Genomic DNA, 115,343 nt, shown 5'->3' with positions numbered 1-115,343 from the left:
GCGATATATATTCCTGCAGAATCCGGCTCATGGATAAATAAGTAGTATTGTGCCACCATGCAATTCGTATATGCCGAATTTTCAAGGGCGTTGGCTTTTGTAAAACATTTTAAAGAAGTTCCCAACCATCCTTTCCACGCGTAATAAATTCCTTTGTTTACATAAAGTCTTGGAAGAAGCTTCTGGGTAAGTTTTGTTTTTTTTGCCTCTTTTAAATATTGAAATGCTTTATTGTTGCATTCTATCGCCTTATCGTTGAGCTTAAGATGAGAATAATAAAGACTGTAATCATCATAAAAAGTCGCTTTATGATAAGCATTCTCAGAATTCCCCAAATCCTTTTCTGCCTTAATGAAAAAAAAGCGGGCTTTTTCATAATTCCCGGCTGAGACATTCACTCCTGCCATATTCAGATAGCATAGTCCTTTTCCCTCTTTATACTTCATTTTAACCGCCTTTTTCAGGTAGATTATGTTGAGCCGGACAAAAGCTTCATATTCACCGGACAATTGAAGTTCAGAACCTTGAGTTAATAAAGAAACATCAAAACTTTCTCTTTCTTTATCGTGAGAATCATGGCTGCATGAAATTATAGCCAAAAATAAACCCATGCAGATTGTACAGGTTATTGCTCTCTTTATTGCCTTTCGATGTGTCTTTTTATCTTTAAAAATGATCAAATTAATTTTTCCCATCGTACCACTTTTCCCTATGTCTACCTATTCATATTTCATTGAAATACGTTGATAAATCTCTACTATTATTGTACTATTTTTCCCTAATATGTGTTATAAATATACATAATTTATCATGCTTATTATGAAATAAGCAGTTTATTTTGCAAAAATGTAATATTTAAATAAAATAACACGGTTTTCCCCTTAAACAGACACTTTTTACTATTTCGGAATGTTTTAAGTAGGCTTTTCCGATCAAAAAACTGGCTGTTTTGTTTATAATAAGACTATCTGAAATGAGTTTTTGTTACAAATATTTTCAGGTTTAAAAAATTTCCACCAATTATTTAAACTTAATAAATCATACATATTAAAACTATGATTAAAATAATTCCCATATTTGTATTTAACAATTAATAAACCCATGAAAATTAATAGCCCATTATGAATATTAATTATCGAAAACTTTTTCCTGAAGAGCGTAAAATATATCGAAATATTCGGCTGGAAAGTCTGGAAAAATTCCCTGCATCATTTGGAGCCAGTTATCAGGAAGCCCTAAAAATTGAAAAATTCCGGATGGAAAGTGATATTGAGGAACAAACAGTTGAAAGATTCGTATTAGGTGCCTTTGTCGATAAAGAACTTATTGGCATCTGTACTTTTGTGAAAGATGAAAATGATACTGGAAATATTTACCAGATGTATGTAAAAAAAGAATATCAGGGGAAAAATATTGGTTTGGGACTGATTGATGCTGTTATTGATGAAGCACGTCGACAATTTCATGAGATTGAAATTTGTTTAGAAGTTACTCATGGAAACGAGAGTGCTTATCGATTGTATAAAAAGGCAGGGTTTAAGGAAATAAAAAATACCACAAGAGAAGAACTCGGGAACCACATCACTATGAAATATATGCCTGAATAAAAAACGAACAAAATACAATAAAAAAAGCTTCAACATATGTTGAAGCTTTTTTGTGACCCCTTTGGTACAAAACTCGAACTTTTTATTGGAAGATTTAAGAAAACTATGTGCTATTTAAGATCGATATCAATCTTAATAAATAAGCCAATTATCTCTAAGTATAGTTTTTTGAGGAGAGTCAGTAACTTCCCATTTATCATTCATATAAAGTATTCAGTGATCATATTCAGAAATTTAGAATCGATATATTTGTTCAATTTTAATTTGATCAAATGCAGACCCAATTTAGCAATAAGGAACTTCTTCCAATACAAATTTTAGATATATTCATAGGGGAGAGGGAGTACAGTCGAACACTTTATACCATTTTTAACATTTTCAATAATTTTAATTATTAATATGTAAAATATATTTTTAATAAAAAGAAGATAATACTCCCTATTTTTTGGGGCTTAATGAATTTATTAACTACATTTATGTCAAAATATTGTACCGCTTAGATTAGCCTCACAATTTAGATCATTCATAATAAATTCATCAAAACATTTCATTAGTATACCATTGTTCCATTTCAAGGGTGTGGCAAAATCATCAAGGATATCTTCTTTGAAGTCGGCAAAGGGTATTCCTTTTCTTTTACAACGCAAGGCATACTTACTCACTATCCGGTCTTTCCATTTGTAGCTATCACCAGCAATCTTTCCTTTGTACCTACTCTCAATCTTGTAAATTTCTAACCAACGGTCCTTCTTTCGTACATTGCCAATCGGAGTGCAGTCTATAGACAGCGTCCAGTCATCAACGTCTTTCAAATCAGTACTGGTGGAATTGATCTTTAGGTCAATCACATGCTCAGGATAAGCAATACTATATGGATCGTAAAGTTCGTCTTGTATCTGTGGGTTGGTATTTGGCTGAAATGGAATATCTTTTTGTCCTTTATATCCAGGCTTATTACATATATCACAAATCGGTGTCAGGTTATTAAAATTAATACTACAAAAAGGATAATCGTTTTTTGAGAGATAATGATCGTATTCATTTTTACCATCTTCGTACTCTGTCATCAGGTTCTCCATTCCACAAAAAGGACATACCGATATCGGATTTTGCCCCCGGAATTTTTCGAAATGACCTTTCAACGAACCGCACTTGTTTTTTACTGCTTCATAATTGTCCTTGGCAGTCAACATCTGGTATAAAGTTCCCTTTGAGCCATATAATGCCTTTAAAGGATCTTGTATTCCGGCAGGCAGTTCGTCAAATTTTACGGGCCTCACGGTATTGTTACATACCTGTTCAATATTGTTATTATTACTGTAGGCCTGCTGTACTTGAGCTTTTCCTGCAGGAGCTAAAGCCATATAGGCGGTAAATACAGCTTCCAATTTCTGGTTAAGTGCCTCATGATTATCAATAATCGTTTGAAAATCTGGATGAATAAAATCTGGATGATTATAAGCCGCGCTTATTTCTGCAAACAACTGCGTAAAGAAGTTATGCATGTAGACATGCATATTGTTGATAGGGTGCGTTATTTGTTTATAGAAATATAGCATACTATTTTTCTTTTTTGTCCAATTCTTCTTTAATATTCCTCAACCTGCCAAACAAGTCAAATTTTTCTACCGAGTCACCAAATTCCGTATTCAGACGGTCTACTACTATTCTCAGATCGTCGAGTGTACCAATACTATCTACCATTTGTAACAGCTCTTTTTTAGCCATTTCCGAAATGGTTTCTTCTTTTTCAAATATTTCATCAAGCAATATGGTGATAGAAGTACCGTATGTTTTGATGGCAGGATTTTCAAATTCGATAAGCCCTTCTTTTTTGGTAAAACGATATACATCCTCCGTTACTGAATCGGAAATAACAAAAGGGCTGTGCGTAGTTAATACAACTTCCTGCCTGCGCACTTTCTCAATATTACCCTTACTATCTAATGCCGTAGCAGCCATGTAATTGAGCATTTTAATCAGCTTTGCACGCCATTTAGGGTTAAAATGTGTATCAGGTTCGTCTATTAAGAACAGGCAACCCTCCTGCTCCATCATTAATACAGTGCCCATCACCTCATTAAACTGATGTTCCCCGTCCGAAAGGGCTTTATAGTAAATATTGCGAGGCGGTTTGGCCGCTTCAATCTGCTTACTTATCCATATCTGTTCTATGCGAAAAACGAGTCTTGACGGTTCGGGCTTAGACATTTCGTCGGAGAAGTTGTAGGACTTATGTACCTGTAGCATTAGGTCGCGGGTCTTCTTTTCTACCAGGTATAGGTTGAAGATCTCCAGCTCGTAAAATAGTTTAAACAGCGTAAAGGCATTGGTGAAATGAAATGTAAAGGCACTTTTCACCTCTTTATTTACTAGGAAATCAAGGACAAGCAGGTTATGCTCTCCTACTCTCTTTTCGATCCAGCTGGTAGCACACAGCTTTAAGCGTTCCAGGTTATTGGCTAGCGTTTCATTTACCGGAATCACTCTTTTATATAACTCATCGGTATTTAAAGTAATACGGAAGGCCTGCAGGTCGTTTATCTGCAATACTTCTTTGAGTATATTCACTTTCTTTTCCTCTGCCAACAATATATTGGCTACAAAAATGGAAAAGTTGGTATTGTAATCCAAGAAAAACAAACGGTGGTTATCCGCCAGTGGTTGATCTACCTGCTTTTTATCTTCATGAGATTTAAAGTAATGGTATTTTAGTTTGTAATAGGGATTACTGAGCAATTCATTCTGTCCTGAAGTATAGGCTATGATTTTAGAGGGCAGCAGCAAATGAATGTTTTGCAAAATAGTACGATATCCTTTGATAATGACGCCACTAATCGCTTTTATGCTATATTGCGGTTGGCTACCCAGTGGTTTCTCAACACGCACATGTAAGTAGTCCGAATCAACAAAGCTCGCATAAAGATTGTGAAAGTGTGCTTCCACCTGTGCTTCCAGTTCTGTAAGATAAAGCAACTCGAAATCTTCCTGGGAAACTTTTGCTAAACGGTAATTACTTTTTATATAATCTGTATACACCTCATGCAGCTCTTCTGATAGCAGTTGAAAAAATTTATACTTGTCCAAGGGTAACAAGTATTCTATTTCAAATCCAAAATTTTTACTCGCTTTTTCTGTTAATGGAACGGTATCCAATCCGCAAACTTCCATGAAATAAAATATTTCGGAAAACAGTTCCAGAAAATTAGACTTGCCGCTCCCATTAAGGCCGGCAAAGACCTTTGTAGAAAGCCTGTCGGGGCGTACGGTATGGTTAAAGGCATACAGTTTATTGGCGACAAGGCTTCTGAAATTATCTCCTAATATTTTTACGCTAATCAGTTTCATGCTTCGGGGGCAAGGCTAAAATATATGCCCGAACGCTGGCGGGCTGTTTTATCTTTTATTAATTTAAAATCCTCTTTATGCAACGACAGGACAAAATTCTCTATTTCTGCATTATAAAAGGATTGGGTTAAACGCAGAAAAGGATTGGTTTGGCGTTGCTGTTTTTCATCCATTTCTATGTTTCGTATCGCCGTTTGTATAAAGGTTTTCAGATCTTCAGCATCATTCAGCCGGGGATTGGTCTTTAGCTCCTCCGAAGAATAGTACGGAGTTGCTTCAGCCAGCTTATCTTTTTGAATAAAGCTATGCAGCATCTCAAAATTAAAATGCAAGTTTTTATATCGCTCTTTGATACGGTTTGCCAGCACTTCCCAATTAAAGCCGGTTTCTTCTTCTACAGGGATTTTGGTGCTTCCGGTTTGGCTAAGGCCAAAGGTTTCCTGTATCCGCTGCATATTTTTTTGAGCCTGTAGTAAGGCTTCCGGCAACTTAGGAATACTCTTGAATTGATTCTGGAGTTTATTCCAATGCTCCAGTTGCCTGGTTAAGGCAGATGGCACTTTGGTTATCTTACCGATGCTTCCAAACTGTTTATTTATTTTATCGGAGAGCAATATGGCTTTTTGCAGATTAGGAGGTATTGATATTACAGGTTCTACCTTTTGCACATCAGGCAGCAAGGTTTTATCTATTTCAACGGCCGACAAATCCAACTCACCCTTAAATGCCCGCTGGGTTAACGAGGCATACAATTCTTCCAAATCACTTAAACTACTTTGAAGTTGAGTTTTGAGTATTTCAGTTTTTTCAACGATTGCGGCGAATTGATTTTGAAGCTTCTTAGGCGGCAAAGGGATTCTTGATGATCCTAATATTTCTTGATTAATATTCTGAATATTAGCGCCACGACCATTTTGTAGCATAGTTCGTTTAAATGAAGAATCTCTAAATAAATGATTCAGATAGATTGAATTTAGTCTTTCATCTTTCAGCCTAAATCTGATACAAAATCCGCTAAAGGTCACCTTCTTTTCTCTTGGAAATACAGTAATACATCGTCCTACCAATTCTCTATTACCATTTGAGCGAACAAACACAAAGTCATTATCACGCAAAAAATACTCATCAGAAGGTATCTTAGACAGATTTATGGTAGATAATGAATCTATATCTGTTATCGTGGATAAATTTTTAAAATCACCCACTCCTAGGCATAAATAACTAAAACCTTTTTCACTCTTAGAAAAGTTTAATCCATTCTTGAATTCTCCGAATTGCGACAAAAAGTCAATATTCCATTTTTTTTCATTCCTTACTGGGTTACCAAACATTCTCATAAAAGTACTCTTCAAAAGCACATCTAGTAGATCAATGCTTTCTTTACATTGCTTAATAAGTACTTCGGCCTTATTTAATATGGTAGCAATTTTTATTTGTTCAACTATAGGTGGAAGAGGAACAATATAATCCTTGACATATTTTTGATTGATATGCGGTTGCGCCCCACCCCAAGCAGCGTTGAAAATTCTCTGTCGCTGAGTTTTAAAATAATAATAAAGAAATTCGGGATAGTGTTTGCTTGATGGCAAAATACCTGTTACGGATTGGTTGGCGCATGCTTCAATTTTTAGAATAGCCGATAAACCGGTAGTTGCACCAGTTAACGCAATCAAAACAGTATTTGAGGGCATTAATTTTGTCGAACTGTTTTTATATCCTTCTTCAGTAATAAATTTAGAGGGCTTAGTAACAACCCCTTGATTTAAATCTCCCGAATTAAGCCATGAAATAGTTCCCTTTTCCCAATATTCTCTCTTATCAGTAGCAGGAGTTCCACCAGTCACAACTTCTGTAAATGAACTGATTTGTTCTTTATTCCACTTCATTTAATAAGTTCATTTATTTCGTCAATTCCTTTTGAAATTGCCTCTTGATTTCGTTTGATTTTCGCTAAAATATTTTTAGGATCTTCATAATCGATGTCTTCATACACTTCTTCTTTATACTTATTCAAACTCAAATCATAATCCTTTACTTCAATTTCCTTTTTAGGTACAAAAAAGTGTTGTTGCGTTCGATCGGTTTCTTTTTTAGGGTTTCGCTTTTTATAAGCCTCAATAATTAAATGTAAGTCACCATAATCCCGGCTACCATCCGCTTTTAATAAAGGGCTTCGTTTATCATCCAGGCTCCAGCCATCGCTGAGCATGTCATAAAACCAAACATTTTTGGTTTCTCCACCTTTAGTAAAGATCAAAATAGCAGTAGCTACACCAGCATAAGGACGAAACACTCCACTAGGCATGCCGATCACTGCCTTTAACTCACATTTATCCAAGAGTATTTTCCGCACCTCTTTAAAGGCTTTGTCATTACCAAACAATACACCCTGTGGTACGACTACACCTGCCGTACCTCCCATACGCAACATCTTGTAAATACGCTCTACAAACAATAGTTCCGATTTAGTGGTGGATATACTAAAGGTCTCATTCAGATCACCTTTGTCAATTTTACCAGTAAAAGGCGGGTTAGCAATTACAATATCATATTCATTTTCTTCATTGTAATTTTTACTTAGGGTATCTTTGTAATCTATCTGCGGCTTGGTAATACCATGCATCATTAGGTTCATCAGCCCGATACGGATCATTGTAGGGTCAATATCAAAACCAAAAAAAGTGGCCTCGTTCAGCATTTGCTTAGCCTTATCATCTACCAGCATATCGGCCAACGTACCACGAACAAAGCCGTTATCATCGGGTTGCTTATATTTATCACTGGTAAATTGGGTGATCAGGTATTTGTAAGCCCCTAGCAGGAAGCCTGCGGTGCCGCTGGCCGGGTCCGCAATGCGGTTCCCCAGTTGTGGTTGCACCAATTCTACGATCAATTCTATCACGTGCGTAGGTGTTCGAAACTGTCCGTTTTTGCCGGAGCTACGTAGCTCATCTAGCAAGTATTCATAAAAATCACCCTGTGCATCTATAAAGCGGTTTTCTTTTTCCAGTTCGGTATAGATGTCATCAATTGTCTTAGTCGCTTCGGTAAGCATACGGCCGCTGGGTATCAAGAAAGCAGCATTAGCCATGTGCTTGGTAAAAAAAGAATTATCCTCTTCCAGTTGCTTTATAAAAGGGAATACCCGGCTTTGTACATGCAGCAGCCTTTCTTCGCCCGGCATCTTGGTCCAGTAGCTCCAGCGCAAGGTTTCTTTGTTTACCACATTTTTAGGATCCTTGTCATCTACACCAGGAGGATAATATTCACCAGAGAATATGGAAATATATTTTTCGCCCAGAAAATCAGCATTGCTCAGTTTGCGCTTGTCCGTCTCGTCCAGCTGCTTCATAAACAGCAGGTAGGTGATCTGCTCAATAGCATTGAGAGGATTGGCAATACCACCGCTCCAGAATTTATCCCAAAGGGCAGCTACTTTATTTTTTAATGATTGCGTCAACATTTACCATCGTTTTTATTTTTATTATGTGGGATAAGTTAAACTTGGAACAGACCATATAGTCTATCTCTACTTTTTAGATCAAATGACTTAGACCTTCAGAACCAATAAAAAATTCATAATCCCTTTAGCAGAATGCTATTATCAAAAAGTCATTCATTATGCTTATAAATTACTTTTTTAATGAGGGCCACAAGAGATCCTTTATATCTACTCCTAAAATGTCAGCGATATCTAATAATGTTTCTAAAGACGGTTGCATGTCATTATTACACCATCTCGAAATCGTAGTTGGATTTTTTTTCATTTTTTCAGCCAACCATTTGTTGGTTAGACTCTTTTCTGCTAGCACTACCCTTAATCTATTTATACCATTATTTGCCATAATTATAGCTTAATATGTAAATATATAAACAAATATAGCCAAAAAATTATAATATAAAGAATATGTAGTTTAATAAAATTAATAGACAACAAGCCGTAATATGGATTATAGAACAATCTTCATAAGATATTCCTTTTTCTTTAAATAAAACCAACAACCTAAAACGTTGATATTTCATAAACCCCAAATCATTCTCATAAATTATTTTTTTAAAAAGTTAACAATTACTTCATTTCTATCAATTATATTTTTTGGTGTATTATACCTTCCTTTTCCAAATCCTTTTGCTTTCATTCTAGAACCTGTAAAAGTTGATAATGCTGCAGATTCTACTGTTTCACCTTTAGTTCTTTTAAGCTCCTCATTTCCTTTTAAGTTTACTGTAGCTTCTGCAAACTTCAAAGCGCTATCACTAAAAGGAATACCTTGTAAACTGCTTTCTTCTCTTGAAGCGACTGTATTTGAAGACGCAGTCTTTACGCTAAAAAGTTCCTTAGGAAGAACAACTTTGGTTTTAATAACATCTTCATACTGCGCCTCAGTAACTCCATCATAATTGGAAAGAATATGATCAAGATGTAAAAATTGCATTAAAGTTTCTTTTGCATAAAAATCCTTTTGGGTAACCACCTGATAAATAAGATTATCCCAAATGTTAGAATCTATTTCAATAACAGGTTTTGGCGTATCTTTATAAGTCTTGATTTTAGCATCAAATTTCTCTTTGGTTGCTTTTACTTTATTTTTTGCCACCCAAACTGACAATTCATAAAATTGTATACTTTTAGCTTTTAAGGATGCTTCTGTTTCTATTGTTAAACCTGTGATCTTTTCACAGACGTTTTTCAAAGATTCTCCAGCTTCTACTCTTGAATTGAAAATCAACACATAATAAGCATAAAAAAAGGAGACGTTAAAAAATTAACGTCTCCCTATGCGGAGAGTGAGGGTTTTGAACCTATCTCACGTATATGCGATGTTTACTGAACTTCTTCATTCAAGATTTGATAAGTGCCACGATATTGCCACACTAACTTTTCTTGATATTAGAAGTTTCTTAAAAAACTCTAACTTTTGCTTTGCGGAGAGTCAGGGATTCGAACCAATATAGCAAATGCTTTATTGATGCTTCTTTCCAGCTTCATAGATTATGAAGTGCCATGAACTTGCCAGAAATAAGAAATTTTAGACAAATTCCCCCCAAGCCTCTTTCCCCTGCAAAAATATTTACGACTTTAAATTAAAGAACACAAAATTTCTTAACGCAAAATTAACTTTTTTACTGGATATAATATATAAATGTATAGAAAATTACATTCTGATCCTTTTTACATAAAATTCATACTATAAACACCTAAAAAGAGCTTCAACCTTAGCAACGTAATTCTCTGCCGTAGTCTCATCAATAATATCACTGCTACAAACACTATCACTATAGGTATGTCCAGCACAATTTCTCAAATCTAATATACTTCGACACATATTAAATAATCCTTCTGCTTTATTATAATCTGTCCAAATTGTCTTCAGATAATTTGAAAATTCAACCATTAAAGGAACAGAGCTATAATTGTAAGAAGCATTTACTGCTGGAGATATACAGAAAAGCAATTCGAAAATTTGAGTTAATCCACCAAATTTCCATTTATTAGGATCACTATTTACATAATTTTTTAGATTAAATAGGCCTACTTTTTTACCTGCACTGATCTCATAATTATTATCATTATCAATTAGAGTTAGTCCTAAATCAGTAAATACCTGTCTAATTTTACTATTATAATTTGTACTATCACACCAAAGATTTATATCAGTAAGACTTATCCGGTTTTTAAAATCATTCATCCATTTAATCATCTCAAATTCTACAGCTCGCCCATATTGTATAATAACAGGAGCAAAATCAGCATCTTCATCTAAATTCTTTAGTAGATATTTACCTGTTGCCAAATATTGAAGTGTTTTTGAATTATCAATTTTATTCTTATCTATAATAAGTTCAATTTCGGATACATAACGCGAATAATCAGTCTTACATGTATATCCATCAATTATATCTTCTTGCTCTTTTATGAGCTTTTGAAGTTCCAATTCTTTTTCCTCTTTCTTTCTTTTAATTCCATTAAGCTGTTCTTCTAACTCATTTTTACCCGATGTTGTAGTTGACAGTTCTTGATTAAGTTTATCAATTTTAAAATCATAGTCTTTAAGCGTTTCACTAGACTTTTTAAGTTCTAGTTTAATTTTTTCATAATCATCAACAAAACTATTTCTTTGAACATTCAACAAACTTAGTTTCAAATTCGTTTGTTCATCAAAAAATCCTTTTCCAAAATACTTTTCATAGGCAATGCTCCCGTCTTTATCTATCTGTACATGACTTATGTACTCATCTCGCAATCCTTCTCGAACATCATTGGGATTATTGAAGTAATACATCTTAACATTGTTTGGAGAAACTATTTTGCGACCAATATATTCCTGAAACTTATAAATTAGATACTCACTATGAGTTTCTATTAAGAATTGAATATTGAACCTAGATGCTGCATCAATAAATAACTCTGCCATTTTTGACTGTAAAGAAGGATGCAGATTAGCTTCAGGTTCTTCAATTAGTAATGTTGAAGGATTAAAATAGATAGTTTGTCGATGAGAACCATCCTGATGATCAAAATCATATTCATAATCTAATTGATGTTTATGAGCGACAATAGCTATTTTCATAATAATTGGGAGTAACTGAGATACTCCATATCCTAAATCAACTAGAGGAGTTTTTGTTCCATCAAAATTGACTAAAAAAATCTTGGTCAGGCCTATATCTTCATCTCTATAGACTGAAAGTTCTTTTCCTATCTTGAAGCCTTTTTGAAGCTGTTTTCCATTTTCATCCAATTCATTGATCTCTCCATTACCAATCCAGAAGTTTACAAAGTTTTCGATCTGTGGATGATTTTTAAAATATATGGCAGAGTAGTCTCTTACAATCTGAATATCTTCACTATTTTGCTCATCGATAAACCATTCTCTATTTCTACCTCTTGTAGTTGGTAAAAAATAAACTTTGTTTAAACTATCAATTTTTTTCCAAACAGTATCTAAAAAATCTTTCTCTATTGCTCTCAACAGGCTCGTAAAAAGTTCACTATTTGCAGTTGTTTGAAATGGTTTCTTAAAAAGACTTCGCAAATTCTGTTCTCCATCGGTTTCCTTTTTATGATCAGATTCCCTTTCTTTTAGTTCAGCACTTACAATATCTCTTTCCATCCCCCCCATAATACCAGTAATATTATTTGTTTTGAAACATTCTAAAATTTTGTTTTGGTCATTATTTCGTCCTCGAAGAAGTTCTGTCGTAATTTTCTGCTCTATTACTAATAGTTTTGATTTTTCATCTTCTGTTAATTCAGAATAATCAGAGAATAAACATTTTCCTTCGAGAAGTTTTTCAATAATACCTCCGTAGCCATCTGCTTTGTGTTTAGGAAAAGGAAAGTCAAAAAAGACTCCATTATACTTTTTAATCCTGCTAAATAAATCAAGAGTAAAATAGTTTTCGGTTTTTTCATTGGGTTCAATCCCTTCCTTTATTTCTACAAAAGGGGCTTCTATAATAAGTTGAATAATTTTTTTTAAATCAATGCTTGTAGACATCTCCCATTCACCAGGTTCATCGTGATATTCTCTGAACCCGATAATATTCGACCAATGTAGATATTCTTCATTCTTCTCAATGGCTATATTTTTTAATTCATGAGAAACTTTTGAGACTGCTTGAGTTTCATTCTTAGACTTAAATCTTTTCAATTCATACCTAATCTCAAAAGTCGCCGATATTTCTCGACTACTTCCAAACTTTATCGGAAAAGTAAATACTAAATCTTCATTCTCTTTAAAAATCGGCAATTCACTTGGATAGTCGTTATTCTTTTTATGAAAATCCGAAAGTCTAGAATACATATTTTGACTTTTGGTAGTGTTTGCGTTTTTAAAATCCTCCATTGCAACTCGGTTATAGATACGTTCAAGATTTCCAAGTTCATGTTTCATCGCCTTAAAATCTAAAGTTTCTGAAACAATTCCATCTTTAAAATTATCAACCAAGAATTGTATTGCTTTAAAAACAGAACTTTTTCCTGCATTATTTGTACCCGTGATTAATGTAATAGGGGCAAATTCAAGACTTTGTTTTTTCTGGAAAGTCCTAAAATTCTGCAACCCTAATCCCTCTAAGTTTGGCATTATTATAGATTTTCAATTTTATGTTTAGTATCCTTTAACTTAAAGATGCTTTTCAAAAGGTTAAAGACAAAAGCAATTCACATAATTTAATTCTAATCATTTTCATCTAAAAAAAGACTAGACAATGTATTTAGAGTAAAAAGTGACTTGATAAAAATATCCATAGCGACATTTCGGTAATTCTCTTCAGTGAGTCCAAAATAATCCATTGCTTTTTTCACATTTTTATTAGCATTACTAAATCTATGCGCAATCATTCCGGACCGGAGATCTTGCAGCTTACGCAAGAAATTAATCATATCAGGAATATGCTTATCATGACTGTTCAGAAAACGCTCAAGTTTTGCTATACCTTTTTCATTCTCCACCTTATCCAGCTTTTTCACCAACATTTCTTCATTCAGACTATCGATTGTCAATTTTACTAAAGTTAATAACTGATCGGAAAACGAGGTAATAGTATTTTCGGAAGGGACATGCAATGCCTGAAAGTGTTGTTGATCCGTTCCGACTTGTTCTCTATAGAAATACCAGCCGAATTTGTCAAACCACCTTTTATTGAACCGTACATATTTTTCCTTAAATCTTACATCTACGGAATCTGAATCCCGTGCCCAGTTACCCATTACCATCGTATCGTAATAAGCCCCGCTCATACCCATTCCTGGCTTAGGTGCAATATTGTAATGCTTCCAGTGTAATTGCTCACGCACAGGAAGCATACCTAGATCATTTAAAAATACCATAACATAATCATTATTGTTATTATCCATTTTTAAACTGATAAAACTTGAACTGATGCGAAAACCATCAACCTGATATTTTTCTGGATTACTATAATATTTATTCAGAACTTCTTTTTTGAAGAAAACTGGAGTAAAGAATTTATGATCTTCTGAATGACAAGGAACCATCTTTTCACTCCCGTCGTCCTCATACCCAACAATGAAACTTTCGTTTGCTTCCTCTTTCACATCAAAATAAAAGCTCGAACTTTTATCCGGATCAAATTTCAGGATTGTTTTACCTATAATCCAACTTTGAAGATTTCCATTATTAAATGCAGGTACAAATCGCATTAAATGATTATAATTAAAAGTCTCACCAACAAAATCCTCATCCTTAGGTACAAAGGCTTCTCCAGCACCTTCTTTATTAGTAATAGCCATAAAATCAAAACATAGTGCGAGATGAATCTTACGAACAGCCAAGTACTCAACCATAAACTTCAGTTTAATACGTACTTCGCGCTCTTTCACACTGATCACCTCTTCCTCATCACCAGAATCATCAATAAAATAATAACTTCGTACTTGCTTTGAGGTTACTTTTTCATACAATTTAAAGTAGTTTACAAACTCCTGCGATACATCTACATACCGCTCTTTTATATGATTAAACCATCTAGGAAAAACAAAAGGCTCCATTCCTTCCTCTGCAAAGCGAAAATATTCTGTAACGGAAACGCCATCCTTGAAGTGAGTAATGATACTTGGATGTCCTTCACTGCCCCAATGCATTCCCCAATCACGATTGTCCATGTATGTATCTAGATAATCAGGTTTAACTAATAAGCTATAAATACCGGAATCCACACTATCATCTTCGCAGTGACCACGATAAACAGTGATCCAACCATTTGAGGTAAAGCGTTGATTAATTAAATTATGCTGAGCTCTTAAGCTAAATATCTCGTCGTTCATAAATACTAAAAATTTCATGTAAAAATAGATAACAACTACGTACTCTATTAACGTACTAAAATATATACCAATAAAACTATTGCTATTTTTGCCTCATTATTTCCGAACCATTTATTAGTAATCACAGAGGTATATTATTGATAAAATTTGCTTTCTACTATTGCTTTTGCATTTCCTCAACTTTACTATTTTTATTTACAATCTCAATTATTGATTAAAGGCCAAATGCGTTTCCACCCGCATTAATAATTTGTTATTCTTCTTGTAAAATAATTTAGAAGCAGAGTCAAATCCCTCTCTAATGCAACTCGCTAAGACCCTAACATCCCAAGAAAGGTTGTTTTTTTCAATACCTTCCTGTTGAGCGATTTCCAGCAAAACCATGGACAATAATCCAATACCAAAACTTAACTCAGGAACAAGCCGATTAACAAAATTTCTCGCCTTATTCAAATAACCTGACGTATCAGGTCTATTGACATCAGGAATCATGTTGTTTAATCCATTTAATGGAAGTCCTTCAACATAGTGTTTAAGAATATTTGATAATAAATCTAACCTTTTTAGTATTTCCGATATTTCTGATTCAGGTTTCAATCCTAGGGCTTTCTTAATTTGACCAATAGTTGACTGCTTAGTAAATATCTTTAACAAAAAGCTGGGATTAGACTTTAGCCACGCAAAGAACCAATCAATCAGTTCTATTACAGATTTAGATAAAAGATTCTCTACCCCCTCCTCATCGATAGCATCTCCTAACTCACAAATTACCAATGGCTCAATTCCAGTTTTAATTCCTATCTCCTTTTGCCATAAGTATTCATCTGTTAAATTATCTAATTCATTTCGTCTGTCTAACAAGCTTCTAACCTGCTCATCAAATTGCTCTTTGGTTCCTGCTTCAGCTGCTTTATAAGCATAAAAAGATTTTTCCAATAACTCTTTAGTACCTGTCTCGGATAAATCCTCTGGTGTGAATCGATATAATATATTCGTTTCGTCAACACTTAACCCGTCTTTATTCTCTTGAATTGTATCTAAAAAATATCCCAGAGGATCTTCTACTATAAGACATTGATCTCCTTTTGAAAACACATCATTCTTTAACCGCCACCATCGATCAGAAATAGTAGAATCTTGAATCGTAACGATCTCTCCTGGAATCAAGATAACAGCACCTTGCGACGAAAGCCCAGCTCTTCCGGCTCTTCCTGCAGCATTTAATAATTCATGTGGGTTGACACGCTGTCTATTTTCTCCATCTTCATCATATCGATCATCTCCCGCAATAATAACAATTTCCGCAGGCAGATTAATCCCCTGAGCAAGCGTTGCAGTTGCGACAAGAACAATAGACCCTTCGGTAGATTTAAAATACCCCTCGATTAATGTTCTTTCTACTGGCAGCAATAAACCGTGATGTACTCCCACATTTTGATAATCATAAAAATAAGAGTGTCTAAAATCCCCTAATTCATGGACAAGGCTATCTATTAACCTATGATTGCGCCTAATGTAATTAGTATACTCATTATTTCTGTCACTAAGTGCATTTGCAATATTATTCGAAGTTGAATTGGTGATTCTAGGATCATCAACAAATACAAGCGTTTTAAGTCCTAAATTAGCAAAATGTATTGCCAAGTCAGCCGCAATAACATTTCTGTTACTCGTAAGGCGCCACTGAGGACTGATACCTAAAAGTATACTATGATTAAGAATTTGAGATTTTAGATAATCATTGTCATCTTCTGTTTCCCAAACATTTTTTAAACTAAAAAAGCAAAGAGGGTCAATGATTAATTCTTTTTTAAGTTTGGCAGGAGGAGATATTGTTGTAGCAATCTTTCTCTGTTCAAAAATCTTCTCCCGCAACTCTAAAATCTTACGTTCTTCAAATATTAAACACCCATGAAGTTGTCTTGTAGGTTTCCATGTGGAACTGAATACTTTACATTCTCTTCCAGTAATTTGTTCGATCCAAGCAGCTACTTCGTTACCATTTTCAACCATTGCCGATATTAATAGATAGTCAGCATAAGAAGCTAAGTTGAATATGGATAAAAGACAGTACATCGCATCAATGGATCTTCTATCTTTTTTTATGTCTTTACCATGTATTAAATGAAACTCATCAAAAACGACCAAACCAACTTTACTGAAAAAATCAGGATTAATATTGAGAAAAGTTAAACACCTTTCAGGGGTCATTACAACAATTGGAAAGTCGTCAATTTCATCAAAATCAGTAAATTCACTTCCAAATTCAATATTAATGGGTTCAAATTCGTTAAATAGTGGTCGTAAATTTTTATTTACCTGATCTTCTAAAGCATGAGTAGGAACCAAATAGATTACTTTTCTTCCGGAATATAGGCATGATGCAATCTTTAATTCCGATAGGGTTGATTTTCCAGCGCCCGTTGGAAACGTTAAGACAGCTGATATGCCAGGATTTAAAAAATTAGTATTTACGGCATCTTTATGGTTCTCCCATAAATAAGGGCGGTCTTTTGCTAGTTTTTCCAAAAAGCCCTGCCAAAGAACGGGATCTACACCTACCGGAGGTGGAATGTCTATGACTGCCCTGGAGAATATATCTTCTTCTAACAATTTTAATAATTTTGCCAGGCGGTAAGGGCCTGAAAAAGTTGTTCTTTGTTCAAAAGGGCCAATATCTGATATCGAAAGTTCTATTACCCTATCAAAATGACTCTGCCGTTCTTCTTTAGATTGTTGTATCAATCTTTGAGCTATTTGTACCAGACCAAGTCCAAGCTCTCTCCATAAATAATTCAATGCGGTTTGCTCAAAATCATCTTCATTAATAACCTCACCTTCATTAAAATCACTTTCCAAAATTCCTGATACTTTTCCAGAGGCTAAAGAAACGATGGATGAAATCAACTGTTTCTGTATTTGACTTTCCTTGTCGCTCCTTATTAATGATAAAGCAGTTTCCGCAGCATCAGCTTGACTATTACCAATTAAAAAAAGGACGATAGCTGCTATATAAGATGATATAGAGTCTGTCTCCAATAAACTTTCAGGCTCTTCATCAATTAACCCCATCTTATGTATGAGATTATTGGCGGTACCAGCAACGAAAGCTATAGATTCTTTTTGCTCATGATCAGGAACCGCTAGCAAAATAGTTTCAAGATTATTTGCCAACTTTCTTAGAAGTTTTAAACCTGATACCAAATTTTCGTTTTGAAAATTAATAGTTCCATCAGCTACCTGACGCTTCAAACTAACAATTTGAGCATATATTCTTGTCAGCTCCTGGGGAAGTCGATTAATGTCAATATCTCCAATACCAGGTATGTCTTTTATCTTTTGTTCTGTTGTACTATTATACATATCAAGACTTTTTAGACAGTAAATAAGCAATAACTTTATCTGAAAAGTCTTGCATCCAATTTCTCATATCGTCAAGATAAATAGTTGCTCCACTTCTACGTTCGGAAGTATCTCCAGAAACATAATCATTATAGTCTTTAAATAAGTCCTTTCTACCGTCATTGTCATTATGTTTTCCTTCTCTGGTTATTCCTATACGATATATCCGATATTTATTATCAAAAATATCGTTCTGAACATTTTGAAGTATATTCCCAGCATCAAGCTGACCAATTAAGATAGAAATTATTGATACCAAAGCATTATTTTTCTCTCCATTTTCAAACTCCTTAAATTCAGGAAAGACCTGTTGAGTAATTTTACCTCTGGGCCCGGTAGTACACTTGTCTTCAGTTATAATTATACTTCTCAAACTGCCATCATCATTTAGGACTAAAGCCAAACCATCAATACCATGCTGGGCTGGTGCAAAATGAGGATAATTAGAAAAGAATTTTTCACCAGCACTTCTCTGGGCCAAAACGATCCAAGATATCATTTGAAAAATCCATCCATCCCGCTTTATAGAAGTGGTTGATGTTATTTTGTTAATTACTTGATCTATAGAATCATTTGGATGAACAGGAAAAACAGTACTCAAAGAATTAATGATGCGATTGATGTGTAGGTGATGCCCCAGTAACATTTCCCCAACATACTCCGCTAGTAAATTTTTATTGTTTATCTCATATTCATAGTCAATGACTAACGGGGAACAATCTGTATCAATAAGGTTGAAGGGCATAAACTTTAATGGTTATTCAGGGTAAATGTAAAAACAGCAAAATCAAAATATTACTATTCTAGCAAATATAATAAAAACACGGATATTACACTTTACGGTTTCCCGTAATTTCACGGGAACTTTAGAGGTCTTATCTACAGTAAAAAGAGTACTAGAAATTACTAATAAGAAGTTATAAACAAGAAAAACTTCCAAACATTTGCTAAGCGGTTAAATTGGAATATTATAATATATGAAATTTCATATATAATTCAAATACATAAGGGAAATTATCTATAATCGGTAGGTGATTCCCCAATGGTTTATATCTACAAGTATTATAATTGTCCGGCTAATTATAAATTTGAATACGCTTGATCAATTAGAAAAGACATAGCCTGTCTAATCTCCGCCCTCCCTTCTTTGCTTCTAAGATCTAGGCCACAAAACGTAATGTTATGAGAAGTAGCATAAATGTCCAGGTAGTAACTTCCTGAAACCAGCAAGGCCATAATCGCTCTAAAACGCAGGGCTTTATCACCAAAATAAGGATCACCGATGTTTTTCAGTAGTACCTCTCCTTCTTTCTCTCTTTTCTCAGCGAGTCTCCTTAAGGATTTTCTATTTTCCAGAAGTCCCCATAGTATAATTTTCTGCAGCTCTTTATTTTGGTAAACATAGTCAAACTGCGAGAGCAGTAAGGCTTTCGCGGTCTCCCGCCCGCCGTTACCAATATCTATACTATCCATTTCATATGGCGTACTGCTCCAATAATCCTGCGAATGAAGATATTGGTCTATTAACTGATCAGTGCCGCCAAAATAATTATAGATAAGCTTCTTATCCAGTCCAGCAACTGCAGCAATATCGTTTATCTTCAAGGCCGAAAAACCTTTTGTTTTCAATATTGTCCCCACTGCATCTAATAATCTCTGCTTGCTTTTGTCTTTATTTCTGATGACTCCTTCTACTACTTTCCTTTTCATAGTTCGTAATTCGTGAATAATAAAAGAAATTACAATTTAAATATAGTATTTTTATCACCAAATGGTGATATATTTGTTTAAGATTAGCACCAGAGTCAGCAGCCTTGAACCTAACGAGAAATTCGTCCAATTGATCATAAGATAAATCATTAACCCATAGTAACCTTTTGTAACCGCACTTTTACCTATAATCCATTGTCCCATGCACATACAGTTACTCAATATTCTTGATAAAAAATTCGAAGATTCGGTTGCTAAATATGCCAGGCTTCCTTTCCAAACGACAATGCTAAACGCTAATCTCTACACCCATATCCTCAACAACAATGCTGTCATGTTGAAAAATCGCATTAATTTCTTACATGCTGTAGGCCTGATCCCAATGTATAACGGATACTATAAACGAGAGGTCCTAATTTATCACGACCTTAAGGACTTTCAATCAAGATCCAATAAAACAATAGACGCCGAGGCCCTGAAAACAATTCAACAGACCATTGCAGGCCATATAACCCGAGCGGATGATCAGCAAAATACGGTTATTCCCATTTTCCAGCACTATAGCAGCTCCTCCGAACTCTTGCTTCTTACAGGGATTAGTATACTTGATAAGGAATCCTCAACAGCAGTCAGTCTGCTTCATGAGCTTGGCATGCCGATTTCAATGGTAGAGTTTACCATCTACACACCTGTATATCTGACCCAGCTTCTTGATTTATACCAAAAGGACACCAGCCTATCCGTCCAAAGACTCGCAACAATGTTTGGGAAGAGCTACAAGCAAATTCAAAAGGATTCAAAACTGTATTTTGGAACAACCTTGTATAATTTTTTTTTAAAACTTAAGATGCTGGATACTATTGATGATCTTATGTTTACAGATCTTAGCTTAAAAGAAATTGCATTTAAAAATAATTTCGCTGATTACTGCAGTATGTACAAACTATTTAATAAGCAGTATAACTTCCCATTACAACAAATCCCGAGATTTCTAAACCCGGTGTAAGGCCCTGAATTTAATTACCATATTTCGGCCACTTTTTACCATGTCTAAGCTGATAATTGGTATAACAAAGTCATTTTCTGATATTTTAAATTTCATTGGTGATCGCGAATTTTACATCAGATTCCAAAACGCAACGCCTTGAAAAAGATAAACCCTCAAATTCCCGTTACTATCGGCTATTTTTTTATTTTGCTATTCTGTTATGCCGCTGTCAGCAAGCTGTTAGATTTCGAAAATTTCCAGCTGCAATTAGCCCAGTCTCCGCTACTGAGTGCTTTTGCAGGATTCATTTCATACGCTGTAATCATTGTTGAACTTATAATAAGCCTACTTCTTTGCGTCCCCAAAACACGTATAATGGGACTATATGCCTCATTAAGCTTAATGAGCGGATTTACGATCTACATTTTTCTCATTCTCAACTATAGTGATTTCATCCCTTGTTCCTGTGGAGGTATCCTGGAAAAATTGGGATGGACTGAACATTTGATCTTTAATATGATTTGTGTAGCCCTTGCTGCTGCAGGCATTATCCTATATGAGCAAAGAAAAGAGGTACGTTTGATTCGACCTGTACTATTCTGCAATACAACCATAGTAATTAGCTGCGCCATTATAGTCATACTGTTCAGTAGCTCAGAGTATATCATCAAAAAGGAAAATAATTTTACAAGACGATTCCTTCTCCATCCTGTTTTAGAAGACAAGTCTTTGGATCTGGCTCTCAATTCCTACTACTTTGCCGGTATTTCAAATGGGGAAATTTACCTAGGAAATATTACAGCGCCACTTCTTCTTACCACCATCGATACATCATTGAAGGAAACAAAAGCAGTCAAAATAAACTTAGATACATCAGAGTACCGTTTCCGGAATATTCAATTGCAGGTAAAAGATTCAAGTTATTACCTGTATGATGGCAGCGTACCCATTATCTATCGGGGTACTCTGGGCAACACCATCGCGCGTACCATTAGCTATCAGGATGCTTTCTTTACGCAACTGGCCATTTTAGATTCCCTTCACTTTATTATAAGGACCCAGAGCAGCAAAACCCGTCAATATACACTTGCGGCACTGGACTTGCTGCAGAACCCTAAATTACAGCTTCATCCTTCAATCCTAGAAAAGCAAATTGATGGTGTGTTTGATGTTGACGGAAAACTTATTTCCACACCCTATAACTCCGAAATCCTTTACACCTATACCTACAGGAATCAAATCCTGGCGATGGATAAGCAGCTTAACTTGCTCAGGAAGATGCACACCATTGATACAACAACAGTTGCCAAAATCCAAACGCGTAGGCTTTCAGATGGTACTCATAAAATGAGTAGTCCACCATTGAAAGTGAATGGTGAGATGGCATCACATCGAAATTTGCTCTTTATCCATTCCAGTTTAAAGGGCAGACATGAATCTTCAAAAATGTGGAAACGGGCCTCGGTAGTGGATATATATCGTACTGACCAGCAGGAATACGTCGGCAGCTTTTACATCAATAATAAAGGTAAAAATGTATTCTCACATATGGCCATTGATGATCAATACCTGTATGTCCTCATTGAAAATGAACTCAAACGTTATTGGCTCCGAGAGCCGATATCCAAATACTTTAATTAAAGCAGGGCTTGCCGAAAACCTGATCCCAGAGTAGGCACAACTTTTAAATTTTATCTTATGAAAAAATTGATCCTTCCTGCCGCCCTGATCTTCATGGGCGCAGGCGCGGCTTTTGCCACAAAAATGAATACCAGCAAGAGAGCTATTATTGATGCCTATCGCATTGATGCTGTAACGGGACAATGTGTAAACGCTGAACAGAAATGTAGCACCACACCAGGTGCACCATGTACCTGGACAGAAAACTCTTCTGTCCTTTTACACGATGCTCCCGTAAGTCCTACTATGTGTGGTGATGAACTGTTTAAGCCTTAAAAATCAAAGAAAAAGGGGTGCTATAAAGCACCTCTTTTCATTTGTTTATCAATCCATGGAATGTTCTTCTGGTCCTTCAAGAAATAATTCCACCAGTCAAGAACTCGTACATAAAGGTCTCTTTTTTCATCAGAATTAAACCCAAATGTGTGCCCTCCCTTTGCATAAAACAAAGCGATTACCGGCTTTTTATATCTTTTTAAACCAATATAAAACTCCATGGTTTGATCCCAAGGAACGTGCTGATCTTGGCTCCCTGTCCATAATAAAATGGGCGCATTCACTTTGTCTACACTATAAATAGGATTATTCTTAAAATAAAGAGTCTTGTTTTCCAAAAATGAGATTTTCATATCAAACTGCCCATTTTCATACTGCCAGTAATGTGGACCCGGAAAATGATAATGGTACGAAAAATAATCCCTGATAATATCACTTTCCCCTGATCCGGAGATATAGGTAGCAAAACGCTTGGACTGAGTAGCAATAAAATCGGTTTCATAACCCCCGAAAGAGTGGCCAATAAGCCCTATTCTGCTCATATCTATACTGGGATTGCTGTATACCATATCAAGAGCCTTATTGACACAATCAAGAGCTGATACGCCCGCTCCTTGTGGCCCTACAACCGTATCAGGCAACAATACAAAATACCCCATTGTGACCAATGTACGGATATCAAATCCATCAGCATTGTTATATCCTGGTGTCAAATACTCATTGGATTTATCACTTTGAATCTGGTAAATATGAACCACCATGGGGTACTTTTTTTTCGGATTATACTGCTCCGGATAGTACAATACGCCTTTAAGGGGTAATCCTTCAGAAGTTCTGTAATGAATAACCTCCTGCCTTAGCAGAGAAGCATCTGGGTCAGCAATTCCTCCAGATAATAGCAATTCTTTTCGTCCCCCATTTTTTTGCAGATATAATTGTGGCGATCTGTTATAGCTCTCTTCCAGCGCACAAAAAATTTCCAATTTAGAATCATACACGATATTACCTAACTTATTCCTAGTAGAAGGGATAACCTTTTTTACTGTATTCCCATTCAAAAGGCAATATGATGTCTCGTTCTTAGCCCTATCTTTAACCTCCAACAGTATCGGTCTGTTAGGAGTCAGCCTTGTTACATTAATATGGGAATAAGGTAATAAAACATTTTCAGAGCCATTCACAATTCTAACTGCTCTGCCCGGCGCTATCTTTGTTGAAAGTAAAGTTTTACTCACAGCATCATACTTCCATAAATCATCCTCACTCTCAAAGAAAATACACCTATTATCATTGGAAAAAACAGGGTTTTGCAATCCAACTTTATCAATGTCATTCTCCGATCCATCTTCGAGGTTAAAGACTGTCCACTTCTTTCCATCCACGCTCCCGACAAACAACCGGCCATCGTTCGCGCAAATTAATTCAGGAGAACCATATACCACACCCCTCAGAGAAGCTAATGGACGGTAGGTTTTCTGCTCCGCATCATAAATCGAGGTGTCTATAAATTGTGGCTCAAGAGTTACAAAATCATGCCCTTTGGTGGGATGATAAGCCAGAAAGTATCGCTCACTATTGAGCGAGGCCATAGCCGGATATACGCCAGTCGGAAATTCCTGAAACTGATCTGGTCCTAGTTTCCACATCCAGTACCTCCCTTTCCTTACCCCTTTTTTCTTAGCAGCCAGGTTATCATCATTACCATACCAGATATTGACCATTCCATTTTCTGGCTTTTCAAGGCTGAATAGCCCGATCCAATACGCTTTTCCTCCTTTAATTTCTGTTACTTTAAAATAATCGTCTATACTTGCGGGAATCGTTGATAAAGTAGAAGATTTGCCACTGGCGGTATTAACAAAGGTCAGTCCCAGCTTTGCACTTCCAAGTTTCGGACCTGAAACAATAAGATGTTTGCCAGAGGGAAGCAACTCCATATTGGTAATGATATGACTAATTGTAGAAAGCTTTTTTAATCCACCACCAGAGATCGCCATGACCTCACAGGTATTTTTATTCTTACTAACCACATACAGGTTTCTATGCTCATCTGAGATCGGCAGTCCCTGAACTCTTTTCATTTGGTGTAGTATTATCCCATCTTTGGTATAAATACTGAGGATAGAATCCTTTGTAAGTATCCCGTATTGTCCTAATTCCGAAAGTGGAAAGGCCGTCACAACATTGTCGTAATGCCAGTTTTTGCCCAATTTCAGATCTACAAATTCTGCCTGACGATTCCCATAAACCAGGAGTCCATCATTTTTTAAAAACCTCACTGAGCCATCCAAAACAATGGTTGCTGCGATAGTATTGGGTTTCCGTGTACCAACCACAAGAACTGTATCCTGACGGACATCATACTTTTTTCGTACTGCTGCCCATTTCCCGTCCTCTGACAGAACAGGATTACCCAGCCTGTAAAACTTAGACACCCAGCTTTCCAAGGTATCTTTAGTAGCCTGTGCTGAAAAACTACTACTTACCAGTAATAATAGGTATATGCATATTAATTTTCTCATGTCTAATAGCCGGTATTTTGAGGATTAAGGTTAGGGTTTAGAAGAAGTTCCTGCTGGGGTAATGGCCATAGCCCGTGATAGCTCTTCCAGTAAGGCTTTACCGTAATGAGATCACCTAAATGATCCAGTCGTTTCAAGTCCAGAAAGCGATGCCCCATTTCCGTAAAAAACTCTCTTCGGTTTTCCAAAAGGATTTCGGTTAACATTACTTCTTTTGTCATCGAACTGGTAAAAGGGGCAAGTCCTGCCCTTAGTCTTGTCGCATTGACATAAGGTAACCCTTCCGTGATCCTATTCTGCCGGGTCAATGCTTCTGCAAGTAATAGATACACTTCTTCCAGCCTGAAAACGATCGAATACTCCGTTGTATCATTGCTTCGGTTTTTATATTTGTCCGACCTGTACCAGGTATTCTGCCCTACCGTGACTAGTGCTATCCAGTTCGCTCTACGCAAATCACCAGCAGAGAAGGTATTTATCAAATTTTGAGTCAAGGCATACGTGCTTGGCGCAGCCCCGGTAAAATAATACGCCATGCTTTCCAAGGTAGGAAATCCCGACTTCGGCTTCAGCTGCCATAAGATATGGGCACTTGATTTAGCGAATACCTTGGTAATATCATTCTGAAACTGATACAGAGAACTTTGAACAATACTTTTTAAAATGATTTCCGCTTCGCTCCATCGTTTTTGAAACATATAGATTTTAGCCAGCATCAATTGTGCTACCTTTTTATTAGGATAAATCCGCTCTGCATTTCGGTACTCATCATGTAACAGTCCTACCGCTTCATTCAGATCACCTTCAAGTTTAATAGCAGCTTCCAAAGCGGGAGTCCTGGTCAAAGACTGGTTAATTTTGTAGTTGGTACTGATTGGATAAGGAATATCTCCGAACACTTGCCATAGATAAAAAAAAATCACTGAACGCATGACTAGTGCTTCCCCTTTAATCCTATTTTTATCAGCTGACGGAAGAGAGGAAGAATGCTCCACTCCTTCGATAATAGCGTTAGCCACATAAATTTGCCCGTACGCGCTGGTCCAATAAGAATAAATGTCCGTGTTGGTCGCTATATGCTGGTTGCGGTATAAATCAAAACGCCCATTTGATCCAGCGTTAGCATAAAAATCCAGATCATCGGTATAGATTCCCAATAGTGTTCCTGAATTATCGCCTGCTACCGGCGACTTATCCCTCATTCCGGCATATAAAGCAGCTAATGCTGCATCTGCCGTTTGGACATTTTCAAATACTTCCACTGAAGGAATTTGGTTGTCAGGGACATCCACTTCGATCAGCTTCTCACAGGAAATACAGATTGTTAATAAAAACATGGTAATGGCTATTGATATAAATTTTATAATTTCCATAGGTTGAATTTTTTTAAAGGTTACATTGGAGTCCAAAAGAAAACGTTCTTAAAGGCGGAAGAAATCCCATAAATAGGAACTCAGGATCAATACCAAAGTATCGGGTCCATGTCACAAGGTTTTGGCCCTGAAAATAGAGTTTCACATCCTTGAATATACTTCCCTGCAAAGGAATACGGTACCCCAGCTGCACATTTTTTAGCCGGATAAAGGAAGCATCTGAAATCGCAGCATCGCTGTTTTGCATAAGGATGTGAGATGCATTGCTTCCCGAATGATATGGCATATACAATCCATGCGGGTTTTCTGCTGACCATACATTCATGACCTCTACAGGTTGGTTATTCATACTTCCGGGAACTGGCATGATATAATTGTAGTTCCTGTTTCGCTGCTTTACGAACTGCACAAGAAACGACAAATCCCAATTTTTGTACCTTAATGTATTGCTCCATCCTCCAAAGTATTTCACTCCGATATTTTCAATAACCCTGGCATCGTCAGGGGAAGAAATCTTTCCATCACCATTGAAATCCGTAAACTGATATTGTCCCGTCTTAGGATCAATTCCTTCAAAGTGGTATACTTTCACGATAGTGGTTGGCTGCCCGATCACATACTGATTCGCATAGGTAGACCCTTCCAGGCCGGGAAACGAAATAAGCTTATTCTTAGGGAAACTGATATTAAATCCTGTTTCCCAATGCAAAGAACCAGATGATAAAGGCCTGGCACTGGCTTCAAACTCCAAGCCTGTATTTTCCACGGTGGCATCCAAATTTGCAAGTACACTCCCAAAGCCCGTAACAGCAGGCAACTGGTAGCCCACCAATTGATTAGAGGAACGATTTCTGTACCAAGCGGCAGTGATATTGAGTTTGTTTCCCATAAGCCCTAACTCCACAGCCATTTCCAATTTCCAGGTCTTCTCCCAGCTATAATCGGGATTATATAAGCGAGAGGGAGTCAAACCGGTTGTGCCGTTATAAACAGAGGAAGAAGAAACGATATATGTATCAAGGTACTGGTAATCCCCGATATTGTCACTGCCCGCAGTTCCATAGCTTCCACGGATTTTTCCGAAGTTCAGCCACTTTACACCAGAAAGGAATGGTTCTTTAGAGAATAACCAGGCTCCACCCACAGCTCCGAAATTGGCAAATCTGTTATTGGGACCAAAACGGCTGCTGCCGTCCCGTCTTCCGGTGATATTGAGGATATATCTGTCTCTGAATTGGTAATTTACTCTTCCAAATACCGCCGCATAGCGGTACTCGCTTCGCAATTGATCGGAGATAATCTTGGTTTGTGCCGCCCCGATATTATGAATAAAAACATTGCTCTCAAATCCAATTCCTGTCATAGAAGCCTGCTTATTCTCCTCATTTTGCAAGGTGCCTCCCAAAAGAATATCCAGTTCGTGATTCCCTTTCTTATAGACCCAATTCAGCTGTGGTTCTAAAATAAAAGAAAGCCTGTCCTGATTACTTTGGGATGCTTTGGAAGTGGCACTCGACTGACCTAAAGCAAAAGAAGGATTGTACATCGTATGGGGTTGGAGTGCGATTTCCTCAAAATTCTGGTAATTAATCCCTCCGTTTAGCTTAATACGTAATCGCGGAGTGATTTCGTATGCTGTGTTAACATTAATAAGCACCTGCTTACTTTCGTTGGAATATGTACTGTTAAAATGGGCCGCAGGATTTGCAAAAGTATTATTCTCCCAGTTAATACTGCCATCAATAGTATAGAGTTTGGGGGCATTGGGTGGCAGGAAGTATGCCTGCCTTGTCATGTCTGTTCTTAGTACATTATTTTTCTGCAGAGAAAATAAATTGGACACATTTACCTGTAACCGCCTATCCTCTGACTGATGGGAGACACTTGTGGATATCGTATTGCTGGTATACTTAAAATCCTTCATAAACGCAGTAGTCTGCTCATTATGTCCCAAGCTTAATAGAAACGTAGTAGTCTTACTGCCGCCACTTAATGATAGTTGAGTATTCGAGGCAGCAGCGGTATTTCCTATCAGCTTTTTGGGCCAGTCTGTATACCGGTTCTGGTCCCAGGTCCCGTTTATATCATAGGCCGTAGCAGGGTATTGAGTGATGCCATCATTGGCAAACGCATTTCGTCGCATCGCTACATACTGCTGAGTATTCATCAGCCGTAAGTTGGATAAGGTATTACTTAAAGCATAAGAAGAGTTAAGGCTCAATCCCAGCCTCCCTGACCTTCCCTTTTTCGTGGTGATTAGCACAACGCCATTAGCACCTCGTGAACCATAAATAGCCGTAGCATCAGCATCTTTCAGAATTTCAATGCTTTCAATATCACCCGGATTAATACTGTTCAGTGGATTAATATTTCCACCAGGAAGTGCAACCCCGGAATAGATAGAAGTCATTTTTCCCCCGATAGGTACTCCATCAACAACATATAAGGGTTGGTTGCCGTCAATATCACTGTTGGTTATACTTCGAAGGCTGTTCCTGCCCCTGATCTGGATGTCATATCCCCCACCAGGAACTCCTGAACCTTGCGTAATACTGACCCCGGACATACGCCCCTGTATCGCTGAGAGAGCATTAGTAACCGGCTGGTTTTCGATATCCTTAGCCGTTACCTTTGATATACTCCCTGTACGCTCCCGATCTTTAACCTTATAGTAACCGCCGTTGAGAACAATTTCGCCAATCTTTTGCGATTCTCCCTGAGAAAGGGTCTGCCCTTTTCTAACCGTATCTGACTGTAAAATATTTAACCCTTTTTCAGATAAGACTGCAATGCCTTTACTTTCTTTATACCTGATGATGATGACCGTATTATCCTTCGATAACACTTCAAAGGGTAAGCCATGGAGCATGGTTCTTAAACAGGTAACAGCGTCCACTTGAACACATTTAACACCTTCTACAGTAAATCGCCCCAATTGCTCAAAAGAATAGGAATGTTCCAGCCTGTTCTTCTTAAAAAACTCCTGAACAGCCTTTGCTGCTGTCGTTTTCCCGGTTTCGAAATTAATCCTCCTACCGAAAATGCCCTCCTGCGCTTTGAATGCAGTGTTGCTAATTAACAATAGCAATCCTGCTAAGCAAATAACATTTTTCATATTTTTGCATAGTTAAAAATTAGTATTCTTCTGATAATTATTAATTTTTTTCAGGGCCGGTACTCGCAATACCGGCCTTTACTTATTATTCCTGACGAATCAGTTCCCTGTCACAAAACTGGTACCCAGCAGTTGCCAGATCTTACTTTTCCAGTCGATATCCTGTATCATATTTTTTGAGTGTTAAACCGGTTGTTAATGCCAAAGCCTGAAGTACCGCTTCTTCTTTTCTCTCATTTAAACTCATCGTTATAGTAGTAGCCGCATATTCAGCCGGATAATTCACCCTAACCCCATACGTCTTTTCTATGACTGAGAGAATCTCATCCAGCCTCGCATCATCAAATTCCAGATTGATCAGCGGAATATCCTCTTTTGAATTCAACTCCTTTCCATTTTCCTCCCGGATACCTGTAACTGCAGCTACCTTTTTACTTCCATAATTATCGAATGCCTCATCAGGGGATAATTCATATACCTTGTCCTTTTGCCCACTTTCGGAAACAGCCACTTTTCCTTTATACAATTCCACCCTGAACGCATTTTTCTCCTGCATCACTTTAAAGACCGTTCCAAGGACTTTTGCCTGATAGCCATTTCCACCAAACACGATGAAGGGATGTTTCTCGGATTTTCTAACCCGGAATACCGCGTTGCCTTCTAAATGAACCGCTCTCATATCATCAGGAAAGGATTTTTCAACGGTTAGTTTTCCACCTGCTAAGAGTTGTACGACCGTACCGTCTTCCAGCACAAGCTCTTTATCACTGCCCTTGGCCAGAAATATATCCGGACTCGTCATTCGGTGATATCCCACAAAGCCGATAACCATCAACACTACAAGCATAGCCGTGGTAATACCAACATTACGTTTCTTTCGCTTTCCTTCAATCCGGTCTATCCCCGCTGAGATATTGTCCCACAGCTTCTTGGATTCATCCGGGGTTAATTCTTTTTGTTTTTTTTCTTGCTCGTTAGTCTCATTGTTTTTCATAACATAAATTCATTAGGGCCTCTATAAGTATATAGTTCAGAAGCCAAAAAAAAACACCCCCAAGCGGGAGTGTTTTAAATCTTTTTAACATTAATTATGAATATTTAACATTATTACTGCCGTATCTGCAAGAAGCAGCTCACCTCATTTTATGGCGTGGAAGACCAATTTCATGCTCCTGCGGATAGGGTTTTCGATGCGTCATACTTACATCTTCTTTGATTTGACGATGAATATCATATTGTTTCTCATTGTCATATGCATATCTCGGATCAGGAATCATCGGCATTTTTGCCATTTTCAAAATAGTAATGGTCGGGAAATGAAAATCCACTTCAACGGTACCCAACAGTAAATAACAGCCACCTCCCAGAAAAGGATATGCTTTTAAATTATCCGGAAAATGGGCGGTATCAAAGTAGTCCCCGTTAGCATCAATCCAGGTTCCGAAATACATAGTCCCTTTTTTTGTGGGTACATGCTTCCGGGAAATCAGATAAGCAAGCATTCTTACCTGTTTTTTATGATATTGAACCAGATCTCTGCCCATTACATCCCCTCTATATAAGGTTTTCAGAAGATCAAAGGGACTGCAGGTAACCGGGAATCCCAATAATTCGATTTCATCAAAGGCATCTTCAAATGCTTCTCTCTTCAACTGTGGAAGCTGATATTCTTTGACAGGTTCCTCTATAAGTAACAAACCTCTGTTTTCGGGTTTGAACATACTCAGCAGCAGTCTTGCCTGAACCAGCAGTTCGTTTTTTGATTTCCCGGTAAAACGAAATGCATCAATAAAAATCAGGAGCTGTATGGTTTCAATGCCAATAGGAATCCGGCGGATAAAATCATCAAGGGACTTATAACCTCCATTTTTTCCGCGTTCTTCACCAATATTACGGGCAATGGAGGTCTCCAGTCCCTGCAGATGTATAAATCCAAGGTAAATTTCATTGCCCTTCAACACCGTTACATAATCACTGGTATTGACACATGGATTACGAATGATTCCGCCTGACATCCTGGCTTCATGGACATACACTTCGGTACGGTAAAAGCCGCCCATATTATTAATGACAGATACCATAAATTCCAGTGGGTAATATACTTTTAGGTACAAACTCTGATAACTTTCTACTGCATAAGAAGCCGAATGCGCTTTACAAAAGGAGTAACCTGCAAAAGACTCTATCTGTCGGTAAACTTCTTTAGAAAGCTCTTCAGGATGCCCCTGCCGTTTACAGGATTCAAAAAAATGATCTTTTACTCTTTGTAACGCTGATAATGATCTTCCTTTTCCACTCATCGCTCTCCTCAAAATGTCACCGTCTGCAGCCTCCAATCCTCCATAATACAGGGCGATCTTTATGACATCTTCCTGGTAGACCATAATTCCGTAGGTTTCTCCCAATTGCTCTTTAAAGACCGGATGGAAGTATTCAAATTTTGTGGGGTTATTGTGCCTGAAAATATATTCACGCATCATCCCGCTTTGTGCCACTCCCGGCCTGATAATAGACGATGCCGCTACCAGTGTTCTATAATCCTCACATTTCAACCTCCTTAAAAGTCCGCGCATAGCCGGGCTCTCGATATAAAAGCATCCAATTGTCCTACCCTGAGATAAGTATTCATTGGCCTTCTTTTCATTCTTGGAAATAGTAGTATTCCGGATATCAACACTGATCCCTCTGTTGTTTTTAATAAGTTTAACAGTATCATTAATAGTACCCAATCCTCTTTGGGAGAGAATATCAAATTTCTCAAATCCAATATCTTCGGCAACATGCATATCAAACTGCACGATCGGAAACCCTTTCGGAGGCATTTCCAGGGCCGTAAAATGCGTAATAGGCTCTTCAGAGATCAGAATACCGCAGGAGTGCATACTTCTCTGGTTAGGAAATTTTTCCATCATCTGCCCATACTGATGGACAAGCTTTACTACTGAATTTGAATCATGGTTCTCTATAGGCTTTGTAGCCAAATCATCTAGTTCCTCTTTTGGCAGCCCGAATACTTTGCCCACTTCCCGAAATATCGAACGATACTTGAATTCTACATTCGTACCACAAAAAGCAACATGGTCTTTTCCATACCGATCAAAAATGTATTGTAAAATGATATCTCTTTCCTGCCAGCTCCAGTCAATATCAAAATCAGGAGGAGTCTTCCGGTTTAAGTTCAGGAATCTTTCAAAATAGAGATCCAACTCAAGGGGGCAGATATCTGTTATTCCTAAACAATAGCTTACAATACTATTGGCACCGCTTCCCCGGCCTACATGCATAAACCCCATGCGGTTGCTATACCTGATAATATCCCAGGTAATGAGAAAATACCCACTAAAATTCAGCTGATCAATTACTTTCAGCTCTTTCTCCGCCCTTTTCCAGGCAATATCATGATCCGGACCATAACGGTGTTTTAATCCCAGTCTGGTAAGTCTGGTGAGAAATCGCCGGTCGTCTTCTTTAGACCTGGTATAGTATTTTTTGTTTCTTGGGGTTGAAAATTCAAAATCAAATTGGCAGACACGTAAAAGATCATGGGTATTCTTGATCATCTCAGGATATCTTTCATAAACCTTTTCTATCAGCTCCACAGCCCTGAAAATCTCAGTGGTTTTACAATGATCGGTTTCTTTAAGTCTTGGTAGCAAAATATTGTGGTCGATGGCGCGCAAAATACAATGCAGTTCATATTCTTGCTCTGTACCAAAGGTAACAGGATGCCATACCACCATCTTGTCTTTGAGTTTCTTGAACTCAGAACGTATAAGTAACGTGAGTTCCTCCTCACGAATACCGACAAACTCATTTTCTTTAAGTTGGTCAGGGATATTTTCTTTAGGATAAATTACAAATACATTGTTGAATTCGGGAGCGGTTTCTGTTAATTCCTTTCCCTCACAATTATAATCCGTAATGATCCTGTTTATTTCCCCGATCCCACTAAAGTCTTTGGCAATAGCGATATAAAAAAGCTTTCCTTCTTTTCTAATTTCAACACCTGCTACAGGTTTTATACCGTATTTTTCGCATTCTTTCTTAAAATCATAAATTCCGGTAATGGTATTAATATCGGTTAATACCAGTTCCCGGGCACCCGATTGGTGAGCCTGTCTTACCAGCTCTTCTACTGATAGAGTTCCATAACGCAGGCTATGGTATGAATGGCAATTGATAAACATAAGTAAGGGCTAGGGATGATTGTGAAAATTAAAGCCTGAAGCCCTGCCAACAGCATGAGTTCCAAATCGGTTTTTAATTTGATCCATGCTCTTATAGAGACTGATCATTTCTGCGGTGTCCTCGAACAGATTCATCTGGTGAAGTCCATGCACAAGACCCGTAAAACGTAAGCCTACCAAACGCAGACGCATTCTCCGGGTATAGGCTTTATTAAACAGTTCCAATGCCAACCGGGACAGTGTATGATCTGCTGAAGTATAGCTAACCCTACTCTGCTTGGTTTCTGTATCAAAATTAGCATATCGGATTTTGATCACCACAGTGGAAGTCAGCCACTTTTCTTTTCGAAGCTGATACGCCAGGTGTTCTGCCATCCCCGAAATGAGTACGCGTATCGCATGGATATCCATCGTATCATCTGTGAACGTTCTTTCCATTGAAATGGATTTACGCTCTGAATAAGGAAAAACAGGATTTTCATCTATTCCATTGGCTTTCTTCCATAATTCCATACCATTTTTACCGATCATTTGCTGAAGTACCTCCGCCGGCATTTCAGATAGGGTTTGTATCGTCCGAACTCCAATTCTTGAAAGGAGCCGGAAAGTAGCATCTCCCACCATGGGAATCTTTCGGATGGATAAGGGATTTAGAAACGGCTGAATATCCCGTGCCTTTATTTCAAGTCGTCCTACTGGTTTCGCTTCTCCCGTTCCAATTTTTGAAACGGTTTTATTAGTAGATAAGGCAAAACTTATCGGAAGTCCTGTCTCCCTGGTAACTGAGGATGCTATTTCCTCAGTCCACTGGTAACATCCAAAGAATTGATCCATACCGGACAAATCAAGATAAAACTCATCGATACTTGCCTTTTCCATTACCGGTACTTTTTCCTGAATAATTTCTGTCACCGTATGGGATAAGTTAGAATACAGCTCATGGTCACCACGAATTACTTTAGCTTCGGGACAAAGCCTGAGAGCCATTCTTATGGGCATGGCGGAGCGAACTCCAAATTTTCTTGCTTCATAGGAACATGACGCCACCACTCCGCGGTCACCACCTCCTATGATCAGGGGTATACCATTAAGCTTTGAATTATTTCTCCTCTCACAGGACACAAAAAAAGTATCCATATCCATATGTACTATCGCTCGTTCCATGTGACAAAATTAGTTACAGTTTGTAACAGAATTACTATATTTGCTGTTACTAATTGTAACAATGTCGTTTTTTGCAGATAACATAAGGCTTTTAAGAGGCAGAAAGAAAATCAGTCAGGAAGATCTGGCGGGAATCCTTGTCATTACCCGCTCCGCCTATGCTGCCTATGAAAGCGGCAGAGTACAGCCCGCACCTGAGTTTTTAATTAAAATTTCAAAGTACTTTAACATAAGCATTGATCTTCTTCTTACTGTAGATATAAGAAAATATCCATTAGAAAAAATGATTAATCTGACCGACAACAGAATAGTGCTGCCAGTGATGGTCGATCCTCAGGAAAAAGGATTTATTGAGATCATTCCCCATAAAGCTTCTATGGGATACCTGCAAGGATACAGTGATCCCGAATATATAGAAAGCCTGCAGAGAATCTCCTTACCTTTTCTAAATAATGGTAAATACCGAGCTTTCCCAGCTGAAGGTGATTCTATGCCGCCTTTTACCGATGGCTCTTATATTATCGGAAAGTATGTGGAAAAAATACAGGATTTAAAACGGGATAAAACGTACATTTTTGTTACCCTGAATGAGGGAATTACCTACAAGATTTTTGTTGCGAAAAATAAGCAGTCAATAACAGTTGCCGCTGATAACTCACACTATGAGCCATACGATATACCCATGAGTGACATCCTGGAAATATGGCAATATGCCGCCGGACTTCTACCGGAAGATTACAGAATATATAATGAACCGGATACCATGAGTGTAAAAGAAATGTATCTGGAACTAAAAAAGGACATCAAAAAGCTACGTGATCAATAAACAATTCAATGATAAAAAGAGAATCATTTCTGAGCAGTACTTCTTACTCATTACATTGAAAATCATTCCTTCATTTTTCTTTCCCTAAGCTCTTATTGACGATGGATCTGTAAGCAAACGTGGCGTTATACAGCATACAATTCTTCAAAAATAATAGACCTGAATCATTACGCTAACAACAATCGAAAAGCCTTGTATTAACTATTTTCAAACGCATCGAAAAACGCTATTGACACCATTCAAAGGTCACCTGCTTATTTTAGAGTGGTCATATTTACTTTCGTAATTTACTTATCAGAAACTGCATCACTTTATCAATCTGATTACCTATGGCTGATTTAGACATATTCATTTCAGCGGCTATTTCATCCCTGGTTCTTCCTTCTATTTTACTCAGCAAAAAAATTTGCTTCCTTTTTTCCGGAACCAGGTCTAGTGTTTCGTAAACGGCTTCAAGCCGGCGTTCCTTTTCCAGCTGTATTTCCAGTTCCTGTTCTGAATAATCACAAATCTCAACCTGTAATTCTTCAATAGAAACGGATTCGCCCAATATCCCTGATTTGATTTCTTTATAAAAATGATAAATCTCCTGTCTGCAGGTGCGGAAGATGATGCCATCTGCGGAACTGTTCTTCAGTTTCTTTCTGTACTTCCACAGATGAATGAAAACATTCTGTACAATATCCAGTGCATCATTTCTCTTCCCCACTTTTTTAAAAACGTGAGAAAATATAAGCTGACTATACTTTTCAAATACCTCCTTTTGGAAGTCCCTGTATTTATTATTTAAAACAAACATCTTTCGGGGGAATCATTCGTTGTTGTTAACTGGAGATTTTACATAGACAGGGAATGAAGTTTTTCCGGCTGTCTCCATTTATTATGCTGAAAAATCAGATCACAATATTTAAACATCACACCGACAAATATAGGAATTATTTAATAACAAGAGGCTTATATCATAAAATATCAATCACATAGTATAGAAACACCTGATTTTTTTGAATTTGATGGTCCATTCAAATCGCTGCCATATCCCCATAATCCTTGTGGTCAATTCTTTTTATAATCTTTTTGGCCTAACTCCATTTTTTGCACCATACCTGCTGATATTGATTTTAGATCTCGCATGACTTCACACAGAGATTATTACACAAGTAATACTTTCCAAAGAAACCGGTAAAAAGGCAGCTAAGGTAAGCCGTACACCTCACGCACAAGCCTGCCAAAAGACTACGGCATAAACGGTTTCCCCCCATAAATGGGTCCCCCCAATTATTCCGTTTCCTTTTGGCTTTTCCCTTTGTACGTCTTCCATATCTGCTTTCTTTTTTCCGGTTTTTCTTTTGGAAAGTATCACGAAAAAACGAAGCAGGACAGGGAAAAAGAGAAGAAAAAAACATTAACTCAAAAAAGTAAAGTTATGAACATCATTGGAAAATTAACACAGGACGCGCAGGTACGCACGACATCAAACAACAGACAGGTAGTAAGTTTTTCTGTTTCGGTGAACGACAGCTACAAAAATAAGCAGGGCGAACGCATCAAGCAGTTTACCTTCTTCGACTGCTCCTACTGGCTCGGTACAGGTATAACGAAATTTCTTAGCAAAGGAACACTCGTGGAACTAAGCGGGAGGGTATCGGCTAACTCTTGGACGGGAAAAGATGGAAACATACACACCGGACTAAATTTCCACACCTCCCAAATCAAACTGCTTGGGAATAGCGAAAAAAACAACAATACGCCCGAAACAAAAGAACTGGCAATTGCAGACAAAGAAAACGGAATGGGTGACCTGCCCTTCTAAAAATCTCTTATCAATCAATAAAAGTAAACATCATGAAAGATCAATTCAAATTCAGAATACAAAATCTGCTTTCACGCAAGGGAGATACAATCAGTGCCCCTATGTCCCCTCTGCTCTTTGCAAAGGAAATGGCAAAGCAGAATCAAGTGAAATTTAACAGGCTGGTAAGAGTATCATTTGATGATGAAACCATCCACCAAAGGCCGGAAGACGGTGGATATACAGGGCATGATACGCTAATTATTGCCGCTCAATACCTCAACGACCTCTATCTCAGCATGTGGGTAGATGAAGGGGTTTACGGCATCCCGGTAGCGATGACTTTTCAATCAGACAGAGAACTCATTATTACATCAGCTTATAAAGAAGCTCAGTTCGCCCGCAAACTGTCTGTAAAAGAAATACAAGAAATATTCAATTACATCTTTGACAACCCCTCAGCTCTTGATGTCAAAAACGAAGCTGATTCCACAGGCGATAAAAAATAACAGCCTGTATTCATCCACAGGCAACCGTCAGGATTGCCTGTCCTTTAAACTTCTTAATAATCAATCTAAAATCAAATATCATGGCACATAATTTAAATTTCAACAACAAAACAGGACGTTATTCATTCTTTACCGTAAAAGAAAAAGCCTGGCACGGATTGGGACAAATTATACAGGATTATCCCACCAGTGAAGAAGCCATCAGGTATGCAGGACTCAACTACGAAGTAGCCAAATCCCCACTCTATACCAAAGGCTCAGGAATCATTGAAACCGCAGATGGTATCGAAATCGGTTCCAATGAACTGCATGTTCCCAATTACTTCGCCAACATCCGCACAGATAATAACGCAGTACTCGGTGTGGTAGGAAAAGACTATCAGATCATACAAAACTGCGATGCCTTCACTTTTTTTGATGCCATCGTTGGAGGTAATAACGGCATTCTTTACGAAACCGCAGGGGCATTAGGACAGGGGGAACGCATCTTTATTACCGCTAAGCTTCCCGATTACATTCGGGTAGGAAATGGGGATGATATCACCGAAAAATACATCTTCCTGACTACGTCACACGACGGTAGCGGAAGCATAACGGCAGCATTTACCCCTATCCGTATTGTCTGCCAGAACACCCTTAATGCTTCACTCCGAAACATGAGTAATGTTGTACGCATCAAGCATACAGCAGGGGCTAAAGAGCGGTTGGAAAATGCCCATAAGATTATGGGATTAGCAAACAACCTTAGCAGAGAGTTAGAAGGAATTTTCAACCAGTGGGCAAAGGTAAAAGTCACAGACTACGAGGTAAAAAAGCTAATTCAATTGGCACTTTGCCCAAACAAGGAAACGCTTGATTTACTGAAAAAGGGGGCAGATGATGAAATTTCCACCGTATTTAAAAATACGGTTGATGATGCCTTCGCTTATGCAATGATAAGCGACACACAGCAAATGGAATCCACAAAAGGTACTCTCTTTGGTGCTTACAATGCAGTAACAGGCTACTATCAGAATGTACGTAACTACAAAGATGGTGAAGCCAAGTTACAGTCTATCGTCATGGGAGGTACTGCACAACTGAAAACACAAAAAGCATTTGAATTATGCACCGCTTTTGCCATAGATGGCGCAGAAACTTTTACTCTTAATTAACCATGTACAGGCAGTCCGTCATCTGATGGCGGACTGTCCCTACAAAAAATTAAACAGTATGAAAATAACAGATTTGCACGGCCATTCAATCGAGGTTACCAACCTTCAAATAGCAATAAAACAGGCCAAAGAATTTAAAGATTTCAGCCATGAAGACAAAAGTTTCTCCGATTTTGATCAAAAGCAAAATGTCTATTGGGCAGATATGTACAATAAATTGATTCAAGTCCGCAAGCAATTACCAAACACTTCAAAATAACAATATCATGGATGCTAATTTTTTCAGGCAGATTGCCCAAATGAATCTCAAAGGGAATTTACTCCTTACCATAACCCAAACACAGGGAAACAGCATTATTGTTTCTGTGATGCTTCAAAATGAAACATGCACAGACCATGCAAAAGAAGGTATACCTCCTTTCAATCTCAGGGGAACAGCAGAAGAACTGGACATGGGATTCTTTGAAAAAATCACAACTCCGATGCAGACAGCTTCAGGTTTAGTAGACAACATGGAATTCTTCATGAAACAATTGGAAGAAGCCCGCAGACAGTCCGCTATGGAAAAAGAGAAGACCAATAAAGAGAAACTCGAAAAAGAAGCAAGGGAGAAAAAATACCGTAATGCAATGCTGAAAGCAGACACTTTTGAAAAAGATCAGCGGTATAGGGATGCTTGGACCGCCTTACCAAAAACAGCTGATTACCCTGAATACGCTGAAATCATAAGGAAACGGCAGGACGATTTCGCCCGTCATTTTGCTCCCGACCTTTTCAATGCGGAGGAAACTCCACAAGAAATGATAACGCAGGAGGAAGAATAATTTTTGTTAACCCGAAAAATGAAAAATTATGTTACTAGCAACACAATTAGAGAGGGCATTTATATTTATCGAAAAAGGACAGGAAATAAAGCTGACAGACCCAGAACCACAATGGAGTGTACAGGCAGTGCTTAATTTCTATTCTAACACCTACCCTATCCTTACCACAGCAAAAGTATCAGCTCCCGTTATCAAAGATGATACGGTACAATATCGGTTTGAGAGCGTAATTGGTACAAAAGGCTAACCCGTTAAATAGTAAAACAATGACTTATGCAATCACCTATAATAGCAGGGATAATCAAACTTCCCCAAGATCCGATGCAACAGAAGTTGCACAGGCAGTTAATGGACTTCGTAATTTGGATGAAAAAACCAAAAGATGCCAGCGAGGTAAAAAAAGACAAGCGACAACCTGTTCCGGTTACAATGCTTCCTATGGTTTTCTGAGAACTACATTCATGCCTAAACTAAAAGAAACAGAAACCCTACAGGCTTGTAAAGAAAATAGCAAAAAGGAAAGGAATTTTTATACATCGCTTTCCTACCTTGCCCATCATTACAGTCTGGAATCCCTAGCAACAGACTCCTTCACCTACCCGTACAATATAGCTTTGGCTATGTGGGATATTCAAAAACAACTTAAAGAAAAATTTGAAAATTGGGAGGAAATCAGGCTGATACAAGACTCTAAGAAAATTTATCTCACCTGTACAGAAAGATACAACACAGGAGGTAGTCTTTACTATATTCCTGTTATACCACTCTATCGGATGATTAAAGACCCCCATCGGAAAAAGACTGCCCTTCTCCTTCTATCTGTTTTCTCTTACCTCTATCATGTGGCGCACATTCCCTACTACCGGCAGGAAGATTCCTATTTATATTGGCAATATGAAATGCTGAAAGACTGGTTGATTGAAGATGAAGACGAAGACAGGAAAGGTTGTATGTCCGAATTTGTACAAGCAGAATGGGTAGGCACACATATGGAACAAAAGATTTACAACTATAAGAATTTAGAGCTGTTTGAAAGACGCGTACATTCTTTTACAATCAATGACACTTTCGATACAGATTGCCTGCGGTTGGCTTATGAAGTCTTTAATATTTATCAGCAATACCCTGATAAAAACATTTTCCAAAATGCCCACCCCAATGGAGAAGCACAGGAATATGACAGAGATAATATTATATCCATGGACAAATATATTTCGTTCTGTGCCAACGATCACGGATGGCTGACTGAATCCCTTGAAGAAACCGTTAATAACGAATTGCAGGAATATGGACAGATAGATGAACCCATTATTACCAAACACTTTAATAATAAAAAATCAATATCAGTAAACTTAGATTTTGAGAACCGTCTCTTTCCACTGTTAGATGATCTTTGCTACCTATTGTATCACTATAGACCTCTTTTGAAATGAAAGAACAAAATGATATTACCCACCAATTAGGGCAATTATATTTTCCCCAATCGGCACTGGTTTTCTATCAAACTGAAGGAAACCGCCCGGACACTTATGTAGAATATTTTGACATGGACAATACCGGAATGCCTGTTAATGCCCATCCGTTGACATTAAGAGAAGCTAAAGCACTGACCAAAGCATTATGTATCTCTGATGAAAAAGTCAACTGTTTGCAATCTCATGGCATGCTGAGTAGTCATATCCTGCATATTGACCCTCTAAAAGGTAAAGCTGTTTGGTTTACAAAGTCGATGCAAAGACAACTTTGCTTTACTGAAAACCTTGACTTGCCCAATGGCAAAGCCTATGTACCACCCATGTTATGGGTAGCAGACAGACAAAGCCTTGCCGTATTTGCACTGGCTGGCAACCGCAGACCCAACGAAAAAACAATCCTCTATCAAGCCCCATTTTTCAACATCTATGAAGACGGAAAAGTATGCATGGGAAGCGTTGATGTACGGATAAAGAAAACAGCATTACTGGAAGAATTTACCAAAGCTTGGGAAGATTATTTCTTTAACAGCTACTTCAGTCACCTGATGGCAGGATACAACCCTATTCAGGGCAATTGTGTATGCCTTTGGAAACATCTTATCACCACAGGAGAAACTTTCCCGATAGAGGTACTTAAAAAAACCGACATAACATTAAAAGATCTACTAAAATGAATACTGATAAACCAAAAGTACATTTCACCAATAAAGAGCTTCTTAATCCTACCAACCCTATAACCGTTAACGTTATAGGGGCTGGCGGTACAGGCTCAAAAGTGCTTACATGTCTATTGGAAATGAATCACAGTCTTATAGAGCTGGGACATCCGGGACTGTTCATCCGTCTCTGGGATAGTGATAAGGTAACGGGTGCCAATATCGGCAGACAACGTTTTGCCGGGTGCGAAGAAGGACTTTATAAATCCGTTGCCCTTATCAACCGGGCAAACAGATGGGCTGGCACTAACTGGAAATCGGAAACCCGAAGATTTGAGAAAAATAATTTGGGAAAATTACCAACAACCGTAAAAGCTACTTTGTATATTTCCTGTGTGGACTCTGTAAAAGCGCGGTTTGAAATTACTGAAATTCTAAAAGAACTTGGAGAGTATAGAAACTATGGGGATCGTCCAGCTTACCTCCTTGATTTTGGAAACAGCAAAGACACAGGACAGGTTATCCTTTCCACCATTGGCGAAATCAGGCAACCGCAATCTGAAAAATATCAAACGATAGCCACCCTACCCTTTATGACCGATGAATACGGAGAATTATTGCAACAGTCCGAAATATCTGACGATACCCCCAGTTGCTCATTGGCTGAAGCATTGGAAAAGCAAGATCTGTACATTAATTCCGCATTGGCCCAGATGGGCTGTTCTTTGGTATGGGGATTATTTCGTAATGGAATGACCCCATACAGGGGATTTTTCTTCAATCTAAAAGATTTCAATTGCCAACCTATCCCCGTCTGATAATCCAAAATCGGCGGCAAAAATGCAGTCCCTTCCGAAACGGAGGGACCGCATTTTTGCGCTTAGAAATGGCGTAGCCCGTCAGGTAAAACTTTGCCTTCTTCACAATAGCCTCCACACGTTCTACCTGACCGGCTACAACATATTTGATGGAACTATCAGAGTTCCGAAATTGCGATAGTTTTGACTTATTTTTTTTCGCTTAACCTTTTAGAAATGAAACCTTATTCTTAATTCGATAAATATACACCAAACAGTAATAAATAATGATTGTCATAAAATAAGATCCCCCTTGAAAATCAAGAGGGATCTTTGGAAAAATTAGTTATTAATTATTGCTCTTTATACTGTTTTATAACCTTTGTTTCCATATTATCATTTTTCCATAATTCAATATGGTAATAATCTTTATCTGTAGAATGTGGTAAGTCAGTTTCTTTAACACTACTTAGATTTGAAGAGTAAACTCTTACTTTGTATCTTCCAGGATCAACGTTTATAGATAATTCTATGTGGCTATGCGGACTATCTAATAATTGTAGCACACCCGATTCTATGTTAATACTCCCTTCTACAATATGATCGTAGTTTCTATAATCGCTATTTATGCTGGCATTCTCTAAGACTTGTATATCTCCTCTGATTTTACCATAGCTTTCCGTGAAAACTATTAAGGCATTTTTCTCAATCCCTAAACGTCTATTCATATCTTCAGTAAAAGAACTCATATCTTTCTTTTCATCAGCATTAAAATCTTTACCAACTGAACTTATATAAAATTGATTGTATTGAGTATCAAAGTTGAACTTTTGTACTTTCATATTTGTTTTGTTATTGCTTATGCACGATGATAACATGCTAATTATTAATAGTGTGATATAATTTTTCATATTGCAAATATATGGTTTTATGGAACAGGAACAGTACGTAAAATCCAAGCTGCTGCTGCCAAAACTGCTGCTCCAGCCACTACAGGCCACATTTTATATGGAATTACTGGTCGACCAAAATCAGGAGTCGTAACAACTGGGGCTGGAGCTGGAGTCTTATATTTCTCCAAAGCTTCCTCCTTCACGTCCTGCATTTCCCTATTTTTAGGAACTGGAACAACTAAAAATGCATCTCCCGTTTTTAATGTACGATAAAGTGGACGTAATTCTCTTGTCCCTTGCCAGTTGTTTTCCGCACGAGGGACTAACATAACATGTGCTCGTGATCCATCAGGTTGTTTTCCTCCTTCAAATGTAGAAGCATAAGGATATTCATCTCTTTCATAACCTGGTACGGTTGCAATACCATATGTAGCTTGTTGCCTTCTTTGCCTGTTTCTTTTTTGATCTGAATCATAATGTAATAATTCTGGTTTCCCCTTTTGAAAAGAATTCAGTGTATGTCTATAAATATTTGGAGTTATGGTTTCTTGAACGAAGTGGATGCCCTTGATATTGTAATTTCCTGAAGAGGTCATATTCTGAAAGTATCGCAACATCATTCTTGCATGGCTTCCAGTAAATCTAACTCCACCGGCAATATTAACAATATCTCTTCCATCAGGATCAATTGAACTGATAGGATTATTAGCTACATAAGTATATGGAGAGGTTGAAAAGAATTTTTCAGACAGAGGATCTATTGCACTCCATCTTCCAAGATCCGGCATGTACATTCTTGCTCCATAATCAAAAAAACCTGTTTCCTGTAATTCCTTACCATTATACTTGTAAGAATGGTAGCCTCCAAAGTAAGAATTACTAAATCCTCCGGATATATGACTTAACCCAAATGCATAGTAGTTGTTGGTGTCTGTAACTTCAAGATTTCCTGCGCTGTCTTTAGCAAAACTCACACGCAAATTACCTAAGTGATCTTTATATTGATAAATATAGCGGTTCTCTGTAAAGCTATATACTCCTTCCGCTGTCGGAACAAAATCAAGGTTCCATTTAGGAGTTACTATTGGATTAAAAACACTTTTATAAGCCTGTTGTTCATAGGCATTTTCGGTACGGCACGTTATACAACTTCCACCTCCTTCAAAATAATTATATTGAAACCCGTCCAAATAATCTGTAATAGTACTACTAGCCATACCTCTTGGAGGTGCACTCGTGTAAGTTTTACGTACTTTTATGCCGTCTGCTCTGTATAGATAATCCAAGCCACTATTCATAGAAAGTCCAAATGGATTATTCTGAGTGATTGAGTAGGAATCAGCTAAACTCAAATGGTTATATACAATACTATTAATTCCTTTATCCTTCAGAGTAGTCATACTCCCATTCAGGTCATAATCAATTATATTATTTCCTCCTTCATAACCAGTGTCATTCAATGCATTTTCGATCACCTGCGTAAGACGATTACCATTATAAATATAATCGAGGTTATCAACTAAAGTCGCTGTTTGTCCTGAGACTGGTATGGCACTTCTTTTCAGATTGCTAATATTGCCATTCAAATCATAGGTAAGGTATTCGTCATAATTTCCACTTACTCCTGTGGAAGGCTCTTTATAAAAAGCATTGGTTAATCTATTAAGTTTATCATATTCATAGTTATATCGTTTCAGGAGATTCTCTGATGCATTATTCCAATTAACTTCAGCTACAGCCCCATTGAATTTCCCTACTACCTGAGGATTCCCCGGATTATTATATCTCACTTCATAACCGAACAGTTTTCCGTTTAGATTGACAGGATCATTTATTTGGGTTAACCAACCACGTATGTTATATTTATAATCTATTTTCTGTAGCGGGTTTGCTAAATCTACTCCTCCTACTTTCTTAGATTCCAGCTGTGAAATTTCATTATATTTATTCTGAGCAAGAATTTCAATCGGGTTGCTATCTACCTGATGCTTATGAACAAGAAGCCTGTTCCGTGAATCATAATCAAAATTTTCTGTAATAACTCTTTCTGTATCAGTATCTAATCTTTTATGTCTTGTAATATTTTTTTGGGGTACACCTGCAAAATCAAGATTAGACTCTTCCCTTGTATATCCTCCCAAATGATTGATGGAATGACTTCCTATAACTCTCCCTTTAGCATCATAATAAGAATAAGTTTTAGTCCAGTTATCGTCTTCAATATTTTTCAATAAGGACATAACAGATAAATTATTCGTATTCACATTATTATTTTGTGAATCAGATACAACAGCTGTTCCTAAAATATTTGCCGGAAATGTTGGGTTAAAACTGTATGAAGGATATGAGTCATAATAATTTATCGACATTAATTTAACCCATCCAACATTAGGATATGTACCATTTGGATCATAAAAAACATCCATCCCTTCTCTGTTAAAAAAAACATTGGCAGTTCTTTTAACATTATTGGATATAAAGCTGTCTGCCAAAGTTTGCTCGGAGACTCTTGTTCCTCCAGAAAATATACCTGTAAAAGCTACTCTTCCGAACTGATCATACTTTGTATATAGCCATTGCCCTTTATCTCCTAAATTAGCATCTCTTGTTGCAACTACTCTGTCCTGCCTGTCATAAATAAAATATTCAATTCCCCTACCAGGCAATTTCTTTTCTATTAGGCGTAATCTCTTATCATAAGAATATTGATAGCACAAATCATTTCGCACAACATCAGGTATTATTGTACCTGAGGCAATATTTTTGATATTTTCGGATGCTTTAGGAGTAATGATAAATGCTATTTTATTGTAATCATTATAAACATAGTAAGTATCTGCATTTTCACTTGAATTCAGCACCTTCCTTTCTAACACAATTTGTCCCTCATGATTTCTAAATTCAATTACTGTATTTCCATCCTCATCAATAACACTATTTTTGTAGAGTTGCTGGGGAAGATAAAAGCCATTTGAAGAATTATTATCAGCTACTTTTAAAGTTGAGTTGGTTTTATTTTCCTGCCAAGTTGTTGGTGTTGCATAATACTTTCTTACCTCACTATCTGAATTTGTACTATAACTAAACTTAACTGGCTTTCCACTCCAATCTGTACCAACATTAATCTTTTGTTGAATTCTATCAATCGGAGAATTTTCCATTTTGATTTCTGAGTAAATCTTTTCAGAGCCATATATATCTGGTTGAGTTGCATTAGTAAGTGGATTACTATAGAAATTACCATTTTGAGTTGAGGACTGAGGTACAGGAAGATACTCTTTTATTTGCCTTCCAAATCCGTCATACTCAATATGATTTACAACATCTCTCCTTAATGGCGAAGCTTTTACATTAACTGTTTGTTTTGGTCGCCCTAATCCATCAAAGTATTGAACTGTTTCAATTTGTTTGGCCGTTATATTTGTATTTGTTACAGGTTCAAGATATTCTCTTGACTGTATATAATTTTCTGTTGCTGTTTGCGCATAACTTTGTCCAATGACAAATACACTTAGCGCAATAAAAATATTTTTCATGATCATTATTGTATTGAGTATGTAAAATCAAAAACTAAATTCATATCATTAACCAAAGAAGGAGAAGCAGAAGTTATTTTAGCTATAATATTTCCACTAGTATCAATTGTTAATAACCATACACCATTTGCATATGTACTAGATGACCTCTCACCAGATGGTACACAAATTCCACTTATCTTTCCTACCACTACTCCTGTATTCCAAGGAAGATTACTAAAATATCTGAATCCCATCTGAACCCTGATCTCACTAGGATTATTTAATGAAATTGATCCATAATGAAATTGACTGATGCCACTACCTTTTGTTACAGAACAATTTAATGGAGTACATGTTCCATACAGATTTGCTGCAGCCTGTCCATTAATGGCTATGTCATTCTGAACTTGCTGTTCAGCATCAGCTTGACTAATAATGGAAGTATACTTTCCTTCAGGAACCACATATGTGTAAGAACCACCAATTGCACTTCCACCACAGTTGTTTCTTGTAAAAGATGGACTTGCTGCTGAACTATAAAAGGTTTTCGGTGCGTAGTTATATTTGTTTTCTTTCAAAATGTTGCCATCCCTATCCAAAATCCTTATAAGTCTATTCGCTGCATCATATTTATAGGTCTCTTTAAGTCCAGATGGAGATATAATTGCTTTCACACCTACCAACGGATCATAAGTATATACCGTTATCTTAAAATCTTTAAAATCTGTTTTCTTTTTAAAGCTTTCCAATTCATTAAGTAAAGACGTTTCAGTAGAATCATCTGTATCTAAATCCGATTTCTTTACAATTTCCAGCTGCTGATAGGCATTAATATCATCAGGATTTAAACCGAAAGCTTGCATTGTCTGTGCATATGATCCTCCTTCAATTTTTGCAATCGGCTGCGTTTGTTTATACCCCCAAATAATAGTAACAGGAGACCCATCTTTTGTAGTATATTGTAATAATTCACCTTTTGAATTATATTTATCATAGGTTGCATCTGCTGGGGTATTTATATTTGGATCATTTAAATTATAGGTAGTTATTGATGTAGGGTTGAAATGGTTTTGATTATCATATTTAAAAGCACGATTTAGAATTTGAACATCATTTTTAAAAATACTAGTCCCAGTATCATCAGAAAGAATATTAGCCTGTAAAAATCTATTCATTGAACTCGAATGACCAAATGATTCACTAATTTGATCTAAGTCTGGGGTAACAGTCTGTGTTTGCCATAACAAATTATAACTATCGTAGTTATAGTCCACTTTAGTTAATAATGGTTTATTATCTAAATAATCAATTGTTTTGGATTTTTTCAATAATGATTGTTTTGAAAAAATAGGGTAAAAGCTAAATACCGATACCGGATTATCAACAAGATCGGGTTGATAGGAACCATTATTGTAACATGAGCTTGCTATTGCACAGGCATTGGTATAAGCGATACTATGAAAAAGTATAAGAGAAGATCCATAAAATAATTTAGAAAGAGAATTTGAATATTCATTTACTGTCTCCCTAACTAATAAATTATTTGAATCAAACAATTTTATACTTTCTACTGAACCATTATCTGGTGTATCTTTTGATTTAATTTTAGGAAAATAAACGGGAACTTTATCATCTTTGAACTGATATTCAGTTTCAGGATTATTGTAATAAGAAGTAACAATTTTTCCTTTTGAAGAATTGTTATTGTCCTGTTCTTTCCTAGTCACTGTAGAATATGCAACCATATTTCCAGTAGACAAAGGTGATGAGGTATTATCAGATACTGCCAGAAGAGTCAGGGTCGTAAAATTGTAAGTAGTAAAACTATTAAAGCTGCCATTAACACCAGAAATAAGTCTTGTAGTGGTTTTTTTAAATAGATCCAATGGGTTATGAGATTTTCCACCTTCATATTCGAAAACAGTTTGACTTACTACATTATCATTTAGATCATAATTCGTCTGTTTTGCCAATCTAACACCATTACCTCTGGAAAGTGTTGAAGGATATTCACTAACAAATAGATTATCTGCTGAATTGAGTTCATATTCAAATTTTGCATACCCTTTTGTAGGGTATGTAACTCTTTCCAGTATACCCGCCTTAGCAAAATCAATATTTGCTTTTTTCTCATTATTGTTCTTATCATTTAAAGGAACGTTGGTTCCCCCATTGAGTGTAAAATTAAAATCTGTAGGATTAGGAAAAAGAGTTTTATTTCCAGTACTACCATTAAAGTACCCCCAGTAATCTACTGCAAAAGAATCTTTATCTGGTAGAGATACCGAGCTGTACTTGAAAGAATACTCATCAGTATCATTAATAATTATAGAACTCAGTTTTAATCTTTTACTGTAACGATTGACATCAGTAATGGAGATGTTACTTTGTTGAATATTTAAATTTGCAGCTTCACTTCTAACAGTTTTACTATCTTGAGAAGTGAAATATGAATAATTAAAACCAATTTTTTTGATTATTTGAGATGCATTATTCTGAACTACAATTTTATCCAGTTTGTTACTTTTTGACCAATCATCTCTCCCAGAATACTCAAAACTTACTTTACCAAAGTCTCCTTTAATTTCATTTACCAACAAAAGATTTCTTGTATAATATCCTCTATGAAAGCCTACAGGTATATAATAATCCCCAACAGTTTGTGAAGAGGTATAGGGAGCACTTGAATAACCTTCTCCATTATAACTTCCATTATATTCACCACCATATCCACTTGTCGGTTTACAGTCCCCTATATAATAACTGTTAGGAGGAAATGCACTATCACTATGCGTATAGTGATCTGATGCAAGTGTTAGATTCAAATGTTGTGCATAAGGAGAAATATATTCCGGTTCCAAATTTTCTTTATAGCCAATTGTAATTGTCCTGTTATTTTTATCAATGATTTTTGTGACAACATAATTTCGACCCTGTGGATTTGAAAAACTTGTAGTCCCATTTGAATTTACTGAGGCTGAACCGAATTCTTCAGCCTTACTAAAATAATATTTAATCCCCGCTGGGCTCGTAATAATGAATAAATCAGTTGTATTATATTCTATTTTAAACCCTCTTTTATTAATACTTTCAAATGTAGGAACAAAGTTTAAACTTGCCGGATAAAGCTGTGTTGAAAAATTATTCGTTATAAACTCGACCTTTTCTCCAAACAGGTTACAAACAAAAATGTCAGGAGCTGTATCATACTCTGTTAAACTTGTATTGTAGTTCTTAAAATATCCCCCAATTGGAAGCATTGCTCTCATTGATTTATAGTAGGTATATTTATCATATCCCAGCTGATTTAGATATTGAGAAGGAATGGTTGAGTTTTCACAAGCTTCAAAATTATTCCTTGTAAAAGGAGGTGTACTATCATATAAAAAATCAAATTTTAGTTTATTATATTGACTAAAGTCATCAAAGCCTCCAGATACATATTGCGTTATTGTTGCCATAGGAATTCCCCAACCCAATCCTACGCTTGATGCTTCATCACGAACCTTAACACCATTACCTGAAACATAATTGAGATTTAAAGGAATATTAATATCACCTTCTTTAATATTATCCAATGGTATTACAGGAGAATTAGCTCCTACATATTCCGAATTTTGTATTTCTCCATAACGTTGAAAAGCTGCTGTTGAAGGTGTTTGTGGGAAGTCCTTAAAATAATATGGTTTATTCTTATCATTCTGAGAATATATTGTTGAAAACAATGACATTAAAGCCAGTATCGTTAATTTTTTTTTCATCATGCTTATTTTTTAATGAGTTTAGCATTCGCCGTTTTACTAGTATCAGTTTTTATCGTCACCAGATAAGCCCCTTGAACTAAAGCCTGCGTATTGATCTTCGTCACTTTATTTTTGGTTTTTATACTTTGAAGCTGTCTTCCGCTCATGTCATACAATAGAATATCAGCATCTTTAAAGTCAAAGCCTATTTCTACATAAGCATAATCTGAAACAGGATTTGGATAGATCTTGATGTCGAATTTTTCAATCAGCTGATCCACTTGTTTGTCTCCCAGCTTTACAATCTTCCAGTTTTCTTTTCCCAGTTCTTCTGCACTGGTTCCAGCCAAAACAATAGAACCATCTCTGTTTAGTTTCAGATCAGAAAGCCTTTCTTCTTTTTGCCTAGATTCACCACTTATATGTTTTCTCCATACTTCGCTCCCTAACTGGTCAACGTATAGCATCCAAAAGGTTTCATCATCTCGTTCTATTCTCCTTTCAGCATGGGTATATCCTCCTATTAAAAAACCTTTAGTCGTTTTACCATCTGTTGAATGTAAAACGTTCATTCCCATAAGTACATCACGATTCCCAAAATTGTAGGACTTCTGCCAATGCTGTTCCCCTTTTTCGTTTAAAGAAATTAGCCACAGGTCCGTCCCTTCATCAATCCCTACAGTTTTGTTACCTGATGATTCCGATCTTGATTCTCCACCAATTATAAATCCATTTGAAGTCAAAGCTAGTGTTCTAATATGATCATCACCCTTACCTCCAAAATTCTTTTCCCATTCTACTTTAGAGCTTTTATCAAGTTTTATCACCCAAAAATCTCCTTCACCATAATTTTCTGTTTTCTTTGTTCCCCCGGCATTGCTTCGGGAATAGACTCCAAGTAATGCTCCCCCATCACGTGTTGGGATCATCTTTTCCACCTCATCCAAGCCTTTTCCCCCTAAAATAATCTGGGATAATTCTTTTCCGTCCTTATCCAATCTGGTGATCAAAACATCTTTGGAACCATATCCTTTTGCAGCACTCTGTATATTTCCAGCAACAAAGAATCCTAAATCGGTGGTTTGTATTACAGCCCTAGCTTCTTCATCTGAAGAGCTTCCTAACGTCTTCTGCCATAATTCGTCACCAAATTCATTGATTCTAATAAGCCAAATGTCCGAACCTCCTTTAGAATCATCTTTTTTGTCCAATCCCTTACCTGAATAAGAGGTTCCTGAAATTAAAAATCCACCATCCTGTGTAGTAACGGTAGCTGATAAATAATCATGATTTTGCCCTGAGAAGTATTTTTCCCAAACTTCTTCTCCTTGCTGGTTCAGTTTGACCAGATGGAAATCATAACCATTGTTCTGTTTGCTGCCTTGCTGTAATTTGTCGCTCTGAATAGAGCTTCCGGTAATCAGGTATTGCTGATCGATTGTTGTAGTGACCTGGCTCAAAAAATCCTGAGTAGAGGATTTGATGTCTCGTTGCCACATTAATTCCTGGGCTGATCCCAAGACTGTGCATAAGGTTAAAGCACAGAAATAAATTTTCTTCATACGCTTGTGTATTTAACGGGTTAAAAATATTACAAATTACTTTCATATATAATCCGTAAAAACCCCATATTTTTTCATTTTTCTTCACGGATATAGATTGTTATTCAGTATTTTATATCATATTGCAAAGCTATACACGCATAGCGCCAAAACATGTCGCATTAAAATAGAATTGGAGTTTTTTCACTTCTATTTTAATACAATTAAAAAAGCTGGGATAAAAATCCCAGCCGTCAACATTCTCATACAAATTAACCCCTCAATTGAATGACTATATCAGTTAAAATCAAATTCAGCTGTTCTTTCGTTTCCGAATTGATCTGCCACCCATATCTGAAACTTGTGCCCTTCTTTTGATTTCGGTCTGTAGTGCAGTTTGAAGGAATCTGCCGGAACTTTATACAGCTTGTTAGGTTTAAAAGGTTTATCCTCCTGCAACATTAGGCTGCCCAAACCTTCGTATTGAAAATACCGAATTGAATACCTGGTATCCTGATAGAATCCTTCCCGTTTTATATGACAGGGAATCTCTACGATCTCTCCAGGTATTACCGATGACGGGACCGGCATAATTTCTAATTCAAAAGGAAAGTTGGTCTGAACCTCCAGTTCCCTGGAACAGGAGACAATCGCCAGGCAGATAAACAGGAACATGACGTATAAACGCTGTTTCTTAATAACACCTCCTTTTAATAATTGCTGACTGAAAAAATATTTCATAATTGTTGATTTATTGATTAGAAAATAAAACGTATTCCCATACCAGCCGCCGGACGGAAGCGTTCCAGAGTTGTTCCCATCAGATACCGGGTTTTTCCATGCACTAGCAGTACTAACCTGTTTCCCAGATACGTTTCCAAAGAAAGACGTAACGCGCCTCCATACATATAGCGGTTCTCATTAAGAATCACAGCTCCCGTAGGAAGCATTTTTTTGCTTTCGTTAACAATCTCATAGCCAGCTACAGCACCCAACCCCACATAAAGAGAAACCGTTCTTGTCCAGTCTCCCAATACATACAGGTTGTAGCTTCCTTCCGCAGCAAAGCTCTCCACCGGGATTTCTACCTCTTCAAAAGCATATTTCCGATGGGAATAATCGAATGCCCCTAACAGGTAATTTCCTTTTTTCTTAGTAATCGATATCCCTGCCTGCATATAGAAAGGGTTGGGTAAAAAGTTTTCTCCCCAAGTCCTGCCCATCGAAAGCTCTATTCCTTTCTTTCCCTGCATCAGCCTTTGGGCATTCACTGTATGATGTCCCATCCAAAACAAAATGAGTATCAATATTATATTTTTCATTGTTTGAACATTTGAAGTATTCGTTTAAAATTTCAGGTACATATCCTTAACCAGCCTTGCATTGATAAGATCTTCATTCTCTATACTCAACACCTGATGCCGGCCTCCGTTCTTTTCAAAGATTTCCATGACCAGTACCTTATCATCAGGAATAGTGAGCTGTTGCAAGAGATAGACATTTTTTTCAGTACTTGTTCCTGCAATCTCTTTCAATTCCATATACTCGCCAAGCGGCTCGATAGTCCGTTCCTGGATCACCGTGCGTTTACCTACCTTCTTATCCACCACTTTAAAATTGATAAAATCAATGGTAAAAGGAATATTTGTGGAATTGTCGAACTGTAGGTAAAAGAAAAGCTTGCCATTGAGTGTATAGATGCCTTTAAGCTGCACTTTTATTCCAAAACTTTCTGCTCCAATATGCCGGACAAATCGCTTATCCCGCTTATAGATGGTTTCCATCACCAAATGAGTTAATGCAGGAGCATCCGAACCGAGTTCTTTAAAAAGAACTTCACCATCTGTCGCTGTGGATAGATTGTCGTTCCCGCTTTTTCTTTCTTTTGACAGATTGATTGTGAGCGCATCAGGGTATTCACTGTACCTCACATTAAAATTGTAAAACTTCCCGTCATCGGTAATCACAGAAAAATTGGTTTCTTCAGTAAAATCCTTTACCAGAGCCTTCACCCTGAGTACATTTTCCGCATGGTCTGCTTTTCCGGCAGTAATATTCTCACTGCCCAAATCCACATATCGTATCGCAGAGGAAAAGATCAGGTGGGTGGTTTTATCATATGTCACCCGCAAATCGTAAGGGGCTATCGTTGTATAAGGTTCTTCCGGGGGGAGACTCTTCACTACTTTTATCGTATCAACCGGTATGGCTATGGGCTGCGCCTGTGCCCATGCAAAATGCTGCGTAAGGGCTAACAGGAAAATGGCAGCTATTCTCAAAATATATTTCATAATTATTTTTTTTGTTCTAATTGTTTTTGTTGTTTTTGGGTAACAGGAAAAGAAGGTACCCGGCTTTGATCGTAACTTTGGGGGTACCAATCCTCTTGGCCAGGTATCCCGAGGCTCCCTGCACTACACCCTTCGTTAGATCAGACATCAGCTGCTGCCCCGTGGAACTGCTCAGCACAATATTGGTTCCTGCAGAACTGCTCATCCCGGAAGCGATTTCTTTGATGGCATTGACATCCGGGGTATAAGGCAGGTTTAGCCCCAGTTGCCCGTCAAGATCATAGGCAGAAATTTCCACAGGGACTATGCGGCCTTTATATTCCACCGAAGTAATGTCCAGTCCCAGCCTTCCCTCTCTGATCCCTGCCCTGGCCGTAAGGAGTGTTCCGGGCGGAATCGCTATTCCTGCGATGCGAATACCCTCCAGCAGACGCAAAGGAACACTACTGCCTGCCGTGATAATTTGAGTTCGGTGAATGCAGGCATGGATGCTATTGGACAGTATTTTGGAAGGAGAAGAACTTTCCCCAAAACGTCCATTAAAAAAACGTTCTTGACTACCACTACCGTTCAACACTGAAGCCGCAAATTCTTGATCAGTTTGTTCCTCCTGTTGGGTAAGACTAGACACCACATTCTTCTCTGTCGTGTAGACCGGTTCAATATAGCGTTTTGGGACAGAGCGCTGTGTTGTCGTATCCTGGGCAGCAGGCTTCTGTTGAGGCATTACCTGGGGAAGATATTTGGCTGCCATCTGATAGGATTTCTCCATCATGGCAATGGGATCATTGGTAATGGCATCTTGTGAAGAAGCGGCATTATCTTTGTCCCTTTTCAGCTCTCTGATCTCCCTCCGCAATGCTTCATTCTGATTGTCATCATGGTAAAAGTTTCCCATGGTACTCCGGATCTCATCATAGTTCTGTCGCCCTGTCACTGTAGGATTGGCGCGGTTCTTACCCCCTTCACCTGTTAATGGATTGGCACTGGCAACACTATCTCGGTTATTCCAATAATCGGATAAGGACAGCATTGCATTTTTCCTTTCATTCTGTTTTTTTTCAAGGAGTTCCTGTTCATATGCTTTTTGCTTATCTCCCAATAAACCCGCATCATTGGCCTGGGGAACAGAATTATTAATGCCCGCCTCTGTAACCGCCTTCTTTTCATCAGGCCGGAAAATAAGGTATAGGCATCCTGCAAAAGCAATGGCAAGAAGCCCATATACGGCAGCCTTCTTAAACTCCGGTTTTTTCCTGGAAGAAGCGTCCATCTTCATGTCTTTCTTGTCACCCGTCTCATGAATCAATACCGTGCTTTTCCTTTCCTTTTCCATAATCTTTAGTTTTTCTGTTATAAGCTGTAGTCATCAAGGCTACTTTTTTACTTTTTTGCACAGCAGGTAATGGATTGACGATATGGTCAATGTCACTTCCTGCTTTCTTACCGTTTTTTGCATCCAGGTAAATCCACACCATTGTGGCTGCTGCCATTAAGAGATACAGGGTGGAAATAATCAGGATGAATCTGAGTCGTTGGCGGTGGCTCAGGCTGTTGCAGTAGGCTTTTATATCCGACTGCCAGGTTCTCGCCATCTTTCTGATATTCTTCATGGGATTTTTATTTTAGGTTATATTCTTCTCCGGGTTTAGCGGTCTACTACCTGCAGATCTTTATTGACCAAAACCGTAAACTTTTCAATAATAAAACCTTGCGGATTGGTATCAGATCTGACTGAATTGATCAGGATACAGGAAGTGACTAAGCTCCGCTCTGTTATACTGCTGCTTCGCGTAATAAACTGTCTGGCATAGGTTTGGACTGCATAAGGATAGCGGTCGAAATTGCAGCGGATGCTGTCTATTTCCAACCGTTGAATCACATTCCCCGAAATGATCTGGTTATAGTAACCCTTTTCCGAAAGGTCTTTGTAGTAATTGAACGTGCTTTTATCAGATAAGAGAAAGGCACGCTTCATATTATTTTCTATGGCACTTTTATCCGGTGCCAGCGTGAAAAAAAGTTCATGAAATCTTCTGATATGCTCCCGTGCCTCCACCGGCCTGTTGATTTTAGCATCTTGTGAGAGGGCTAACATCAGGGATTTTCCATTATCCAGCACATAAATCTTCTGACGCTGCTTCTCAGCAAACTCATAAGATTTCCAAACTGCAAAAGCTGTCACTGCTAAACACAGGCCCCCAAACAGAAAGGAATACAGTCTGAGTTGCTTAAAACTGTTCTCGATGTTTCTTAATATTTTAAATTCCATAGTATAATGTTAAATGTTAAAAAAAGCCGGTTGGGTAACCCTTGATACGGACAGGATTAAACTGCCTCTGGTATAATGCAATGGATATCCTTGCCTGTTATCCAAGAGTTACCCTTCCGGCCCAGAATCAAATCTGCGCAGGGCTATTTTTTGGTTAAAAGCTCTCCTTTGACTTGCCCTGCCATATTTCCTGTAACAGCTCCGGCACCTGCACCTGCCAAGCTTCCCGCCTTGCGCCCAGATTGGCTGATATTGCGTCCAAAATTCCCCATGCCTCCAGACTGAATAATCCAGCTTGTTACCGTTGGAATGGTAAAATAGCCGACAATACCAATGAGCAGGAATATGATGTACACGGTATTTGAGCCATCAGGAATGAAATTGGGATCAGCAAGCTGTTCTATGTCCTTTTCCACCATCAATCCTTCAATCTTGGTGAGCATACAACTGAAAAGATCTGCCACCGGAAGCCACAGGTATACCCCGATATACCTCGATATCCACTGCGTAAGATTGGATTGGAAACCATCCCATACCGATATGGCAAAAGCAACCGGCCCCAGGATACTAAGTACAATCAGGAAAAACGTCCTTATGGTATCAATCACCAGCGCTGCCGCCTGAAAGAGAATCTCAACGAGTTCCCTGAACCAATCCCGTATTTGTTTTTCAAGATTATAAGATGCCCGCTCCATATACATTCCCGCCATAGCTCCAATATCAGAAGGTGACCATCCCAGCTCATCCAGCTTCTTGTCAAACTCTTCATTAGAAGACAAAAAAGCCGTTTCAGGATTCCGAAGCAACGCTTCTTTTTCCAATTGGTCTTTCTGGGCCTGAAGCTTACGGAGGTCCAGTGTCTGCCCTTCAAGCATCTGATGTGTCCCACTCACAATAGGGCTCAACACTCCATTGATGGTACCCAGTACAATCACCGGAAAGAACATCACACAAACGCCTACGGCAAAAGGGCGCAGCAGCGGATATACATCAATAGGTTCGGCCCGGGATAGGGCCTGCCACACCCTGTAGGCAACATAAAACAGCGCTCCTAATCCCGCAATTCCTCTTGCCACTCCTGACATTTGGGAACATAATGGCATCATTTCATCATACAGAGAGCGAAGCACTTCATGCAGGCTCTCAAATTCTATTTGTAATAACATAAGGCTGAAGTTTACCAGTATCTTAATTTGTCAGTACCATAGAGTTGTAACACCCTAGCTCCGTCATTCTCTTTCTTGGCTCTCAGATAGCTCACTGATACATTCTTATTGGTATAGTAGCGCACCAGGTTGTAATATTCCCGAACCTCTTTATACACCTTATCAATGATATCCATGCGCTCTTTGTCGTTCATTTCAAGTCCTGAGTTACCCACAATCTGTTTGAGGTCTTTTAAAAGACCCGCACTCTCTTTAAGAAGTTGGGAATAGCCAAAGGCAATAGCCATGACCTCCTGCGGAGTGAAATGAGGATCGTTAATCATCTTCCCGAAATTGGTCACATACATCTCAGAGATATCACCGACCAAAAGAACGGTCTCTTGTACCTTCCTGGCGTCTTTCACCAGGTTATTGACCGCCTTTAGCTTATCGTAATACTCCTTACCTTGGGAGTACACTTTTTCTACTTCTTTAAAATTTTTGATCACGTTTGATACTGTCGAAGAGGTCTGAATGATCTCATTTGCACTGTTAATTATACCGGAGAACAGGTTTCCCGGATCAGTGACTACAAATTGTGCTTTAAGCGATGCTGTGCCCAGCAAAAGGCCGACACATAGCATCAGGATTAACTTTTTCATTGATTACTGATTTGTAAATTGATTAATAATTATTTGATCTCTATTATATTCTAAAGACTCTGCTTTATATTTTATTCCCCTTCCTTCTCTTAGTTTCCGGGGTCGGTTTTTGTTCCAGGTTAGAGAGCCGGATAAAAAAATCCTGTATACTTTGGGGGCCAGTCGCTGCAACTTCCTGACATCGTTTTACAAAGTCCAGATCCTCCTTATTGCCAGGATCGGATTCAAATATTAACGCCTTGTTGTTACCTATGGGCAGAGTGATTTTTTCTTTTTCCATTTACCCTGATTTTTAGAATGGTTAATAATCATTTTCTTTTTCTCGTCTATGAAGGGCAATCTTCTTAATGGCCAACTCCATATTTCCGTCTAGCTCCTGGGCAAGCTGCATGACTTCAAGCTTTTCCGTTTCTTCTGTTGTGAAGGCCAAGTATTGTTCTGCGCTAACTTCTGTGGCATAGACCGCCGAATGGATTCCACCAAGCCCGATCCAGACTTCCTTATATAGCCGGGAGGGATCATTGTTCTGGTTAATCGAAAGAATCTGCCCTCTTTGCTTTTCCGTCAAGCCCAACATTTTTTGGATATCGTCGAACTTGTTCATGTATTTGCGCTGATCCAAAAGGATCTTACAGTCTGAATTATTGATTATGGATTCCTTAACAATCGGTGAATGAATAATATCATCGACTTCCTGCGTTACAATAACAGCCTCTCCGAAAAATTTCCTTACCGTTTTGAAGAGATAGCGAATATATTCAGCCATACCCTCTTTGGCTATCGCCTTCCACGCTTCTTCAATCAAAATCATCTTTCGGATTCCTTTGAGCCTTCGCATCTTGTTAATGAACACTTCCATGATGATGATCGTAACCACTGGAAATAAAATTCGGTGATCCTTGATCGCGTCAATTTCAAAGACAATAAAGCGTTTGGAAAGTAGATCCATCTGCTTATCAGAGTTAAGTAGATAGTCGTATTCGCCACCTTTGTAATAGGGTTCCAGCACATTGAGAAAATTCGCCAGGTCAAAATCCTTCTCCCTTACTTTTTTCTCTGCTAATACCTGACTGTACTCATCGCGTACATATTCATAGAAGCCGTTAAAAGATGGTATATGTGCCGTATCTTTTTTCAGGTAATCAATGTAGAGGTTGACCGCATTGGATAATGCCACTTCTTCGGAGCGGGTAGGTGGCTCATCGTCCCGTTTCCATAGCGTGAGGATAAGAGTTTTAATGCTCTCTTTCTTCTCAATATCAAATACCCGGTCGTCAGTATGGAACGGGTTAAAAGAGATGGGATTCTCTTCGGTATATGTGAAATAAACCCCATCCTTCCCTTTAGTCCTCCCTTTGATAAGCTCACAAAGCCCCTGATAAGAGTTTCCGGTGTCTACCAGAAGGACATGGGCACCCTGCTGGTAGTACTGCTCCACCATATGATTGGTAAAAAAAGATTTCCCAGAACCCGAAGGACCCAACACAAATTTGTTACGGTTCGTAATGATCCCCTTTTTCATGGGCCAATCTGAAAGGTCTACGTGAACGGGCTTTCCGGTCAGTCGATCCGACATCTTGATCCCAAAGGGAGAGGGAGAATTCCGGTAATTGGTTTCTCCAGTGAACAAGCATAAGGCCGGTTCCATGAAAGTGTAAAAGCTTTCTTCGCTGGGAAAATCCCCCGCGTTGCCGGGAATACCCGCCCAATATAGCGTGGCTACATCGCTGGTATTAAGCCTCGGAATACAATCCATCTGTACCAAAGCACTACCGGTATCATTCTTGGCCTGCTTCAACTCATGTGGATCTTCAGCCCAGCACATCACATTGAAATGAGCACGGATTGAAGGCTGTCCATAGGAATGGGCTTCGTTCAGGTAGTTTTCTATCCACTCCCGGTTAATCTGGTTGCTGCGGCTATAGCGGCCAAGGGAGTGCATATTACGGGCGGTTTTCTCAAACTTCCGAAGGTTATCTTCACTGTTATCTATAAAAAGATATTGGTTATAGATATGGTTGCAACTCAAAAGCAATCCAGCAGGAGCTGCAAAAGACAGCAGGCTGTCACTACGGTCAGTGGATAATTTCTCATACCGCCTTTCGGAACTTACCGATGTCGGTAAATCGTCCGTATCCGACAGAGTATGCAAGCATAGCCGCTTATTACCGACCCGCATTTCTTCGCCACCCAAATACAAGTCTTGCAGTACACCCATACTATCAACAGATAATGTCAGGTATTTAGATAATAATCCTGGCTCTTTTCCATCACCCAGCAGCTCCTGCTCCCCCATTCTTATCATGGACAATAAGCCGCTGTCATTAACAATACGTTCAAACTGATTGACTGCTTCGGCAAACCGATTCAGAATGTCGTTATCCTGACGTTCTTTGGGAACGAGTGAACCCCGGCAAAGCGATGAAAAATTACTTTGCTTGCGCATCCTATCCCTGGTGGTAGCTGTTAGATAGAGATAACAATAGTGATTTAAGAAAGGACGCTCATTAAAATGCAGCTGATAGCTGCGACCCAAAAAACTTTGGTCTTCACGATCAAGTTCAGGTTGGTAGTCCTCTTTGATAAACCAATCCTGCTTACAGACCACCGTATAATCAGGGAGGGTCTTAACAGCCTTATGCCAGGTGGAATGAATTGTTTCATACTCCTCCGTCCCTACCGTAAAAATCTCAGGAAGCCGAACTTTGAAACAGGCTGTAACATCTGCCTCCTTAGAGATTAAAAATCCTTGCTCAAATGCCAACAATGGAAACATGCTTTCCAGGGTCGCTGATTTTAATGTGTTTCTCATTGGGTTAACTTTTTTGTGTTGAGTGGAAATACCGGAAGACGGCTTTGCGGGAGAGAATGTATTTGGGATGTTTTTTTCTGGCAGCTAATTTCATGACTCCATGCTGTCCATACTTTCTATTCAGCCGGAAGGTCTGCCACACAATCAACGTGCAGCCAATAGCTCCTGTACCGATGCAGACATAAGGGGATACCCCCGCCATATACAATACCATGACCAGGATGAGTGCTGCTAAAAGCCCGCCTGCAAATACAAACAGGTATTGGGCTTTCAGTCCGTACAACTCCACCGTTCTGCCGATTCCTTTATTAATTTTAAACGCTGACATAATGCCCGGTCTTAAAGGAAAAAGGATCTCAGAATGGTAGCAGCAACAATCAAAAAGATACAGGCACCAAACCAGCTGGCGGCAGTCTTTGAAGTATCGGGGTCTCCGCTGCTGAATTTGTTGTATACCTTTACTCCGCCAATTAATCCAACGACAGCACCGATGGCATAGATGAGTTTTGTTGCCGGATCAAAATAAGAGGTAACCATTTGGGTCGCTTCATTGATCCCGGCGGAACCATTTCCCTGCGCGTAGATTACTGCTGCAAACAGGAGCATCATTCCCGTCAGCAGCTTTTCCTTTCTTTGTTTTTCCATGATCATAAATTTTATTTGTTGTATCATGGAACAAATGTATCAGGCACTTAAACCCGTACCTGTCAAGTGTCTGAGCATGTCGTCGCTTGTCTGGAAATGTCTTAATTCAGGTGCAAAGTGGGTTGAAGCATGGGTCTAAAATCTGCATGTATTCAATGCAACTCTTGTCTGACGAAGAGATAAAAGAGGGATCATCGAAAAAATGACCACATACGAAGGAAGGTTTAATAGAAATGTAAGCAGCGATATATTTAAGTACTTCTAAAAAAGGGAAGCACTGTAATAATAGCAGTGCTTCCTCTGACATCAAAGCGACATTCTGTAATCTTTAACTCACTGGGAACTATTGGTCGTTTTTTCAACAAGCAAGTCCTGGATATTTCCTCGCAATTCCGTATATTGGATACGCTTAATAAAAATGGTATGACAGAAGCAGTATTTGGGTTAGTTGGAGTTCTCCTCGGATCTGGTATTTCCTGGTTTCAATCTTACTGGTCAAACAGAAGAGAAACTAAGAAAAACGCCAGGTATCTGGCAATACGCCTTGTTTGTATTTTTGATAAATATCTTGATGATTGTACTGCGGTAGTTTATGATAATGGACTATCCGAGGGTCAACGTACTGCAGACGGCTGTTTGACACCGCAGGTAAAAACCCTGCTCCCCCAGCTTATCCGGATGATATTGACTGGAAGAGCATAGACCATGAGCTGATGTACAGGATACTATCCTTTCCTGCAGAGATTGAGGACGGAAATAGAATGATCAAAGCAGCCGGGGAAATAGCAGGTCCACCAGACTATGAGGACTGGTTCGATGAGAGAAAATTACATTATTGTCGATTTGGGTTAACTGCCTATCAGTTATCTGATAACCTTTGCAAAAAATATGGGATCAAAAAGAAGACTTATAATGACTGGAATCCCGCAGCAGACCTGAAGCAGGAATTGGAAACCGTCACCAGAGCACGACAAGTTAGAGCAGAAAGATATGCAAAAGAAGTCCAAACAGCTTTTGGGAAACTTTAGCATAAATACAGGTTAAACAAAATGATTTTCAGATGATATTGATACCTAGTTACATCTTACGCCCCTTACGCCTCCCTTGCTCCCTCTCAGGATCTGAAGGCTGCACGCTTTTGTTTTCCGCTTGTTTGTTTTCTCCCTCACGGTTTTCTTTAATAACTTTAGGTTTTGGGGAGAGGGGTGTTTCCTTCAATTCTTTGTTTTCCTTGCGCAGCAAATTAGCTTCGATGATTTCCCGTAACGGTGTATTCTCCCAGGGAACAATACCAGCGGTATGATGATCTTTCACACCAATCCACTGTAAACCGGTCTTTAGATCCAATCCCATTTTCCTGTTCCACCCGATAGGGTCAAGGTTTCTCTCGTTGGGAATTTCAATGGCAATAAGATCCTTGGGAATGGTTGTAATGGTGTTGTAATTTGGCTCCTGAAACTCCCTGGTCTTAGGATTATAAGGAATAATGTATTTCTCCTTATCTTCAATATAATACCCCTCTACTTCAGAAAAAACTATGCCTTTGGATAGAAAATCATCTTTTGGACGAAGCATATCCATTCTAAGATCTACGTAAAAAGTATGTCCTGCAATGTCAATAGTAGGCAGCATTCCCCATGCCATCCGTTTGTTAAATGCCACAGGATCGACCAGGAGATCAAAATCCGTCTTTCCCTTCAGATCTTCCACCGAAAGATGATGCTTCCTGGCCATACCCTCAGGATCTAATACCACCAGCGGAGGTAATTGAACCATAACCGAGTTATCAGAATGAAAAAAAAACGGAATGTTCTTATCATCCCGGCAGTATTCAAATTCATATCCCTCTTTCGTTTCCTTCATATCAGAAAACAAAATTCTATTATTGGGATCAGATTTTTCCTGTAGTTGAAAGGTGTTGATATCAACCACAAATTGAGTACCTTCAATAATCCTCTCAGGCTGATTGTATTCCATGCTATAATTCTTTAAAAGTTAAAAAGGGAGCTGTCTTTCAGACAAACTCCCTAATGTCAAATTGATCAACATCTCCATCCCGCAATGAGGAAGAACCGGACACTGTGACGGAGGAAAGGCTCTTTTCTAACAACTCTGCCATTCGTTGCGATGCTCCTTCCATAGAATTTTCCAAGAGGCTGAACAATTCGGTTCCCTGTAATTTCTGAACTATCCTGACTGCTGTTTCTTCCTGAGACACCTCCAGCGATGGTTGCTGAAGCAGCATCCCCACAGTACTGAGTTCTTCAAAGGTCACGCCTGTCGCAAAACCGTTGTCGCCCTGGGAAACCCCATATTCACTCCATTCTTCTTCCTCTTCTTTCAAATCAATGCCCTCACCCGGCTCATCTGGTTCTTCCTGCGGAATTTCAATCCCGGCAGCTTTCCCGCCGGTTTCTGGTTCAAAATTACCCCATGATCCATCCTCTTTTTCCATTTGACTGCTTTTGTCCGCCGCTGGCAGTGAATGGCGAAGAATGCTTCTGGTCCCACCCATTATATCCGGTATTACGGCACTACTTCTTTTTGTCAACTCTTCTTTCCGAACCGCTTTTCTAATGATAATTTTATCCTGCAAAAGAAGGATGACAACCAGTATCAGGCATATAAGTATCATGATTTCCATGGCTATAAAATAGGTTTGTATTTATCATTAAAGCTTTTGGTGATCTGTTCTCCAAATTCCTGAAAGTGGTATTCCAATACATTGTTCAAATACGTATAAATAGTCAGCTTGTCTTCACCAATAACCTGAACAATACGTGATAGCTTTTCGTGAAAATCAGGCTGGATATATACCGTTTTTCCATCTCTCGCATTGGTATCTGTCTTTTTGAAAAACAGGTTCTCATAATCAGCATCATTTTGTTTTTTTACCTTACTTCTTTCCTTACCGGATGGCTTTTCCTGCCCCGGATCTGGTATAGCTTTCGGTTCCTCAACAGGAAGCCGCAAACCGTCTTTTTTCACCCCATCTGCCATCAGATTCATCATGAGTTCTTCGTTGATATCAGATGTCCCTTTCTTTGAAGTCTCTTTTTCCATACCACTACAATTGAATGATCCTTAAAAATTCAGCCATAAAGAGATCCAGCCCGCAGGTTTTCATCAAACGCTCGTCAGCAGGCATCAATGTACTTCGGAACACTGTCTTAGCGCCAACTTCACTTTCTTTACGAAAACGGGTGCTGCTTCTGACCTGACTTTGCATTAGGCTTAACCCCAGTTCTCCAATCACCTGGATGTAAACTCCATATAAAGGAGTGCTTTCCCTGCCATCAACCTGATTCCAGAACAGATGGATGGTTTCAATGCTTGTTTCTCCATTTTTCATAATCACATCCTGTAATAGCTGCGTAAAAACCAGCGTACTTTCCATCACTAAACGATCTGCTGTTATGGGTGTGAAGATGTGATGCATTCCTGCCAACGCCTTTAGAATTCCGGGGGTATTTACCGTTCCCGGAAGGTCAAAAAAGACGGCATCAATAGGTACAGCTGAATCGGCACAGAAATCGTGCGCTGCCTCTAATACCCCTTCTGCTCTGTGCTGGATAATAGGATATGCTTTTTTGTTAATGGTAGTAAACTGCTTGTACGCAAGTTTCTTTAACACCCCATTTTCCATAATCATATTAAGGTCACGTTCTTTCATTTTCATCAAACTGTGCTGGGGAAAATCGGCATCAAAGACGGCAACATTATAGCCTAAACGATAATGCAGTATACTGGCAGCCAACGCAGTAAAAGTACTTTTGCCTACCCCACCTTTTTGAGATGAAAAGGCAATGAATAAAGGTTTGTGTGTTGTTCTCATTTTTTCTATTTTTCGTTACTAATCCAAGCTGATAATTACTTCGGAGATTCTGTTGATAGCAACATCGAAGTATTCCCTGTCTTTCTCTATACCGATGAACCTGCGCCCTGTTTTTATACAGGCTACCCCTGTTGAACCCGATCCCATACAATTATCTAATACGATCTGATCTGAATCCGTATAGGTTTTTATCAGGTACTCAAGCAACTCAACAGGTTTTTGGGTGGGATGCAGACAACTGGTTTGAGTGTCACTAGATACCCGATGGATGCTTCTCGGATATCTTTCGGTGCTGTCATACAGGCAGTCTTTTGTCATTTGGCCATACACCTCACTTTGAAGATGTTTTGCTTTAAAACTTTTTTTCTTTTTATGTCCTGTCGTTTTCTGTGGATGGTAACAACATTGTTTTTTATAGAAAACACTGATTACCTAATGGTTACGCAGAGGTTGTTTCTTTGCGTTCAGGAAACCGGTTCCTTTCACTTTACCCCAAATCCAATCATATTTAAACAGCTTTAAGTTGCTCAATCTCAACAAAGAGCTGAAGGGCTCAGTACCAAAAAGAACAATTGCCCCATTTTCTTTAACAATTCTCTGATACTGTTTCCACAGGGGTTCAAAAGGTATCCTAACATCCCACCTACATTGGGTCGTCCCGTAGGGTAAATCGCATAATATCATGTCGATACTCCCGTCTATAATTTTATTCATTTCAAAAAGACAGTCACCCTGGTAAAATAGGCATCCATTCAGTCCAAACCTTTCCTTCATTGCACATCCTTTTAATAACTACCATAACTCTTTAAAAAAGCCTGTAATGTTGGTCGCTATTGAAGTACCAACATGCTTACTCACATTCTTATATCCCTATCTGCTTGTATATTCTGATAGGCACATATATCTTTTCTAACCTATCTACTTACCTCTCCATATCGATATAGATGTGGTTATATAGGCCTCTTTCTACAGACTTACAGAGCCATATATCTATGTATCTCTATAACCTGGTAGTTATAGAGATACCCATACCTCTATCTACTTAGTTCCGCAGGTAGCTAGTGAGGTAATCACGTCATTGCGTAACAACATCTCTATCTCTGCACGCCTGCATTCAGGGACAAAGAAATGTAGATAGATACCAACCTATTTCTATGTGGTAGTGATTGTCATGTTAAAGCGGTGTTTGGCCGGGTCTCATATTGCAATACCTGCTTAAAGAAAGATTTACTTTGTAGTACAATTTATATCAGTGGTTTATGCAAAAACAAGCCGGTATATTGAATACGGACGTAAACAGCCCGACGCTGTTGTTGCCAGCTATAATTAATCCGTCCCGATGGGCGGATTTTGTTACCACCCGGTAACAGCAAGTTGTGTTTTGAGCTGCTCGAATCCTTCTCCGCTGCTCAAAACCACTTGCCCTGCCGGGGGCTGGAAACATCCTCCGAAGTCGGATGTTTTTGTGAAATTAAAATGGACAGTTATGGATCAAAAGAACTCGCAACAGAAAAAAGGAGGACGAAAACCCAAAGAAAACCCTGCAGTTTTCCGGTACTCTATTAGCCTTACCGCTGAGGAAAATGCACACTTCCTATCTCTCTTTGAGAGGTCGGGAATGAATGTTATGGCCCATTTTATTACCGCATGTATATTTCAAAAGACGATTAAGACCATAAAAATCGACAAGGCAGCAACGGATTATTATATGCGGCTGACCACTTTCTATGGGCAGTTCCGATCGGTTGGGGTTAATTATAACCAGGTGGTGAAGATATTATACCGTCATTTTTCAGAGAAAAAGGCAGCGGCATTTCTCTTCAAACTGGAAAAAGAAACGAAGGAAATGGCGACATTATGTAAAAAAATAATACAGCTGACTGAGGAATTTGAAACAGAATATCTGAAAAAAGAAGGGTAAAATGATTGCAAAAATCGGCAGAGGAAATAGTCTTTATGGGGCTCTTTCTTACAATCAGCTTAAAGTGGATAAGGAAAATGGACAGGTTTTATTCACGCACAGGATGCTTGAAACTCCCAACGGGGCTTATACAGTTTCCCATTTGTTGCGCTCCTTTGACCCCTATTTGGTGGCTAACCGCAATACTGAAAAGCCGGTATTACATATCTCGCTCAACCCTGATCCCAGAGATAACGTCAGCGATGAGAAATTTAAACTCATGGCCCAGGAGTACATGCAGGAAATGGGTTATGGCCAGCAGCCTTTTGTCGTGTTTAAGCATACGGATATAGATCGTACCCATATTCATATTGTATCGGTCTGTGTGGACGAAGAGGGCAGGAAAATTTCAGATAAATTTGAGAAAGTACGATCCATGAAGGCCTGTCGAAATCTTGAAAATCAATATGGACTAATACCCGTGGCAGAAAAAGAAGAAAAACAGGATGACAGTTTACGATTTCATCCTGTTGACGATAAAAAAGGAAATATCAAAAGTCAGATTGCTTCTGTCGTCAGGTATTTACCCAGGTATTACCAATATCAGACCCTTGGCGAGTACAATGCGCTTCTTTCACTCTTCAATATCACCGCTGAAAAAATAGAAGGAGAACTGCACGGCCAGCCCAAAAAAGGATTGGTTTATCTTGCTCTTAATGCCAGTGGAGAAAAGGCAAGTCCTCCCTTCAAAGCATCCCTTTTTGGGAAAGGTGCTGGATATGAAGCCGTGGATAAACATTTCACTCAATGCAAGGATCATCTGAAGAAAAGTGAAGCAAAGCCCCTTCTCAGCGAAAAGATTGATCAGGCAATGAAATCTACAGGCAATGAACAGGAATTTAAAAAGGTACTCGCATCAAGTGGCATTAACGCTATAGTCCGTCGCAATGACAACGGAAGAATCTATGGAATCACATTTGTTGACCATCATTCCAAAACAGTTTGGAACGGTTCCCGCCTGGGAAAAGAATTTTCAGCAAACGTTTTTAATGACTGGTTAAATAATGATCAGAAGCCTGAAATTAGATCCGCTCATGAAACAGATAATACGTCCAATCACATAATCACCCAAAACATAGATCATTGCTCCCAAACTCATAACCCATTCAATTTTCTGGATAATCCAGAAATGACATATGCCGCGGAGCCATTAGACCTTATAGAGATAACTGGCGGATTATTGCCTGAAATCCTGGAAGAGAATGGGGAGCAGGAACCTTTTGTCAACCGTAAGAAGAAAAAGAAAAAATACAGACCGGGAAAAAACAGTTAAAAAACCTTCTATCAAAGAAATTACCTCTATTAGTACCTTCACTTTAATTGTCTGACCATAGATATGATAACCAGCAGGCAAAACTTCGATCAAAATAAAATTTGTTGGAAAGATTAAATTAAAAGAACTTCAGCCATTGAACATAAAAGAAACCGATGACAAAAGAAATTAAAAAATTCAACATCGCCTTGCCTCTGGATTCACAGAAGATACATTTTGACCTGCACCCGGTAAATATAAGGGAAAAACAATTATACCAGGTCTATACCAGATTCGGAGATAAGGAGTACCGGTTTCATATGCAAACTGAAGATGGAGAAAAGTTCAGGATTACTGACAAAATGAATTGTCCAAAAGAATATATAAATCTGGAAACAAATTTATCAGAAGCGATAATCAACAGCTAACCGGATAACAAAACTGGTTGTAGTCCGCCTTAGCAACTCCAATTATCTGCCAAAGTAATAGTACCTTTTTTAAGATTTGGGGTATACATTAAAACAATTTGTATGACTATCTTGAAAAGATTCAAACGCTGGAGAGGAAAATTCGTTAGTACCATATTCACTGTGAGTGCTGGAACATTAGTACTCATTTGTATTATGAGAATATTTACTACATATGGGGAGAATGCGGTTATCCTCGCTACTGTGGCCACAACCTATGTAACTGTCAATGTATTATTGCTTCGAATTGAATCCTTGACGATTCAGGTTAGCGCATTACGTCAGACCAAAACCGAGGAAATAACTAGATAAATTTGAGTGCCAAACCCCATGATAAGTTTATTTAGTCGTTGGCTATTAAAATATAAAATTATTTTGTCATTGCGTTTGCCCTGTTGCAAAAGGTGACATAATATTCTCAACCAACGTAGCCGAGTGTTACAATTCAATTATTTTGGGGTTAACAAACAATGAATGGAAAACCGGCTTTTGATTCTTCTCAAGCTGTTCCATTTTTACACCAACGGTCGAGGTCGCGTACAGATTCCATAGTAGTGTTACAACTATTGAGATCACCCTTGTGTATTGAATACTTTTTTACAAGCTTTCAATTTCAACATGAGCAGGTGTTGACCTCTGGGTAGCAATCAACACCTCCCATTTGATGGATTTTAGAGGTCGAATTAAAATTTAAGTGCTGTATTTCTTTTTCTACTACATTATTTTAATTTTATCACAACAGCATACCACATAAAGCTATAAGTAAAAATACAATACTGTGCAGCTAGCGACCAAAGGCTTAAAGTTGTGATACTAATACAATCAATTTCCATATTTTGCTTTGGTCCCTAACTATATATTGATCTCTCAATTGGACATTACACATTAAAATTTTGAACTTTTTAAAGTTGTAGTTATCTTAGCTCCAACAGGTATTTTTTCAACCTCCTTCTTTGTCATGTAACGGATCAATGTTGCTGGCAGTATGTATATTTTCACTCGATAGTAATGATTTTCGCAGTTTGGAGAAATGGCTCTGTTGCCGCTTTTTTTTCAAACTGGAAGGGATTTATTATTCATTGTAAATATATTTTAGTGACTCAACCTATTCTACAACAGCCCAAGCAAAGACTCATTATTGAGCTTTTCAAACAAGGTTCTACGATCGAGGCTATTGCAACTAGACTTAATATTGACCCTGCCAAGATAATTTTTATACTATCAGGCAATGGGCTGCTCACCTGCGAGAAAGCGCACCGAGAAAATGACTGTAGGATTATTCTTACCTTGCATGATGCCGGAGTTCCTTTGACGGAAATTGCATGGATACTATCTCTGGATATAAAGCTAATAATTGGTACGATTTATACACCTGATCAACTGATAAGTCTTTATGAATCAGAGCAACCCCTATCCTGTTTAAAGGACACGTCAATTATCTCCATCCCAAAGAAAAGGCCTCAAAGTAGGGAATTAAAATTATTGGACATACTCCTGGCAAAGCGCATTATCAGGGAAATGTTCATGGGTAAGAAGGGTTTAGAAATTGCGAAGGAACATAACACGTCCCCACAAAGAATTTATGAATTACTAAGAAGTGTCGGTATCCACCCAATAGAAAAACAAAAAATTCTGACCCTTGCCAAATGCAGGGATATCATGATCAGCAGAAAATTACTCAAAGAGGGATACGATATTGCCAATGTAGCGATTCATCTTAAAATACGAGCTGCTACCCTAAACACGTATTCACAAGTAGCACTTTGCAGGTTACCTTTTAATACTGAAACTGACCTTATCCGGGAATTTATGGATCTCTGGTTTTATATCAATAAGAAAGTTGGGCAGCGTTACCCCACAATGGTTTCAAACGATGAGCCTGATAACAACTATGATGAATTTTTAAAAGGGGAAGGCCAAAGAAGATTGAGAAACAGTACTCCAGTCCGAGAAAAACTTGCTTCTGAGCTAATAAAGGAGATTGCATCAGGCAAAAAACTTCAACATGTTTCTTCAGAATTTAAGATGTCTTTGCATAAAATCCGGAGAGTATTGAGGTTATCTAACACTGATATAAGAACAATACGAAAAAAAGCTTCAGAACAAAAAAGAGCCATTCAGAACAATGAGCATGATCAATTCAGGATAATGGTGGAAGGAGGAAAAACCCTCGAAGAAATAATCTCTATTGTGGGGTATTCGGAGCAGAAAATAATCAATTTACTAAAACAGGCTGGAATTTCAAACATTTCAATTGTTCAGAACCACATTAAATACTCCCAAATCCGGGGAGCCTCGGTCAGTCAAATAGCCCAGGATCTTTTGTGCTCTCAGAATACGATATGTAAGATAATTAGTCCTAAACGGATAAAAACCAAAATTGGTAGAAAAGAATCAATGCAAGAGTATGAAAAACGAGGAAGAAAACCATTGATACACCAAGTCACAAAAGCATTACTTGCAGGATGGTCGATAGAAACCATAGTTAAAAAAGGAATAGCCAGTTCAGCAACAGTTTATCGCTATAAAAAGGCTCTAAAATTATAGCGGATAATCTCACTTGGAAAAAAGGCGATAGTAACTGACTTAACTTTAGCTACTGCTTAACGTTATTAGTCTTTAAGTAAAATATACTTTAATCTGTAAATTACCGAAACAGAAAACGGAAATTGATGTACAACTACTTCCTTTTTATCAAAAAAACAATAGGCAGGTGATATAAAGAGATTACCGCTTGTCTATTTTTCTTCCCAGGATTCCAGCGGGGCATTACACTAACAATTCGCTTTGCTTCTTCATCACAACCAAATCCAATTCCCTTAAGAACATTAATATTTGTAATAATGCCGAGTGTATCCACCTTAAACTGCAAGATAACTTTGCCTTCAATTCCTGCCCGTTTTGCTGAATCAGGATATTCAATGTTTGAATAAATAAACCTGTTCATAGCTGCTTCTCCCCCGGGAAACTCAGCAAGAACGGGTGGAAATGGGTAGATTGTAGTGTCAAGTCTGTAATTCGCACCGTTATAAATTTCCCAACTGCTACTCAGACTTTGGGGAATCTGAGAAAAAAACGAACAGATTAGGAATACAGTAAAAATAATTTTCATCACATTAATATTTATTAACGACTTTACTGTCATTATTATAATCATGTACTTAGTCATTACTTCAGCCGTTGGGAAATTACAACCTCAAAATCGTGAATGTCGCCGCCGATTCTGTCAAGTAATACTTTACCATCAGGATCAATTAGGATGGTACGTGGAATTGAATTTAGATGATAAGAAGCGACAAGTGATGAATTCCATCCCTTTATTTCACTTCCATGATACCATGATAGCCGATTTGTCTTGATGGCATTTAACCATTTACCCTTATCATGATCCAGTGAAACACTAAAAAGGACAAAATTATTGTTTTTAAATTTTCTATTTAGCTCCTTTAATTGGGGTAATTCTTCAATGCATGGCGGACACCAACTGGCCCAAAAATTCAGTAAAACATATTTTCCTTTAAACTGGCTAAGCGAAATTGCCTTATTTTCCTGGTTTGGGATTTCGAAATTTGGTGCCTGTTGATTTGTACTAATTAGAGAATTGGCATCAGTTGCTTCTCGTTGTACAGCCATTTTCAATTCATTAACCGAGGCAATCAAAAGTTGTGAACCGGAAAATTTTTGAACAACAGAATCCAGTACACCACTAAAATAGGAAAAATTATCTTTAGGAATAAAGCGAATCGCATATGCCGTAAATAAGTCTGTTTCACCAGTGGCTACAGTTTGTTTTGCGACTTCTAGCTTCCTTTTACCAAGTAGGCTTCTTATATTAGAAATTGAGTCTCTATCCAGATCTGATGCTAGAGCTTCTGTCATATCCAGATCCTTTAATTGACGGTTGATTGAATTGACCGTATCAATAAACATATTGATTTTTTGAGACTCAGGTGAACCTGTAATTTTTATAGACTTATTATCCAGGTAAACCTGTATAAGGCTATCCTGGCATTGTAAAAGAAGCAGTATAACTCTTCCCTGCTTTTCAAAATTCAGCAAATATAATCCTCGTTCCGGGGAAACTTCTAATGTATCAGACGATCCGTTGGCAAATGTAAATACAGAATTGGATTGCGTGCCATTTCTAGTAATTTGAAAATGCTGTGTCGGACCGTCCTTTACAAAAGCCTGGATATGTACTTTGCACTGAGCCGAGGTTTCCAATACTGTCAACACTAAAAAAAAAGCTATTAGCTTACTCCTAAAGTCATATTTTCTAATTCCCGCTAAATACATTATCCATTAGTTGATGAGTGATCTTCCTTTTTTAAATCGTAAAAACAGATAAATTACTAATTACATAAACCTGTAGGAACCGGCTGACCAGATTGATAGCAGGTGAGAGTGTGCACCTGATCCCAAACACCCTGGGTTTCATAGGTGCTAATGGCAAGTGCCGTCATTGCATCATTGCTTGCAGCACATCCGTCGCCACATTGAGTAGATCCCCATGACCACTCAGTAACGCAAGTATAGGAATGCTGATTAGAACCACAATTTACACCCGAGCCAGTACCCCCCAATACATTTTTCAGCTGTTCGCGGGTTAATACTTCGGTGTGATTTAAGTTAAGGGTGATAAGCTTTAATTTTTTCATGATGATATGTTTTTGGGTAAAATAATAAATCAAAAAGGAGATTGTTCAAATTAATTAGAAGATAAAATCGTAGAATAACAAATTCCAGGGCTATACATATCCAATCCGGGTTCGCTCAACCACTAGGAAATTTACTTATCGAGTACCAGCAAAGGGGTTAAGTATTTTAACCGTTAATACACAATGATTTCCAGATAAAAACCACTCCAGGGCTTGATTTTATCATTCAACGGGCTTTCGATTATTAACTTGATTAGTGATGGTCTTTGCATACCGGATTCCAACTCACAGGATGTTTATTACTTATCGGTTTTCTATAGATCCAATATGCATCGCAGTATAAATATATCAGTTATCAATCCAATAATTGTATGGTATTTTGACTTTTACAGATGCTATTTTGACCCGCCTGTTTATGCTCAATTTCCATTCGAAAATTAAAGTTTACCACATTACCATTTGTTAAGCCATATTTTAACCATTAATAAATCTTATTTTCTGTTTAATTCTTAACCTGCTGTACATTTAAAATGAGTGAGTTTGCTACTTGGGCTGTCTGGCAGACAGCTATATTTACTACCTTTTTTACAGAATAACTAAAAGGTAAATTTACCGCCAAAGGATGCCACCTAAAGCCATTCCCTCCATATCTCTCATAGCGCATAACTGAATCCTCTACATTGACCCGTAATACATTTTATAGATTATGCAGGGAGAAGACGATTTAAGAGGATTAGCTAAGATCATGGCCTTTATGCGCGCTGTAAGCATTCTTTTGGTCTTGATGCATTTATATTGGTTCTGCTATGGAGCCTTTGACGAGCGTGGTTACACATTACAGGTAGTGACCAGAATATTATGGAATTTTCAAAGGACAGCCGGATTATTTTCACACCCCCTTTATACCAAAGCCTTTGCATTGGTACTACTCTCTTTAAGTTGTCTTGGTACCAAAGGGGTTAAAAACGAAAAGATAACCTGGTCCAAAATTTACACAGCGTTAGGAGTAGGATTTGTACTGTTCTTTTTAAATGGTCCTTTATTAAAGCTTCCTACCACTCTCGGTTCATTCTTCTATATTCTCACAATCAGTTTAGGATACATCGCTCTTCTTATGGCTGGCGTCTGGATGAGCAGACTGCTCAAGAATAATCTGATGGATGATGTATTTAATAATGAAAATGAGAGTTTCATGCAGGAAACCCAATTGATACAAAACGAATTCTCTGTTAACCTTCCCACAAAATACTACTACAAAGGAAAATGGAACAACGGATGGATCAATGTTGTGAATCCATTCAGGGCTACTATTGTACTGGGAACTCCTGGCTCCGGAAAATCATATGCAATTGTCAACAACTATATCAAGCAACAAATCGAAAAGGGATTTTCGATGTATATATATGATTTTAAGTTTGATGACCTTTCTACCATTGCCTATAACCATCTTCTAAAGCATACTGACAAATACAAGATAAAACCCAAATTCTACGTCATCAACTTTGATGATCCTCGCCGAAGCCACCGCTGTAATCCTATCAACCCGAATTTTATGACAGATATTTCTGATGCCTACGAGTCCGCCTATACCATTATGCTCAATCTTAACCGTAGCTGGATCCAGAAACAAGGGGATTTTTTCGTGGATTCTCCAATTATCTTATTGGCAGCTATCATTTGGTTCTTGAAAATCTATGATAATGGTAAATACTGCACTTTTCCCCACGCCATAGAATTGCTAAATAAAAAGTACTCCGATGTGTTCACTATTTTAACTTCTTATCCTGAGCTTGAAAATTACCTTTCTCCCTTTATGGATGCCTGGCAGAGCGGCGCCCAGGATCAGCTGCAAGGACAGATTGCATCCGCAAAGATTCCTTTATCAAGAATGATTTCTCCCCAACTCTATTGGGTCATGACAGGTGACGATTTTTCTCTGGATATTAACAACCCTGAAGAACCAAAAATCCTTTGTGTGGGCAATAATCCGGACCGCCAGAACATCTATTCTGCTGCTCTCGGCCTATACAACTCACGCATCGTAAAACTGATTAATAAAAAAGGACAATTAAAAAGCTCTGTAATCATTGATGAGCTGCCCACAATTTATTTTAGAGGACTGGACAATCTAATCGCTACGGCACGTAGTAATAAGGTGGCAGTTTGCCTGGGCTTTCAGGACTTTTCGCAATTAACCCGTGATTATGGCGACAAGGAAAGCAAGGTAATTCAGAACACAGTAGGTAATATTTTCAGTGGCCAGGTGGTAGGTGAAACGGCTAAAAATTTATCAGAACGTTTTGGAAAAGTTTTACAGAAGCGCCAAAGTATGACCATCAATCGGAATGATACGTCAACATCCATATCAACACAGCTCGACAGCTTAATACCGGCTTCCAAAATATCGACCCTAACTCAAGGCATCTTTGTGGGGGCTGTTTCCGATAATTTTGATCAACGTATTGAGCAAAAAATCTTCCATGGCGAGATTGTAGTTGATAACAATAAAGTTGCTGCTGAAACGAAATCCTATCAAAGGATTCCTCAGATCAACTCTTTCTTAAATGAAAACAGAGAAGATACCATGCCAATGGAAATTCAGGAAAATTACAGGGCCATAAAGTTTGATGTTGTATCAATTATTGAAAGAGAAAAAGAACGGATTAATAACGATCCCAATCTCCAACATCTTAAAACATAAGGCTTCTATTATACAAAATGGCAGTCTTACTGATAGTCATAACGATATTATATGAGCATCGGGAAAAGTCCCGGTGTTTCTATACTATTTTGTATTAACAGCTGCATAACTAGTTAAATCATCTGAAAATACGAGTATTGCACTTCACTTTATAATGAATGTTGAATATTTAGAATAGAACCGGGATTCTTCCTGGTTTTTTATTTATCTTTTTGGGTATAGGGGATGATCTCACCAGGTTCCGCTCCCAGTGCCCAGATTATTGTCACCAGTGTTACCGTATGCAGGTCACGTAAGCCATTTTCTATTTCGCTTATTCTGCCAACACCCATACCACCGGCGGCAATGCCTAAATCCGTCTGTGTCCAACCAAGCTCGATTCTCTTTTTCCTGATGTTGGCACCTATCTCATATAATACAATTTTATCGTCCAAACGATCCATTTTTGCAAAATCCTGTCAATTTCTGGCATTTGATTTCTCACCTTTGGTAAATTTGTGATTTTTATATATTTTAGACCTGTAGATCGGATTTTCAGAACAATATCGAAAGTTGAGATTATAGTAAATTGATAATCAACTGCTATGGATCGTAATTTTCAAGGATTAGATCATATTTAAACTTGACGTGTGCGAAAGATTCCATACTTGCGTTACCTTGGACGGGAGAGCAGGTAGTCGGAAAAGCGATGCTCGCAGCTCATTGGCGCGGGCACTCGCTTGTTAATGTTAGTCTGTCTCCCGTCCAAGGTAACCAGACAAAGCGTTAGGCAAGTGAGTGTCCGCGTCATTTTTATATACGCCAAAACAATCTTTACCCCAGGGTATCTCGACCCGTAAACACTCCCCACCATGAGTAAACTCTTAGTAGACGAAGTACGTTATTACCGTTACCTGGTGCTTGCCCTTATCATTCTTTTGGGACTAAGCGCTATTTTTTCTATTTTACTTTCCATTCTTTTAGTACAAACTAATCTGGCATGGGAACATACTGAAACGGATATTCTTTTAGCGCTCCAAAGCCAAATCCGCATTTTTTTACTGGCCGCATAACACATTTCATATTTCAAGACTTTAACCCAACTATTCAACCCAAATATTACCCTAATGGCTCCAACATCTTTTTATATCATACAGGTTGACACTCATCCCGAAACTATTGGTATTGTCCATTTCCGCTACCTTTCAGCTCATTGTCCCGTCGCATTTGCACTCATGCACACGATGGCAGACGAGCAAAACTATTTATATAAAATATTGCTCCTTTTTGTTCCTGATGGTAGGCAAATGAACCAATGTATAGTTACAGGTATTAAATATGTTGGTTCCAAGCAGGAGTTGGCAGACTGCATTTCTCACCTGCTTCTTTATGGTGAACACGTAAGGGTAAATGTAAATGCAAACTAACCTTTGCGGCATCTGCCAACACATAGCAATGGTTAATACCAAAATCGTTTACAAAGAATTTACACTTTGGTCTTAGGAAAAATTTTATTTTGATTAAACCCCTTTTTCCATGCGTTATTCCCTCAAATCCATCCGTCATATTGGTGCATCTGGTGTAAGTGAAGCACAAAAAAAGATTATTTTAATCGTTAACACCATCTCCATAATGACCGCCCTGCTTGCAATTTCAGCTGGGACATTTCTTTTTATACTCACCGGGAAGGCTGCTATCGGTATTGCTGCTTATACTGAGGTGGGTATGTTTTCCAGTATAATTGTCATGAACTACTATAAAAAGTATGGTGTGGCACGTATTGCGATTCACATCTTCCAAAATGCAACCGTATTATATTTCGGACTGCTCTTCGGAAAACATGTGGACGTAAAGTTAATGGTCGTTTTCTTAGGGATCATTCCACTGCTTTTATTTACTGACAAACATGTAAAGATTACCTGTTCAATTGTCACCTGCGTGACCTTGTTTATTCTTGAATACAATTACCAGTATCCTATTTTTGAGCCAATATCCCTTAGTCTGCATGACGAGCGTATTACCCGGTGGTTAAGCCTGGCCGTTATTTTGTTTTTGGTAATGGTGGTGGTCTGGTTTAATGAAGAAGACAAGCGCAAGGCTAATGATTCCTTGGCCCACGCCAACGAAAGACTGGAACAGCTAACTGAACAGCTGCGGCAATCAGTAGCCTCTAAAGCCAAATATGTACAGCTGATCACCCATGAAATCAGAGGGCCATTTAATGCTATTTTTTCAATCGCCCAGCAGTTACTCGATAAATTACCTAAGCTGGCTCATTATAAACAGATCGAAGACGATATCCAAACACTCAATGCAGGCTGCTATCAAACGCTTACTATTATCAACAGCGCTTTAGAAGTTTCTAAATTGCAAGTGGGGGTCTATCCGCTCACAATAAGTACGATCTGTGTGCGTAGCTGGATAAAAGATATTATGGACATCTTCCAATACATAGCCTCCCATAAGCAGGTCACTATAAAAACAGTGGTGCGTCCCAGTGTCCCCGGTTACATTAAAGGCGATCATGAAAAGTTGACCAGGATTGTCAATAACCTACTCTACAATGCCATTAAATTTACCAGCACAAACAGTACAGTAACAATTACGGTAGATAGCAATGAAAACTTTTGGAGCATCAGTGTTGCCGATCAGGGCGAAGGTATACCTAAGATAGAGTTGGAAGATGCTTTTAAAATATTTCATTCCAGCAGTACCGACAGTGCAGAAGGAACCGGCCTCGGGCTCTATTTTGTAAGTGAAACCATTGGTCTTTTGAAAGGAAAGATAGAGGTCTTTAGCCGCCTTGGGCACGGCAGTAATTTCGTTACTCAATTCCCTTTAATAGCAGCTGCTCCCATTCTAGCCTCCCCGGCAGATGAGCACTCTCTTATGCAGCCTGATATTAGCGGGAAACAAATACTCATTATCGACGATGACCTCATGCAGGCCACTTATTTGAAAAAATATCTGGAAAGTAATGGCGCTTTTGTACATCTTTCAGAAACGGGAAGAGACGGTTTTAACCAATTGGATAAACAGGCCATAGACCTGATTGTTTTGGATAATACGCTTCCGGATATGAGCGGCATTGAGGTCCTCCAAGCATTGCAAAAAAGCCATTTTGACCTGATACCGGTTATCATGATAACTGCTGACAATAACATAACCCGGGAGGATGCAATCGCTGCCGGTGCCTGTGACTATCTCCTGAAACCTGTTATTTTAAAAGAACTAAGAACGCTGGCGGCTAACTGTTTCCAGATTATTTCTACCAAATAAGTAATTAAAACAAGTGTCTGTAGAATATTGTTAAAACAAAAAATCCATAAACAAGGCGGCTGCGGCTCATTTGCAGCCGCCGTTCGTATTTTTATGAGCGCCAGTCCACGCTGGTTATACTTTACTCACAACGATCCGAAAAAATGCCTGTCACCCTTCCCCGTATCTATTGTCCTTACAATGGAACGATTAGCCAGCATGTCTATTCGGCAGAAAACCATACAGACGCATGGTTACGCCAATTCAACTTACTACCTGATAATACGGCTTATAAGAATTACAGAGCCCAAGGTTTTGCTTACATGGTGGCAAGAATGTTTCCCACGGCGCCGCAACCATTGCTTTTTGCGCTCACAGATATCAATAGTCTTCTTTTTTTATTGGATGACCAAATAGACCCGGTTTCAAAGGATGCCGGGAAGGATAAACTGCAATTGCGTTCCTTTATTTCTGCTTTCATGTCTGTTTTCTTTAACCCTCTGCCCCAGAAGTATTCCCATCCCTTTCTAAATGCCTTGGCTGATTTCTGGAGCAGGGTTACTGCTATAACATCAGACCTTTGGCAGTGGCAGTTTGCAACAGCACTTTGCCAAACCTTCCATTCCGCTCTCTGGCAGATGGAGAATATAAAAAATGGTTATAGGCCAACCTTAGAAGAATATAAAATGCACCGCCGTTTTTTAGGAGCGGCCAATATCGCTACGGCTTCCATCCCTGCCGTATTGAATATTACCGGCAATTGGGGACGCCAGACCCAGCAGGTTGCGGAACTCACACGACTGGCTGAAAATATTGTCTGCTGGGCTAATGATCTCTACAGCCTTACCAAAGAAATAGAACAAGGGGATACCTACAACCTCGTGTTGATTTTTCAACAGATATACAATCTGTCTTTGGATGAGGCTATCAATAAGACAGTCGGTATTCATAACCAGGACATGAAACGCTTTCAGATCAAGGCAGATGCGCTTGCAGGAAATTCGCCTTCCCTGACCAATTATATCAATGGGCTGAAATATATTATCCGGGGCAATGTAGACTGGTCACAAAATGAAACAACCCGGTATGAGTTTGCGTATGCCCGATAATATTATCGACTACCGGTGGATTTTTGGCGTTTACTTTCTATCTCTGTGGCGAGCATGCCAAATATAATCCGCTTATCCACTCCTATCAGATGAGCAGCTGCGTTGATTTCGTCAACAGTAAATGAACCCAGATGCTTGATCCTGTACAGTAAAGTTTGATAGTTCATACCCATATCCTTTGCAAAATTCGTTTTCTTCACGGTCGGAAAAATGGAGCTGAACGTTGTAGCATGACCCGCATCAATTAATACTTTTACGGTAGCATATACCTCTCTATTCTGGGTTTTATGAGTTGTCATCGCTGATTAGTGAAATATTATCTGTCACTAATATGCTTTAATAATTGACTGCTGCTATTTAATATATGATATTATATATTTTATACTTCACTAATTAATATTTTTAGTTCAGTATTTCATCTTTTTATTGAAAACCCCTATATTTGACATTCGTAGTCTACTTACTATAAGGCGGTTACGAGTATTCTAATTTTCTACCAAAATATTTTTTATTCTTATCGAGTCCTAGTGTAGATAGATCCTTATTTAATCAGGATGGCTTTGTTTCCGTCATGTTCCCGTTACCAGTGATAAAGTTAAATACCATTGTATGGATGATTATATAACCGGAAGCGATAACCCGGAAAAGATATCATTATCGGACTGTTTTACCCATGATGAAGCAACCGAGAATTACAGACTGTTTCTTTGTTATTATACCTGCACCCGCGAATTTATACTACATCGCAATCCACGGTACCGCAGTGAATTTCTAACCATTGCCCGTGTTGCAGATGACCTGCTGCATTTGCATTACGATCCTGAGTGGAAAATACCCAGGGACATTTTTAAGCGGTATAATGCCACAGATCTCTGTCAATGCTTACGGCAAATCAATGAGTACAGAAAAACATGCCCTTTCTATCTGCGAACATCACCAACTGAGCGCGCCTATCTCAATTTATTTGTAAACGTTCTGCTCCAATGGATATCCGAGGTTTTACCCATGACCAGCTGAAAACGGTTTCTTCGACACACTGAAAATAAAAATCATTGAAAATTATGCAAAGAAAAAGGCTTACAACGCACACCAGGAGGATTGTCACCGATCAAGAATTAGGAGATGAGGAATTGCTGCATGATAATATACCCATACGCGGAAAAGAAATGAAAGAAAACAATATCATTTTCAGCTACTATGCACTTATTGATACCCTCAGCATTCCCGTTATACAGGAAATTGCATTGGAATGCAACTGGCCTATCTCAAAATACCATAAGAAAAGAAAGTCATCTGCCGAAAAAGTTTCTAATGCTGAAAAAGAAAAGATTATTGAGATACTTACCAGGAAGAAAAACGAATTTGACAGGAATTTTGAACTGCTTATCACATCTACAAGGGTGGACAGGATCTCCAAAAGACACCAGTAAGATCTAAACAATAAATAATGTTCATAACATCAGTACCATCAATCATAGTATTCATTCCAATAGTACTCAGTTTAGTGATACCGTAAATATTGCGTAAATGTTCACTGATTACCTAAGGTCGCTTTAGCACCTGTTTTGTAATAAGGTAGAAGATAAGACTAAATATCTCTGGAAGATAAAAATTCTTACCTTCAATAAATTTACGATAAATATGCTATATATGCACCCTCAGGAGTTTAGTCTTGAACAAATAAAAGTGATTGAAGAACTTCGTACGGCGCTTATAAAGTGCCGGGAAATGCAAGTTATGATAGCAGGACTCTCAGATTATGGTATTTTTGAAACAACAGATAGTACTGGAAAACCTTTTATCAGTTTATATTGATTGGATCATCTCGATTTTTTAATCTACAAGAGAATCACAGAAGTCTTCTCGGGATGTGGACATCTTTCACTGAGGTGAAGTTTTTTGTTTCTGCAGCAATGGGCATCTCTTCCACAGGTGCCTGTTCTGTATGAATCCCTGGTTTTTCTATAGACAACATGATAGTTCTTTCCACAGAGGCCAGCTGGGTTTTAAGGGCTGATAAATGTTTTTCTTTAGGCCAACTGCCCCCAACAACTTCTTCAAGTACCGGCAAATCTTTTTCCAATACAGTAATCTTTGACCGTTCCTGCTCCATGATTCCGGGGATTTTCTCCAGAGCATTCAAAAAATTCAGTGATGCCGTTTTAGCATCCGCTGCCATAATTCCATTATTAAAGGTATACTTGATCCCTCCCTCGCCTTGTACAAAAAAACGGTTATATTTTACCGATGCATTATCTTTTTCTACAACCTCCGTTTTTACTAAAAGAGAAAAACCATACAATGAACCGATTTCCTGATAATTACCTGCCGGACCGAATTTCTCAGATAATATATTCAACCTGGTGCCAATTTCCTTTACGTCGGCATTTTCTGCAAGACCTGTAAGCCGGATAGGATTCATTACCGCACCATCAGCATTTTTTATTATTCTCCCCTGCAGGATCTCCCAATCGTTATTCATCCGCTCCAAACGGGACCTGTGGGATTCCAACTCAGACCTGGTATCTTCGAGCTTATAACGGGAACTGCTTTTTGAACGACTGAAAGCCTGACGTTCGCTCTCAAGACCGGCAATCTGTTTTTCAAGCTTTGCCTTTTCAAGCAAATCAGTATTACCGGATAGCACGGCAACATATTCCGAGTAACTCATGCCTGTGCTTTCTTCCATAGCTCCCTCATCGATGGTACGTTTTCCAAGGGTGTTGCTTTTCAGCTGGTCGATGAATACCTGTTTGTTATACAAAGTATTAAATTTGAAGCTGTCCAGGGATTTTTCGACAGCATAAATAAATACGTCCACTTTATTGCCCGCAAAGAATTTGGCTATTTCATTACCTTTGCGCACCGCCCGACCATCCCGCTGCGCCAGGTCACTGGGACGCCACGGAATATCCAGATGGTGAACGGCAACTGCCCTCTTTTGAGCATTAACACCTGTGCCAAGCATTTCTGTGGAACCGAATAATATCCGTATTTTACCTTCGTTGACATTCCGGATAAGTTCTTTACGCTGCTTTTCCGTTTTGGCCTCCTGAATGAAACGAATTTCATGTGCTGGTATCCCGTGATCAGTGACAAGCTTGCGTTTAATCTCTGTGTATATGTTCCATTCACCAGGCTTGTAAGTGCCCAAATCCGAGAAGACAAACTGCGTCCCATTCTGTGCATTAAATTTCTTATGATACCCTGCAATATTAGCAGCGCAAAGGGAAGCTTTATTGCCAGGATGATCTTTATATTTTGGACTGATAAGGCGCATGTCGAGAGACATCTTCCTGGCATAGTCAGTAGCGATCAGCATCTTCGCTTTTTCTTCACTCTGAGAAAGCTTCGGTCTGCCCAGCACTTCCGCATTTCCAGTCTTGGCAAACTCCATCAGCTTTTTAATGAAAATCTCCTGATCGGGAGTCGGGGGAATAGGGTACAGAATTTCGTTTTTCTCAGGGCGGTCAATCCCAATATCTTTGGCGGTACGGTAATCGGTTATTTCTGTGTAGAATTGTGCCAGTTCAGGTACCTTAATGAAAAAACGGAAACGCTCCTTCGATACAATGTTATTGGCAACCGAGAATTCGTAGTCCACTGTCTTTCGGGCAAATATGGCGGCCCAGGCGTCAAAGCAGGTAATGCCCTGCTTTTCCATGGCCTTTGGACGCAGGTATTTGAAAAGCAGATACAGCTCTGTTAATGAATTACTGATCGTTGTGCCTGAGAGAAAAGTAGCTCCTAAGTCTTTACCAGAACGCTCCTGGATTGTTCGGATGGCAAAAAGCAGGTTCATCGCCTTCTGGCTGCCGGCCATATTTCCCAGCCCGGCAACCCTGTCATGCCGTGTATTGAACATGAGATTTTTAAACCTGTGGCTTTCATCAACAAACAAATGATCGATGCCCATTTTTTTGAAATCTACAATATCGTCCTTGCGGGTTTCGATGTCATGTTCCAATGTTTTAAGCTTAACTTCTAAATTTTGTTTACGGATCTGTACTCCTTTCAATAGGGCACGGGAAACATTTTTCCCTTGAGATTCCAATACCTTCAAATTCTCTTCAACACTATCCAGCTCAGTTTGTAGAATTTCACGCTGCATCTCGGGAGATTGAGGGATCATGCCGAACTGATCGTGAGTAAGAATAATGCAGTCCCAGTCATTATTTTTAATATCCCCAAAGATGCGCTGGCGTTTTCCCGGAGTAAAATCATCTTTGCCGGGATATAGTATTTTGGCGTGGGGATATGCCTTGCGATAAGTCTCTGCGATTTCATGAACATTGGCCTTTAAGCCGATGATCATAGGTTTATAAGCCAGTCCCAAACGCTTCATTTCCTGGGCTGCAGTACACATGATCAGGGTCTTACCCGCACCCACCTCATGATCACAAATGGCTCCGCCATTAAGTTTAATCATCCATACCGCATCTTTCTGGCTCGGGTATAGATCTTCAATTCCCAAAGCTCTGCGGTCAAGACCAGGGAATACCTGATGAGAACCGTCATACTGCGGGCGTGCAAAACAGTTGAAGGTATCGTTATACTGATCCGTTAACCGAGTTCTAAATTCATGATCCTGCCCATATAACCAATCGGTAAAAGCACCACGGATCTCATCGATCTTAGTACCTGCCATCTGGATAGTCTCAATGTCCCTTACAGTTACCTCCTGATCTCCCACCATCACTTTCTTAGTGATATCCGGAGTCGTATTAACAAGTGCATGTTTCAATAGCGCAATGCCATCATACGTCCGGCTCTCAGACTTGATGGCGTATTTTTCCGTGATATGGATATTCTTGGAGGTACAATGGATGGAAAAGTCATCAGTGCTTTCCATATATCCGATGTTCACCTCGGTATTAAATAAGTGGGAAGCAAAACCACTGTAGATCTCCGGGGCGATCCATCGTTCTCCCAGATTAAAATCAAGTTCCTCAAATTCTATCCGCTCTGGTCTGACGCTTTCCAGTACCTTCAGGCTTTGGGCAGCCTGGCTATCTTCTGGATTACTGAGAAGGTAGGAACTGATTTCTCTCGCCTTGGCCACGACATTTCCAGATATCCATTTTTCACAGATCTCATATTGTCTTTCCAAAGGATTATAATAAATACGTCCATGGAGAGCTGTCTTTAGCTCTTCATGGGCAATGCCGCTGATCTGTTCCATATAACCCAAATCAACACCTCCATAGGTATTCAGGGATGTAACCAATGCCTCTTCAGGAGTCTCGGCAACAGCCAAAGACGTGGAAAAACTAACCGGATGGTTAAAGATATCAGCCTTATGGATCACACCTCCTACCACACGCTCCAAATACGGCATTTCTTTACCACCACTGTCCGTTTTGATCAGCTTACTATTTTCTGCCTCATTCAGCTTCCCGTATTTCTTGATATAAGTATCATACAGACTATTAAGATTTTCCCTTTCTACATGGTGTTCAGTGTGTAATTCAGCCTCTTTCTGATAAAGATCCTGATAGACATCCCGGAGAACGATATAGGCTTTAGCTCTTTCCTTCTGACTGGAGGGCAAACTCAATGGATGAAACATCGCTGTTTTTCTGTATTTATCAACCTTTTGGAGATACCCTACAGCTCCGTGATATCCTACAAGGCAATCATCCCTATAAAAGTTCTGCCACTGCCCGGAATATGGGATGGGTGCAATCGGAATAGTAACAGTAGGTTCCACGGATTCATCCGATGAAGAAAAAAGGTCACCCATCACCTGCTTTCCCCTGCGTACTTTCGGGGTTATAACAGGTAAAGGCATTTTTTTATCCACAACATCCATTGGTAAGGAATCAAAAAGCCCAGGCTGCAGGCTGGCTGTCTTTTTATTCTTTGAACCAACATTTTTTTTCTTTGATTCAGGAACTGCTATTGCAGCACCCGCAGCATTATCAAAAAGATCAAATAAACTTAATTGTACCTCCACCTCCGAAGAATAAGCCTCAACTTTTGCAGCTGCATATTCTTCCCGGTCCTTAAGAGATTCAGAAGAAACAACGCCATCCGCCTGTTTTCTATTACTATTCGATGTCGGCAGCACGGGGTTATGAACGGACGTCAAAGCAGCTTCTTGAAAGAATTTATTATAGAGCTTGAGATCAAAACTGTTTTTAAAATCCGCTGCCAGGTGTTTCTTAGTTTCATAAGAAATGGCCTCAATACCTCCGGTATGAATTAATACAGTAGCCAGCTTACCATACTGGTCAGTAGATTGAATGGTTTCATTACATACCACCGGATTGGTGTACCGGATGAAAGCATTAACATGGTCATTTTGCTCATCAGGCAATGACTCGCAGAAATATTTCTCCATTTCTGAAAGCGCCTGTTTGCTATTAGTTTTCTGCAACACTACCAGGTCACTCCCGACATCGCTTCCTGCATAGTCCGAAAACAGATTGTTGGGTAAACGTACAACTGACAGCAAGTTGTGTTCTTTCATCAGCGCCTCCCTTATAACCTGATTGCCTGGACTGTCCAATACCCCGCGACTCGTAATAAAGGCTAATATACCGCCGTCACGAAGGGCATCTGTCGCTTTCAGGAAAAAATAGTTATGGATACTGCGCGCGGCCTGCATACGGGCAGCATCTTTGCCACGGGAGTAACTGAGATCAAAAACAGCACTTGTTCCAAAAGGGATGTTACCGGCCACAACATCATAAGCATTCAGTTCTCTTTCGGGAAATTCTTCAAAACCACTGATATGGATATTCTCATCAGAATATAGCCGTGCGAGGATCTTACCTGTTAAAATGTCCTTTTCGTAAGCGGTAGTCTGTACAGCTTCTTTTCCGGCAAATGGTAGAAGGAATGCGCCGATTCCTGCTGAGGGTTCAAGAAATTTCCGAATGTCTATTCCATGCTCCTTAAACACCTCAGAGAGAACATTGACTATTTCCGGAGGGGTATAAAATGACGTGAGTACTGAACTGCGAAGGCTGTCAAGCAATTGGCGGTAATCTTTCTCATTACCGGCATGTTCCCCAAGAAGCTGAAACAATTCTCGGGTCGGGGTAAAAAGACCCTGTTCATAGTCTTTCCAATGCTTTATATCTTCTGGATGGTCTGCTGGATTAAGAACAAATTTAAGCCCGCCGAAACCGCGGTACTGCATAAGCACACTTCTTTCAGCTTCGGTAGCCGTTCGATTTTGCTTTTCCACGTTAAAGGCAATTCGTAACGCCTCAATATTCCTTCTCAGATGTTCACCCTTACTGAAGCCCATTTTCTTCAATCCATAGGTGAATGGTTCCTGTTACCTCCGTATAAAGCAATTCGTAATCAGGGCCGTCTTGAAAATTTGCAATAAGAGGATACTTCGCAAATACGTCCTCACATACGGGAAGCATTCTTAGGGCAGAAGGCCGCATTTCTTCATCGGACATCAGTCTGTCAAACTCCCGGCATACTACTTTAAACACGGTATCAAATCGTGAAAAATGAAGACCTTCAAAAAGAATTTCTTCAACAATACGGATGCTATCATCGTGGGAATTACCTTCCTTAAAAGCCTGCTCATAAGCGCTTGCACAATGTGCGGAGCGCTGGTTCACAAATGCTGTATCTCCTACCTTTTCCGGGAAACTGCTCACTAGCAGTTCCAATAACCTTAATCTGAAATAAGAAAGGTCTTTTACTACTGTACTCATACTCTCTTCTTTACTTTAAATCAAAGTCAAAAGTATCGGGGGAAGATAATGAACGTGAAAGATGGCTTCCAATGACCATTATTGGCTGTTATAGGCGATTTAAAATAGACTTGAAAAAGAAATTTGTATTTTTGGAGATAGAAAAAATGATATAGCCAAACACCATGATGTATATAAACCCTACGAAAAAAGGCCTGGGTATTGAAATATGGGGCACCTATGATGACCTTAGACTATTCTATAACACCATCAGCAAATTTTGGAACAACACAAACAACCTTCCACAGAAAGGCAGTGAAAATCGAGATCATCTCATCAGTGGGTTTTCTTACGAAATCCGAAAAGCAAAGGAAGGAAGTCGGTTAGTCCGCAATCCCAGTCAGTTTCCTTCTTTGCTGCAGGAATATTATGGTGTCCAGGTTTCATGGGTACATGCTCTATTTTCACTTACTGCCATAAAATTCAATATGCAGTATAGTGAAACCTCAAAATTGGATATTTCACAAATTTTACTCTTTGAGTTTTGGCTGGAAGATGCCATGATGAAGTTTGATGGCAAAGGAGCTAAAGAACTTGCCGGCTATATTGAAGATGGCCTTTATGGTGCAAACCCTTGTATATACCAATACATGAGAAGTATTAACCTTGACTTTTTCATATTGAAAGGCGGGGTGAGAGCATTTAGAAAACTTCCGCAATTATTACGACGCGGAGTATATTACACTGAGGAATATAAAGACTACCAGAAGTTTTTAGAAAATGAAGCTCAAAAGCTGAAATGCGAAGTGTCTGATCTGGAACTTAGTGATGATGACTTTGACTATGAAAGTATTGAATGGTAACAGGAAATAAAAACTCCCTACAATGGGGAGTAAAATCAATTCTCAAATTCAAATTATATGATTTTTTTACACATGAGAAAATGAGACTCAGCCTAACAAGCTGAAATTTCCATCAATTTATTTGTTATAGTCATTAACCTCCCTGACAATTATGTTCTACCTGGTAGAAAATAATCTTATAGTGATTTGGAAAAGTTTAATTGCTCTGTTTCAAAAAATCGTTCTACAATCAATGTATTATTAACCCTGATTTATGCGTTTTTTTGATACATTTTATTTTAGCGGAATTTCAGTGGAATTATTCGGCTATTGTCCATATTTATCATGAAATCTGTATATTACAGATATTAATGCTAGATCTCAAAATTAAGGTTCAGCGTAACACTCATGTTCAATTAAACGAATTAATTAATAAAAACGTTCAAAAACTTATATTCTTAAATGAAAGTAATACTACCTATACTACTTTTGGTGAGCTTTAAATCATTATTTGCACAGAATTCTTCGTCACCACCCAAACCAATGCTAATCAAAAAGGCAAGCAGTGAACTCCCAGAAAGTGATCCTAAAACAGTTTACAAATCCAATGCTGGCTTTGTAAAGATTTTTAAGTTGACCGATTCACTATACAAGGTGAAAGTGTGGGAAAATATAATATACCTAAATAATGAAAATATTGCAGAACTAAAAGAGGCTGCCAGAATAATAGCAACAGCAGAGAAAGGCGATAAAGTTTCATTAACCACTTTCCGTTGCGAAATAACGAAGGGAAAAATGCTTGGTGCCAATTGTTACTGGATTCAGCTATTTAAGCAAAAAAGCTTAGTGGATTTATCCTCATTAAGTGAAGGAGAAATAGAGGCGTTACTTAAGACAAGTGATATTAAATCCGTAAAAGACGATAGCGGTGGTACAATAGTAAAAAGGACAAAGCTCATTCACTATGAAGAACTAATCAAATCATATGGAATAACAGAAAAAGAGCTCAATAGAATTCAAGAAATAGATTAAAATTGTCTTACACATCATCGCAAAAACCTAATCTACATCTGGCTTTCTTGCATTAATTGGAGGATATCAAAAAATTTCATAAATCGTTCAGTAATGAATAATACAATACTTGAAAAGATAGTTTGCGCTGCTGTCTGGTATCCCCACAGTGGAATGAAATTACAATCCTAGATTTTCTTCTGTGTTCTTATTTAATCTTAGGGTAGAACTTAATTACGGTTCATATGGCTAAAAAGAAATCTCCCAAGAAAAACGTATTCAAAAAAATCCCACATAAGCTTGTGGAAGAAGGAGAATCACTGATATTAACAATTGAGGCATTAAAGAAAAAAGCAGGTGTAGATGGTTTAATTTTAAAATGATATAGATATTGCAATTGCCATAGGACTAGACGACAACCAATTTAATTTTAATGCTTATATTGAAAATATTTTTGTTCCTTCGGAAATTTTTCAATCATTACGGTTGCGATTCGGGAAATATCTGGCTTATTCATATCATACTATCAAAATGGTTGCAAAAATCAAATAATTTCCTTAATATGATAATGCGAACATCCGATTTGGTGGTATATGATTACGGACACCAAGGTTCCATTAAACTTTCGGAAAACGATCAGCCTTACTCTGAGATGTACTAAAATTACTCCTTAGAGAATCTAAATAGCCACCCTTTTCATTCCGATTCTGCAGGATGGATAGAGGTCTTTAGTAAAATGTAGATAACCTGTCCAGCCTGTAATAGACAGTTGACAACAGATCATAGAAAAAGTTGTTAATTGGATTCCAGTATTTATTATTACAATTCACTAAAAGGATTATCATCTTGATTAGCTACAGTGCTATCTGAACTTCCTTTCTGCAAAAAGGGATCATCATACCAAGCCGCATTCTCCTCCGCTGTAAGCTCTCTGTCTACAGATCGGAAAATGGCATCTCTTGGCCTGAAATTGATATTAATACTACCATCTGTTAAAACCCAGGCTCCTACGAGGTACTCTACTCCCCTCTCAAAACATACGTCTACGGGCAAGGTAAACGCCTTCGAATATTTCGGAGCCCTTTCGGAAGATGGATGATTGTTCAGAGGAATATTAAAGGTATAAGAGTTAATCGTACTATACGACTCCATACCACCGAACATATCCTGTGTTTCACCTTCCTCTCTTTCCTCATTCAATAGAAATTTAAAGTCATCACTGAACAAAAAATCCAAAACCCTATTGCCTTCACGTGTAACCTGTATTAAGGATAAACGCTCTAGTTTATTGACGATCTTCCAGGTTTCAGGATAATTACCGCTAAAAACATTCGAAAAGATGAGATTTCTCTTTTTCAAACGAAGAATCTGCTTAAAGACATTCAGTTCCTCTGAGCTCAGCTTTCTCCAATTATCATGGTTTCTCTTGTCTGCTAACTGCTCAGCTTTCCTCTCTTGTTCTGCCTTCCTGGCCTCTTCCCGTTTTTTTTGAACATTTTTCCAGTACAAATCCTCACAATGCCCACAACGATTAGCTTTTCTACGGATTGCTGCTTTAAATCCGGACTGGGAGTATACTCTTTCAACAATCTCTTCACCGCAGTCCTGGCACCCCCCTATTGCAATTTGGCAAGACGAATTCTGGGAAATGATCACGGTAAGGTCGTATTGACTCAATCCCAACTGATCTTTGAGCTGCCCTGATGGAAACGTGAACTTTTCATCATCCAATTGCCAGTATTTTTGGATGATTCCCCTTTTTTCCTCAGAAATTTCATCTGCAATGCTTAATTCATATGTATTCATTGTACGTTCTTTAGGATAGATAACGAGGTGAAGTCAATATTATTCTAACCTTTGAAAACAATTTCATTTACCCTTCACCGGCATGAATTCAAAACAGGATTCTCCTTTATCGTTTAAGACGATATAAGCATCAAATTTCTTTCCCGACTTGCTTTTCATGCCTTTAATCAACCCTGTTTTTCCCTTCGTAGTAAGACTTTCTATGTCTGTAATAGTTAATACTATCCCACATATATTTCGGAACTGAATCCAGTTACAGGATTCACCAGAACATTTCACAACCTTATCCCGAACAAGGAGATGCCGTTTTTTACACTTCGGACAAACCAGTTCGGGTGGTTTTTCTATAGAAGCGGATAAAGCCAGCAGTTCATCGGTAATTGCCCCTGCATAGACTTCAATCTCTTTTTCAAAGGTCTGTGCATCGGCTTCTTTATTCTCTATCTTTGCTAAAGCGAGTTCCCATTCAGCGGTCATCAAAACATCAGCGATCTTTTTGTCCTTTACCCAACCATAGACCTGTAATCCCTTATCTGTTGGGATCAATGATTTCTTTTCCCGAATGATATATTCCCGGCTAAAGAGCGCCTCTATAATCGCTGCCCGTGTAGCGGGCGTCCCGATGCCAATACCCTGTAAAGCCTTGCGCTCATCATCATTTTCAATTTCCCGACCCGCATTTTCCATCGCAGACAGTAAATTGGCCTCTGTATAAAGCAGTGGAGGTTTGGTTTTCTTTTCCAGTATGCCTGCACGCCCTATCTTCAGCTCATCACCCACCTGGAGTTCCGGGAGCTCTTGAGAAAGATCATTTTCTTCATCTGTAAATCGGCCCTTAATACCTCGCCAGCCTATATCCAGGATCTGACATCCTTTCACCGCAAAATCATAGTGCAACACGTGTAAAGTGACGTCGGTGATTTTCTTCTGACAGGCTTGCCCAATGGCCTCTAACAGACGCAATGCAATCATATCATAAATAGCATTTTCATTCGCCGGCAGCGAGGTAGGAACCTTCTCAGTCACCAGCAGTCCATGATGGTCCGTTACTTTCACATCATTCACAATACGTTTGTTGAACCGGCCCCAATTGATCTTTTTACTGGCTTCTTTTAAAGACGCCTTTTCATCCAATGCCCTGACAAGGGCCGGGATTTCAGGCCAGAGGTCTTCGGAAATATACCGGCTGCCGGTACGCGGATAGGTGATGAATTTATGCTCATACAAACTCTGGGCAATATTCAGGGTTTCTTCGGCAGAAAGTCCCAGGCTTTTATTAGCCTCTTTCTGAAGTCCCGTCAGATCGAATAGTAATGGTGGCTGTTCAATAACCGTTTTATGATCTGCTTTACCTACTGTAGCTGTGCCTGTCCGTATAACGGTCTTCAACACTTCTTCTGCCTTTTTCATGTCTTCCCACCTGGTGACCGAAAGACTGTTAAAATCCGTAAACTCCTTGCGGTGCAAGAGCTGAAGCTGCCAGTATTTCTGGACAACAAAATTTTTGTTTTCCCTATACCGCTTACAGATCAGTGCCAGTGTTGGTGTCTGTACCCGTCCCAAAGAGTAGATTCCGCTGCCGGCAGCAACGGTCAATGCCTGAGAGGCGTTGATCCCTACCAACCAGTCTGCATGGCTCCGGGCCTTTCCTGCCTGATAAAGGCCGTCAAAATCACTGCCTGGCTTTAGGTGCTCAAACCCCAGCCTTATCGCCTTCTCGGTAAGGGAACTTATCCAGAGCCTCTCAAAGGGTTTTGTACATTGCAGATACTGGTAAATAAAGCGGAAAATAAGCTCGCCTTCTCTTCCTGCATCGGTTGCAACAATAATGCTGTCACAGCTTTTAACAACTTTATCAATGACCTTTAGCTGCTTTAAAGCCCCGGCATCCGGCTCATATGTTTTGTTTCTTCTAACTTTCCTTACCGTCAGCACAAAGGGATCAGGCAGGATCGGTAAAGACTCCTGCCTGAAACCTGTAATGCCATAGTCTTCGGGCATTCCCAAAGCTACCAGGTGGCCCAGAGCCCAGGTTACCCTGTAACCGCCCCCTTCAAAGTAACCATCATACTTTTCGACAGCTCCCAAAAGAGCTGCTATCTCACGTGCCACACTTGGCTTTTCAGCAATCACTGCTTTCATAAGTCTTTCTATTATCAGGTTATACTGATTCACATTTTTCTGCCTCTGGATTTACTTGGTGTCTCAGGCTTTTCAGATTTTTCCTGCTTCTGCTTCTGGTTAGTATCTTTAGGTGTCTGCTGACCTGGCTTTAACGGTTCCTGAATCTTACTGGTAGCCTCATTGGTCTTACCATCAGAATTAACAGCTACCTGTGTTTTATGTGCCTGGGTGGGTTGTATTTTGTCCCTAAGCATATTGGGATCTTTAAAGGAAAAAGAGGTTCTTCCATTCTCCTTATTATAGGTGATGTACCCTTCATATTCTTCACCTTTTTTATCAATAAGACCGGTCACATACACTGTTTTTCCTTCTTGCAGCTTTTCGAATTGTTTGTCATCAAGTTCTTTACCCCTGAAAACTTTTGAAGCCTGCTGTATTTCCCCATTTAGGCCCTGTGACAGGTGGTTATTTTGACTTCTGTCAAAGAGAAATTCTACATAACGTTTGTCAGCATTGAACTGTACATTCGCGTCGAATTTTTCTCCATTGCTCGAAGTCATCCCTTCAACAAAGAGAGGCCTACCTTCCTGTAAGGTCTTTTTTTGATCTTCGCTCAAGACCACGCCTTTAAGTTCATTAGGGATTTTGATCCAGTCGGAGCGATATGCGACGAGTTCATTGGTCAAACGGTCCACACTGATTATAGAAGGAATCGATTCGCCCGTTTTAGGATTCGTCAAATCAACAATACGGCCCATATTCCCGGTGGTTCGCAGGTTGGACTTGTCCTCATCGGTAAACTGATGACCAAAAAATTGAGTATTCAAATTAGGCTCTTTACGGATGCCATGAATGGCCATCACAACTTTTCCGTCTTTCTCCTGAAGGGACAGTCTCCCTTCCCCACTTAGAATGCAGGTGCCCAGGTTAACATTCACAGGAACGACTATATTGGTTTTATAGCCTTTTAGAAGCGGTTCCAAAAGATTCTTCTCTTCCAGCTTCTCCCTGCTCAGGCCCAGGTTAGATATGGTTTGCCAATCGATCTGTTCAGGTTTAAAGCGGTACTGCTGTGAAGGTGCCTTCTCTGTTGGTACTGCCGCATTGGTTTGCGGTGTAACTGCTGTTGTTTCCATTGTATTTTCTTTTTTTTGTTGATGTTCTTGTGTTTCTGTTACCTGATATTTCCCCATCAGATCTTCTCCTTCTTTCGTGGGAGAATTAATATGCTCCTGCATTTTATTCGCCATCCCAAAAGCAGATTTCAGCGGGACTTTAAAGAATGAAAAGCGCGTCGGGTCTTTAAGCTGACGAAAAAAATTTGAAAAGAAATTGGTCAATACGTCCCCGTGCATATCTACACGCATGAACTCACCCTGATTTTTTTTCTCTACATCTGCCTTTTTTAACTGACCATCCTTATCAATTCCGGTAACAGCCGAGATTTTCTTTTCCTCTTTATCCAGTACCAATAAGATCTCATGGAGTTGTCCGCTCTCGGGCAGTGACTCTTCTGCTAAAATTTCTTCTTCCATTATTTTCTCATTTTTATTCGAATGTAGCCTGAGATAAACATCACACAGTATGTTTTGTCCGCATTTGTCCGGGAAAGGCATTTATAGTGTCGATCTTGCTGATTTTTCTATGGGGGTGATAATCCTTCTCGCATAAATTGATTCACATCTGAGCGTTTATAGTAGGTTCGACCACCGAGCATATAATACTGAAGCTTTCCAGAACTTCGGTACCGCTGTAAGGAACGCTTACTGACCTGAAGAATCCGGCAAGCATCCTGATTATTTAAAAGCTGTTCATTGTCTATGATATACCTGCGGCTCTCAGGAGATTCTTGAGGTTCGCCCGTTGCATCTTGATTGGAGATGGTCTTATCCTTAATCTTATTCTTATCCACGATCAGAAGAATCTTCTGCAGCTGCCCAGCGATGGCTCGCAGCTCCTTTTTCAGGGCTTTTCTTTTCATTTTTTTCTTTATATTATTTAGGAGAGATAGGTAAAAAGCGGCTTCTCAGATAATACGAAACACTAAGCTTTGTTCCTGAAGGATATTTATCATGAATTACGCTTTTCGTACCGGATGGGAGAATCCTTCCCTGATAAACTGGTGTACATCTGAGAGTTTGTAGTATGGTTTGCCACTGATCCTGTAATACGGTAGTCTTCCCGAACCGCGGTATCGCTGTAAGGAACGGCTGCTAATTTTAAGGATCTGGAGCACATCCTGGTTATCCAAAAGTTCTTCTCCATCTACTAAATGCTGCCGCTTATCAGAGGACTTTAGCTGCTCTGCCAGGATATCCAGCCGCGTTGAAATCCGCTCCATCCAGGCGATAAATTCCATCTTATCTATATTCATGATAATGGGGTTTTCTTCTTACAAAGCTCCCCACACTTCACTGAATTCATTGCCAAGGCTTACCCATCGCAATGCCATTTTTTTTAAATGCAATAAAAAACCTATCACAGTACTGATATAGCGGATTAACAGGGCCTGGTAAAAGTAATTGGGAAAGAAATAAGAAGAGATGCCAATGGGCACACATGGGCATCAGCTCAATTAAACGTGACGGACTCCACTTAAAATTGGGAAGTACTCTTTATAGATCCTTATCCATGTAAGAGTCAAGGCTTGACTTCAGCCGATCTAAGAAAGAATTGCTGGTACGAAATTTCATTCGGTGAAAAGCATGGTGGGCATCCCCTAACTGAACATTAAATACCATCTGAAATAGGGACACCATCTGGCGGATGCTTAGTTTTCCATATCCTACCGATTGAGAAGCATGGAGCGCATAAATCAGCTCAATGAGCGCATTTTTGGATTCCGTCCATAATATTTTTTTATCTCCCGGATTCTCTGGTGACAAATTACCGGAATGGTCATACTGCCCGGAAAGCCGTAAATGAAGATATTCGTACAGTAGCTCACATTCTATGATCCGTGCCGCTTCGTAGTCATAGTAGGTGGAAAAACGGTGGTCAGCATCAAAAAAACGGCTTCTGACACCAGGCAGCAGATCAAGATGTCCTCTGACAAAATACTGCTCATCTCTCTCTGAGCTTTCAGACCGGTAATATTTATAAAAATCAGTTCCCGCAACATCCCTTATATAATAACCTTCAAGTTTTTCCAGTTTGCTTTTGAAATATTTCCGGGAGATATTACCAACTTCAACAGGCCGGCCAGCTTCAATCTTAAAAATCTTATTGTAATAAAGCAGTTTACCGAAAATCAGCGGCTTAATGATCCTGAAAAATTCAATTTCATCCTCAGAGTTCTCAAAGCCGTCTTTAAGCACACAATCTTTCAACTTTTCAAGGTGCGCATGCAGGCTGGTAACCATCTTCCGCGATTCCGTTACCACCCGCTCGGGAGCTAAGCTAATTCTTTCCTCTTCCTCCTTCAAAATTTGAAGAGTGTTTCTGAAAATGGGTTTCATGGATCTTATTTAATGGGTTATGCAAACATATAGGGATAGTTCATTTGTATTAACGGTCCATTTTGATTTAAGTTACTCACAAATAAGGAATTAACATACAATTCTGATTCTACCGACACGCAGATCAGATCTGACAAATCATTGTCTTTGCTAATTTCCCACGTTGTGATCAATTATTACAATGCGGGTTAATTTCTGTGATGTTTGATTTAATTAGTGCTGGATTTTCGAAAATATCCGGCAACTTCTGGTGATTGAATTTCTGTAGCTGTAGCGAATTCATAGTAGATTATTTGTTGTAAATAAACGATATCCGCCACTTCTGCCCCACTCAGAACATCTTTTGAGAGTTTTTTTAATATTCTCGCTTTATTTCCTGCAGGTACGATTTAGGAGAATATCCTGTACACTGCCTAAAAATACGGTAAAAGCTGGCCTCGGAATTGAATCCACACTCAAAAGCAATCCCCGTAAGACTCAAATGTTTATAAGCGGAATTATCAAGTCTTTTTTTGACTTCAGTTACCCGGTAACCATTCACCCAGGTTCGAAAATTTAGTCCGAACCCAGCATTAATAGCCGCAGAAACTTGTCCTGCCGGATACCCGATCGTTTTAGCCATTTCCTTCAGACTCAATTCAGGCTCCAGAAAAAGAAGATCTTTTTCCATAGCCTCTTTCAATGCTGATAGGATTTCTGAATAGTCCTTTTCCGCTTCAATAATGGGTTCAGAGATAGCTGCAAAATCTTCTGATTCTCTCTGTTTCACAAACGCATCCTCAGGTTGCTTTACAACTTTCACCTCAGAGGGCAATATCATTTGGTAGCCCCGAACCGAAAAAAAATAGGTAAGCATGGTAAGATAGCCATAAAACACTTTGACATTAGCAAAAGAATCAGTAAGCCCCATAATAATAGGTACTACTGACGATAAAAATAGTATAGCTCCGAGTACACCAGTACCAATAAGAAGATTTCTAAGCCAGGTTAATTCCGAATAGTGAGTGTGAGCTTTGTTTATCAATAGCCACTGGCTATATGTGAGTGTTTTTCTAAAACTTAGATACCAGTAAATAGCCATAGAAAAAAGAGCAACAATGTCTTCAATCTGTTTAATGGTATTAAAGAATAGGTAACGCTCAGCAATGAGATACTTTAAGTGGAAATTAGGCTCAATAAGAGTAATAAGATAGGTTACAACAGCATGGAGCTGGAATAGAAGCACAGGTAAAAAATGCAATAGCTTCCTACGGTTAAATGCAAAATTATTCTCTGTTAATGAACAGGCGTACAAATAAATAAGAGGCTGAATCAAGGTATCAATTGCCAAAGGAAAATACTGGAAAACAGGATACTTATAAAAACCGAAAATATCCAGGAGGATTTTGATAATTAATAATGCCAATGTAATTAATATGGCAGATAATAGCTTCTTTCCAGTTGAGGCGGAAGGATGACATGCTAAAACGAAAGCAACCGCTATTCCCTGCATGACACCTACAATAACTATCATATCAAAAACACCTAATGCACCACTCATCGTCTGTCAGACTTATTAAATTATTTCTTTAGTGAAGAAACGCCTCCGATCTGGGTTATAGTCGGAGTTCGTATTCAAAAATACAAATAAATTGACTGATAATCAATATCATATTCATCTATGGCGAACTTTCTGAGTTACGCTTATCTATATTCTTACAAGCTATTTTACTATCATATAGTTTTAGCCTGCCGCGACCTGCACTATGAGGTCCTTTGTACATATAACATAAATTGGCATCGGGACGCATTGTTGTAATTACATGTAGCCCTGCTGCAACTTCTGGTTTGATGAATTCCTTTTTCATAAAGTAGCCGTCAACAATCAGATATTGTGTTACCTGCTTTATGGTAGTAGTAGTAGTAGTAGTAGTAGTAGTCTGTAATACTACGGTATCAACGTAATGATCTATCAATGTTTTACCGGTTGTTCTTAATGATTGTATTTTCGGTGTCCGCACCGCCTGTAAAGCCATGGCCGTCTCATTTGTAACATCAACCAACCCCAAGCAGCCAATCTCAAGTCTTTCCCACGCCAGGCGTATGTTTTCCTGATTTGGCTATAAAAGCTAGATCAAATACTGCTAACATTTCATCCTTACAGGATGATAATATCACTTGCATATTAAAACTAAGACAATCAAAATCCTTTTGCATGTGCAACCTGATACTTTTCTCACAGTACTCAACAAATCGTTGCAGATTCAATTGTATACCGAGCCAGTAACCCCAACCATGTTTCAAAAAAGCTCATCAAAAATTTTATCTCAGGCTTGTTTAAACCCGATATTTACTGTAAAATTGCACACAGAAGGTCTTTCACCTTTCCAAAGGCGTAAGCAGAAGTATTCAACACATTTATATCTAACGTATTTTTTTATTTATCCAGGCCCCAGATGTTTTTTTCTCCAGAAAAAATTACCAAACTATTGTAATAATAAAAGGGATTTTAATATTATGCTATTAAAAGAAAAAGAGATCGAATTTTTAATTTATGAAATTGATTCATTGCTGAGTAAACTGCGCAACAAACATTGGTCGGAGTTCGTTCTACCTACATTGCACGGAGATTTTTCTGAAGTCGATAAAGATCTTGATCATGATAAGACAGCTTCTGATAATAGAGAGTGGCTTTTTATCGGAACAAGAAATCTCTATTACAAAATCTGTCTTTTCTTGGAATTGAAGCATGTCCAATATTACATGCAAATGTTCGTATCTGAATTTAAACCTATTATCGATAAAAGAGAGGAGGTTCTCAAGGAGTATGAGGGCCGATACTCTGAATCTGAGCCTAGGATGCTCATACTTGATAGGTTTAGTGATTTTTTAGGGTCCTTTGTTGAATTCAACAAAGGACCCATAGCGTTGTTAATAGACAAGCTTGAGAATATACTTGAAAATACACGAACTATAATTTCCATGACCCAAACTAAGATTCGTGGAGAAAAATCTATTTATAAATCTGTCAGAAGTGTAGTTGAGCTTGTTTTTCCAACAACAAGGGCTTTAAACAAGTCTAGATTTATTCAGAAATATGCAACCTATAGGCCAGACATATTAATTCCGGAGTTAAATACAGCTATTGAATACAAATATATCCGTTCAGGTAGTAAATACGAGTCATACTTAACTCAGATTAAAACCGATGCTGATAATTACGTAAAGGACCCTGAATATAAGTACTTTATTGCGGTAATATATTTTGAGGACAAAAACGTCATTAATAGGAAGTCTTTTAATGAGGCCGTTTTAGAAAAGGGATTTCCAGATAACTGGAAAATAATATTTTGCTAGGTTTTTCTGGACTATTTCAATAAGTGTATAAACGTCAAAAATCGGGATTTAAATTAATGTCTTTGTTTTGATTTTAACCGTTTTATCTAAAATAGTTAAAAAACTGATTTTCAGTTAAAGTCTAAAAACAGTAACAAAACATTTTCATTTTTCTCTGATATTAAACGTCCAATTGAATTACTTCAAATGAACAAAAATCCCGTTTGCAACGATATAATTACTCTTTCATATTTTCTCAACCGAATTATGCAGAAGCCTAATTTCATAGGGAGTGCAACTTTACTCAAACATCCAAGTATCAACAATGATTTATTAAACCACAGTTACTTTCTCAAAGTCTACCCCCAATAATTAATTCTTTTTGTATTAATTTTTTTAATGATTCACTCACAAAATTTGAGGAGGTTATTTTCCATTCATCGTAATCACCAAGTAAAGGAAAAATACTAAAATCCTTAATTTTTTCACTATCAAAACTAGGCTTAATGATTAAATTGGTATTCCGTACAAACGTGGTTTTATCCAGATCCAATACATCCAATTTCTTAGAAAACTTCGGAAGAAAATAGGTTCGGTGCAATAACAAAAGATGATTTAAGGTAGTTTACAATGTTGCTACTTCATGAAATAGAAAAGCTACTGGATGAGAAAATAAAACCTGCATCAAATGATTTGAAGCCAGAATGGATACGGAGCAAGGCCGTACGAAATTATCTGAACATGTCTCCTGGCAGCATATAGACCCTAAGAATTAGTGGAAAAATGAGGTTTAAAAAGGTTTTAGGAACTTATTATTACTACTTCCCGGATTTAAAAAATTTATTTGAAAGTGGAAGAAAATAATAGTATTCATTGGTTAGAATTTTTTATTCTAATTACTGAAGATAAGAGATTAAATGTTTGGCACATTGCACTTATTACTGCAATTATAAAACTCGCTTATATTCAAAACGAAGAAAGAATTATTCATGTTAGCAGAAGTAAAGTTATGTATCACTCTCATATTCAAACCCTCCCAACATACCATAAATATTTTAAAGAGCTTCAGAATTTTGGATATATAAAATATACACCGTCTTATCATCCTGATTATCGAGGTATATTGGAACTACTGGATATAGCAGAAATAAAAGAAATACTGGGGAGCGCAAAGAAATAATAAAGCAGCTAATACTACTTTCATTAGTATCAGCTTTTAAATTCGATTATATACAGCCGCCAAATAAGACCTCCTATGGACAAATAAAACCATTTCGTAATTTCCAAGACCCCTTACTCTATAATTTAAGGGTAAATAGAGGTAAGATGGAAAGAGAAGAGGTAACAAAACTAACTCCTGAAAAAGTAGTTAAAATCCTGAAAGAAAAAGGAACAATTGTAAATTACGAAGAGGCTAAGACAATACTCAGCTTTATTAAGACAATTGCTAATATCTCAGTAAATCAGTATCTTAGTGGACGTGATTTGGATTTAATCAATCCCAAACAATAATGCTGATGTTATGAGACAAGCTGACTTATATATACGTGTATCTACAGATGAACAAGCAGATAAAGGATACTCTCAACGAGATCAGGAAGATCGTTTGAGAAAGTACTGTGAAATCAAAGGTATCACAATAAGGAATGTTTACATTGAGGATTATTCAGCTAAGACCTTTAATAGACCTGAATGGCAAAAGTACTTAACAGCGCTACGGAAAGTAAAAAAGAATACAACAGCTTCGCTATTACTATTCACAAAATGGGATAGGTTTAGTCGTAATGCTGGTGATGCATACCAAATGATCAATCTGCTGCGCTCCTTTAGCGTAGAACCAGAAGCCATTGAACAACCCCTTGATTTTAACATCCCAGAAAACAAGATAATGCTTGCATTTTATCTTGCCACTCCTGAAGTGGAGAATGATCGTAGATCACTAAATACCTTTTATGGTATGCGTCGTGCTAAAAAAGAAGGCCGTTATATGGGTACCGCCCCTTTGGGGTATAGCAATAGAATAACTGAAGACAAAAAGAAATACATTGGTATACACGAAGCTGAAGGTCCTTTATTGAAATGGGCTTTCGAACAGATTATTCTAAACAAATACAATACTGAACAAATATGGAAAATGCTACGCTTTAGAACCGATGGCAAATACAGATTCAGTAAGAATAATTTTTGGGTGGCTATAAGAAACCCTTTGTATTGTGGGAAAATCTTTATTCCTGCCCATAAAGATGAAAAAGCATATTTTGTTTGGGGACAGCATGAACCATTGATAACTGAAAATATGTTTAATGAAGTCCAACAAATTCTTGATGGTAGAAAAAGGAAAATCAAACCTAAGGTAGTTTCAATTGACAATCTACCTTTACGAGGCTTTCTGAAATGTCATAAATGTGGCAAAATGCTTACAGGAAGTGCTTCAAAAGGGAAAATGGGAATCTATTACAACTATTATCATTGCTCAAGCTCTTGTGGGGTCCGATTCAAAGCAGAGACGACAAATGATATCTTTATCAAACAACTTAAATATTTAATTCCAAAAGAAGGTATGATTGATATTTTTGTAGAAGCATTCATAGAAGATTTTAATACTCAAACTAAAACGCAGAATCAGGAAAGAATAAGCCTGCTAACCCAAATTGAAGAATTAAATAATCGTAAAAGAAAAGCTCTTATAGAAAAGGTCGATGGTAAAATTGAGGAAGACGAGTATCTTTTCCTAAAAAAAGATTGTACCGACAAAACTGAAAAATTAGAAAATAGGTTAAATAATTTATCTTCCGTCAATACAGAAATCAAAGATCTATTCAAATCGGGTTTGAAAAAGATTGCTAATCTTGATATTCGTTATCAGAAGGGCAATACAGAAGAAAAGAGGCAAATAATAAGTTCGATGTTCCCTGAATATTTAGAATTTGATGGCAACCAACATCGAACTCCAAGATTAAATTCTGCTATCCATCTTATTTATCAGAATAGCAACAAATTAAAGAGCAAAAAAAATGGGACAAATCTAGCTTTTGTAGATTTGTCCCAACAAGTGACCCGGCTGGGATTCGAACCCAGGACCCATACATTAAAAGTGTATTGCTCTACCAGCTGAGCTACCGAGTCGGCCACTTACTTTTTTCAGTAAATCCCTTTGTTTAAGGGACTGCAAAGATAGAAACTTTTTCTTTATTTACAATACTTTCCCGAGTTTTCACAGTCTGAATGATGCTAACTTTTACAAAATCAGAGAGAAAAATTTTAAGCTCCGGAGCAGTTTGGATAATGTCAATTTTAAAATTATGGCAAGAATGAATTCCAACGGCTTTCTATGAACCAAAATTTCTGCTATTGACTTTTCATTACTTTTTAAATTAATAATTTGTTTTTTTCAAATAAATTCACTATATTAATATATGAAAAAAAATGAACGTCAGGACAATATAACACATGCTGGCAAAATTAACGAACGAACAAAAGCTTTGGAAGTGCTTGAAAAAGCAAAAAAAGTACAGGGAAAAATTACATTTCTCCGGCAGGGAGTTGGAAAAAACTTTAAACCGAAAAATGAAGAGTAAAATCAAACAGATCTGTGCATCATCATGTATAATACACTGTTTTGAAACATTATAGCAAACACTATAAAATAAAAGCCCTGCAAATCATTGATTTTGCAGGGCTTTTTAATATTTTTTCGATGTTATGTGAAAATGAAATTTTCACATCTTTCAGATAGTGACCCGGCTGGGATTCGAACCCAGGACCCATACATTAAAAGTGTATTGCTCTACCAGCTGAGCTACCGAGTCGGCCACTTACTTTTTCAAGTAAATCCCTTTGTTTAAGGGACTGCAAAGATAGGAAAACCCTCCTTAAATCCAAATTTTCCGGGGCTTTTTTATAATAAAATTTACAGCAAAAAAGTCAAACACCTGTTTATAAATTAATTACGTTTACAATTTTTTTAATAAAATTTTTTAGGAATGATTGTAATGGGAGAATAAAGCCTTTTTTTATAAATAATAAAAAGAGACTGCCTTTATAAGACAGTCTCAGCACTCTACTATAAAATTAGCTAATAAGCTATACTTTTTGGTTGATTAAAAATTAAAACCAGCCCTTATGCAGGTGACAGTCTACGGGATTTCAAATAAAGGGCAGTACGGTTCAGATAGGGGAAAAGAAGAATCAACAACAATGAGGCGGCGAGAAGCCAGACCATCATTTCGTAATAGTCCATGGCAAAACGGACATGATCCTGAACATTCATCCTTCCAACCAATAATTTATTGACCGCTTTTACAGCCTTACCTTCAGGCATTCCTCTGGTAACAAGCTTAGCCGTCTGCTGCTGAAGAAATGTTTTGACCGAAGGATCTACAGCACTTAAATGATCCTGAAAAGCATTATAATGCCGGCTTTTTTCAAACAGTTCAAAAAAATTGATCAGGGCAATACTGATACAAAATCCAAAATACCGTACAGCTAAAGCAGCCGCCGCTGCGGAAGGCCCAATAACAGCAGGAACGGAAGAAATAATAAAGATAATTGTCGGAACCATAATTAGTCCTACTCCCAATCCCTGAATGAATAATGGAATATAATAATTAAACTCATCGGCCTGAACATCAAAAGAATAATACATTAAACCATGAAAAATCAATAGCATTAAAAAGCCAGGCCCCCATATATACCGTATGTTTTTCTTTTGTAAAACCATACAACAGGCAATAATCACCCCAGCGACCAATCCAGCAAGATTGAAAATATTAATATAGGAAATATGAAACGGATCCAAATGCAATTCTGCAGCAAAGTAACTATTGACAATCCCTGATGCAAACCTACAGATATACATCACAAAAAGAATCAGTAAACCTACTTTAAAATTCCGGTATCTGAAAACACGCAAGTCAATATAAGGTCTTTTAATGGCCTGCTGACGAAATATGGTAATCCCTGTCAGTACCACAATACCGATTACACTTCCCAGAATTCGCTGATCTTCCAGCCAATAATATTCCTGCCCAAAAATGGTAATATACCCTATCAGAACCAATATGGCACTGAACAGTCCAAAACTCTGCCAGTCGAGTTTATAGAGATGAAATCTCGCGTGTGTTCTATAATTGCTCATCGCAAAAGTCAGGAAAATAAGTCCCGGCAGGTACGAGAATATAGCAGTTTTATAAACAATATTAAAATTATAGGAATCTATGAGATCTGCGGTAATCAGATTATTGAACGGCAAGGCACAGATCAGAATTCCGAAAAATACGGAAAAACTGATCTCCCTCCCCCTCTCACTGCTCAATCGTGTAAAAATAAGGGTAAGCGAAAGATTGACATTCCCTGCAAACAACATTCCCTGTATAAAGCGTACCGGAAACAGAATATAGATCTCTCGGGTAAAATAACATACCAGACAAGCCAGAATCTGCAGTGTGGTAAACAGAAGAAAATATTCCTTTGCAGCCAGAAAGCTGAAAAATCTTCTTTCCAGACTGTAAAAACCTACATATCCGGCATAAAACAATGCTACAGAAAATTGAATATCTGCCGGTTCACATCCATAATATCCCGCAGCTGCATTCACATTAGCCAATGGCAGAAAAAATATAATAATTCCCGGAAGCGTCATTGAAAAAAGAATAATCTTCACCAGCCATTCCGGTGCCCACTTTTTAAAATAGGGCATTTGTCTTTTAACCATTGGAATGTTTTTTATCGGCATATACATTCACGTTCATACCCACCTTCAAAACATCAATCTGTCTTCTTTGCCCATCTACTCTGATTCTCACAGGAATACGCTGTACAATTTTCACGTAATTTCCGGTAGAATTATCCGGAGGCAGCAGTGAGAAACTTGATCCCGTTGCCGGAGAAAGCGAAATAATAGTTCCCTTAAACTCTCTGTCCGGATAAGAATCTGCTACGATTTTCACATGGTCTCCAATATGCATATCCTTGATCTGCGTTTCTTTATAATTGGCTACCACCCATTTATCAGTTTCATTATTGACAATAAATGCAAGTGTTTCTCCAGCATCAATCATCTGCCCTACCTCAACGGTTCTGCGTCCCATTCTTCCATCATATGCTGCAGTGACAGCGGTATAACTCACATCCAGTTTGTGACGGTCCAGCAATGCTTCCAGTCTTGCAATTTCAGCTAAGACAACCGTTTTTTCAGCCTGAATATCATTAATTTTAGATACTGATGCCGCATAATTATCCTGTGACGATTTATAATCGCTTTCATTCACATCCAGCATTGCTTTGACGTCTTCAAGGCGTTGTTTGGTGGCAGATTCTTCATCATAAAGCTTTTTATACCTGTTATAATCAAGCTGCTGCTTCCAGACTTTTGCTTTGCTGGCATCTACCTGAGCCATTGCTGCAGCTGCTTCTTTTTCTGTAGTACCTGTAGTACTTTCCAGCACTCTCAGTTGGGCACGGGCTTTCTGAATAGCAGCCTGTGTCTGTTTTTCCTGAAGAATATATTCACGGTTATCAATAATCAAAAGAGTATCTCCTTTTTTAACTTCCTGGTTTTCTTCAAACTTTACAGCAACAATAAAGCCTGCGGCTCTCGAAATAATCGGATTGACATATTCCTGAACCTGCGCATCATTGGTCTGTTCGTACGTATAGTAATTTTTAAGGGTAAAACCGCCCCAGACAGCAAGTGCGGCAACGATTAGAACTGAAATCCATCCTGTGATCTTTGTAATCAGTCTATCAGTGGGAGTATATTTTTTTTTCATTGTATTATAAAATGCCTGTAATGTTTTGTAATAAATAATAATTGTTTTGTGCCATGATTTTGGCGGCTTCCAGCTCAAATTTTGTCTGAAGCAGCTGTATATCTGCATCCAGCAGCTCCGTAATAAGAGAAGTCTGGCTGAAATAAGTATTCTTAATGATACGCGCATTCTCTTTGGCCTGAATGACGTTCGCTTCTGCAACCTTTATCTGTTCAAGAGCTTCCTGGTAACGCAAATAAGCTTCTTTCACCTGCTGTCTTACTCGATCTTCCGTATCCTTGTGTGCCTCTTCTTCTTTTTCAAATTCCAGTTGAGCTGCTTTTACTTTATTCGTATTATGATAAAAGGAAGAAATAGAAAATGAAGCCTTAACCCCTACAATTCCCAATGAATACCAATATGGATTATAGGGATAAAGGAAAATCTGTGGATTAGCATAATAAAATTCGCCATACATCCCAATTTTAGGGCGTACATTGGCTTTTACCTGCTTCACTTTCAGTTTACTCAATTCTGTCTGCTGTTCTGAAACATGATAGTTGAAAGAGTGATCCAGTGCCAGTTTCAGATATTCGCTGTAGGAAGTATTTTCGTTCCACTGATTAATGGGTGCTTCGGGCATTACCACCTGTTCATCAGGAATACCGAGAATAATATTCAGTTTTTGTGTAGCAATGAGAATATCATTTTCTATGGTTACCAAAGTCATTTTTCGTTTCGAAAGTTCAAGCTCAATTCTCAAAACATCACTTTTTAAAACCACTCCGTTTTTATAAAGCGCCTGTATTTCTTTAAGCTGTGTTTTCTGATCCTCTATATCCTGTTTGATAAGATCTCTGAAAATAAAAGTTTTCTGGAGTTCAAGATAAAGAGCTGCTGTTTTGTAATGAATATCAGAGACCGACTGCTCTTTCTGGATATCTCTAATTTTCTGAAGTGTCTGATTTTCTTTAATCTTAAGATTCAGCTTGTTTCCGTTATAAATGTTCAGATAAAAATCGGCTCCGGCTCTGTAAAGAGTATGGATCACTTCATGCTGTGTGGGTTTTGAAAAAATTCCGTTTTCATAGATGGGAATATTTGAAGCTTTTTCTACTGAACCTTTCACTTCAATTTCCGGAAGGCGTTCTCTTTTCGCATCTTTTACTTCGGCTTCGGCAATGTCTACATTGATGGTATTGATTCTGATATGGCGGCTGTTTTCCTCCGCTTTTTGCCATGCGTCTTTTAGGGAGAGTCGTATGGTATCCTTTGTTGGACTGCCAGTCTGAGCTGATAAATTACTTGAAATCCCAAGCATCAGCAATCCGGCGACATAAATTTTCATTTGAATTTTTGAATTATTGCTCTGCAAATTTATTGGCAATCCTGAAATTTTATTTATCTAAAATAGTCAACTTTTACATGATTCCGGCCAAATGATTATATTTGCATTTTCATTGGTATTTCAAATTTTTTATGGGACTAATTGCAGCACTTCCGGATATTGATAAACACGATAAAAGTGTATTTGTAATGCACGAAAAATCGGAAAAACTGATTCCTTTTCACAAACATACAAAGGGGCAACTGAGCTATGTAGAAGGCGGTATCGCCTATATTACGATCGACAACAGAACGTATGTAGTTCCGGCCAGACATTTTTTCTGGATTCCGCAGGGTATGGAGCATATTTTAGAGATTGGATATACCGCAACCGTTCTGCGATCACTTTATTTCTATGCCCATGATGATGTTTCAGATCCATTTTACAGCCGGCTTGGAATTTATCCTGCATCCGAATTGCTCATCCAAATGATAAAGTATTCTGAAATCTGGGATGAAAAACATGTCACTGCAAAAGATGAAAATTTTGAATTTTTAGTGGCCTTAAAAAAGATTCTTCCCAAAACTCACAAACAACCCTTACCTATTATTCTACCCGCTACTCACAACAAACAGATGATGAAGATAGTATCTTATCTGGAATGGAATATGGCAGAAAAACTGACCCTGGCTAATGTAAGCAGCAGATTTGGTCTGAGTGAACGCTCTTTGTCACGCCTTTTCAAGGCGGATATGGATATTTCTTTTCTTCAGTACCTGAAAACATTAAGAATCATCAAAGCCATTGAATTACTTTTAAATACAGATAAACCCATCAATGAAATAGCTGATGACGTGGGATACAGCTCTATCAGCGCGTTTAGTGATACCTTCCATGAGTTTACCCAGTCGAGACCATCTGATCTTAGAAAGAGTAATAAAGCGACCCAAAATATGATAGGCTAGGTAACTTACAGATGATCTTCATCAGATTAACAAAAAATAAAAGACTAATTTATCTTTTATTAAAAATATCTTTCTATATTTGTCCCATAAAACTCAGTAAAATGTTTTCAAAAACCTGTGAATATGCTTTAAGAGCTCTGATCTATATAGCCCAGCAGTCTAAAAATGGCAGCCGGGTCGGGATTAAGGACATTTCAAAAAGCATCCATTCGCCGGAGCATTTTATTGCTAAAATTTTGCAGGATCTGAGCAGAAAAGGATTTGTACAATCTGCCAAAGGTCCGAACGGAGGTTTTTATATGGATCAGAAAAACCTGAATACTTCCATTGCTGATATTGTAAGAGAAATTGACGGGGATAAGCTTTTTACCGGTTGTGGACTTGGGCTTGATCAATGTTCAGAAACCCATCCATGCCCGCTTCATGATCAGTTCAAAAGTATCCGACAGGATCTGCGTATTATGTTGGAAACCTCAAAAATTCAAATGTTTGTCGATAATCTGGACTTACAGCTTACGCATTTGAAGGCTTAAAAAAATTTAAATTAATAAAAGATAAAAAGATCTTTTAATATTAAATAATCCATAATGAAATTATATCTTAAAAACCCACTTGTGCTGATGTTGTTCTGTCTGATGACCGGAATGTTTATGACCATCAGCTTTTTGGAGACACCGCTGAAATTTCAGGTTCCGGGAATTACTCTTCCAACAGCATTAGGACTAGGGAAACTCATGTTTGGACTTTCTTCAAATCTCCAATTAGGATTTCTTGTTGTAATCTTGATACTGATGCTTTTTAGCCATAAAAACTATACTAAAGCTGATTTTATCATCCTGGCTGTTTTATTTTTCATACTCGCTTTAGAGCAGTTCTGGCTGCTGCCAGTACTTGATTCTCGCGTAGATTTGCTTTCATCAGGAAAAACATTATCTCCTACTCCATTGCACGACTATTTTATTTATGCAGAAACCGCGAAAACATTTATTCTGATAATAGCCATCATTTTACAATTCAAAAAAAATAAAGTTCAATAACAAACACTATCCACTATGAAAGCATTTATTCTAAATACCATATGCACATTGAGTTTAGTAATTCTATTACTGTCCTGCTCCAAAACGGAAACGACTCCTATCCCACAGCCTGAACCTTATTCCGAACAACAGCTTGCTCCGCCGCTGCCAGTAGAAGAAGATCCTGAAATTCCGGTTTCCACAGATGCATCGAAACACGAAGGATTAAAATTAATAGAAGGAACCGACTGCCTTACCTGCCATAAAATAGATTCAAAATTAATAGGTCCTTCTTACCAGGAAGTTGCTGCAAAATATACGGACGCAGATCTTGATATACTGTCACAAAAAATAATTGACGGAGGTAAAGGCAATTGGGGAGAAATTCCCATGACTCCTCATACAGGATTGAGTAAGGAGAATGCCCAAAAGATGGTAAAATATATTCTATCTCTCAAAAAGTAATTAAAAAAATTTAAAATAATAAAAGACAAAAAAGTATTATATTATGAATACAAGAACAGATTTTATAGGAAATATGGTTGCTGAAGATTTCAGAACAGCCACAATTTTTAAAAGACATGGTATTGATTTCTGCTGTAAAGGCGGAAGAACCATTGAAGAAGCTTGCAGCAATAAGAAGCTTGCTCCTGAAAAGATTTATGAAGAATTGGAAGCGCTTCCAAAAAATGAAGGTTCCTCAATAGATTTCAACAGCTGGCCTCTGGATCTTCTGACAGATTATATTGAGAAAACCCATCATCGCTATGTAGAAGAAAAAACGCCTATTTTACAGGCATTCCTTGATAAGCTTTGTAAAGTACATGGAGGCAGACACTCTGAACTGTTTGAGATCACCTCTTTATTTAATGAATCGGCGCACGATCTGGCTGTTCACATGAAAAAAGAAGAACTAATCCTGTTCCCTTTTGTAAAGAATATGGTGAAAGCTAAAATATCCGGCAGTTCTCTTCCTCAACCTCATTTTGGAACAGTTGAAAACCCAGTCCATATGATGGAACATGATCATACAATAGAAGGTGATCGTTTCAGAAGGATCGCAGAAATTACCAATGAATATCTTCCGCCAGCAGATGCCTGCAACACCTATAAAGTTGCTTTTGCCATGCTTCAGGACTTTGAAAATGATTTACATAAACATATCCATCTCGAGAATAATATCCTTTTCCCAAAAGCCATCCGACTGGAGAAAGAATTTGCTGTTGAATCTTAAAAATTAATACAGAATGACACCTAAAAAACTTTGGATATGGCTTGCTGTAGTAATGGTTGCTTCGTTTGCTGTATTGATCTTCTATGGAACTGAAATTTACAGAAAAATACCGCCAATTCCGGACAAAGTAGTAAGCACAGACGGAACCGTGATTGCTACCGCACAGGACATTAAAGACGGACAGAACGTCTGGCAGTCTATTGGCGGACAAACAGTGGGAAGTATCTGGGGGCATGGTGCCTATATTGCTCCTGACTGGACGGCCGATTATCTTCACCGCGAATCTATGCTGCTGCTTGATGAACTGGCCAAAAAGGATGGTAAAGTTTACAAAGAACTTCACGATGTTGAGCAAGCCAAATACCAGGTATTGCTGAAAAAAGAACTTCGTACCAATACTTTTAACGAAAGCAGTAATGAAATTGTTTTCTCTCCGGAACGGGCTGAAGTGCAGAAACAGCTTTCAGAGTATTATGCAAAATTATTCATGAATGATGCTTCCATGACAACACTCCGTGATCAGTATGCTATCCCGGAGAATACCATTAAAGATACTGGAAGAATGGCCAAAATGAATGCTTTCTTTGCATGGAGCACATGGGTGTGTATCACGGAAAGACCGGGAGATGATGTGACTTATACCAATAACTGGCCGCATGATGAATCCGTTGGAAATGTACCTCCTCCTTCATTGCATTTATGGTCGGGTTTCAGTATTTTACTTTTATTAGGGAGCGTAGGTCTTTTGGTATTTTACCATGCAAGAAACAAAGAGGAAGAAATCAGTGAGGCTCTTCCACATGAAGATCCACTGCGAAATATGAAACCAACGCCTTCTATGAAAGCCACTTTAAAATATATTTGGGTTGTAGCACTGCTAATCCTTGTTCAAATGCTTGCCGGAGTAGTTACCGCCCATTATGGTGTGGAAGGAAGCGGTTTTTATGGGATTCCTTTGGACCAGTTTTTACCACAGTCGGTTTCCAGAAGCTGGCATGTACAGCTTGCGATATTCTGGATCGCTACCTCATGGCTGGCAACAGGACTTTATATTGCTTCTGCGGTTTCAGGACATGAACCAAAATATCAGAAACTGGGAGTCAATATATTATTTGGAGCCTTACTGATTGTTGTGCTGGGATCTTTAACCGGACAATGGCTTGGCGTGATGCAAAAGCTTGGTCTGGTAGATAATTTCCTTTGGGGGCATCAGGGTTATGAATATGTAGAACTGGGAAGAGTGTGGCAGATCTTACTGCTTATCGGACTTATTCTTTGGTTGGTTTTAATGGTCAGAGCACTGCTTCCGGCTTTAAGACGTAAAGATGGAGACCGTCATTTACTGACACTGTTTACGCTTTCATCTGTTGCCATAGCATTATTTTATGGTGCAGGATTAATGTATGGAAGACAAACGCATATGGCAATTGCTGAATATTGGAGATGGTGGGTGGTTCACCTTTGGGTAGAAGGTTTTTTTGAAGTATTCGCAACTGTAGTGGCTGCATTTTTATTTACAAGATTAGGATTATTAAGACTGAAATCTGCTACCAATGCCGTTTTATTTTCTACCATTATTTTTCTTGGCGGAGGTATTTTGGGAACATTCCACCATTTGTATTTCAGTGCTACGCCTACGGCTGTGCTGGCATTAGGAGCCACTTTCAGTGCTCTGGAAATCGTACCGCTTGTTTTGATAGGTTACGAAGCGTACCAGAATTATCAGCTGAGCAAATCAACCCCATGGATTCAGGCTTATAAATGGCCTATCTACTGCTTCATTGCCATGTGTTTCTGGAATTTCCTTGGTGCAGGAATCTTCGGATTTGCCATCAATCCTCCTATTGCATTGTATTATATTCAGGGGCTGAATACCACAGCTGTACACGGACATGCTGC

The 115,343-nt window shown here is 38.4% G+C and carries 97 protein-coding genes, 2 tRNA genes and 2 pseudogenes (2 of these 101 cut by a window edge); 40 read left to right on the top strand and 61 right to left on the bottom strand.

What is annotated here, in order from left to right; genetic code table 11:
- Positions 1–611, bottom strand: partial view of a tetratricopeptide repeat protein gene (locus LKL37_RS03820; RefSeq protein WP_431609271.1) — the 5' end (the start) only. 799 nt of this gene lie to the left of the window's left edge; the window shows 611 of its 1,410 coding nt (coding positions 1–611); it begins with the start codon at positions 609–611; its stop codon lies beyond the left edge, outside the window.
- A gap of 510 nt (positions 612–1,121) precedes the next feature.
- On the opposite strand from LKL37_RS03820, the gene LKL37_RS03815 reads away from it, so the two are divergent.
- The gene (locus LKL37_RS03815; protein ID WP_431609270.1) at positions 1,122–1,607 is read left to right on the top strand and encodes a GNAT family N-acetyltransferase; all 486 of its coding nucleotides are present in this window, start codon (positions 1,122–1,124) and stop codon (positions 1,605–1,607) included.
- 479 nt (positions 1,608–2,086) lie between these two features.
- Here LKL37_RS03815 and LKL37_RS03810 read toward each other — a convergent pair whose 3' ends face one another.
- From LKL37_RS03810 to LKL37_RS03760, 11 genes are all read right to left on the bottom strand, one after another.
- Positions 2,087–3,112 (bottom strand): hypothetical protein, encoded by a 1,026-nt coding sequence (locus LKL37_RS03810; protein ID WP_431609269.1) that lies wholly within the window; start codon positions 3,110–3,112, stop codon positions 2,087–2,089.
- A gap of 55 nt (positions 3,113–3,167) precedes the next feature.
- Positions 3,168–4,955, bottom strand: a complete 1,788-nt coding sequence (locus LKL37_RS03805) for a restriction system-associated AAA family ATPase (RefSeq protein WP_431609268.1) — start codon at positions 4,953–4,955, stop codon at positions 3,168–3,170.
- Complete coding sequence (locus tag LKL37_RS03800; protein ID WP_431609267.1) at positions 4,952–6,841, bottom strand: restriction endonuclease subunit S; 1,890 nt, start codon at positions 6,839–6,841, stop codon at positions 4,952–4,954. Before LKL37_RS03800 ends, LKL37_RS03805 begins: the two co-directional genes overlap by 4 nt.
- A complete protein-coding gene (locus LKL37_RS03795) occupies positions 6,838–8,418 on the bottom strand; it encodes an N-6 DNA methylase (RefSeq protein WP_431609266.1) in 1,581 nt (526 codons plus the stop codon). Before LKL37_RS03795 ends, LKL37_RS03800 begins: the two co-directional genes overlap by 4 nt.
- A gap of 169 nt (positions 8,419–8,587) precedes the next feature.
- Positions 8,588–8,800 (bottom strand): helix-turn-helix transcriptional regulator, encoded by a 213-nt coding sequence (locus LKL37_RS03790; protein WP_431609265.1) that lies wholly within the window; start codon positions 8,798–8,800, stop codon positions 8,588–8,590.
- Between the two features lie 201 nt (positions 8,801–9,001).
- Positions 9,002–9,688 carry a hypothetical protein gene (locus LKL37_RS03785; protein ID WP_431609264.1) on the bottom strand — a complete coding sequence of 229 codons (687 nt, stop codon included), beginning with the start codon at positions 9,686–9,688 and terminating at the stop codon, positions 9,002–9,004.
- A 456-nt stretch (positions 9,689–10,144) separates the two neighbouring features.
- A complete protein-coding gene (locus LKL37_RS03780; protein ID WP_431609263.1) occupies positions 10,145–13,045 on the bottom strand; it encodes a DUF3696 domain-containing protein in 2,901 nt (966 codons plus the stop codon).
- Between the two features lie 92 nt (positions 13,046–13,137).
- Positions 13,138–14,748 (bottom strand): hypothetical protein, encoded by a 1,611-nt coding sequence (locus LKL37_RS03775; protein ID WP_431609262.1) that lies wholly within the window; start codon positions 14,746–14,748, stop codon positions 13,138–13,140.
- 207 nt (positions 14,749–14,955) lie between these two features.
- On the bottom strand, positions 14,956–18,111 hold the full coding sequence (locus LKL37_RS03770) for a DEAD/DEAH box helicase (protein WP_431609261.1): 3,156 nt from the start codon (positions 18,109–18,111) through the stop codon (positions 14,956–14,958).
- A 1-nt stretch (position 18,112) separates the two neighbouring features.
- Positions 18,113–18,895, bottom strand: coding sequence for a hypothetical protein (locus tag LKL37_RS03765; RefSeq protein WP_431609260.1), 783 nt, complete (start codon positions 18,893–18,895; stop codon positions 18,113–18,115).
- A 335-nt stretch (positions 18,896–19,230) separates the two neighbouring features.
- The gene (locus LKL37_RS03760) at positions 19,231–19,860 is read right to left on the bottom strand and encodes a TetR/AcrR family transcriptional regulator (RefSeq protein WP_431609259.1); all 630 of its coding nucleotides are present in this window, start codon (positions 19,858–19,860) and stop codon (positions 19,231–19,233) included.
- Positions 19,861–20,062: 202 nt separating this feature from the next.
- Here LKL37_RS03760 and LKL37_RS03755 point away from each other — a divergent pair, with 202 nt between their 5' ends.
- From LKL37_RS03755 to LKL37_RS03745, 3 genes are all read left to right on the top strand, one after another.
- Entirely contained in the window at positions 20,063–20,866 is an 804-nt protein-coding gene (locus LKL37_RS03755; protein WP_431609257.1) for a helix-turn-helix domain-containing protein, read from the top strand.
- 138 nt (positions 20,867–21,004) lie between these two features.
- Positions 21,005–22,489 carry a DoxX family protein gene (locus LKL37_RS03750; protein WP_431609256.1) on the top strand — a complete coding sequence of 495 codons (1,485 nt, stop codon included), beginning with the start codon at positions 21,005–21,007 and terminating at the stop codon, positions 22,487–22,489.
- A 57-nt stretch (positions 22,490–22,546) separates the two neighbouring features.
- Positions 22,547–22,804 (top strand): DUF6520 family protein, encoded by a 258-nt coding sequence (locus LKL37_RS03745; protein WP_431609255.1) that lies wholly within the window; start codon positions 22,547–22,549, stop codon positions 22,802–22,804.
- A 20-nt stretch (positions 22,805–22,824) separates the two neighbouring features.
- Here the strand turns inward: LKL37_RS03745 and LKL37_RS03740 are convergent, their stop codons facing one another.
- From LKL37_RS03740 to dinB, 6 genes are all read right to left on the bottom strand, one after another.
- Positions 22,825–25,326, bottom strand: a complete 2,502-nt coding sequence (locus LKL37_RS03740) for an alpha/beta hydrolase family protein (protein WP_431609254.1) — start codon at positions 25,324–25,326, stop codon at positions 22,825–22,827.
- Positions 25,327–25,328: 2 nt separating this feature from the next.
- A complete protein-coding gene (locus LKL37_RS03735) occupies positions 25,329–26,699 on the bottom strand; it encodes a RagB/SusD family nutrient uptake outer membrane protein (protein WP_431609253.1) in 1,371 nt (456 codons plus the stop codon).
- A 13-nt stretch (positions 26,700–26,712) separates the two neighbouring features.
- Entirely contained in the window at positions 26,713–29,814 is a 3,102-nt protein-coding gene (locus LKL37_RS03730; RefSeq protein ID WP_431609252.1) for a SusC/RagA family TonB-linked outer membrane protein, read from the bottom strand.
- 142 nt (positions 29,815–29,956) lie between these two features.
- Positions 29,957–30,808 (bottom strand): FecR family protein, encoded by an 852-nt coding sequence (locus tag LKL37_RS03725; RefSeq protein ID WP_431609251.1) that lies wholly within the window; start codon positions 30,806–30,808, stop codon positions 29,957–29,959.
- Between the two features lie 139 nt (positions 30,809–30,947).
- Positions 30,948–34,001 (bottom strand): DNA polymerase III subunit alpha, encoded by a 3,054-nt coding sequence (locus tag LKL37_RS03720; protein ID WP_431609250.1) that lies wholly within the window; start codon positions 33,999–34,001, stop codon positions 30,948–30,950.
- A 9-nt stretch (positions 34,002–34,010) separates the two neighbouring features.
- Complete coding sequence (gene dinB / locus LKL37_RS03715; protein ID WP_431609249.1) at positions 34,011–35,165, bottom strand: DNA polymerase IV; 1,155 nt, start codon at positions 35,163–35,165, stop codon at positions 34,011–34,013.
- Between the two features lie 61 nt (positions 35,166–35,226).
- Between dinB and LKL37_RS03710 the strand changes: the two genes are divergently transcribed.
- Positions 35,227–35,991, top strand: coding sequence for an XRE family transcriptional regulator (locus LKL37_RS03710; protein ID WP_431609248.1), 765 nt, complete (start codon positions 35,227–35,229; stop codon positions 35,989–35,991).
- A gap of 274 nt (positions 35,992–36,265) precedes the next feature.
- On the opposite strand, the gene LKL37_RS03705 is transcribed toward LKL37_RS03710, so the two are convergent.
- The gene (locus tag LKL37_RS03705; RefSeq protein ID WP_431609247.1) at positions 36,266–36,790 is read right to left on the bottom strand and encodes an RNA polymerase sigma factor; all 525 of its coding nucleotides are present in this window, start codon (positions 36,788–36,790) and stop codon (positions 36,266–36,268) included.
- Between the two features lie 624 nt (positions 36,791–37,414).
- On the opposite strand from LKL37_RS03705, the gene LKL37_RS03700 reads away from it, so the two are divergent.
- From LKL37_RS03700 to LKL37_RS03660, 9 genes are all read left to right on the top strand, one after another.
- Entirely contained in the window at positions 37,415–37,801 is a 387-nt protein-coding gene (locus LKL37_RS03700; RefSeq protein WP_431610435.1) for a single-stranded DNA-binding protein, read from the top strand.
- Between the two features lie 101 nt (positions 37,802–37,902).
- Positions 37,903–38,289: a hypothetical protein gene (locus tag LKL37_RS03695; protein ID WP_431609246.1), complete on the top strand. Its 387-nt coding sequence runs from the start codon at positions 37,903–37,905 to the stop codon at positions 38,287–38,289.
- Between the two features lie 80 nt (positions 38,290–38,369).
- Positions 38,370–39,443, top strand: coding sequence for a DUF932 domain-containing protein (locus tag LKL37_RS03690; protein WP_431609244.1), 1,074 nt, complete (start codon positions 38,370–38,372; stop codon positions 39,441–39,443).
- A gap of 58 nt (positions 39,444–39,501) precedes the next feature.
- A complete protein-coding gene (locus tag LKL37_RS03685; protein ID WP_431609243.1) occupies positions 39,502–39,702 on the top strand; it encodes a hypothetical protein in 201 nt (66 codons plus the stop codon).
- A gap of 7 nt (positions 39,703–39,709) precedes the next feature.
- Positions 39,710–40,267 carry a PRTRC system protein E gene (locus LKL37_RS03680; RefSeq protein WP_431609242.1) on the top strand — a complete coding sequence of 186 codons (558 nt, stop codon included), beginning with the start codon at positions 39,710–39,712 and terminating at the stop codon, positions 40,265–40,267.
- Positions 40,268–40,295: 28 nt separating this feature from the next.
- The gene (locus LKL37_RS03675; RefSeq protein WP_431609241.1) at positions 40,296–40,514 is read left to right on the top strand and encodes a PRTRC system protein C; all 219 of its coding nucleotides are present in this window, start codon (positions 40,296–40,298) and stop codon (positions 40,512–40,514) included.
- Between the two features lie 19 nt (positions 40,515–40,533).
- Entirely contained in the window at positions 40,534–41,700 is a 1,167-nt protein-coding gene (locus LKL37_RS03670; protein WP_431609240.1) for a hypothetical protein, read from the top strand.
- A complete protein-coding gene (locus LKL37_RS03665) occupies positions 41,697–42,416 on the top strand; it encodes a PRTRC system protein B (RefSeq protein WP_431609239.1) in 720 nt (239 codons plus the stop codon). The genes LKL37_RS03670 and LKL37_RS03665 overlap by 4 nt, the downstream gene beginning before the upstream one ends.
- Positions 42,413–43,216, top strand: a complete 804-nt coding sequence (locus LKL37_RS03660; RefSeq protein ID WP_431609238.1) for a PRTRC system ThiF family protein — start codon at positions 42,413–42,415, stop codon at positions 43,214–43,216. The genes LKL37_RS03665 and LKL37_RS03660 overlap by 4 nt, the downstream gene beginning before the upstream one ends.
- A 332-nt stretch (positions 43,217–43,548) precedes the next feature.
- On the opposite strand, the gene LKL37_RS03655 is transcribed toward LKL37_RS03660, so the two are convergent.
- The 16 genes from LKL37_RS03655 to LKL37_RS03580 form a co-directional block, all read right to left on the bottom strand.
- The gene (locus LKL37_RS03655; protein ID WP_431609237.1) at positions 43,549–44,037 is read right to left on the bottom strand and encodes a hypothetical protein; all 489 of its coding nucleotides are present in this window, start codon (positions 44,035–44,037) and stop codon (positions 43,549–43,551) included.
- Between the two features lie 86 nt (positions 44,038–44,123).
- Entirely contained in the window at positions 44,124–47,624 is a 3,501-nt protein-coding gene (locus tag LKL37_RS03650) for a DUF6443 domain-containing protein (RefSeq protein WP_431609236.1), read from the bottom strand.
- Positions 47,625–47,629: 5 nt separating this feature from the next.
- A complete protein-coding gene (locus LKL37_RS03645; protein WP_431609235.1) occupies positions 47,630–51,367 on the bottom strand; it encodes a DUF5977 domain-containing protein in 3,738 nt (1,245 codons plus the stop codon).
- Positions 51,368–51,372: 5 nt separating this feature from the next.
- Positions 51,373–52,911, bottom strand: coding sequence for a T9SS type A sorting domain-containing protein (locus LKL37_RS03640; protein WP_431609234.1), 1,539 nt, complete (start codon positions 52,909–52,911; stop codon positions 51,373–51,375).
- A 276-nt stretch (positions 52,912–53,187) separates the two neighbouring features.
- The gene (locus tag LKL37_RS03635; RefSeq protein ID WP_431609233.1) at positions 53,188–53,631 is read right to left on the bottom strand and encodes a TraQ conjugal transfer family protein; all 444 of its coding nucleotides are present in this window, start codon (positions 53,629–53,631) and stop codon (positions 53,188–53,190) included.
- Between the two features lie 17 nt (positions 53,632–53,648).
- The gene (locus LKL37_RS03630; RefSeq protein WP_431609232.1) at positions 53,649–54,212 is read right to left on the bottom strand and encodes a conjugal transfer protein TraO; all 564 of its coding nucleotides are present in this window, start codon (positions 54,210–54,212) and stop codon (positions 53,649–53,651) included.
- A gap of 24 nt (positions 54,213–54,236) precedes the next feature.
- The gene (gene traN / locus LKL37_RS03625; protein WP_431610434.1) at positions 54,237–55,097 is read right to left on the bottom strand and encodes a conjugative transposon protein TraN; all 861 of its coding nucleotides are present in this window, start codon (positions 55,095–55,097) and stop codon (positions 54,237–54,239) included.
- Positions 55,098–55,197: 100 nt separating this feature from the next.
- On the bottom strand, positions 55,198–56,517 hold the full coding sequence (gene traM / locus LKL37_RS03620; RefSeq protein ID WP_431609231.1) for a conjugative transposon protein TraM: 1,320 nt from the start codon (positions 56,515–56,517) through the stop codon (positions 55,198–55,200).
- Positions 56,480–56,794: a hypothetical protein gene (locus LKL37_RS03615; protein ID WP_431609230.1), complete on the bottom strand. Its 315-nt coding sequence runs from the start codon at positions 56,792–56,794 to the stop codon at positions 56,480–56,482. Before LKL37_RS03615 ends, traM begins: the two co-directional genes overlap by 38 nt.
- A 35-nt stretch (positions 56,795–56,829) precedes the next feature.
- Positions 56,830–57,453: a conjugative transposon protein TraK gene (gene traK, locus LKL37_RS03610; RefSeq protein ID WP_431609229.1), complete on the bottom strand. Its 624-nt coding sequence runs from the start codon at positions 57,451–57,453 to the stop codon at positions 56,830–56,832.
- 143 nt (positions 57,454–57,596) lie between these two features.
- The gene (gene traJ, locus LKL37_RS03605; protein WP_431610433.1) at positions 57,597–58,607 is read right to left on the bottom strand and encodes a conjugative transposon protein TraJ; all 1,011 of its coding nucleotides are present in this window, start codon (positions 58,605–58,607) and stop codon (positions 57,597–57,599) included.
- 23 nt (positions 58,608–58,630) lie between these two features.
- Positions 58,631–59,260, bottom strand: a complete 630-nt coding sequence (locus tag LKL37_RS03600) for a DUF4141 domain-containing protein (protein WP_431609227.1) — start codon at positions 59,258–59,260, stop codon at positions 58,631–58,633.
- Positions 59,261–59,324: 64 nt separating this feature from the next.
- Positions 59,325–59,540, bottom strand: a complete 216-nt coding sequence (locus tag LKL37_RS03595) for a hypothetical protein (RefSeq protein ID WP_431609226.1) — start codon at positions 59,538–59,540, stop codon at positions 59,325–59,327.
- A 21-nt stretch (positions 59,541–59,561) separates the two neighbouring features.
- Positions 59,562–62,072, bottom strand: coding sequence for a TraG family conjugative transposon ATPase (locus tag LKL37_RS03590; RefSeq protein ID WP_431609225.1), 2,511 nt, complete (start codon positions 62,070–62,072; stop codon positions 59,562–59,564).
- Between the two features lie 4 nt (positions 62,073–62,076).
- Positions 62,077–62,400 carry a DUF4133 domain-containing protein gene (locus LKL37_RS03585; protein ID WP_431609224.1) on the bottom strand — a complete coding sequence of 108 codons (324 nt, stop codon included), beginning with the start codon at positions 62,398–62,400 and terminating at the stop codon, positions 62,077–62,079.
- A gap of 11 nt (positions 62,401–62,411) precedes the next feature.
- The gene (locus LKL37_RS03580; protein ID WP_431609223.1) at positions 62,412–62,717 is read right to left on the bottom strand and encodes a DUF4134 domain-containing protein; all 306 of its coding nucleotides are present in this window, start codon (positions 62,715–62,717) and stop codon (positions 62,412–62,414) included.
- Between the two features lie 423 nt (positions 62,718–63,140).
- Between LKL37_RS03580 and LKL37_RS03575 the strand changes: the two genes are divergently transcribed.
- The gene (locus LKL37_RS03575; RefSeq protein ID WP_431609222.1) at positions 63,141–63,419 is read left to right on the top strand and encodes a hypothetical protein; all 279 of its coding nucleotides are present in this window, start codon (positions 63,141–63,143) and stop codon (positions 63,417–63,419) included.
- An 11-nt stretch (positions 63,420–63,430) separates the two neighbouring features.
- Positions 63,431–63,745, top strand: a complete 315-nt coding sequence (locus LKL37_RS03570) for a hypothetical protein (RefSeq protein WP_431609221.1) — start codon at positions 63,431–63,433, stop codon at positions 63,743–63,745.
- 49 nt (positions 63,746–63,794) lie between these two features.
- Here the strand turns inward: LKL37_RS03570 and LKL37_RS03565 are convergent, their stop codons facing one another.
- Genes LKL37_RS03565 through LKL37_RS03545 form a run of 5 tightly spaced genes read right to left on the bottom strand, consistent with a single transcriptional unit; the run spans position 63,795 to position 66,981 of the window.
- A complete protein-coding gene (locus tag LKL37_RS03565) occupies positions 63,795–64,694 on the bottom strand; it encodes a hypothetical protein (protein WP_431609220.1) in 900 nt (299 codons plus the stop codon).
- A gap of 37 nt (positions 64,695–64,731) precedes the next feature.
- Complete coding sequence (locus LKL37_RS03560; protein WP_431609219.1) at positions 64,732–65,361, bottom strand: conjugal transfer protein TraD; 630 nt, start codon at positions 65,359–65,361, stop codon at positions 64,732–64,734.
- A 2-nt stretch (positions 65,362–65,363) separates the two neighbouring features.
- On the bottom strand, positions 65,364–65,780 hold the full coding sequence (locus LKL37_RS03555) for a DUF3408 domain-containing protein (RefSeq protein WP_431609218.1): 417 nt from the start codon (positions 65,778–65,780) through the stop codon (positions 65,364–65,366).
- A gap of 4 nt (positions 65,781–65,784) precedes the next feature.
- Positions 65,785–66,552 (bottom strand): ParA family protein, encoded by a 768-nt coding sequence (locus LKL37_RS03550; RefSeq protein ID WP_431609217.1) that lies wholly within the window; start codon positions 66,550–66,552, stop codon positions 65,785–65,787.
- Positions 66,553–66,570: 18 nt separating this feature from the next.
- Positions 66,571–66,981: a DNA-methyltransferase gene (locus LKL37_RS03545; RefSeq protein WP_431610432.1), complete on the bottom strand. Its 411-nt coding sequence runs from the start codon at positions 66,979–66,981 to the stop codon at positions 66,571–66,573.
- Positions 66,982–68,038: 1,057 nt separating this feature from the next.
- Between LKL37_RS03545 and mobA the strand changes: the two genes are divergently transcribed.
- The 4 genes from mobA to LKL37_RS03525 all read left to right on the top strand — a co-directional run bounded on the left by mobA (position 68,039) and on the right by LKL37_RS03525 (position 72,778).
- Positions 68,039–68,473 carry a conjugal transfer protein MobA gene (gene mobA, locus LKL37_RS03540; RefSeq protein WP_431610431.1) on the top strand — a complete coding sequence of 145 codons (435 nt, stop codon included), beginning with the start codon at positions 68,039–68,041 and terminating at the stop codon, positions 68,471–68,473.
- 1 nt (position 68,474) lies between these two features.
- Positions 68,475–69,785 (top strand): conjugal transfer protein MobB, encoded by a 1,311-nt coding sequence (gene mobB, locus LKL37_RS03535; protein ID WP_431609216.1) that lies wholly within the window; start codon positions 68,475–68,477, stop codon positions 69,783–69,785.
- A gap of 155 nt (positions 69,786–69,940) precedes the next feature.
- On the top strand, positions 69,941–70,192 hold the full coding sequence (locus tag LKL37_RS03530; protein WP_431609215.1) for a hypothetical protein: 252 nt from the start codon (positions 69,941–69,943) through the stop codon (positions 70,190–70,192).
- A 1,047-nt stretch (positions 70,193–71,239) separates the two neighbouring features.
- The gene (locus LKL37_RS03525; RefSeq protein WP_431609214.1) at positions 71,240–72,778 is read left to right on the top strand and encodes a hypothetical protein; all 1,539 of its coding nucleotides are present in this window, start codon (positions 71,240–71,242) and stop codon (positions 72,776–72,778) included.
- 133 nt (positions 72,779–72,911) lie between these two features.
- Here LKL37_RS03525 and LKL37_RS03520 read toward each other — a convergent pair whose 3' ends face one another.
- From LKL37_RS03520 to LKL37_RS03510, 3 genes are read right to left on the bottom strand one after another with little or no spacing between them, the layout of a single operon-like run.
- A complete protein-coding gene (locus tag LKL37_RS03520) occupies positions 72,912–73,343 on the bottom strand; it encodes an energy transducer TonB (protein ID WP_431609213.1) in 432 nt (143 codons plus the stop codon).
- A gap of 56 nt (positions 73,344–73,399) precedes the next feature.
- On the bottom strand, positions 73,400–74,527 hold the full coding sequence (locus LKL37_RS03515) for a peroxiredoxin family protein (RefSeq protein WP_431609212.1): 1,128 nt from the start codon (positions 74,525–74,527) through the stop codon (positions 73,400–73,402).
- Between the two features lie 56 nt (positions 74,528–74,583).
- Positions 74,584–74,889 (bottom strand): TIGR04149 family rSAM-modified RiPP, encoded by a 306-nt coding sequence (locus LKL37_RS03510; protein ID WP_431609211.1) that lies wholly within the window; start codon positions 74,887–74,889, stop codon positions 74,584–74,586.
- A gap of 706 nt (positions 74,890–75,595) precedes the next feature.
- Here LKL37_RS03510 and mobC point away from each other — a divergent pair.
- Positions 75,596–77,590: a conjugal transfer protein MobC gene (gene mobC, locus LKL37_RS03505; protein WP_431609210.1), complete on the top strand. Its 1,995-nt coding sequence runs from the start codon at positions 75,596–75,598 to the stop codon at positions 77,588–77,590.
- Positions 77,591–77,790: 200 nt separating this feature from the next.
- Here the strand turns inward: mobC and LKL37_RS03500 are convergent, their stop codons facing one another.
- Positions 77,791–78,024, bottom strand: coding sequence for a helix-turn-helix domain-containing protein (locus LKL37_RS03500; RefSeq protein ID WP_431609209.1), 234 nt, complete (start codon positions 78,022–78,024; stop codon positions 77,791–77,793).
- 417 nt (positions 78,025–78,441) lie between these two features.
- Here LKL37_RS03500 and LKL37_RS03495 point away from each other — a divergent pair, with 417 nt between their 5' ends.
- The 4 genes from LKL37_RS03495 to LKL37_RS03480 all read left to right on the top strand — a co-directional run bounded on the left by LKL37_RS03495 (position 78,442) and on the right by LKL37_RS03480 (position 81,936).
- Positions 78,442–78,642 (top strand): hypothetical protein, encoded by a 201-nt coding sequence (locus tag LKL37_RS03495; RefSeq protein ID WP_431609208.1) that lies wholly within the window; start codon positions 78,442–78,444, stop codon positions 78,640–78,642.
- Between the two features lie 54 nt (positions 78,643–78,696).
- The gene (locus tag LKL37_RS03490; RefSeq protein WP_431609207.1) at positions 78,697–78,996 is read left to right on the top strand and encodes a hypothetical protein; all 300 of its coding nucleotides are present in this window, start codon (positions 78,697–78,699) and stop codon (positions 78,994–78,996) included.
- Between the two features lie 109 nt (positions 78,997–79,105).
- Positions 79,106–80,848 carry a response regulator gene (locus LKL37_RS03485; RefSeq protein ID WP_431609206.1) on the top strand — a complete coding sequence of 581 codons (1,743 nt, stop codon included), beginning with the start codon at positions 79,106–79,108 and terminating at the stop codon, positions 80,846–80,848.
- A gap of 338 nt (positions 80,849–81,186) precedes the next feature.
- Complete coding sequence (locus LKL37_RS03480) at positions 81,187–81,936, top strand: terpene synthase family protein (RefSeq protein WP_431609205.1); 750 nt, start codon at positions 81,187–81,189, stop codon at positions 81,934–81,936.
- A 2-nt stretch (positions 81,937–81,938) separates the two neighbouring features.
- Here the strand turns inward: LKL37_RS03480 and LKL37_RS03475 are convergent, their stop codons facing one another.
- Positions 81,939–82,235 carry a hypothetical protein gene (locus LKL37_RS03475; RefSeq protein ID WP_431609204.1) on the bottom strand — a complete coding sequence of 99 codons (297 nt, stop codon included), beginning with the start codon at positions 82,233–82,235 and terminating at the stop codon, positions 81,939–81,941.
- 762 nt (positions 82,236–82,997) lie between these two features.
- Here LKL37_RS03475 and LKL37_RS03470 point away from each other — a divergent pair.
- Positions 82,998–83,366: a hypothetical protein gene (locus LKL37_RS03470; RefSeq protein WP_431609203.1), complete on the top strand. Its 369-nt coding sequence runs from the start codon at positions 82,998–83,000 to the stop codon at positions 83,364–83,366.
- A 419-nt stretch (positions 83,367–83,785) separates the two neighbouring features.
- Here LKL37_RS03470 and LKL37_RS03465 read toward each other — a convergent pair whose 3' ends face one another.
- Both LKL37_RS03465 and LKL37_RS03460 read right to left on the bottom strand, forming a co-directional pair.
- A complete protein-coding gene (locus LKL37_RS03465; protein ID WP_431609202.1) occupies positions 83,786–89,194 on the bottom strand; it encodes an N-6 DNA methylase in 5,409 nt (1,802 codons plus the stop codon).
- Complete coding sequence (locus LKL37_RS03460; protein WP_431609201.1) at positions 89,181–89,618, bottom strand: DUF1896 domain-containing protein; 438 nt, start codon at positions 89,616–89,618, stop codon at positions 89,181–89,183. Before LKL37_RS03460 ends, LKL37_RS03465 begins: the two co-directional genes overlap by 14 nt.
- Before the next feature lie 164 nt (positions 89,619–89,782).
- On the opposite strand from LKL37_RS03460, the gene LKL37_RS03455 reads away from it, so the two are divergent.
- The 3 genes from LKL37_RS03455 (at position 89,783) to LKL37_RS03445 (ending at position 91,833) form a co-directional block, all read left to right on the top strand.
- The gene (locus LKL37_RS03455) at positions 89,783–90,460 is read left to right on the top strand and encodes a DUF6904 family protein (RefSeq protein WP_431609200.1); all 678 of its coding nucleotides are present in this window, start codon (positions 89,783–89,785) and stop codon (positions 90,458–90,460) included.
- A 441-nt stretch (positions 90,461–90,901) separates the two neighbouring features.
- On the top strand, positions 90,902–91,471 hold the full coding sequence (locus tag LKL37_RS03450) for a hypothetical protein (RefSeq protein WP_431609199.1): 570 nt from the start codon (positions 90,902–90,904) through the stop codon (positions 91,469–91,471).
- 224 nt (positions 91,472–91,695) lie between these two features.
- Positions 91,696–91,833, top strand: a complete 138-nt coding sequence (locus LKL37_RS03445) for a hypothetical protein (RefSeq protein ID WP_431609198.1) — start codon at positions 91,696–91,698, stop codon at positions 91,831–91,833.
- Positions 91,834–92,269: 436 nt separating this feature from the next.
- Here the strand turns inward: LKL37_RS03445 and LKL37_RS03440 are convergent, their stop codons facing one another.
- The 8 genes from LKL37_RS03440 to LKL37_RS03405 all read right to left on the bottom strand — a co-directional run bounded on the left by LKL37_RS03440 (position 92,270) and on the right by LKL37_RS03405 (position 100,853).
- Positions 92,270–93,256, bottom strand: a complete 987-nt coding sequence (locus LKL37_RS03440) for a hypothetical protein (RefSeq protein ID WP_431609197.1) — start codon at positions 93,254–93,256, stop codon at positions 92,270–92,272.
- A gap of 63 nt (positions 93,257–93,319) precedes the next feature.
- Positions 93,320–95,398: a DNA topoisomerase gene (locus LKL37_RS03435; protein ID WP_431609196.1), complete on the bottom strand. Its 2,079-nt coding sequence runs from the start codon at positions 95,396–95,398 to the stop codon at positions 93,320–93,322.
- A gap of 29 nt (positions 95,399–95,427) precedes the next feature.
- Positions 95,428–96,915, bottom strand: a complete 1,488-nt coding sequence (locus tag LKL37_RS03430; protein ID WP_431609195.1) for a DUF3945 domain-containing protein — start codon at positions 96,913–96,915, stop codon at positions 95,428–95,430.
- 107 nt (positions 96,916–97,022) lie between these two features.
- On the bottom strand, positions 97,023–97,361 hold the full coding sequence (locus tag LKL37_RS03425; protein WP_431609194.1) for a helix-turn-helix domain-containing protein: 339 nt from the start codon (positions 97,359–97,361) through the stop codon (positions 97,023–97,025).
- A gap of 96 nt (positions 97,362–97,457) precedes the next feature.
- The gene (locus LKL37_RS03420) at positions 97,458–97,754 is read right to left on the bottom strand and encodes a helix-turn-helix domain-containing protein (RefSeq protein WP_431609193.1); all 297 of its coding nucleotides are present in this window, start codon (positions 97,752–97,754) and stop codon (positions 97,458–97,460) included.
- A 241-nt stretch (positions 97,755–97,995) separates the two neighbouring features.
- Entirely contained in the window at positions 97,996–98,838 is an 843-nt protein-coding gene (locus tag LKL37_RS03415) for an RteC domain-containing protein (RefSeq protein WP_431609192.1), read from the bottom strand.
- Between the two features lie 355 nt (positions 98,839–99,193).
- The gene (locus LKL37_RS03410) at positions 99,194–100,378 is read right to left on the bottom strand and encodes a helix-turn-helix domain-containing protein (RefSeq protein WP_431609191.1); all 1,185 of its coding nucleotides are present in this window, start codon (positions 100,376–100,378) and stop codon (positions 99,194–99,196) included.
- A 118-nt stretch (positions 100,379–100,496) separates the two neighbouring features.
- Positions 100,497–100,853 carry a hypothetical protein gene (locus tag LKL37_RS03405; RefSeq protein ID WP_431609190.1) on the bottom strand — a complete coding sequence of 119 codons (357 nt, stop codon included), beginning with the start codon at positions 100,851–100,853 and terminating at the stop codon, positions 100,497–100,499.
- Positions 100,854–101,334: 481 nt separating this feature from the next.
- Between LKL37_RS03405 and LKL37_RS03400 the strand changes: the two genes are divergently transcribed.
- On the top strand, positions 101,335–102,174 hold the full coding sequence (locus LKL37_RS03400; protein WP_431609189.1) for a hypothetical protein: 840 nt from the start codon (positions 101,335–101,337) through the stop codon (positions 102,172–102,174).
- Between the two features lie 177 nt (positions 102,175–102,351).
- Here the strand turns inward: LKL37_RS03400 and LKL37_RS03395 are convergent.
- A pseudogene (locus LKL37_RS03395) lies at positions 102,352–102,396 on the bottom strand (hypothetical protein); the annotation flags it as partial.
- 607 nt (positions 102,397–103,003) lie between these two features.
- On the opposite strand from LKL37_RS03395, the gene LKL37_RS03390 reads away from it, so the two are divergent.
- The 3 genes and pseudogenes from LKL37_RS03390 to LKL37_RS03380 all read left to right on the top strand — a co-directional run.
- Entirely contained in the window at positions 103,004–103,333 is a 330-nt protein-coding gene (locus LKL37_RS03390) for a hypothetical protein (protein ID WP_431610430.1), read from the top strand.
- Between the two features lie 146 nt (positions 103,334–103,479).
- Positions 103,480–103,665 (top strand): hypothetical protein, encoded by a 186-nt coding sequence (locus tag LKL37_RS03385; RefSeq protein WP_431609188.1) that lies wholly within the window; start codon positions 103,480–103,482, stop codon positions 103,663–103,665.
- Between the two features lie 10 nt (positions 103,666–103,675).
- Positions 103,676–104,473 (top strand): annotated as a pseudogene (locus LKL37_RS03380) (recombinase family protein); the annotation flags it as partial.
- 733 nt (positions 104,474–105,206) lie between these two features.
- On the opposite strand, the gene LKL37_RS03375 reads toward LKL37_RS03380, so the two are convergent.
- Positions 105,207–105,279, bottom strand: a tRNA-Lys gene (locus LKL37_RS03375).
- 290 nt (positions 105,280–105,569) lie between these two features.
- On the opposite strand from LKL37_RS03375, the gene LKL37_RS03370 reads away from it, so the two are divergent.
- Positions 105,570–105,731 carry a hypothetical protein gene (locus LKL37_RS03370; protein WP_183037365.1) on the top strand — a complete coding sequence of 54 codons (162 nt, stop codon included), beginning with the start codon at positions 105,570–105,572 and terminating at the stop codon, positions 105,729–105,731.
- A 158-nt stretch (positions 105,732–105,889) separates the two neighbouring features.
- Here the strand turns inward: LKL37_RS03370 and LKL37_RS03365 are convergent.
- The 4 genes from LKL37_RS03365 to LKL37_RS03350 form a co-directional block, all read right to left on the bottom strand.
- A tRNA-Lys gene (locus tag LKL37_RS03365) sits at positions 105,890–105,962 on the bottom strand.
- Positions 105,963–106,273: 311 nt separating this feature from the next.
- Positions 106,274–107,866 carry a beta-carotene 15,15'-monooxygenase gene (locus LKL37_RS03360; RefSeq protein ID WP_431609187.1) on the bottom strand — a complete coding sequence of 531 codons (1,593 nt, stop codon included), beginning with the start codon at positions 107,864–107,866 and terminating at the stop codon, positions 106,274–106,276.
- Positions 107,859–108,923 carry an HlyD family secretion protein gene (locus tag LKL37_RS03355; RefSeq protein ID WP_431609186.1) on the bottom strand — a complete coding sequence of 355 codons (1,065 nt, stop codon included), beginning with the start codon at positions 108,921–108,923 and terminating at the stop codon, positions 107,859–107,861. The genes LKL37_RS03360 and LKL37_RS03355 overlap by 8 nt, the downstream gene beginning before the upstream one ends.
- A gap of 4 nt (positions 108,924–108,927) precedes the next feature.
- Positions 108,928–110,250, bottom strand: coding sequence for a TolC family protein (locus tag LKL37_RS03350; RefSeq protein WP_431609185.1), 1,323 nt, complete (start codon positions 110,248–110,250; stop codon positions 108,928–108,930).
- A gap of 131 nt (positions 110,251–110,381) precedes the next feature.
- Here LKL37_RS03350 and LKL37_RS03345 point away from each other — a divergent pair, with 131 nt between their 5' ends.
- From LKL37_RS03345 to LKL37_RS03320, 6 genes are all read left to right on the top strand, one after another.
- Positions 110,382–111,194 (top strand): helix-turn-helix domain-containing protein, encoded by an 813-nt coding sequence (locus LKL37_RS03345; RefSeq protein ID WP_431609184.1) that lies wholly within the window; start codon positions 110,382–110,384, stop codon positions 111,192–111,194.
- A 101-nt stretch (positions 111,195–111,295) separates the two neighbouring features.
- Positions 111,296–111,727 carry an RrF2 family transcriptional regulator gene (locus tag LKL37_RS03340; protein ID WP_431609183.1) on the top strand — a complete coding sequence of 144 codons (432 nt, stop codon included), beginning with the start codon at positions 111,296–111,298 and terminating at the stop codon, positions 111,725–111,727.
- A gap of 54 nt (positions 111,728–111,781) precedes the next feature.
- On the top strand, positions 111,782–112,231 hold the full coding sequence (locus tag LKL37_RS03335; protein WP_431609182.1) for a hypothetical protein: 450 nt from the start codon (positions 111,782–111,784) through the stop codon (positions 112,229–112,231).
- 15 nt (positions 112,232–112,246) lie between these two features.
- Positions 112,247–112,675 (top strand): c-type cytochrome, encoded by a 429-nt coding sequence (locus LKL37_RS03330; RefSeq protein WP_431609181.1) that lies wholly within the window; start codon positions 112,247–112,249, stop codon positions 112,673–112,675.
- Positions 112,676–112,718: 43 nt separating this feature from the next.
- On the top strand, positions 112,719–113,444 hold the full coding sequence (gene ric, locus LKL37_RS03325; RefSeq protein ID WP_431609180.1) for an iron-sulfur cluster repair di-iron protein: 726 nt from the start codon (positions 112,719–112,721) through the stop codon (positions 113,442–113,444).
- A 13-nt stretch (positions 113,445–113,457) separates the two neighbouring features.
- Positions 113,458–115,343: the 5' portion of a nitric-oxide reductase large subunit gene (locus LKL37_RS03320; protein WP_431609179.1), read on the top strand. The gene runs 358 nt beyond the window's last position; 1,886 of the gene's 2,244 nt are visible here — the first part of the coding sequence; its start codon is at positions 113,458–113,460; its stop codon lies off the right edge, out of view.

It is taken from the genome of Chryseobacterium sp. 'Rf worker isolate 10' (genome assembly GCF_050753305.1).
Classification (GTDB): Bacteria; Bacteroidota; Bacteroidia; order Flavobacteriales; family Weeksellaceae; genus Chryseobacterium.
Note: the sequence above shows the minus strand (reverse complement) of the source record. Positions and strands in the feature narration are given on the sequence as shown.

Excerpts from the sequence above, each read along its gene's own strand:
- LKL37_RS03420 (WP_431609193.1), bottom strand. The coding sequence starts at position 97,754 with ATGAATATAGATAAGATGGAATTTATCGCCTGGATGGAGCGGATTTCA.
- LKL37_RS03440 (WP_431609197.1), bottom strand. The coding sequence starts at position 93,256 with ATGAATACATATGAATTAAGCATTGCAGATGAAATTTCTGAGGAAAAA.
- traK (WP_431609229.1), bottom strand. The coding sequence starts at position 57,453 with ATGGAATTTAAAATATTAAGAAACATCGAGAACAGTTTTAAGCAACTC.
- LKL37_RS03570 (WP_431609221.1), top strand. The coding sequence starts at position 63,431 with ATGTACAGGATACTATCCTTTCCTGCAGAGATTGAGGACGGAAATAGA.
- LKL37_RS03580 (WP_431609223.1), bottom strand. The coding sequence starts at position 62,717 with ATGGAAAAACAAAGAAAGGAAAAGCTGCTGACGGGAATGATGCTCCTG.
- LKL37_RS03340 (WP_431609183.1), top strand. The coding sequence starts at position 111,296 with ATGTTTTCAAAAACCTGTGAATATGCTTTAAGAGCTCTGATCTATATA.
- LKL37_RS03560 (WP_431609219.1), bottom strand. The coding sequence starts at position 65,361 with ATGGAAATCATGATACTTATATGCCTGATACTGGTTGTCATCCTTCTT.
- mobA (WP_431610431.1), top strand. The coding sequence starts at position 68,039 with ATGGATCAAAAGAACTCGCAACAGAAAAAAGGAGGACGAAAACCCAAA.
- LKL37_RS03815 (WP_431609270.1), top strand. The coding sequence starts at position 1,122 with ATGAATATTAATTATCGAAAACTTTTTCCTGAAGAGCGTAAAATATAT.
- LKL37_RS03795 (WP_431609266.1), bottom strand. The coding sequence starts at position 8,418 with ATGTTGACGCAATCATTAAAAAATAAAGTAGCTGCCCTTTGGGATAAA.
- LKL37_RS03655 (WP_431609237.1), bottom strand. The coding sequence starts at position 44,037 with ATGAAAGTACAAAAGTTCAACTTTGATACTCAATACAATCAATTTTAT.
- LKL37_RS03455 (WP_431609200.1), top strand. The coding sequence starts at position 89,783 with ATGATGTATATAAACCCTACGAAAAAAGGCCTGGGTATTGAAATATGG.
- LKL37_RS03760 (WP_431609259.1), bottom strand. The coding sequence starts at position 19,860 with ATGAAAAGGAAAGTAGTAGAAGGAGTCATCAGAAATAAAGACAAAAGC.
- LKL37_RS03590 (WP_431609225.1), bottom strand. The coding sequence starts at position 62,072 with ATGAGAAACACATTAAAATCAGCGACCCTGGAAAGCATGTTTCCATTG.
- LKL37_RS03740 (WP_431609254.1), bottom strand. The coding sequence starts at position 25,326 with ATGAGAAAATTAATATGCATATACCTATTATTACTGGTAAGTAGTAGT.
- LKL37_RS03525 (WP_431609214.1), top strand. The coding sequence starts at position 71,240 with ATGATTTTCGCAGTTTGGAGAAATGGCTCTGTTGCCGCTTTTTTTTCA.
- LKL37_RS03345 (WP_431609184.1), top strand. The coding sequence starts at position 110,382 with ATGGGACTAATTGCAGCACTTCCGGATATTGATAAACACGATAAAAGT.
- mobC (WP_431609210.1), top strand. The coding sequence starts at position 75,596 with ATGCAGGGAGAAGACGATTTAAGAGGATTAGCTAAGATCATGGCCTTT.
- LKL37_RS03530 (WP_431609215.1), top strand. The coding sequence starts at position 69,941 with ATGACAAAAGAAATTAAAAAATTCAACATCGCCTTGCCTCTGGATTCA.
- LKL37_RS03430 (WP_431609195.1), bottom strand. The coding sequence starts at position 96,915 with ATGGAAGAAGAAATTTTAGCAGAAGAGTCACTGCCCGAGAGCGGACAA.
- LKL37_RS03350 (WP_431609185.1), bottom strand. The coding sequence starts at position 110,250 with ATGAAAATTTATGTCGCCGGATTGCTGATGCTTGGGATTTCAAGTAAT.
- LKL37_RS03745 (WP_431609255.1), top strand. The coding sequence starts at position 22,547 with ATGAAAAAATTGATCCTTCCTGCCGCCCTGATCTTCATGGGCGCAGGC.
- dinB (WP_431609249.1), bottom strand. The coding sequence starts at position 35,165 with ATGGAACGAGCGATAGTACATATGGATATGGATACTTTTTTTGTGTCC.
- LKL37_RS03515 (WP_431609212.1), bottom strand. The coding sequence starts at position 74,527 with ATGTATTTAGCGGGAATTAGAAAATATGACTTTAGGAGTAAGCTAATA.
- LKL37_RS03675 (WP_431609241.1), top strand. The coding sequence starts at position 40,296 with ATGTTACTAGCAACACAATTAGAGAGGGCATTTATATTTATCGAAAAA.
- LKL37_RS03575 (WP_431609222.1), top strand. The coding sequence starts at position 63,141 with ATGACAGAAGCAGTATTTGGGTTAGTTGGAGTTCTCCTCGGATCTGGT.
- LKL37_RS03755 (WP_431609257.1), top strand. The coding sequence starts at position 20,063 with ATGCACATACAGTTACTCAATATTCTTGATAAAAAATTCGAAGATTCG.
- LKL37_RS03490 (WP_431609207.1), top strand. The coding sequence starts at position 78,697 with ATGGCTCCAACATCTTTTTATATCATACAGGTTGACACTCATCCCGAA.
- ric (WP_431609180.1), top strand. The coding sequence starts at position 112,719 with ATGAATACAAGAACAGATTTTATAGGAAATATGGTTGCTGAAGATTTC.
- mobB (WP_431609216.1), top strand. The coding sequence starts at position 68,475 with ATGATTGCAAAAATCGGCAGAGGAAATAGTCTTTATGGGGCTCTTTCT.
- LKL37_RS03595 (WP_431609226.1), bottom strand. The coding sequence starts at position 59,540 with ATGGAAAAAGAAAAAATCACTCTGCCCATAGGTAACAACAAGGCGTTA.
- LKL37_RS03680 (WP_431609242.1), top strand. The coding sequence starts at position 39,710 with ATGGATGCTAATTTTTTCAGGCAGATTGCCCAAATGAATCTCAAAGGG.
- LKL37_RS03770 (WP_431609261.1), bottom strand. The coding sequence starts at position 18,111 with ATGTATAATAGTACAACAGAACAAAAGATAAAAGACATACCTGGTATT.
- LKL37_RS03685 (WP_431609243.1), top strand. The coding sequence starts at position 39,502 with ATGAAAATAACAGATTTGCACGGCCATTCAATCGAGGTTACCAACCTT.
- LKL37_RS03765 (WP_431609260.1), bottom strand. The coding sequence starts at position 18,895 with ATGCCCTTCAACCTTATTGATACAGATTGTTCCCCGTTAGTCATTGAC.
- LKL37_RS03805 (WP_431609268.1), bottom strand. The coding sequence starts at position 4,955 with ATGAAACTGATTAGCGTAAAAATATTAGGAGATAATTTCAGAAGCCTT.
- LKL37_RS03445 (WP_431609198.1), top strand. The coding sequence starts at position 91,696 with ATGGCTAAAAAGAAATCTCCCAAGAAAAACGTATTCAAAAAAATCCCA.
- LKL37_RS03565 (WP_431609220.1), bottom strand. The coding sequence starts at position 64,694 with ATGGAATACAATCAGCCTGAGAGGATTATTGAAGGTACTCAATTTGTG.
- LKL37_RS03335 (WP_431609182.1), top strand. The coding sequence starts at position 111,782 with ATGAAATTATATCTTAAAAACCCACTTGTGCTGATGTTGTTCTGTCTG.
- LKL37_RS03475 (WP_431609204.1), bottom strand. The coding sequence starts at position 82,235 with ATGACAACTCATAAAACCCAGAATAGAGAGGTATATGCTACCGTAAAA.
- LKL37_RS03640 (WP_431609234.1), bottom strand. The coding sequence starts at position 52,911 with ATGAAGAAAATTTATTTCTGTGCTTTAACCTTATGCACAGTCTTGGGA.
- LKL37_RS03520 (WP_431609213.1), bottom strand. The coding sequence starts at position 73,343 with ATGAAAATTATTTTTACTGTATTCCTAATCTGTTCGTTTTTTTCTCAG.
- LKL37_RS03510 (WP_431609211.1), bottom strand. The coding sequence starts at position 74,889 with ATGAAAAAATTAAAGCTTATCACCCTTAACTTAAATCACACCGAAGTA.
- LKL37_RS03710 (WP_431609248.1), top strand. The coding sequence starts at position 35,227 with ATGTCGTTTTTTGCAGATAACATAAGGCTTTTAAGAGGCAGAAAGAAA.
- LKL37_RS03775 (WP_431609262.1), bottom strand. The coding sequence starts at position 14,748 with ATGAACGACGAGATATTTAGCTTAAGAGCTCAGCATAATTTAATTAAT.
- LKL37_RS03495 (WP_431609208.1), top strand. The coding sequence starts at position 78,442 with ATGAGTAAACTCTTAGTAGACGAAGTACGTTATTACCGTTACCTGGTG.
- LKL37_RS03465 (WP_431609202.1), bottom strand. The coding sequence starts at position 89,194 with ATGGGCTTCAGTAAGGGTGAACATCTGAGAAGGAATATTGAGGCGTTA.
- LKL37_RS03585 (WP_431609224.1), bottom strand. The coding sequence starts at position 62,400 with ATGTCAGCGTTTAAAATTAATAAAGGAATCGGCAGAACGGTGGAGTTG.
- LKL37_RS03725 (WP_431609251.1), bottom strand. The coding sequence starts at position 30,808 with ATGAAAAACAATGAGACTAACGAGCAAGAAAAAAAACAAAAAGAATTA.
- LKL37_RS03425 (WP_431609194.1), bottom strand. The coding sequence starts at position 97,361 with ATGAAAAGAAAAGCCCTGAAAAAGGAGCTGCGAGCCATCGCTGGGCAG.
- LKL37_RS03410 (WP_431609191.1), bottom strand. The coding sequence starts at position 100,378 with ATGAGTGGTGCATTAGGTGTTTTTGATATGATAGTTATTGTAGGTGTC.
- LKL37_RS03550 (WP_431609217.1), bottom strand. The coding sequence starts at position 66,552 with ATGAGAACAACACACAAACCTTTATTCATTGCCTTTTCATCTCAAAAA.
- LKL37_RS03330 (WP_431609181.1), top strand. The coding sequence starts at position 112,247 with ATGAAAGCATTTATTCTAAATACCATATGCACATTGAGTTTAGTAATT.
- LKL37_RS03485 (WP_431609206.1), top strand. The coding sequence starts at position 79,106 with ATGCGTTATTCCCTCAAATCCATCCGTCATATTGGTGCATCTGGTGTA.
- LKL37_RS03555 (WP_431609218.1), bottom strand. The coding sequence starts at position 65,780 with ATGGAAAAAGAGACTTCAAAGAAAGGGACATCTGATATCAACGAAGAA.
- LKL37_RS03600 (WP_431609227.1), bottom strand. The coding sequence starts at position 59,260 with ATGAAAAAGTTAATCCTGATGCTATGTGTCGGCCTTTTGCTGGGCACA.
- LKL37_RS03780 (WP_431609263.1), bottom strand. The coding sequence starts at position 13,045 with ATGCCAAACTTAGAGGGATTAGGGTTGCAGAATTTTAGGACTTTCCAG.
- LKL37_RS03370 (WP_183037365.1), top strand. The coding sequence starts at position 105,570 with ATGAAAAAAAATGAACGTCAGGACAATATAACACATGCTGGCAAAATT.
- LKL37_RS03650 (WP_431609236.1), bottom strand. The coding sequence starts at position 47,624 with ATGAAAAATATTTTTATTGCGCTAAGTGTATTTGTCATTGGACAAAGT.
- LKL37_RS03700 (WP_431610435.1), top strand. The coding sequence starts at position 37,415 with ATGAACATCATTGGAAAATTAACACAGGACGCGCAGGTACGCACGACA.
- LKL37_RS03435 (WP_431609196.1), bottom strand. The coding sequence starts at position 95,398 with ATGAAAGCAGTGATTGCTGAAAAGCCAAGTGTGGCACGTGAGATAGCA.
- LKL37_RS03660 (WP_431609238.1), top strand. The coding sequence starts at position 42,413 with ATGAATACTGATAAACCAAAAGTACATTTCACCAATAAAGAGCTTCTT.
- LKL37_RS03790 (WP_431609265.1), bottom strand. The coding sequence starts at position 8,800 with ATGGCAAATAATGGTATAAATAGATTAAGGGTAGTGCTAGCAGAAAAG.
- LKL37_RS03450 (WP_431609199.1), top strand. The coding sequence starts at position 90,902 with ATGAAAGTAATACTACCTATACTACTTTTGGTGAGCTTTAAATCATTA.
- traM (WP_431609231.1), bottom strand. The coding sequence starts at position 56,517 with ATGGAAAAGGAAAGGAAAAGCACGGTATTGATTCATGAGACGGGTGAC.
- LKL37_RS03400 (WP_431609189.1), top strand. The coding sequence starts at position 101,335 with ATGCTATTAAAAGAAAAAGAGATCGAATTTTTAATTTATGAAATTGAT.
- LKL37_RS03360 (WP_431609187.1), bottom strand. The coding sequence starts at position 107,866 with ATGGTTAAAAGACAAATGCCCTATTTTAAAAAGTGGGCACCGGAATGG.
- LKL37_RS03800 (WP_431609267.1), bottom strand. The coding sequence starts at position 6,841 with ATGAAGTGGAATAAAGAACAAATCAGTTCATTTACAGAAGTTGTGACT.
- LKL37_RS03405 (WP_431609190.1), bottom strand. The coding sequence starts at position 100,853 with ATGGCTTTACAGGCGGTGCGGACACCGAAAATACAATCATTAAGAACA.
- LKL37_RS03635 (WP_431609233.1), bottom strand. The coding sequence starts at position 53,631 with ATGAAATATTTTTTCAGTCAGCAATTATTAAAAGGAGGTGTTATTAAG.
- LKL37_RS03645 (WP_431609235.1), bottom strand. The coding sequence starts at position 51,367 with ATGAAAAAAAAATTAACGATACTGGCTTTAATGTCATTGTTTTCAACA.
- LKL37_RS03730 (WP_431609252.1), bottom strand. The coding sequence starts at position 29,814 with ATGAAAAATGTTATTTGCTTAGCAGGATTGCTATTGTTAATTAGCAAC.
- LKL37_RS03690 (WP_431609244.1), top strand. The coding sequence starts at position 38,370 with ATGGCACATAATTTAAATTTCAACAACAAAACAGGACGTTATTCATTC.
- LKL37_RS03630 (WP_431609232.1), bottom strand. The coding sequence starts at position 54,212 with ATGAAAAATATAATATTGATACTCATTTTGTTTTGGATGGGACATCAT.
- LKL37_RS03385 (WP_431609188.1), top strand. The coding sequence starts at position 103,480 with ATGGAAAGAGAAGAGGTAACAAAACTAACTCCTGAAAAAGTAGTTAAA.
- LKL37_RS03470 (WP_431609203.1), top strand. The coding sequence starts at position 82,998 with ATGCAAAGAAAAAGGCTTACAACGCACACCAGGAGGATTGTCACCGAT.
- LKL37_RS03810 (WP_431609269.1), bottom strand. The coding sequence starts at position 3,112 with ATGCATAACTTCTTTACGCAGTTGTTTGCAGAAATAAGCGCGGCTTAT.
- LKL37_RS03615 (WP_431609230.1), bottom strand. The coding sequence starts at position 56,794 with ATGAAGAATATCAGAAAGATGGCGAGAACCTGGCAGTCGGATATAAAA.
- LKL37_RS03665 (WP_431609239.1), top strand. The coding sequence starts at position 41,697 with ATGAAAGAACAAAATGATATTACCCACCAATTAGGGCAATTATATTTT.
- LKL37_RS03355 (WP_431609186.1), bottom strand. The coding sequence starts at position 108,923 with ATGAAAAAAAAATATACTCCCACTGATAGACTGATTACAAAGATCACA.
- LKL37_RS03735 (WP_431609253.1), bottom strand. The coding sequence starts at position 26,699 with ATGGAAATTATAAAATTTATATCAATAGCCATTACCATGTTTTTATTA.
- LKL37_RS03720 (WP_431609250.1), bottom strand. The coding sequence starts at position 34,001 with ATGTTTATCAATTGCCATTCATACCATAGCCTGCGTTATGGAACTCTA.
- LKL37_RS03670 (WP_431609240.1), top strand. The coding sequence starts at position 40,534 with ATGACTTATGCAATCACCTATAATAGCAGGGATAATCAAACTTCCCCA.
- LKL37_RS03705 (WP_431609247.1), bottom strand. The coding sequence starts at position 36,790 with ATGTTTGTTTTAAATAATAAATACAGGGACTTCCAAAAGGAGGTATTT.
- LKL37_RS03415 (WP_431609192.1), bottom strand. The coding sequence starts at position 98,838 with ATGAAACCCATTTTCAGAAACACTCTTCAAATTTTGAAGGAGGAAGAG.
- LKL37_RS03695 (WP_431609246.1), top strand. The coding sequence starts at position 37,903 with ATGTCCCCTCTGCTCTTTGCAAAGGAAATGGCAAAGCAGAATCAAGTG.
- LKL37_RS03460 (WP_431609201.1), bottom strand. The coding sequence starts at position 89,618 with ATGAGTACAGTAGTAAAAGACCTTTCTTATTTCAGATTAAGGTTATTG.